Raw genomic sequence first — 115,343 nt, forward strand, 5'->3', positions numbered from 1 at the left:
ATTGATTGGCACCCATATCGAGGTGTACTGCATACATCATCAGACCGTCCAGGCTAAACCTGAACGATTCGGGAGACCCTGTTTCCACATTCACACTGAATGTGTTACCGAGCGATGCAGTAGTAATATCATAGGCAACAGACAAATTGTACTCTACCACCTGATCGTTGGTCTTTCCAATAATGAAAATCTTAGAACCATCATTATTTAACTCTACGCCCGAAGTGAAGTCCTCTTCAGCACTTATATCGAACCTGGCGCGATTCGCCAAAACTGCGGTGGATACATCAAAAGGAGTACTCAAACTAAAGGAATACAGACTATCTCCCTGATCAAAAGTGTTGAGATCAAAGTATGAACCCACCACAAAAAGCATGGAACCATCGGGCTTGAACACAAGATCGTGAGGGGTAATTGTAAAGTCAGAATTGCCCATCGTAAAAGTCTTGGCTACACTCCGAACTGCCGTGGAGAGGTCATAAGTGACACTCAGGTCATAAGTATACACCACGTCCTCGGTGGAGAAACTCGTACCGGATAAAAATATCGCGGTACCGTCACTATTCACCCATATCCCTCCAGGAGAAGAAATATCGGAAAAGACATCCTTTGACTGAACAAAGGTGGCGCTTGCTATATCCTGGCCCATGGATGATTGGATGGACAGGAATAATAAAAAGGTGGCCCTCACCATTTGCGTGAGCCACGGAGTTTTGCGGCGGATAGTTGTCATAATAAAATCAATAAGTCTATATAAAAACTAACTATAATCCAATTTTAATAACATTGACATTATTTAAACAATAAAGTGGTGTGAATAACCCGATTTTGTATGAGTTTGACATGCAAAACCAGGTTATCTACTCATAAAAAGGTCAATGACTTCTTGTTTATGGGTACGGGACAATGGGAGTTTAGCCTCTCCCACTAATACGTATTGGCCATTTACTGCTTCGATCTTGAGTATATTGGCTGCATAAGACCGATGAATTCTAATGAAATTGGAATCATTGAGTTCTTCTAAAAAGCCGTCCAGTGAATTTCTAACAATGTATTTCTTTCTTAGGGTAAAAACTTCCAGGTAATTGTTATCAGACATGATATAGTGAATGTCACGGGTTTTCAATTTCACATTCAAATCTCCGTCCTTGATGAGGATAGTCCCTTCGCTTTTCAGATTTCTTGCGATAATTATTTCTATCGTTGTATAAAGATCACTTTTGATAAAAGGCTTTAACAAATAGGCTGCCGGAGAGGTCTGGGCGGCCTTCTTAATGGTCTTAGGGTCGGAGTAAGAGGTAAGGTAGATAAATGGGATCTCATATTGATCTTGAATCACCTCGGCGATATCAATGCCTGTTTTCTCCCGTCCCAAATTGATGTCAAGAATCACCAGGTCAATATCTTCTGATTTTGCCAGATAATCAATCGCTGCGTCATGATCCTTGGCGATTCCTACCACTGAATACTTTAAATCCAGCAGCATCTCCCTGGTCATCTCTGCTATCATCAGTTCGTCCTCTACGATCAGTATGTTGAATTTCCTTTTCATTTCGGGATTACTATGGTGAAAGTAGTCATTCCATTGTTTACATATTGCATTTGCGCATCGATCTGGTTGAGCAGTATATTGATGAGCTTAAAACCAAAGCCTGTTGATGTTTTAAAATCAAAACTCTCGCCAAAACCCAAACCACTGTCGGCATAGGTCAATTCAAAATGCTCCGACATCTGACTTAGCCGAACGAGGATTCTCCCCTCTTCCCCATTTGGAAAGGCATATTTGAATGAGTTGGTAATCATTTCGTTCAGAATTAAACCCAGAAACACGGACAACTTTACATCCACTTTGAAGTCACTCACTGCCAACTCAATGTTAATATTGGACCTGTCCTGATCAAACATACTCTCCAACTCAAAAAAAAGCTCTCTCAAAAAAAGATCAAAATCAACCTCTGACGCATCCTGTACATCGTATAGATTTTGGTGAACCAGGGCCATCGACTGAATCCTGGCCTGACACTCGTCCAGAATCAACCTCACCTCCGCATCCTTGGAGGCTCTGGCCCGGAGATAGAGCAAACTTTTCAAGAAGGTAAGGTTGTTCTTAACCCGGTGATGTACCTCCTGCATCAGGATTTCTTTTTGCTGGAGCTGCCGGACAACATTGAGCTTTTCTACCTGAAGTTCTGCTGTGCGCTCATCCACCAATTTCTGCAATCTGATTTTAGCCATTCGGGCACGGCTTTCTCTGTAGAAAATATATCCAACAATCAATGTCACGGCCAAGAGGAAATACATCAGCTTGGCTCCATCTGTTTGATACCAAAATGGAAGAATCGTAAACTTAAATTGTAACTCTTCACTTTTTCTGCCCTCCCCTTCGGCGTATACAAGCAGCTCATAATTTCCATACTGGAGCTCTTTAAATGAAATCACATTTGAGCTCACATGATTCCAGTTGCCACTTCGCGACCTGTGCTGGAGCTTGTATACAAGATCAGACTGCTGTCCCCAGAAGATCTTGTTAAACACAAAATTGACAACCTTTTCCTGCTCTACCTCCAAATGGTCCCGATCCACTTCTACTCCATCTGCCAACACTCTATTGAGGGTAAGCCTGGGTCGGGATTTGTCACTCTTGAGGTAATACGGATCAAATGTTTTCAAACTTGTGCCTCCACCAATGAGAATCCGCCCCTGACGATCTCTGGTGATCATGCGGTTGCCAATGAGCTTGAGTCCGTTTTCCTTACCATAAAATTTGTGGGTCAGGCCTTCCTGATCTTTCTCCATGAGCAAAAGGCCGGATGCGGTAGTTGCCATGAAAGAACCCCTTTCGGTCTCCAGAATCTGGAGAATTGGATTACTCTCGGTCTCTTTGATCTGATATACCGTGCTTTGTCCCTGCGCATCCACCACCTGCACCCTGCCACTGGCGCAAAACCATGTATTGCCACTCTCATCCTGAAAAACAAAAGAGATTTGATCGGAGAACAAGCCATTATCCATGTTGAGGTGCGCATACTTATTGTTGCTGATGGCAATCACACCATTGTTGAGGGCCACAGCATAGATGGTCTTATCTGTCGTCTGCAATACATTGATGAACTTAAAATCTTTTAAATCCGGTGCTGAACTGAAGTTGTAAAATTGACCATTGCGGAAGCTATAGAGCCGATTGGCATAATTCCACCCCCAAATTCTCCCGTTCGCATCCATTTTAATATCGTATATGGTGGAGTCCAGCTCCTCATCCTTTTTCATCCTATACGTGGTGAAGACCCCATCCTTCAATACAGTAAGCCCCAGGGTTTCAGACGAAATCCAAACACTGTCCCCGGACACCGCTCCACTGGTGCTGTATCTGTCACTATTGAGGTACTCCACATAGCCCTCCTCCGACTCAGAAATCAATCCCCCTCCATTCATGAAATACCAGGAATTGCCATAGACGTCTGGCTCGATCTGAAAGATTCCATGGTTGCTCACGAATTTCCGAGTAGGCCGAAAAGCCAATTCATCAATTCTGGAAATGCCATTGCCCGCATCTGCGCCCCAGATATTTTCGAAAGCATCAGCCATCAGGGTGAAGGAAACCCGGCCATTGAGCCCATGCTCTTCACCTATAAAATCATATTCCCCATTTTTCTTGATTAAATAAACCCCTTCTGCATAGTCTGGAAACCACAGCCCTTGTTCGTTTGAAGCAAAAGAATAGATATGATGACGTCTCCGGTCATTCAGCAAGACATTGAACAGCGAGTCATTTCTATGCTTCATTAACTTACCCCTAAACTGGCCTAACCACAGCTCTCCACCCACCTCAAGCAAACTTCTTGGTGAATTCTCAATACCCTCCCTTTTATACATAAAAAGACTGTCTTTCTGGATGTACCCAAACCCAGAATTACCAAAGGCGAACCAAAGCCGGCCATCATCGGTACGGATGGCACAGCTCACATGGGGAGTTGGCAGGCCCGCGTTGTACTGATACATCTGCCCTTCTTTCAGAATAAAAAGACCATGGTAAACGGTAAAAATGAAGAACTCTCCGGTTGCGGAACTCTCGCTAAACCCCTGCAGATGGGTAGGGCCAAAGTCCATTTCCGGCACAAATATTTTCTGGTTCTGAATGTAGCAAATATTGATATCTGTAGCCACCCACAGTTTCCCCTCCGCATCAAACCACAAACTCCGGATGCCCGTGAGCGAAAAAGCTGAATTGCCCTGATAAACACTTAACTCCTTCCCATTGAAAACCAACAATCCTTTAGACGACCCCAAGTAAATCAGACCGTCCTTGTCTTCAGCAATGACGCTTATGTCATTGGTCAGTAAACCGTGGGCCTGATCTAAATACTTGATGTTGGAGTTGGAGATATCCTTGAAGACCATGCCATTTGGGATATCAATCCGCTGATCCAGGGTGAGCTCATACGCTTCGAAATGTAACCGACTAAGGAGATCAGGCTGTATGCTGGTGACGAACTCTGGTTGCTCATCCAGATAGACCTCCCTGATCACCGGAGGCGCGGGATCCGGTGGGTGCTTTTTCACCTGAGCGGGAAACTGATCTGAATAGGACTTTATCGCCTTCACATCGGGTAAGGGCCTCCAGTCATATTTGACTTGTGAAAATCCGCTGAAGGGAAAAAAGATCCAGGCCCATATTATCCCATAAACCACATAAAAATGGCCTTTCCCAAAACAACAAGCTCTGGCAGGGTATGAAATGGACTCTGGTTGGCGCATCTGCCTCTAAAATAAAGCAATACTCCAATGCCCAAAAGATTTCCCGGATATTTGCAGCGCACCAGTCACCAGTCTCCGATGAATACCCCATTATCATCGATGAATCTATGAGTTTAAAAGACTTGGCACCCATCATTCAAACTTCTGCCCTATCTCATCTTGGAGGTGGAGTGAAACTTATATGAATCTCCTAGGGATCAAGCCCTACACCTCCACTTCGGCCATCTTATTGTACTTGTTGCGGTATTCTACGGGAGTGAGACCGGTGATCTTTTTGAACATGCTGCGAAAAGCCTTCGTGTCCGTATAGCCCACGTCAAACATCACTTCGTTGATGTTTTTGCGGCTGTTCTCAAACTGTCGCTTCGCGGCTTCTATTTTCACCCTATGGATGTACTCCTGCACTGTATTGTTGGTGGCTTGCTTGAACCTACGCTCGAAGGTTCGCCTCCCCACGGCCATCATATTCGCCAGATCATCCACCAGTATCCTGTCGGCAATGTTCCTTTCTATAAAATCCTGTGCTGTTTTGATGGCCTCATCGGTATGGTTCTTTTGTCCCTTAAACATGGAAAAAGCTGCCTGACTGTCACGATCAATATCCACAGCAAAATACTTGGACGCCAGAATGGCTGTTTCGCGATCGGTGTATTTCTCCAGCAAATGCAGCAGCAAACACCAGTAGGAGTTGGCACCACCACTGGAGTAGATGCGATGCTCCTCGGTGATCACACTGCCGTCCATCACTTCCACCTCTGGAAAGAGTTCCCTAAACTCATTCTGAAACCCCCAGTGAGTAGAGCACTTCTTCCCATCGAGCAGGCCGGTAGAGGCCAGCAGGAAAGCTCCAACACAGAGAGATGCCACCTCCGCTCCTTTTCCGTATTGCTGATGAATCCAAGGCAGCAGCGTTTTGTTTTGGGCAATGGCCGCCTGCATGTCGCCAAAAAGTGCCGGGATCAGTACCAGATCCGTCCTGTCTATGTCCTGCACCAGTCGGTCGGTATGGATAGAGTACCGGCCTTCATTGAGTTTAATCTCCTTTCTGGCCCCTACCAACTCTACTTCAAACAATGGTTCCTTCCCTGCGGCAGCTAAAAATTGATTGGCGGCCGAAAACAAATACTGGGGATCTGCTATGGCCTGCATCACAGAGGACTCTGGTACGAGAATGCTTACTGTTTTCATGGTTTCAGAAAATTAACACACATAAGAAACGAATCAACTAAAGTTAGAATGATTTGTCGCAAAACACCCCAATGCTGTCTTTTTCATACAGCAGTAGTCTCTAAAATGTAGGGCATCTTTGTCAAAACAAAACATCAAAAACATGACAACCAAAACAACAATTACGATCCACACCAGTATCAAAGCCCCTATAGAAAAGGTATGGCAACTGTGGAGCAATCCAGCTGACATCACCAAATGGTGTACCGCTTCGCCGGACTGGCACACCACAAGAGCCGAAAATGACTTGCGCACTGGTGGTAAATTTCTATCCAGGATGGAAGCCAAAGACGGCAGTTTCGGTTTCGACTTTAGCGGGGTGTATGACCTTGTAAAAACCCATGAGCAAATGGACTACACCCTGGACGATGGCCGGAAGGTAAACATCACCTTTGCAATGCAGGGAAACGAAACCACCATCACCCAAACCTTTGAACCTGAAAGCGAAAACCCCATAGACATGCAGAGAGATGGCTGGCAATCTATTCTGGACAGTTTTAAAAGATACGCAGAGGCTCAAAAGGGTTGAAACCCGACTTTCTTACACCTTCAAACTTTACCATCATGTCTACAAAAGTAATTTTCAACATAAGCATGTCGCTGGATGGCTACATCACCAGCCCGGATGACGACTCCAGCCAACTGCACAGCTGGTACTTTGGTGGGGATACACCACTGCCCGGAACACCCTTCAAGGTCTCTAAGGCCAGTGCCGAACTGATAGGCAAAGCCATGGCATCTGTAGGGACGATGGTTACCGGCCGGAGGACATTCGATGTTTCCCAAGCATGGGGTGGGCATCCACCACTTGGCGTTCATCACTTCGTGGTAACGCACCAGCCCGTAGCTGAATGGACAAAAGCGGACTCCCCTTTTACGTTCATCACCACAGGCGTAGAAGATGCCATCAGCCAGGCAAGAGCCAGTGCCGGCTCAAAGGCCGTCTGCATTAGCTCCGCCAGTATCCTGCAGCAGGCCCTGAAGGCAGGGCTGGTGGATGAGATACACATTGACCTGGTGCATGTCCTGCTTGGTAACGGGAAGCCCTTGTTTGCCAACACCTCGCAACCAAAACTGGAGTGCTTTAGGTCGGTGAATGGTACGGGGGTTACTCACCTGGCCTTTAATGTGATCCGGTAAGCCTTCTACCTCCGGTGATGCCTAATACTCAAGCATGATGGTTGCGATCGCTACTTACCTGACCTTCAACGGCAACTGCCGTGAGGCCATGACTTTTTATCAAAAGTGCCTGGGGGGACAATTGAGGTTTCAAACAGTGGGTGAATCCCCCTTATCAGAAAAGATGCCCGAGTCTATGAAGGCATGTATCGTGCATGCTTCACTTTCCAATGGCGTCATGAAGCTGATGGGTTCAGACATGGTGCCAGAGTCGGGGCTCCTAAAAGGCAATTCAGTCTCACTGTCCCTCACCTGCAGCAGTACAGCAGAGCTGACGCGGGTCTACCGAAAGCTGTCATCAGGGGGTCTGGCCAGTCATCCGCCAGAGCAGACCCGCTGGGGTGCCCTGTTTGGCGAACTCACGGATAAGTTTGGTAACCGCTGGCTCCTGAGCTGTGCCCGACACACCAGCACTGGAGTCATCAGCCCTTCATGAACGATCCCTGATCAAAAATTTGGTTAGATGACCGGACACCTAAGAAGAATTTTCAGCCATATGGCTATGCTTTTAAACGATTAATAAAACAAACCATGAAAAACACAAGACCCATTTCAAAAAGTCGCCGCTGGACAGCACGAACCATGAGCGGAATCGCCATTTTGTTTATGCTGATGGACAGCATCATGAAATTTATTCAGCCACCTACGGTAGTCGAAACCACGGTCGCCCTTGGCTTTGCCGAGGATCAGATCTATGTGCTGGGTATTCTTGGACTCCTCTCTACCCTCCTGTACGCACTTCCCAGAACCTCCGTACTGGGAGCCGTATTGCTCACCGCCTACTGGGGTGGTGCCATGGCCACCCACCTGCGTTTGGATAACCCCTTGTTTACGCACCTCCTTTTTCCTGTCTATCTGGCCATCCTGGCCTGGGGTGGAATCTGGCTGATCAATGAGCCATTGCGGGAACTGTTTCCATTTCATTTCCAGAAAGTCAAAAAAGACTAATCGCTTTATTGGAGACCGTTTGGTAAAAAGGTTTATTTATTATTATTTTAGCAACTAAACTATTTAGTATGTAAAATATAAAATGCCAAACGAAACCATTATTCAGATCAGAAAGTTGAGCCAACTATATGCATACTCCTCTACCCAGATGCACGAAGCAATAGGCCGAAAAGCCGGTCTCACGGGGACGGACCATAAGTACCTGGGTTTTCTGATCCAAAAGGGGCGAATGACAGCCGGTGAACTCACCACCCTGACTGGCATGACGGCCGGAGCGGTCACGGGGCTGATAGACCGGTTTGAAAAGAAAAAACTGGTAAAAAGACGACTGGACAAGAACGATCGGCGGAAGGTTTTCATCGAACCCAACACCGCAAATATTGTGGCGCTTTTAGAGCCTCTTTACAAGGATTTCCAGGACAGTACGGATGAGCTCTTTGCCTCATTTTCTGACACCGAAATCAAAACCCTTGAGGCCTATTTCCTGAAAGCTATCGAGATCATGAACGAAAAAACAAGTTCGCTGAGGTCAGGGATTACTCCCGATTAAAATCATGAATCATGAGTTCCGGGATCAATAGGATATACAGGTTTTTTAGATCAACAATTCAAAAACGAAGAAGTCAAGTATGAGCAAGGTTAAAGTAACAGCATTCTCGGTTTCATTGGACGGTTTTGGAGCCGGTTCTGATCAAAGTATGGAGAACCCCCTGGGTGTGGGTGGCGAGGAACTTCATGAATGGATGTTTTCTACCAAAAGGTTTCAGCAAATGGGCGGAAGAGACGGAGGTATGGAGGGAATAGACAATGAGTTTGTTGAAAAGTCATTTGAAAACATCGGTGCATGGATTATGGGACGCAACATGTTTGGCCCCATACGCGGCCCTTGGCCAAATGATGAATGGAAAGGCTGGTGGGGTGAGAATCCGCCATATCACGTTCCTGTGTTTGTTTTGACCCATCATGCAAGACCACCTGTCACCATGCGGGGAGGTACTATTTTTCATTTTGTGACCGGTGGTATAGAAGTCGCACTAGAAAAAGCCCGCGAGGTGGCTCATGGAAAAGACATCCGTATTGGCGGTGGGGTATCTACCATTCGTCAATTTCTGCAAGCCGGACTGATGGATGAAATGCACCTGGCCTTATCCCCCATCTTGCTTGGATCCGGCGAACCGCTTTTCGCAGGACTGGATCTACCCCAACTGGGATTTACGGATACTCAGGTCACCTATGGAGAAAAAGCGGCACATGCCTTTCTCAAGAAAAAATGATGATTCAAAGGTAGCTCCTGGCTAGATAAATGATTGGATCATATAATTACCAAACAATCAGTAAATGGAATTCAACCCCAACAACCACATTGTCAAACGCTGCCTACAGGGTATGGCCATGGAAGAGAACGACCAGCCCACAGCGGCCAACCGGCTGTTTCTTCAAGCCTGGAACGAAGCCACTAACGACTTTGAAAAGTTTATGGCTGCTCATTATGTCGCCAGACATCAACACAAGGTCTCCGATCGGCTGAAATGGCTGGAAACGACATTGACTTATGCACTGAAGGTAAACGACGACACGGTGGCGAGTGCTTTCCCCGCATTATATACCAATATAGGTCTCTGCTACGAAGAGCTGGGCGACGCAGACAAAGCCCAGGAGCATCATGCATTAGGGGCTTCATTTCAAGCCAAGCCCTCTGACAAAGGACCCTTTTACCACGGAACAAAAGCAGACCTGCAGGTAGGCGACTTGCTGGTAGCCGGAAACCTGTCTAACTACAAGACCGACCTCAAAATGAATCACATCTATTTCACCGCCTTAGCGAATAATGCTGGACTGGCCGCTGCCCTGGCCAACGGTGAGGGACGTGAACGTGTGTACATCGTGGAGCCCTCCGGGGTTTTCGAAAATGACCCCAATGTGACCGACAAAAAATTTCCGGGGAACCCCACCCGCTCCTATCGCACGGAGGCACCGCTGAAGATCGTGGGTGAGGTAGCCGACTGGGACAGACAAACACCAGAGGAGATCCAAAAATGGCGTGAAAAGCTGGCCAACAACAAGGGAGAAATTATTAATTGACTAAGCAGTAACCAGGTGACCCAACCTGACATTGCGCAACCAACAACAGGAATGAGAAACATACTATTAGATCTGGCAGTAACGCTTGATGGATTCATCGAAGGGCCCGAAGGTGAAATCGACTGGTGTATCATGGACGATGACATGGACTTTGAAGGGTTTCTGGCAGGTGTCGACACCATATTTTATGGCAGGGTCAGCTACGATGCCTGGGGCAATTTTCAACCCGATACCCAGGCCAGTCCGGCAGAGCAACGGCTCTGGAGAGCGGTTCATTCAATGCAAAAGGTGGTATTTACGAGCCAGCTCAGGCAAGATGATCGAGCCACCTTCATCAGCTCCGATCTGGTCGGAAAGGTAGCAGAAATCAAAAAGCAAGATGGGAAAGGTATCTGGCTCTATGGGGGCGCCGGCTTGATTACCTCGTTTATTCGGCACGGTCTCATAGACCGCTATAGACTCTCTGTACACCCCGTAGTGTTGGGAAGAGGAAAACCACTATTCAAAGACCTGAAAGAACGCTTGGGCCTAAAATTGATCGAGACCAGGACCTTCCAATCAGGAGTGGTGCAGCTGATCTACGAACCTGCTTAGTAGCCCAGGCTCAAACGCCATTTTTAGTGCTGGACATCACTAAGCCATCATACAGGTATTTCCCAACTAGCAATGCACAGCCTCCTAAATCCGTCTTCTGAGGGTTTGGAGTCCTGGAGTTTTGACTTATCTTGTTGCCTCCGGGTATTGTGACCACAACGGAGCCATTACTAAAACCTAACCTCAACCAATGAACCATAAGCACAACGCTACCGAACCGCTCGTTCTCCATGCCGGTGAAGGCAGAACCCATAACTGCGGGCGTATGACCGCCGTGTTCAAAGCCGACGAGAACGAAACCGATGAAAAATACAGCATTTCGGAGTGGTGGCTGGAGCCAGACACTGACGGGCCGGGTGCCCATCTGCATGAAGAAAATGATGAGGTGTTTTATGTTCTGGAGGGAACGGTCTCCGTGTTAATCGGGCAGGAATGGGTGCAAGCCAAGAAAGGCGCATTTTTAAGAATTCCCGCAAAGACCCTTCACGATTTCAAAAACCAGACGGAAAAGCGAGCCGGACTGCTTAATTTTTTCATTCCCGGAGGCTTTGAGCGAAACATGCCCGCTATCGTCAGCTGGTTCGAAAAAAACAAATAAACACTGGAAGGTGGTCATCCACGCTTTGTGATCGCCTTAAAAAAACCACACTGGTCGGGATACACAACTCCCCTCCTGGGTAAGTCATGGCCATTGGGGATGATCACCTATCACTCGATATCTTTTACAGGAAGGCATAAATAATCGCGCACCCAAATAGCATGGAGAATGGAGCAGTCAGTCGAATGTACGCGGGCTTGAGAATGTCTGCACACCAAAGGGCGTAATGATGATGGAGCCTCCTGGGGACGAAATATAGGATGAAAGAAGTGGCGATCATAAACCAACCCAGCAGGGTAAACACTTCAGGAAACTTTGACAACTCAGCGGATATAATGAGCCCAGCCGCCGGGATCATCCGAATGGTGATTTCGAAGTAGTTGATAAAATTGGTGCTTCCGGCTTTTCTGAGGTACTCCCGAGCCTTGAGGGGGTTCAGCAACATCAGAAAACCGACGTAAATCAGAAAAGCAGCAAAAAGGATCACGATGTACCTGGCCAGTTCAATCATTTTATCGGTTGTTTAAAGGGTCGATAATTAAGAATTGAAAACCAAATAAGAACCCTCTCTCAATTTATCTTCAATCTCCTTTTGGTCATTGCGAGCCCAATCCTTTAGGTTGATTTGATCCTCATGTATTCTCTTCAAAATAACTTTACTCACTACTGGAGCCGCATCTTTATTGTAGGTTGTCAAATAACCTCCAGATTCAGACATTCTTTTGAAGGTAATGGCCACGGGTCTTAATGATGAAGATGCCTGAATAATTACAAATTGATTATTTTCATATGACACCTTACCTGCATAGATATCTTCTCTGAATCCCTTAGATTTATCCTCCACCAATAGGATACCTTCTACATCTCTGTTTTTGTCTACATTGAGATAAAATCGATGAAATGTATCTGTAATACTATCGATGTAATAAACATAATACCTTCCAAAAAATCTCTCATTTGCCTCAACCATCGACTTGTTTATATTCAAATTTGCGTAGATCCTCTCATTGCCATTCTCTATGAATTCACGAATAATCTGGATGAGCCTCTCCACTTCCAAAGCTTGAAGCTGGCTTGAAGCAAACAATTCCCTTATATCCTCCAAGGTGGGCCTCCCTCTTTGATCACCCGTTTTTAGTTTTATTGGCTCGTCAGACAACTTTATCATTATTTCCCTGGTGGCTACAGGATGCACGTCGGAATTTTCACGGACAATAGTGGTGGTAAGCCCTTTGATAATAGTCTTATGATCCATCAATGCCATTAAGTGCTTTCTTTTACCTGTAGACACCAAATCGATGAAGTCTTCTCCTATAATCCCATTTTGAGTTAAAACAAAAGAAACATAATCGTGCCCGACTTTTACGGTTCCTTTATAAAGGCCCTCTCCACCTTCACGTAGCACTTCGAATTTATTTTCATTTTGGGTGACTGTCCACCTGAAAGAACTTAGATCTCCATCTGCATATACCCTCGAAAATGAAACCCAGGTACCAATTAATTTCTGAAGATTAGCAATTTCTAATCTCCGCATCAATTTGTCATTATAGTGCTTCAAACCCTCAAAATGCCTGTCGGCAAACTGGGTGAGTTTAATTCTTTTCATGTCATACAGAAGGTAATTATAGACAGCCTCCATACCCTCAGTCTCATGGATCTCCTTTTTGGTAATCACTCTACCCTCCGGCCTCACTTCCTGAACATTTGTCTTCACTTTGTGCAAAAGCCGATTTGAACACACTGTATCATTGCGCGAATCTGTACACAGATGCAAAGCATTGAAAAGGACACTATCCCTGTTATTGGCCAAATAGGCCAAAATAAAAAGGACTTCACCCTTGGCCTTGTCGTACAAAGACAACTCCATGATATTGCCTTTCATTGTGCCTTTTCCCTGATAATTCTTTGTGTTTCCATCCGAATCAAGCGAGTAGTACTCTGCCTTATAAAAAGCATCAAAATGACTTTCCTTCACTGCTAAATGGGTCAATATCAATGGTGCCTGAACAAACTTCTTCTTTATGGGATTAATGTAGTAGCAATAAAATGTTGACTTCTGACTACCCGAAGAACCTACTTTATGGAAATAGGTGAAAAATTGCTTGTTGATACTCCTTTGGCTCTTATTCTGCAATCTATTTACCAACAAAGTGACTACTAGTGTCCCAACTGCTGCCAGGAAGGCCGCTCTCAGCTCCCCAGCCGTAAAAATTAATTCCTCCATTGGCTTTTCTGATTATTTCAATGGTCAAATAAGGTGCATCAGGCCTTAACCATTTATAAATAGTTTCTTTGATCCTGCTCTATGGATGATGAACAACCCATAAATGCATACACCTTGCTCACCAATGATTTGATCCTCAGCATGATAAATATCTACACGCACGATATTTAAATATAACACAAACCGTATATATGATGCAACTACATACTTAAAATGACACCAATCATTCGCTCGAATATTAGAGGGAAGAGGGTTTTAAAGATGATAGAAACAAGCACCTGACAACCACAATGTTAAGTATGCTCAAAACCAAGACTCACAGATTTTACATCCTGATCAAACCATTATTGGCTATAGGGAATCTCACTGCTTTGTCTCACCCTTCGACGGAGCTCAGTGTGACAAAGCATGGCACAACTCTGAGTAGATCCTCTAGCCCTCATAGTGAGCTTGATGGGACTTATCATGACGAGCCCATTAAACCATCAGCACGAAGATTCCGGTATACTTCGTGCCTCAGAAACCGGAATGACGTTCTTTTCCCGCTCCGTCATTCCGATTCACCTATATATCCTCAAAATCCTCACGGGTGGTACCCGCACTGAAGTGGCGGATGTTGTAGGTAAACGTGAGCATGAAGTAGCGCTCCAGCACTGTGGACTGCTGATCCTCGATGTAAAGCTCAGTGATGTTTCTACGGGCGTTGTTGTTCTGCTGCAGGAGGTCGTAGACATTCACACTGATCTCAGCCAGATCATTCTTTAAGAACTTACGCCCCGCACTCATATTGAGCAGCATAGAGCTGTTGTCATAGCCCTCCGAGAGGCCGGTATTCAGCTGATGACGAAGGTCTGCCCGATAAACAAACCCGCCCAAGAAGACCCACCGGTATTTTAACCGGGTCGTTTGATTGTAGTAGTTGTTGTTGAGCGAAGGCCGCAATGAATTTTTAGCCACATTGTAACTGGATCGTGTGGATATGTTGACATCAAAGGTCTCGCTAATGTTGGTATTGAGCGACACCCCCAGGCGGTAGTTGTGGGCATCCGAAAAATTCAACACGTCGTTGACCAACCCGGGCTTTCTGGTAAAGTTCACACCCCCATTGAATCGGATATTGGACTTGATCACCTCCAGGGGATTTCCATAGCTCATATAAGACCTAAACTGATAATAACCATCCACATTGGCAGGTCGTGTGAACTGTGACCCCTGCTCCAGAATCACACCCTCAGCCACCTCCAGTGGCTCTTCAGCTATGAAGGTAGAGTTGGTGATGAGGTTTTGCGAAAAGGAAGACTCCACCGAGGCGTATAGCGACTTACCATTTTCAGGATCGCTCGACCAAAACCGGGCCCTTGCCTTATGGTTGTAGGTCTGGTTCAGGTCGGGATTTCCTGCACTGAGCTGCAGGGCATTGGAATTGTCAATCACATCCTGAAGATCCCCAATGGAAGGCTGTCTGGTGGAAGTACGATAACTCAGCTCTATGCGCTTGTCTTCGGAGAGTCGGTAATCCAGCCGTGCCGATGGCAGCAGACTGCTAAATCCCTTATTCAGGTCCGTCTGAGTGGGAAATACCTGATCGTTGGACATATCGGATCGCTGAAACTCTGTTTCTACCTGCAGTTTCAGCCCCTCGTTTTGCCACTGATACCCCACCTCAAACTTCTGGCGGAGGTATTCACTCTTGAAGGTATTGCTCAGCGCAGTATCCAGCGCATTGTAGTCACCCGATTCGTCGGCATCATAAGTGAGCTTATCCGAGTCATCAATGCGATCTCCGATTTCATACTCCAGTTCCATCATGCTGTGCTCGCCAAGTGGCTCGGTGTAAGAGGCCTGGACCTCCCACGAAATGCCTGTTCGGGAGCGAGTGGTTCGCTGATCAAGTATGCCCAGGCTATCGCTTTCGTTGAAAAACTGGTTTTCGGCATAGCGCCTGGATCGGTCCTCGTTGGTATGCCACCCCGTGTGTAGTCGCGAGGTGAAGCTGCGTCCCTTTTTGCCAAACTTCCGGCTATAGTAGAGGTTATTGTCATAATCATAGTCCTGATAGCTGGCCGTGGCTGTATTATCCGTAGCATTCACCGGACTGGAACCAGAAGTGGTTTGGCCTAGAAAATCATTGATACTTTCCTCATTTCTGAAAGAAAGATGCGGACGCATCAGCAACACATTGTTCTCATTGATTTTGTACTCCAGCTTCAGACCCAGCCTGTGTGCAACATTCAGGCGGTTGGTATAGCGATCTTCGGAGTAAATCTGGCCGGAATCTGAGGCCAGGGCATAATCTCTCAGCTTGCGCTCAGTTTGTTCATTCTCCTCTCTCGAAAATTGATAGTTTCCATTCAATTCAAATTTTGAACCCAGGTGATCACTAAAGTTAATGCCCAGGTTATTGGTTTTGATCAGCCCATTGGCATTGATGTTATCCCCCATACTGCCGGGGTCTGCAGAGTAGTTGGTCGTGTTGATGTTGTTGCTCAGTCCGGTGACGGTAATCCTCCGGTCGTTATTGAAAAAGTTGACACTGGCGCCACCCTGATAGGTACCGCCAGTCCCCACACCGATGGTGGATTTACCAAACTGGCCCACCCTCCGACTGGGCTTGGTAATGATGTTGATGGCCTTTTGCTGCGCACCGTCATCAAAACCACTGAGGGCCGCCTTGTCACTCTTTTTGTCAAAAATCTGAATACTGGCCACCACATCCGCGGGCAGGTTTTGCAGAGCGGCATTCACATCCCCTCCAAAAAAAGGCTTGCCATCCACCAAAATCACCTGGATGTCCTCACCATTGGCTTGTAGCTTTCCATCCTGCGTGCTGATGCCGGGTAGTTTCTCAATCAGTTCCTGACTGGAAGCATCGGGGGCCGTCTTGTAGGCCCTGGCACTAAACTGCGTGGTGTCACCCTTCTGCATGGCTGCCACGGGCTTGCCCACCACCTCAACGGCCTCCAGCACCTTGGTATCCTCCACCAGTGCCAATGTGCCCATGTCCAGGTTTCTGGTCAGGTCTATCTTTTGGTACAGCGTCTGATAGCCAATAAAGTCCGCTTTGATCAGGTACGTACCGGCACTTAAGCCACTGATCTTGAAATGACCCTCATAGTCGGTGATGCTCCCCTTGATGATCGAAGAGTCGCCGGGGTTTTGGACCACCACCGTGGCACCCGGAAAAGTAGACTGATCTTCCTGGCTTTGAATGCTGCCACTGAGGGAAAATTCCTGCGCGAGGAGTGGGAAAATAATGCAATTGACCGCAATGAAAATGAGGTATTTCATGGATTCCTTTTCATTTTTTGTGCCAGCCAATCCGCCAGCATACCTGAATACATTAAAATTTTTGGGTGGGGTGAATAAGAGCGTTAAAACTAGGGATGGCCCTTATTGGAAAACACGAGAAGCAAGTTAAGCAACAGGTTTACACAGTGTTTATGGCTCTAAATTAACAGAAGAATCTGAAGAAACCCTGAAGAAATGTGATAAGTACGGTTATTATTCATCTAAACATCCCATATCATCCCTGAGATTGCATGTATGGTACCGGTTCACTACTTTTAACACCTTTAGCTGAAGGACACACACTTGAGCATCACACGCCAACAAACATGAGAATAACCCTATTTATTACTGCCCTCCTACTCCTGTCTTGTGCCACCCACAGCAATCAACCCGACTCCTGGACAGTGATACGGCAGCCTGCCGAATATGAAGCGGTGGATGCAGTCTGGCTGATCTGGCCACCAACAGAGCATAAGCATGGTGAATCTGTGCAAAAGGTCACTCTGGCGGTGATAGAAGCGCTCATCGATGACCTGAATGTTATTGTCACCTGTGGGGATAAAGCGCTTTGCGATGAAGCCCGGAAGGTGCTGAATTCAAGGTTTAAGGAAAGTCAAAACCTCACCATACAGGAAATCCCATCGGTGGAGATCTGGACCCGCGACATGGGCCCCACTTTCGTGGAAACAAGTGATGGCAGGCACGCCATTGCCGATTTCAATTTTAATGCCTGGGGGTATACCGATACGCTCGATACAGACACTCAAACTGAAGAGCTGTATGACACCCGTGTGGCCAATCTCTTGCAACTACCCGTCATTTCCAGCTCCATGATCAGTGAAGGGGGCAATCGTGAGGTGAATGGGCTCGGCACCCTGATGGTGACGGAGAGCGTGGAGCAGGGACGAAACCCTCACCTCTCCAAATCACAAATGGAAGCTGAGTATAGTCGTTTGCTGGGTGTGGAGAAAGTCATTTGGTTAAAAAGAGGCCTGCAGGAAGATGATCACACGTTTCTGGGGCCCTTGAACACCGCAGACGGCACCAAAGCCTATACCGTAGTAACCACCAATGGGCACATTGATGAATTTGCCCGGTTTGTCAATGACTCTACCATCCTGCTGGCGCAAGTGGACAGCTCGGAATTTGATAACCCCATAGCCATGGAAAACCACAGGAGACTGGAGGAAAATTATCAGCTCTTGCTACAGGAAACTGATCAGGACGGGAATCCATTCAACATCGTGAGAATACCACTGCCTGCGACAGTCTTTGATGAAATGGCCCCCGGGGATTACGTGTACGACTATATCAAAACCCTGGATTACCGGGATGGTAGCATCTTTCCTGAAGGGGACACCATCGCGGTGGTGGCTGCGGCCAGTTATTTGAATTTTCTGATCACCAATACCATAGTGATCGGGCAAAAATATTGGCGTGAGGGAATGACCGATGAAATCAAGCGGAAAGACGAACAAGCCAAGGGTGTATTAGAGTCCCTTTTTCCGGATCGTAAGGTCGTCATGCTGGATGCGCGGGCCGTTAACCTCGGTGGAGGCGGTATACACTGCTTCTCCATGCAACAGCCCCGGCTCAAACCCAAAAAATCAATCTAAGATGAACTCAGTAGGCAGCAAACGAGTAGTACCCTTATTCCATATAATGGTTTGTTCGGAAGTTGAAAACCGTTAGATTTGGTAGTGTTACAAGGCGCATAACAACCACTGGTGGTTGTTAGCCGGTTGTTACCTGCCATATCTTCAATGCGCATATTCGGAACCATAATGATATTGATAACCTTCTCTTCTGTTGCGGTTGGACAGATAGCAGACTTCTATTTCTTCAACTATGCGAACACTGAACCAAGTGTTATCAGACGAGAAAATATTGTCGAATGTAGAGTTTACGATTCTTCAATAGAACGAGACTCCACGAACAAGGCATTAAAGTATATCAAGAAGTATAACTCCAACGGATTTCAGACCTCTGAACTTGAATACTGGAACGGAGATACCACGGATATTGATGAACAATATTACAAGTATGATTCTGCTAATAGGGTTGTTGAGTCAACCTACATCATGAATCAACCATATGACGCTACTAAGACAACTTACGAATATGACGAACTTGGCAATCTGATTTTGACCTGTGATTACTCAACTATAAGCCCAAAGGTTGAATTTGAGCTAGATTCTTGCATCACTCTTGAATACAACAAAAAAGGAATACTTTCAAAGACGTCCAGCACTAACGGGATCATTTCAACATTCAAACTTAAGAAAGGAACACTTCTCGAATATTCTGCTGAAGGGTTGTTAGAAACAAGATTTGAAAACGGACAACCAACTGAGAAAATCAAAGAAGATGGATTTGCTCATTATTTATGGAATTCTGATATGAACCTTATCCAAATAACCTCCCTTAACCTCAACTTGGACACAATTAGGGTTTCAACTTATGAATATCGGAACGGCCTTCTGATTTCGAACAAACAAACGAACTACGAAACTGGAAAATCTTCTGAATACCTCTACGAATACATAACAAGCAGGTAACAAGCGATATAGCGAATGGCCAAACTGCCTATCTGATACGTTTGTGCAATCCGACCGTGACCCTGCCCATTCTGCTTGCTTTTGTGCTTCTAGACACTTCATTCTTTCTGGACTTTGACTTTCAGAACGCAGTGCTTCGTAGATGCCGTTGTAGGTGTTGGGCAGTTTCACTATTTTACTGCTTTTTACAGACGGATGTGGCCACTCGCCATATCTGATCGTTATCCTCAATTACCTTCTAGATGAAGAAGTTCTTAATTCATATCAGAAACTGGATATTCACCTCACTAATCGTTGCTACTCTGATGGGTTCTGTAATGACACTATTTATTGTTGTCAGTGAAGAAGCAACATTTGAAGAAATTACACTAAGTGATATCAGATATGGTCTGGTCTTAGCATTTATTACATCGGCGTTTGTCATTTATCCAATTTTTGGGCTCATGTTAAGGCGATCCCGATCAACTCCGGCTCAGGAAATAAACCATGAAAATGAAAAACCAGATATAACGAACAGTTGGCCTGAATTACTGAAGACATCCTTCAAATGGGGTTTAATCCTTTTCATTTTAGTTGCTCTAACTAACTACTTAACTCAGAACAACTTCGATATTTTATTTTCTCTAAAATATGGATTTGGTGGTGGTGTACTTGCTGCTTTATTCACCCGAACTCTTGTCAACGCTTTCCTTAATTCCAAGGAACCTGCGAAAAGTGATATTCCAGAACAAACCAACACAACGAATCAACCCGTACTTTTCAACTGGATAGTCGCAACAATTTCCTCAACCTTCGTCTTTTTAATGGGTGCCTTTCTTATTCATTCGAACATCTACAGTGAATACACAGACAAACTAATTAACGTGTATTTTCCAACTGCCATAATTCTTGGTGTCGCACACGGACAATGGGTACGAATCAGGAACAACAAAATAAAGAAAAGAGGATAACAAGCGATATAGCGAATGGCCAAACTGCCTATCTGATACTTCAGCGCAACTTGACCGTGACCCTGCCCATTCTGCCAGCTTCTGTGCTTCTAGTCACTTTCTTCTTTCTGGATTTAGACTTTCTGAACGCTGTGCATTGTGGATACTGTTGCGGGGGTTGGGCAGTTTCACTACCTTGGTAGATATTTGAAAGGGTATGGCCACTCGCCATATCTGATCGTTATGTGGAATTACCGCAACTCGAGAGAACTCAAGGAACTTTCATGAACCTTCCATCAACTACCGAACTAATTCAATGCCATAGGGGAACGACCAACTTCAACTATGATTTAGTGGTGGACTGGGCTATTGAACTTCTGGAGAACAACATCGAAACTGAATCTATTCTGATTCTTGCCTCATTTTCAAAGCCAGTTGACTCCCGTGATATTATCAACTATCTCGATAGTGCCTTAAGGGAATTGAACCTGCCTATTCTAACAGGAGAAGAAGCTCTTAATGGACAGGTGAGATATCGCCTAACCCAAGTTCTGCATGATAACAAAGTTCGAGATCAGCTGACCTATCTGTACAACCTAACTCTTGAATCTGATTACAAAAGTGAGCTAATGCCATTTTACCTTGTTTACCATGGTTGGTGGGAATTTGAAGACTTGGGCGCTAACTACTATTCGAAAGGACAAACAGTAGAACAACTCCAAAACGAACTGAAGGAAGAAGCTCTCAAGTGGCTAAACGAACACCACCCAGACGAACAAAAATCCACATAACAGACTGTATGAGGCATATGCTTGCGTGCTTTCTACAAGCTGCATTTGAGCTTGACCGTGAGTCTGCCACCGAGGAAATTTTCAGACATTTGCCATTCTCAGCTCGCGGGATTTTTTCACTTTCAGAACGCACTGCTTTCTACAAACCTTGGAAGCACCGGCAGACTTCACTATTTTAGTGCTGTCCACAAAGTGTGAGCACACGCCTCATACATGGGCGTTACAGGTAATCACTCTTCATGGCGCAGATATCGAAATCGCAAATTGAATCAGAACTTCATCGACTCGCTGAACTCATTGGAACGCAACCGAACCAACTTCCAACTGTAGACGACAACCAAGACTTTGCTAGGCCGAATATTTCCTTTTCATCGGATGGAACTCTATACTACGAAGCATATGAACGGGGCGAACAACTTTTCAGCATACCTGCTTTTGACCTAAAGCATTTGATGTTTATGGTGTTTAAGGACACAACTTTCTCGATGGCAGTAGAACACGAACGTAAGAACCGGAATCCAAACGAAGATTTCCGGCGACAACTCTTTTCGAAGCAGGTTGAACTCATGCGAACACTTAACTCAGACTGGGCTGATCGAACTCAGAAGGAAATCGACGCAACACTTCGAACTGCTCCTTTTAACGATGAACTAACTGCCTAATGGGTAACTGTGAAATACCTGTAACAGGCGATATAGCGAATGGCCAAACTGCCTATCTGACAGTTCAGTGCAACGCGACCGTGAATCTGCCCATTCTGCCAGCTTTTGTGCTTCTAGGGACTTTTTTCTTTCTGGATTTTGACTTGCAGGACGCAGTGCATTGTGGATACTGTTGCGGGGGTTGGGCAGTTTCACTACATTAGTGCTTTTTACAAAGGGTATGGCCACTCGCCATATCTGATCGTTGTAGGTAATGCTATAACATAAAATGCACGATAGACTCATTGAATACATCAACCAATATGCCTTATTCCCACTTAATGATCACGAAGTGGATACCATCAAACGTGTTTTTGTGACAAAAAAGCTCAGGAAGAGGCAGTACTTTCTGCAAAGTGGTGAAGTATGCAAATATTACGGGTTTGTTGTCAAAGGTGCTATGAGACAATACAGTGTGGATGAAAAGGGGAGTGAGCATATCGTACAATTATCAATAGAGAACTGGTGGGCTGGCGATCGGGAGAGTTTCACCAGGCTTACACCATCATTGTATTATATAGATGCATGGGAAGAGACGGATTTACTCCTACTGACACAGACTGACCTGATAGTTTTGGATAAGATACCGGCCTTTTTAGAGATGAAAGCCAAGATGGATGAGAATCACCATTTTGCCATGCAAAAAAGAGTAAATGCAAGCATTAGTCTATCTGCTGAGCAACGCTATGAGGCACTGGCTCAGATGTACCCTGAATTTGTACAGCGCTTTCCACAGCATATCATTGCCTCTTATCTGGGCATCACCAAAGAAACGCTGAGTCGGGTCCGGGGTAGTACCACCAAAAAGTAATCTCCAAATGGCTTAACTCTTGTTGACTTTTGTCAACGTTTTTAATTACGATTTGTCATCGTTTTTAGCTGCATACTCTATGCAACTTTACGTTATTACTTGATAACTATCATTGACAGACAATAACATGAAGAAGCAAATTAGTTTTTCCGGAAAAGGCCAAAGGGCAGATATCGGTGAAATCAGCATCCATCGTATTCTACCCAATCGCTATGCAAATGCCGTTGGTCCATTTGTCTTTCTTGACCATATGGGGCCACTTACCCTAACCACTGAGATGAAAGCCGGTACAGGTGCTCACCCCCACCGGGGGATAGCTACACTCACCTACCTTCTTAGCGGACAATCTGAGCACTTCGACAGTGCTGGAAATCATGCCATTGTAAGATCTGGCGGAATCCAGTGGATGAAATCAGGAAATGGGATTATCCATGATGAAACCGCCAATCCCGATTCGGAAACGAATAATCCAGCGATGCATGGGTTTCAATTTTGGATCAACCTTCCATCACATATCAAAGCAGAACAACCAGAGTATATGGCTATTCAGGCCAGTGAAGTTCCACAACGAATATTGCCCGGCAACCGTGGTTGGATCAAGATTATTTTGGGTCACTATGAGCAGCTAAAATCAAGTATCCCGGACTATACTGCACAGTTTCTATATCATATCCATCTCGAAGGGAAGCAGCAGCTTTCCGTTCCTTTCTCTGAGAAAACAGAAGTAGCCGCATTCTTACCTACGCAGAATGCCAGGCTTAACGATACGGAATTTACAGCAGGAGAATTTGTGGAGTTTGATCATGAAGCAGGAGAAATTGAAATCGCCAATACTTTACGAGAGCCAATAGACATTCTCCTTTTTGGTGGCGAACACTATGATGAACCCATTGTAGCACAGGGTCCTTTTGTGATGAACACACAGCATGAAATCTCACAAGCCTACAATGATTTTTATTCTGGGAAATATGGCAGAATCAGTTATCAAAAACAAGCTTAAAGTGATAATGAGGTAATCATCTTTAACTAAGCTTATAAAATAAAACGTAATAGAATGAGTAATTCAGCCCCATTGCCACTCCTAACTTATAAAGGAAACGAACAAAAGAAAATGACCTTACATCTGTTTTTACAGATCATGGGGAAGATCCGCCTGAGGTTAACGCCTCGAAAAAATCATTGGTGGTATGTAACCGAGTATGTGTCCACAAAAGGCATAACTACTGGCTCCATACCCTACAACGAGGGTCTGGATACTTTTGAAGTCACGATCAATGTACATCAACACCAGTTGGAAGTGAGCAACAGTAAAGGCGAGTTTGCCAGTTTTCCACTCCTGCATGGCTTGAGTATTTCAGATTTCTACAAACAACTTTCTGAATTTCTCAAACGATTCGACATTCCAGTTTCGATAATAGACAAGCCCTTTGACCTGAACATTGACCAATCTTTTGGCGAAATCGAGGAGTATCACCATTATAGTGAGGCATATACCAAAGACTTCTGGCGCATCCTGCTTTGGGTGGATGGAATTTTTAAAGCGTTTAGTGGGCGCTTTTACGGGAAGACTTGCCCGGTTCATCTTTACTGGCATTCTATGGATTTGGCAGTCACCCGCTTCTCGGGAAATCTGGCACCCGCTATGCCTGCGACGGCCAGGTTATCAGACAAAGATGCTTACTCGCACGAGTGCATTAGTTTTGGTTTCTGGGGAGGAGACGAAAACCTACCCGAACCTGCCTTCTATTCTTACACTTACCCTTCTCCTGAGGGAATTGATCTGGAACCTCTGAAGCCTGCTACTGCTTCCTGGGTTTCCAGTAATGGAAGCCCAATGGCAATTCTAACCCTTAATGATTTGTTAAAATCGACTGCCCCACGTACAACTCTTCTTGATTTCCTTGAATCTGCCTACATGGCTGGAGCCCAAAAGGCCAACTGGGATATCGAGAAATTGAAAGTACCAGAACTGCATACCATTTAAAATTGAAAATATGATAACCAAAGAATATTCAAACGGTGAAGTAACCATCCTGTGGAAGCCCGAAAAATGTATCCATTCGGGAATCTGTGTAAAAACATTGCCCAGTGTATACCATCCCAAAGAAAAGCCATGGATTAATCCCAATAATGCGAGCAGTCAGGAGCTAATCAATCAGGTGGCCAAGTGTCCGTCTGGGGCACTGAGCATTAAGAAATCAGAAGCAATGGTTAGAATTGAACAGGTGGAGAACAACAACAAAGGACGTTTTTCTATCTATGAGAATGAAGAATTTGCCGGAGAAATGACCTATGTATGGGCTGGAACATCCAAATTTATCATCGACCATACGTTGGTAGAAGAAAAGTTTGGAGGTAAAAAGTACGGTCACAAGATGCTGATGAAAGCTGTGGAATTTGCCAGAGAGAAGGGAGTGAAGATTCTACCGCTCTGTCCATTTGCCAAAGCTCAATTTGAAAAAAACAGTAGCATAGCAGATGTTAGATATTAAAGTCACTACCGCCAACAAACACTATCATCCATAAGCTTATTGAGCTGTTTGCAAAGGCTGGTGCTATAGGATACTTTTATAGATATTTAAGAAGTCCAGCTTACGGATGATAGTTGAGCGTTGTAGGGCATTTCAAACATCACTCACTTTAACTTCTTCATAAAAATTTGCATGCATCATGTTTTTTTGAAACATTTGTAACCTGTAGGTATCTTTATAAAACCTTTAAGTTACAATTATGACAACTGTAGAAACACAAATTGAAGAATTGGAAAAAATGAGAAGCAGGTGGCTCCTAATTAATTTGATCGGATTTGTTCTTTGGGATGGATTCCGAATTTTTGATAGCTACTTAATAGAAGGAGGACTTGCAACTCACTTTCAAATAATATACTTATTTGGTTGGTTGACCTGGACACTTGGTTTAGTTCAATTAACTCGGCTCGGATTTAAAGCCAAGAAAGTAAGACAAGCGTCACAAATCCTCAACGATGAATTGGTCGAGCTCTATCGCCTAAAATCATGGCGGTTAGCTCTATTCGTAGTTCTTATAACCCAAGTGGTAATAATTGCTTTATCCTTTTTATCATTTGATGTTTCTGGTATTCTATCTGCTGAAATATCCATTTTTGCAGCCGTGACGGCTGCTCTATCAGCTTTTACCTATTACCAAATATTCACAAATGACTGAATTCGGGCTTAAGAATACCATAAAGGTGGAACGGGCTAAAAAAAACATGACTCAAGCCGAATTGGCTTTAAAAGTTGGCGTATCTCGAAAAACCATTAACACGATTGAAACTGGAAAATTCATTCCCTCTACGATAACTGCAATCAGAATTGCCAGAGCCTTTGATCTGGAAATAGAGCAAATTTTTGAACTTGTATCAAATGAATAACAGCCCTACAACAAACACTATCATCCATAAACTTATTGAGTTGCAAGTTTTTTAGAGCTTGCGATTGTCTACGCACGAACTTCCAACCTCGAACGCCAAGACCTATTCGACAAATTGACTTATCCGGTTTCGCAAAAATGACAGATACCTAACAAGCGTGGCTGCTCATAACACTCCACCCTCATTTGAATTGCCTGCCTAGAATAAGCATGGTGAGTCACCTTCCCTACCGAGCCATATTGCAGTGCCGCTAAGAAATCCTTCGTGACATGTGCGGTTGTGTATCGGTACAGAACCTCATAGGCCCTCATACCCCATAATGGTTTGTTCAGCAGTGTAAAACCACTAGATTTGATACAAGCAGGCAACGGCTATTGGTGGTTGTGACGCCTTGCATCAACGGACATCATATATGAGAACACTATTGTTTTTTCTCTTCATTTCTCTCTCTTTCCTGGTCAATGCTCAGTTCAACAACACTCTGAAAGTTGAGCAATTCACGCTCAAGAATGGGTTAAAAGTGTACTTAAATCAAGACACCACAGCATCCAATGTATTCGGTGGGGTTTTAGTCAGAGCTGGATCTATACATGAATCTCCGGATGCTACAGGTATGTCCCATTACTTAGAACACATGCTGTTCAAAGGAACCCAAAACCTTGGTACAACTGATTTCGAAAGTGAAAATGTCCACTATCAGAAAATCATCAACATGTACGAACAGCTGGAAACGGTGACTGGTGGTAAAAGAAAGAAAATACAAGATCAAATCAATGCCGAATCAATAGCAGCTGCCAAATATGGGCTGCCAAATGAGTTCTCGGCCCTAATGAAAAGCTTAGGATCCACACAAGTCGGTGCCTTTGCTGATTATGACGTTACTTTTTACTACAGCTATTTCCCGGCACGCAACATGCAGCATTGGATCGACATCAATGCGGAACGGTTTATCAACCCGGTTTTCAGAACATTTCAGTCCGAACTGGAGGTTGTTTATGAGGAAAAAAACAGATGGGACGATGACTATGAAAATGCACTCTACACTACCTCCCAGGAAATATTATACCCGAACTACACATACGGCCTTTGGCCAACCATCGGAAAAACTGAACATCTAAAAAACCCTTCATTGACCAAAATGCATGAGTTTTTTAACCGGCATTATGTCGCTGACAATATGGCCCTGTTTCTGGTAGGAAATTTTGATACTGCTATAGCAAAGCAATCCATAGAATCATCTTTTTCCAAGCTTCCATCAGCAGATTACGAACCCATTGAATTCCCGGACTACCAACCCATGAGTGGGGAAAGAAGGAAAGAAATTAGTGTCACCCCTTTTCCAATGATCAGTATATTGTTTCCCATCAAACGAATCCATCACAAAGATCGTCCAGCCCTGGATGTCGTGATTTATTTATTGAGTAACGAACAAAAAACAGGCATCTTAGATCAACTGGAAGTCGATAATAAGGTCCAGCAGCTAAACATAGAAATTGATGAGCATGCCTTATCGTCATCTCTCAATATCCATGCTGTCCCCAACCCTAAGTCATCTTTGGATGAAACTAAATCACTGATACTGGATGAGATTACAAAACTTAAAGACCTTGATTTCCTGAATGCGCGCTTAAATGGAGCAAAACAAAACCTGATCAAGGACTTTTGGCTGGAGCTGGAAGACCTTGAAGCGAGAGCGCTACTCATCGCAACCTGTGATTTTCTCAACCTCTCCTGGGAAGAGGCATTAAAGTACCCCAACGAAATAGAAAACATCACTGCGGACAATGTGTTGGCAACCATCGATCAGTATTTCTCAAAGAATTACGGGTTTTTAATCTCAAAAAAGGGACAACCTAAAAAGGACAATCTGACCAAACCTTCACTAAAGCCTATCCCTACCCTACAGGCCAGCTCTTCAGATTATGGCAGAAACCTTTTGGACAAGCTTTCAAAAGAAATCAGTGAACCGCTTACCATTGATTTCAATTTAGCAGATACCTTTTCCATTGGCTCCAATAAGGGGATTGCCATTAGAAACGCGATAAATGACTTGTTCTCTCTTGAGATACGGCTGCAAACAGGGTGGCAAACAAATCCGGCACTCCAACAAACAACAGATCTGTTGTCCAGAATAGCCACCAAACAGCGCTCAAGAGAGGAACTGAAGTCTGCCTTTGAGTCCTTAGGTTGCAGTTTCATGGTTTCACTGGAGCGCGATGAGGTGATCATCACCCTCGATGGATTGGAAGCCAATCTTCAAGCCTGCTTAAAGCTGGTAAATGAACTGCTGGTTGAACCAAAAGTCACACCCGGTTCGATTGAATCAGTTTATACGACAGAAAAAATCAAACGGGAAGAAGAAAAGTCTAGTCCCTTTGTGTTGGGCTATGCCCTCATTCGATACGCTGTGTTTGATGATCAGACCAGGTTTCGGAGGAGAACGCCTATCGAGACCATTAGACTAACCGAACCAGAAGTCTATGAACAAAGGATCAGTGAGCTTTTGCAAAATACCATTCGAATCAACTATTTCGGATCCAAATCAAAAGATGAACTGAGGACGTTGCTTCAGAAAGAACTCCAAATAACACCTGGCCAAACACCCGCCACTTCCAATCAATCAAGCATACGAGAAATCTCTCAAAACAAGATTTTCCTGATCAATGACTCAAAAATCAGACAGAGTCAGGTATACTTCTATTTGAAGGGAGACAGCATTGACCGCAACCAATATCCATACATTGAGGCATTCAACACCTACTTTGGTGAGTCGCTCACAGGAGTGGTTTATCAGGAAATAAGAGAGTACAGATCCCTGGCGTACAGCATTTTTGGCAGGTACATCAGGCCCAATGGTGCAGATGAGCAAGGGTATCTGGTTGCTGGTTTTGGGTGTCAATCCGATAAAACCGATGAAACAATTGAGGTGATGATTGACCTCCTGAAAGAGTTTCCACATCGAGACGGCAGGATCGAAACATTGAGATCAATAAAAATGGAAGAAATAGTGACCAACTATCCTGCACCCAGACAACTGGGAGCTAAGATTTTAGCGTATCAAAATATGGGATATACCAATGACCCCAATGAACATGCCTTTCATGTTTACAAAGACCTTAAAATGACTGACCTGGCCAAATTCTACAATTCACAATTTAAGGATCAACCCTTTGTGATCACTATATATGGCAATAAGTCAGATCTGGATATTCAAAAGCTAGCCTCAATTGGCCAGCTAGTTGAATTAGAGCTATCGGATATCCTTACGGATTAAAGTATGAAAAGTATAATCCACATATCCATGGGCTTGATCAGGATTTAAAAACCACTAGATTTGATACAAAGGGTAACAGGCATTGGTGGTTGTTAGCCGGTTGTTAGGAGTAAATACAGTGCAGTACAACAAATGGATATTATATTAGATACAAATATTTTTCGCGCTGATATTCCTCTTAAGAATAAGGATTTCGATGTTTTGCTAGATTATTTGGAACGAACAGGTTCCAATTTAGTCATGCCGCAAATTGTTCTGGATGAAACAAAAAGTCTTTACAAGAGAACATTAATTGAGAGACTAGAGGCATTCCAAAAAGCCGGAGACAAGCTGAACTTAGCACTTACAAGCTCTATTGAAAATATTGTTCCCGATCTTGATCTGGACCAGGAAGTCGATAAGTATATAGAATTCGTGAAGAAACGTTTGAAAATATCTGAACGAAAAATAATTCCGTATAACAACGACTTTCTACCAATTATTTCCAAAAGGGCTATAGATAGAACCAAGCCCTGTGGAGATGATGGGCAGGGGTTTAGAGATGCTTTGATATGGTTGACTGCAATTGAGTACGCCAAGTCTTGTCATGAGAAACAAGTCATTTTTATTAGTCTCAACACCTCCGATTTTGCGAACAGTAGCAATGAATTGCATGAATCGCTTCGGGAAGAATGTGAAAAGGAAAATACTCGAATTAATTATTTCCGAACAATTAAGGATTTCATTGTACAGCATTCAACTAAAACTGAACATATAACGCTTGATTGGATTAGTGATCATATCGACCTTGATGAAGTTGCTGAACACCTTTGCGATATTGCAGGAAGCAACTCAAGATTGATTTCCTCTTTTGAACGTGATACTGGTAATGAAAGTACTGGTCATCTTAATGCTTTTAAGGCTCATCCTTATGACTTGAATGATTTATTCATTTACGAAATGATCGACAATACTTTGATAGCCAATGTAACAGCTAAGATGGAGCTAGAAGTAGAAATTGAGTATTATGTCCCAGATTATAGATATGAAGAATATCCAAGTTATGACGGTTCAACAGCTTACAACTGTTTGGAAGTGGATGTATACTTGGCAATTACTATTGAAAATGAAGAGGTATCTGAATGGGATATTTCTGAATGGGATTTCTACAGCAATTGGAATAGATACTCCTAACATATGCTATGAATGAATGGGGTCTCATCGGTCAGGGTATTTTGGTAGGGATTGGAAAGTCCGCCACAAGTTTTAAATTTGAAAGAAAGCGTGGCTATAAGCGAGACGAGAGGTTAGTGCTTTTTAATCCCCACTCATCATAGCTAGACGTTATATGCCATACTCACTACTTAACTCATGAACTTGAACTAAAAATTCAATGGTTACAATCGGAGAAATCATTGAGAAATTGAAAGTTGAAATTTTCCCAAATCCGGTGGATAAACTGGAGAAAATTTGTCACGAGCGTGAACACGGAATTAAGACGTACCTTGACATTTGTGGGTCGATTTTTAACGATCATGTCCAGTTCAAACTGAACCATGAAGGATCGGTTTCCTATTGGAGAAATGCTCGAATAGAACAAAATGTTAAGAAGATTGGAGATTACGTCGAACTTCTGGTTCAAGAATTAGACAAGGACAGAATTATTGGTCACTGTAAACATCATGATCGCTTCCTATTCAGTCCTTTTGACCCAGATATTATCTTCATTATTTTCTACTCCTTTCATGGGAGTCTAGTTGCTGATTCATTATGGTCCGGTGACATTACAGTTGATGAAGCAATGAAAATGTCAGCTGGAAAACTTGATCTTGATACTTTAGGAAAACATCTTCCTAACAAAGTCAAACGGACAAATGATGAAGTAATCCCATACTTCAAAAATTCAATTTATGAACGCCATAATGCAGCTTTGAAAGAAGTCCTGATTTGTCATAAGAAGAAGCTCAATAAAGCTTGTAATCTTCTACTTATGACAACAATTGAAGGTATCGTAAGGGACTTGGCTTCATTTCTCAACAAAAAGCAAGAACTCCACCTGGATCTTAATGATCCCAAATTCAACTCGCTGGATAGCCTGTTAAGAAAGGGAGAATGGAAGGATGATTTTGAAATATCCAAAACAGAACTGGAAATCATAACCCAAGAAAAAGAACCTCATTTATTGAATCACTCAATTCCTATGGATTTCCAAAAAATAGGAATGATTGGAAAGGATAAAATCAAGGTGAACTTAAAAACAAGATTAGATTTCCTGAGAAGAAGATTTAAAGAAGATCGTGATATGATCCTTCATGGACAAATGTCTGACTATTCTAGTAACTGGCATTTATTCATCAACTTCTCAGCACTCCTTGAAGTGTTTCGAGTGATTCAACACTATGATAAACTTTACGGAAACGGCAGGTAACAGACGCTCATCCGCCATGTGTCAAAGTGCTTTCTGAAAGTGCATCGAGACTCGCCCACGATTCTGCCCATTCTGATACTTCATCGCTCGTAGCATCTTTTGCAGTTCTGGCCTTTGACTTGCGAAACGCAGTGCATCGTGGATACTGTTGTGAGGGTTGGGCAGATTCGCTACTTTAGTGCTATCCAGCAACTGTCCGACACACGCCGGATAGCTGGTTAGCGAAAACCCCTTAATCGAGAGGTTCACATGAAACCGCATAACCTATATAATCCACTTGAAGGCTTTGATTTTGAACTTCTGAACGATTCAGAATTCAAGGAAGATTCGGTTCGTGAAGAGATTATTTTGCCAATCATCAGGGAACTGGGTTATTCAGCCCAGAAACCAAATCAAATAATTAGAAGTCGAAGTTTGCTGCATCCATATGTTGCAATCGGCTCGAAACGAAAGGAAATTTACATAATTCCAGATTACCTATTTGAAGTTGATGAACGATCAGCTTGGATACTCGATGCAAAATCTCCGAACGAGGTAATTACTAAATCCAAGCACGTTGAACAAGCTTACTCCTATGCAATTCACCCAGAAGTAAGAGTAAAGTTTTTCGCTCTTTGTAACGGCAAAGAGTTTGTACTTTATAACATTGAAAAAGTAGAGCCAATGCTACAATTTAGAATAGAGGCTTTACCACTTTATTTAGGTGATCTTAAACGAATTCTTTCGCCACCAACAGTCTTTGATCAAAGTCAACTAGTGGTTAAGAAAGATCTTGGATTACATCTGAAGAGATTAGGTTTTGATCAGTTTGAAAGTTTAGTATTTCCGAATGTACCGATAACGCAAATTGGTCAACTGGATCACGACCTTTTCACATTAGCTGGTTCGGTAAAGGACAATGGCGAATCTTATGTAGTTTCATTTGATTTTGGACAGGTTGCCTTTAAACAACTAATACCGTTTATTCCTGAAGAAGCCGTAAACAAACTTAGTGTTCGGAACAATCAATTTAGACAAGCCATCAACTTTGCAAATCAAGCTTTTCTCGTTAACATAGAATGTGTCATCGGGAACAAACTTGAGGAAAATGAAATGGAAATATTCCTGCCAATGTGGGTGAATAACTTTTTATCTGACGCTCAACTCGAACAGAAAATCGAGAATGACTTTCGCTAGCACAAATCCGCCTCCCAATAGCTATCAGGAGTGCTTTCTGGCTGGTTTCCATGTAAGTCGACCATGAATCACTCCCCCCGGAGAGAGTTCTGGGCGGTTTGGAGACTTCAGCTTGCGGGAGTTTTCCCCCTTCTGAACGCAGTGCTTTCTACAAACTTTGGAAGCACCCCCTTGCCGGGCGCCCCTTGCCGGGTGCGACAGATTTCCCTATTTTAGTGCTATAAGCCAGTGGCGAGACTCAGCGCCATACACGGGCGCTAGAGCCAATTAGCAACGACTCAATTGAAATTGAACGATCAAAAATCCATAGCAGTCCTCCCTTTTCGTGACCTAAGTGTAGATGGTAGCAATGAATTCATCTGCGATGGTATCTCGGAGGAGATCATCAATGCACTGGCCAAAATCGATGGCCTGAAAGTCATCTCTCGCACATCCAGCTTCTTTTTCAAAAACCACAAAGCTTCTCTTGACGAAATTGCCACGAAACTAGGTGTAGCAATCCTTTTAGAAGGTAGTGCACAGATTCATGATGGTAAAATTCGAGTTCGTGCCAAGCTAATAGATGTAGAAGAGGATACACATTTCTGGTCAGAGACCTGGGACCGAAAGCTGGAAAACCTTTTTGAAACTCAAGATGAAATCAGCTTGCTTATTGCTGATAAAATTCGAGAGCAATATGGTCATTTGAACATCTCCAGCCAGCTGGTGAACAGCCCTACAAAGAGTGTTTCATCGTACGAGCATCTATTAAAAGGGCGCCATCATTTCTACAAGTGGAACCCTGAGGATACTCACCTGGCCATTGAGCACTTTGAAAAATCCATAGCACTGGATGAAGAACTCGTAGAGGGTTATCTCGGGATAGCCGACAGCTATAGCTTTATGGCCGTTGCGGGTTTTGCCCCACGTGAAGAAGCATGGCAAAAAAGCATAGCAGCTATCACCTCAGCGAAAAATCTCGATCCTGACCATGCTGGACTCAATTACATGCTGGGCATGCAGTACCTCTTCACTGAGGCAGATTTTGCCAGAGCTATGCAATATGGCATGAGGTCTCTGGCGGCCAAGCCTACCTACTCAGAAGCCCATCAGTTTGTTTCCTTTCTTCATTCTATTAAGGGTGACTTTAAAAAGGCCTGGGAGCATATTCATTATGCCAAATCAATAGACCCACTGAATCCGGAGACCAAATTCTATGAAGCTAATTATTACTATCGGGTGGGCGAAAATGACAAAGCCAAAGAGATTCTAAACGAATTGCTGGAAGCCAATGACAAAAACCTTCCAGCCATTCTCGTCAATATCTATATCCTTATTCAGGAGCGTCAACTCGAATTAGCTTGCCAGACGATCGATAAAATCCCTGAGCAGGCCCTTACCCCAGATGAAAGACTAGGCCTCTTTGCCCTGATCGATGCAAAGGATGGAAAAAGCACTACTCATTTGCAAAAGCTGGAAAAGCATGCTCAGGAGCCAGAAGCCCACCATGCTCACGCCTATCTGTTCCTTACCTATGCCAATCTGGGTAGATATGACGATGCGTTTAGTGTTTTAGAGAAACTTTTTGAAAGCACCTCTTCTATCCTCCTACTTGCTTTTAGTGATCCGTTGGGAGTGCCGATTCATTCAGAGTCAAAATATTTAGAATTTCACGCCAGGGTTTATCCTAAAATCGGAGAAAAAACAAAGGTCAAAAAAGCCAGACAGTCAGATCACACCATCACAAAAGAACAGGTAGAGAAAATACAAACCTATGTGGAATCTGAGCGACCGTACCTCAACCCTTCACTCACGCTGCGTACGCTAGCTGAGCAAGTAGAGATTCATCCTAATCAGCTTTCATGGTTATTGAATGAATCTATTGGCAAAAACTTTAACGAGTTTATTAATCATAAGCGTATTGAACACTTCAAACAACTCGTCCTTGATCCAGACAATTCACATATTTCGCTGATCGGGCTGGCCTACGAGAGTGGCTTTAACTCTAAGACCGTTTTCAATACAGCATTCAAAAAAGAAGTAGGTATGACACCTAAAGAATTCCAGAAAAGTCAGGCATAATCAGGTTTTTAGTTCCGAATTATAATTCCGAACCTCTTCTTAATATACCGAACATTTACCCTTTCACCTCTTCCTTTCTTTGTCATGAATTAAAGATTTAAACCATGACACAAACAATGAAAGCAACAGTAGCCACAGGGTATGGATTGCCTGATGTGCTGCGATTACAAGTAGTACAAAAGCCCATACCAAAATCCGATGAGGTATTGGTGAGGGTAATGACTGCCGCCGCTACCACAGCTGATGCCATGATGCGCACCGGAAAACCCTATATAGCCAGACTGTTTGTAGGGATAACCAAACCCAAAAAGGCCATTCCCGGAACCGGTTTTGCTGGAGTCGTTGAGCAAGTTGGCCAAGGAGTCACTGCATTTAAAATGGGCGATCGAGTATTTGGAGAAACTACTTTTGGATTCAGCTCCAATGCAGAATACCTGACCATATCGCAGAATGGTGTCATTCTGCCTATGCCGGAAAATCTGGATTTTTCTGAGGCCGCTAACTTCTGCGATGGTCATTTGACTTCCTATAATTTCCTGAAAGAAATTGCTAAAGTGAAGCCCGGACAGAAAGTATTGATCAATGGGGCCTCAGGTGCACTGGGGACTTCCGCCATTCAAATCGCCAGGTATATGGGAGCACACGTCACAGCAGTGTGTAGTGGTAGAAATGTTGGATTGGTGCGGTCCCTGGGTGCTGATGAGGTGATTGACTATTTACAGAAAGATTTCACCAAGAGTGACAGAAAATACGATTATGTGTACGACACGATTGGGAAAAGCTCCTTTTCAGCGTGCAAAAATATCCTCTCAGAAAAGGGTATCTACTTATCCCCTGTTTTGAAATTTTCTTTGCTACTCCAAATGATTAAAACGTCACTTTTTGGTCAGAAGAAAGCAAAGTTTGAAGCCACAGGTGCCAACAAAGAAGAAAAGCTCCGCTACCTGCTTTCAGAAGTGCTGGATATCTACAAAGAGGGAAGGCTAAAGACAGTCATTGATCGCCAGTTTCCATTAGAAAAAGTAGCTGAAGCTCACCAATACATAGACTCAGGTCGGAAGAAAGGCAATGTGGTCATTGTGACCGCTTGAAATAAGTCAAACCCCATAAATCATACTTGCGATAATACGGCAAAGAATTCCGCTGTTTGCTTCATAATTTATAGCTCGGCTCCATAGTTTTTATGCCTTCCGCATATCTTATGCATTTGGCTCCATAGCTCATAAATCTCACTTTCAGTCCTTCCTGACCTTTGTGAAAATTAATTAATCACGTAAACATCAAAAAATTAAGACCATGAAAAATCTATTTACAATTCTTCTATTTGCTTGCACGCTTAGTGCTTTTGCTCAAACCAGCTCACCGGAGAGTGTAGAAACTGAAGTAGCCCACAAGTGGAGGGTAAGTTTACCTTATTTTATTATGACAGATCGCATTGGGCCGAACTTTGGAGACTGGGACGCTCACACAAGTACTCAAATGATAGAGCTCCATGTAAAGCGTAATCTGGATAATAAGAATATCATAGGATTGAAACTTGCCACCTGGCGATTGTTTCAACCGATGGGGATCCAGTGGTGGGATGGTCTACTGGATAAGTTAGAGACAGAAAGCGAATTCTATCCAGGACATGTGCGAGAAACAGGAATAGGTGTAACGTACCAACGCATGCTATGGAAGGGGCTATTCGCAACTGTTGAAGTTTTACCACAATTTCAAACGTATCTGGATGAAAGCGGTGATAAAATTGGTAACGATTTCAAACTTTATAATTCGTATCACTTGGGCTACCATGTCTCCATTGGTAAGAAAAAACGATTTTTCATAGAACCTCAGGTTCATTGCCAGCACTGGATGTTTGACAGCAACGCTCCTGCTGGATTTAAGGAGCTGGACGATAAATGGAGAAACTACTTTCTTTTTGAGCCCAATATATACGTAGGGTTTAATTTCTAAAGTTTAGCTGCCTTGGAGCAGCGTGGGATATGCCAAAAAAAATCTACTGAGAACGGCTCATAACGTGATACTATGTTCAAATTAAAAACAGGAAAGAACGAAGTACTCCTTTATGGCCGTTAATGGTTTGTTAAGGATTCAAAAACCACTAGATTTGATATAAGCAGGCAACAGCCATTGGTGGTTGTGAGCCTGTTGTTAGCACACATGCCACGTATCGCATATGAATCCTGAACTTTTGAAGTATTTGATATTTGGATTTGGCTTGGGAACTGCTCTGTTCTCATTCACCTTTTCAGATGACCTGATGAACCCGAACTTTTATCGAAGGTGCTTAACGGCTGGGATCGTATCTTTCATTCTTGGCTTAACATTCGAACTCACGAACTCTTTTAACGTGCCTAGTGGAATGACACTGCTAATTATGTCAGCAGCACTGCTACACTTGATTCCATTTGAACTATTTAGAAGACTTTTCAAACACTACACTGGAACGAACCCCTACGTAACCTCAGCTTCTAGCTCAACTGGAGGAACTCCAATTGGAGGTTTTTGGCATAAATATCCGAGGAATAGAAAAATCCAATCCTCAGATTTTGCCTTTAGCTTTCTGCAAGCTCTCGTTCCAATTTTCACATTTATGCTTCTTGTATTCCTGATCAAGAACTAAGAAATACGTGTGCTAACAGACCTTTAGATTCACCCCATTGAATTATTTCAAGATTAGGACATAGCTTAATGTTCTAAAATTATGTTTAACCAGAAAGGATACTGATAGGGGAACATTAACTAACAGGCCAGGTTTTGAAACCTAATTAGCGATTAAATCCCCTATCAGATTATTTGGACAAACTTCAGGTAGAAATTAGGAACACCCCTTTCGGGTAAGTCCATTAACAAGGTTTAGAAGCACATCCAAATCCATCCTTCTTAGCAATCTTAAAGTTATGGATTTTCAATTTTTCATCGGGGTGGATGTAAGTAAACTCACCCTCGACTTTGCGGTTTCCGATTCGCAATCAACGCGCTTTCATATTCAAGTCACCAATGATCTAAAAGGTATTCGATCATTTGTTGCCAGGTGTAAACAAGAAAAGGTTTCTCTAACCAACTCCTTGGTATGCATGGAACATACAGGCATTTATAATAACAACGCCATCCAATTCTTCCACCAAAAGAATGTTGCCATGTGTATAGAACATGGGCGACAAATCAAACAATCCATGGGAATGGTAAGGGGGAAGAACGATAAAGTAGACGCTTTGAGAATTAGTCAATATACCAGACGGTACCAAGATAAGATACAGCTCTGGGAGCCTGAAAGAGATGTTCTCGTAAAGATCAAGCATCTGACCGCATTGAGAAAAAGGCTCATCAACGCCAAAAATCAACTCAAAACCCCCATCAAGGAATCCGAAAAATGGTTACCAAAAGCGTTGGTTAAGGAAATGAATAATGTCAATCAGCCTGCTGTCAAAACCCTCCAAAAACAAATCAAATCTGTAGACCAAAAATTGAACGCAATTATCGCTTCGGATCAGCAACTAAACCATTTATTCAATATAGTAACATCCGTCTCTGGAGTGGGGCCAGTACTTTGTTATGAATTACTTCTGACCACTAAAGAATTCACATCAATCAAAGATCCAAGAAAGTATGCCTCCTATGCCGGAGTAGCTCCTTTCGATAACCTATCTGGAACAAGTCTCAAAGGAAGCAAACGAGTCAGTCCAATGGCCAATAAAGCCGTCAAGAAAATACTTCATATGGCAGCTCTCTCAGTGGTAAGTAGAGAAGGCGAAATGACCGAATTCTACCGACGAAAAGTTGATGAAGGAAAGAATAAAATGGCAGTCATAAATGCAGTTAGAAATAAAATTATCCATCGCGTCTTTGCTTGCGTTAGAAAAAATCAGAAATATGAAGAAAATTATAAGGGCCAACTTGCATAAGGCGTAGAAATCACTATCGGTTATGTGCCTCCCGATAGCTATCGGGAGTGCTTTCTGGCTAGTTTCAGTGCAACTCGACCGTGAACCTGCCCATTCTGCTGACTTTTGTGCTTCTAGCTACATTTTTCTTTCTGGCGTTTGCCCTGTGGAACGAAGTGCTTCGTAGATACTGTTGCGGGGGTTGGTCAGTTTCGCTAGTTTAGTGCTCTTTACAACTTGTGGGCATACCGCCCGCTAGTTAGACGTTATGGGGAATTGGAGCCACTATGAGAGAACACCTTTTACTTTTGCTGATTGCTATTTCAATACTTTCTTGCGGACCATCATCTGAACAACTCAAATGCACTCAATCCGGTGAATTTGAGATATGCACTCCGAACAACTGGAATCATGTAGAAACTGATAAAGCTATTTTCTTTAGCGGCTTATCAGATAGCATTAGGAACACATTCGCCATTATGCAGTCTCTGGACCTAGACTGGTCAACTGAAGAGTATATTCTTGAACTAAACAGGCAACTCACAGAAGATACAATCGAAGTATTCACTGGCTACACTCTCCAAAGAATGCAAATTGACGATATCCCAACGAACACTTACTATGTTCAGATTGACACTAAACTGGACAATCAAGAATATCGAGCATTTGGAATGGTTTGGAGAGACGATTCTCATCTGAACGAATTTATGATTAAGCGATTGGCTACCGACTTTGAAACCGGATACAAAGAGTTAAGCCAAGTGATATTTAACTTAAAAAGCGACGGCCAATCCGTTTTTGACAGAGAAACCGAACTAGAATATGAATTAACATCATTCGAGGAGATAGCGAGAGAAAAATCCCCATAACAAACAATGAAGCGTGCTAAAATCCTCCGCCCTTTTTGGAGTTGTCTCCAACGACCGAGAAAAGACTGGCGAGTTTGGCACCTTTCCTATTGAGGTTGAAGTGCCGCCAATAATCTTCTGTACTTGGTCAGGCACGACAGATAAGCTACTTTTATCGGAATGAATTAAGCTCGGAGGCCACAGTGCCATCTCTGGGTTGGTAGTCATTGAAGACGCATGAAACAATTAATCATTCTAATAACGATTTCTCTAATAGTAAGCTGTACTTCCAACAAGTCAGAACACTTTGATTTGGTGATATCCAATGTCAACCTAATTGATGGGACGGGGAAATCTCTGCAGACCGGAGTTTCAATAGGAATCAACGATGGCAAAATAGCTGCGATTGGTACTACATTATCGGGTAGTCAGAGAAATCATATTGACGGAACGGGGAAGTTTGTCATTCCAGGATTATTTGACTGCCATGTTCACACCGGGAATTTTGAAAGGGATTTTCCGAGGTTTGTCCATTATGGAGTGACTTCAGTCTTTGTCACAGGTGGAGGGTTGTGCACAAACGACTTCTATGCTTCAATGCGTAAACAGGGGAATCAGGATTCCATACCAGCTCCTTTTGTTTTTCATACAAGTCAGCACTTTACTATGGAGGGACGTCATCCAGCCAAGACATACAAGAGCAGCAACTGGCGTGATGGCATAACGATTTTTTATTTGAAGGATACTTTACAGATTGAAGATCTTGTCAAGGAAGTATCTCAATACCCGATTGTTGGCATCAAGCTAACAATTGAAGATGGCCCTGCTCCTCCGTTTGTTAAAAGAATACCACAATCATTTATTAATAAAACGGTAAAGGAAGCCTCTAAACATGGTCTTGAGGTATTTGCGCATGTGAGTGATAACGTGGAACTCGAAATGGCAATCAATGGTGGTGTTCAAAACCTTGTTCATTTTACTGGAGTAAATATTGATCCTGAGGATAGCATACAAGTAAGACTTCTTCAGAAATTTGCAGAGAGAAACCCATATTGGGTAACTACATTAATGATTGATAAGTCGTTCCTTTATCCCATACACCCCGAGTGGTTTGAGTCGAAATCAATGCTTAGTGTATACAAAGAAGCAGTAAACGCACTCACACCAGAATTAATTGATCGAGGAAAAATTTATATTCAGATTCTGATGGACGAATATGGAATAAATGAAAACAGTCTTGAAGCTTTCATGCTCCCTCAAGTTGAAGATATCAAATTCTTGGATGAAATGGGATTTAACATGGTTCTGGGTACAGATACTGGAAATGATTTCAATTTTCCAGGATACAGTCTTCATGAAGAAATGCAACTACTGGAACTAGGCGGAATGGAACCAATCGAAATCATAAAAATGGGAACACTTAATGCTGCTGAAATGCTACATGCACAGGATAGCTTGGGTTCTATTAAGGTAGGAAAAATCGCAAATATGGTATTGCTTGATAAGAGCCCTCTTGAAAACATAAATAACACCTTGTTGATTAATTCTGTAATCAAGAGGGGTAGAATTCAGGAACGACTTGATCAATAAAAATGACCGCCAATCGAGTAGACGGCCGATGAGCGATAAGCCCACCGGTGCGCCTCACACTTTTATCGATACTTGCCGGGCACGGGGCCGCACCGCATCATTACTCGGACACTAAGCATAACACACTGCAACTATGGAAAAACTCACCCACCTTTGGAACGGAGCTACCTATCAGGACCATCTACTTCAATCCTATCGTGGATTTCATCTAACCATTCAATCCCTATTGATTGCGGTGGGAACAGGGTTGTCGATTGCCGTCATCGCTTTTGCCGACTTACCCCGGGTTTGGGCCGCCTATATCATCCTTCTTGCCATAACCACCCTCGCGGTGTACTTGCTTTGGTCTATGCAAGCCCTCATAAAGGCCAGAGGCACTGATGTGGACTATTTCCACAAGGAGATCATTCTTGAGGAACAATCACTCCCCAGGGAGCAACAGGTGCTTACGGCATTCAAGGTCGAACAAAAGTTCAACAGAGGTAAAGTGGACATCCACGAATATTTTGCAAGCTTTGAACTTACCCCAGCCATCAGGAACCAACTCACCGAAAAGGGCAAAGGACACACCAGAAAACTTCTTGATAAGTATCTGTTCTGGGGATTTTATGCCGTTTGGCTTAGTTTGCACGTGGTGTGCATCTGGCGAATTGCTGACCTCACTTTCTGATACGTAACAACTGACCCGTTGGCCTATTTTGACCCTTGTATCTCCCTTTGAATCTGGCCATTTAGACTCAGGCGACCTCATGGACTATCAGAATTGAATTCTTATCTTGTGAGCAAATTTTTCGCACCATGTCCACCCACCCGATTGTCGGCATCTTCAATGCCATAGCGCCGCTGAATACTGAGATTCAAACCCGCCTGGAGCAAATAATCGTCCACAACATTTTTCCAAAAAATACCGCACTGCTGGAGATCGGGAAAAAGGCTCAGTCTATGTTTTTCATCCACAAAGGGCTGGCCAGGGCTTTCTATTTTCATGATGGCAGGGACGTCACGGACTACTTCGCTACGGATGGGCAGTTTATCGGGGCTGTACCCAGTCTTTTTACAGGTCTTCCAAGCCAAAAAGGCATTCACCTGATCGAAGAATCGGATATCTATCACTTCGCTGCTTCAGACTTTGAAAAGCTCTGCGCCGAGTACCACGTGATCGAGCACATCGCCAGACGAATGACCAACTTTGCAATGATCCAGGAGCAGGAACGCATCGAAAGTTTGCGGTTTTACTCCATGAAGGAGCGCTATGAGCTCATGGAAAAAAAGTACCCCGGCATTATGAACCGCTGCCCGCTTCACTACATAGCCTCCTACCTCGGCACCACGCAGGTGAGCATCAGCAGGATTCGTGCTGGCGTCCAGTAGTCTTTTTAACATATGTAAAAGGGACTTCATTCTGAGCATCACAACTTTGTCGCCACTATGAAACATCTCACCATGTCAATCATTGGAGGCGGGATCGCTGGTCTATGCACAGCCCTGGCCTTACAAAACCGTGGCATTCGCGCCGAAGTGTTTGAAGCCAGTCCGAAGCTGGAGCCCGTGGGTGCCGGACTAGGGCTGGGTGCCAATGCCATGCTGGCCTTTAAAGAACTTGGAATCTATGACGATGTGGTACAGATCGGCAAAAGTCTGCCTTCATTTACGCTCTATGACCACCTGGGCAAGCGCATTTCTCATACACAGTTTGATCCCAATGACACCATCGGGAGCTTTACCATTCACCGCGCCAACCTCCACGAGCTGCTGCTCTCCAGGCTGGATCCTGCTCAGATTCACCTCGGCAAAAGGGTGGTGAAATACCAGGCAGAGGACTTCTCTGTCAGCCTCACTTTCGACGATGGCAGTACACACATCACCAACTACCTGATCGTGGCGGATGGCATTCACTCTGCCGTGAGACAAACCCTATTGCCAGCCTCTGTGCCCCGCTACTCGGGCTACACCTGCTGGCGTGCTGTCATCGACAATACCTCCCTGAAAATAAGCCAGAGCTCAGAAACCTGGGGATCCAAAGGGCGGATCGGGCTGGTGCCCCTACCCGACAACCTACTGTATTGGTTTATCTGTATCAATGCCAAAAAAGGAGACCTGAAGCACTATGGAGTAAAGGAGCTATCCAGCCGGTTCGATCAATATCATGCACCCATCCCACAAGTATTGGCGGCAACAGACGACCATCAGTTGATCCACAACGACATCATAGACCTCAAACCTCTGAGTCAGTTTGCCTTTGGGCGAACCGTCCTCATCGGAGATGCCGCCCATGCCACCACCCCCAACATGGGTCAGGGTGCTTGTCAGGCCATAGAGGATGCCGTGGTGCTGGGCCAATGTGTAGAAAAGATTACGGACACTGAGGAAGCCTTCCGGCTATTCGAAAAGCGCCGCCTCGGCCGTACCCGATGGATCGTGGACACCAGCTGGCGACTGGGCAAAGCAGCGCAGCTGGAAAACGGGCTTTTGATCGGCTTGCGAAATGCAGCGCTCAGAAGCCTGCCCCCCTCCGTAAATAACCGCCAATTGGACAAAATCAAAACCGTGGACTTCTTGAGTAACACGAACTAAAAAAAACCTCATGTTTTGACCTGCGATAGTGTCATTGGAGGAATAGTATTCATGGAGAGGGTGTAAATTTGCGCATCTATCCGGAGGTATCCGGTTTTTTGAAACATCAAACCATGAAGGAGCAGCATGTTTAGGCATCAGGGAAAGAGCAGGACGCTAAAGCAAAACCTGCGGATTGCTTCTGTTTTGTCTTTTGTGGCCGGGATCGTCAACGTCACTGGCTTTCTGTCCTTCAACCAACTGACCACCAATGTCACCGGGCATTTTGCGCTGTTCATCAATGATGTGGCCCATTTTGATTTTTGGAGAGGAACGATCTATTTCCTCTATATTTTCGTCTTCCTTTTCGGATCGTTTTTATCCAGTTTTCTGATCGAGCAGTTCAATAGCAGCAAAAAGTTAAACGTCTTTGTATTACCCACCATCATCGAATTCCTAATCCTGATTTTGATCCCGGTCTTCAGTCACCTTTCTGAAATCAAATATCCGGACCTGGTGATTTGTGCGATGCTCTTGGCCATGGGGGTGCAAAACTCCTTTGTCACGAAGATCTCCAGCGCTGTGGTGCGAACCACCCACCTGACGGGGCTCTTTACCGATCTGGGCATTGAGCTGTCGCAGCTCTTTTTTCCCAAGTCTTACCCTAATCGGGAAAAAATCAAATCGACGATGAAATTGCGAGTTTACATCATCTCGTTTTTCTTCCTGGGCGGCTTGATCGGGGGCTATCTCTACTCAAGGATGGGCCTGGGGCTGGATACGCTTATTTTCGGAGCGGTAATTTTGATTGTCAGCCTGTTTTTCGATGGATTGAAATACAAAGTGATCAGAAACAGAAGAAAATACCAGCAAAGAAAAACTGCGCAACTGAGTCAACAGCCGGTGAGTAAATGACACTTTCTGTTCTTGGGAACTACATTACACTGATTTCGTCCATCAACAATACTTGGCCGAAAGAAGCCCTTGACGAATTGCTACAAAACCCTTCTATTTGTAACCAATCCTTATCGAACCTATGATCTTTATTACCCAACTCATCTACGTCATCGAAGGCCAGGAGGCCGTTTTCGATCAGTTTGAAAGCATTGCCATCCCCACCATCCTCAAATACAATGGTCGGCTCCTCCTCAGGGTGAGGCCAGACGATCAGGCCATCATAGAGCGGCACATAGACAAGCCTTATGAAATTCATCTGGTAGAGTTTGACTCAGAGCAGGATTTTAAAAACTTCACGCAGGACGAAGAGCGAAAGAAGTTTCTCCACCTGAAGGAGCAATCCATCAAAGCGTCGGTACTCGTACAAGGCACCAGGCTCTGATGTGCCTTACATCCCTGCCGGGGGTTGGTGAAAGGTCACCCGATTGCCTTCTGTATCCTCAAAGTGGGCCACATGCCCATACTCCCCTATGCTCGTCTTGGGGTTGAGCACTTTACCACCAGCTGGCTCTACCCTGGGCAGTACGTCATCGATCTCGGCCACTCCAAAATAGATCAACGAGCCCTCATGCGAGGGCACATAAGATTCTGCCTTGATGAGGGTACCTCCAGAACCGGGCTGAGTGGGATTTGACGAAAACCAGGCCATCACAAAATTGCCGAAATCCCTGACATCCAGCTTTTGATCAAGGACGGTTTCATAAAACTTTTGGGCACGATCCATGTCTGTGACAGGGATTTCGAACCAGTGGACAGGATTGTTCATAAGTCAGGATTTTACGTTAGATCAATTTACTGAAATGATGTGAGAAAACGGAAATCAACAGCAAAAGACCAAAAGCCTTGATTTCGATCAATATTTGGGAAGGTTATCTTGCCCAATTTTGTAAAAAAAACAAAATGAAGACCCCGTCAGAAGACCTCATACAGGACCTAATAGAGCGAACCAGACAAACGCTCAACGCCACAGAAAACCTGAAGCAGGAGCCCATAGATCTGCTCAACTGGAAGCCAGCGCCTGAGCGCTGGAGTGTGCTGGAGTGCATTGAGCACCTCAACCTCTATGGTGACTTTTACCTACCGGAAATTGCCCGTCGCATTCGTGAAAGTCAGAAACCGGCAGAACCCTACTTTTCAGCAGGCCTGCTGGGCGACTATTTTGCCAAGAGCATGCTCCCCAAGGAAAAGCTGAACAAGATGAAAACCTTCGACGATAAAAACCCCAATGGGAGTGACCTCTCCATAGACACTATCGATCGGTTCATCGCTCAACAGAAAGAGCTACTGGTGCTGCTGAATAAGTCACGGAGTGTCAGCCTCAATAAGACCAAGACCTCCATCAGCATTTCCAAACTGATCACACTCAGGCTTGGTGACACCTTCCGGGTGGTGATCTATCACAACCAGAGACACCTCGTGCAGGCCAATAAAGTACTGAGCCTACAGGCTAGTCCGGAAATGTCAAAAGTTTGACCCAAAACTAAAAAAGCGCATGTACATGCGCTTTTTTAGTTTCAGCTTCTTCCCCTGCTCACACCAAAGTAGCCGAAAGGGTGATTTTGGTATTGAGTAGCTTGGAAATCGGGCAAATCTCCTTGGCCTTTTCGGCTATCTCCTGAAACTGAGCGGCCGAAATTTTGGCCACTTTGCCTTTCAGCTCCAGGTGGCTCATGGTAATGGCGCCATCCTCAAAGGTGATTTTGGCTGCCGTGTCCAGATCCTCCGGAGGAAACCCGGCCTCACTGAGCAGAAAGCTCAACTGCATGGTGAAGCATCCGGCATGCGCCGCTCCTATCAGCTCTTCGGGGTTGGTCCCCACCCCATCTTCAAATCTTGTCTTAAAAGAATACTGAGTATCCTTCAAAGTGGTGCTTTCGGTGGAAATAGTTCCTTTCCCGTCCTTACCTGTTCCTTTCCAGTTGGCACTGGCATTTCGTGTAAATTTCATATCGTGGTTTATTTTTAGGTGACTGAAAATCCCTTATCTGTGAAAGATACAATTTCGTAAATTGTTTGCTCAGAACATCCATTTCCCGCTGATTTGTCTAAAGTCTCGAATCAAGAAATATTTGTGTTTGGTAACTTTGATATAGTTAAATTTTGTAATACCGAGATAATGCGCAGTGAACTTAGAAAAGTAAAAACGTAAAGGCGGGCGGGGCATCCAAAGCAAGTGTGAATCATTTTGACTCTAACAATTCTCAAAACTGCCCAAATCCGCTGAGTCAAAATGATTTTTTGCGTGCGACCGGCTAGGTTGGTGCCTCCTTTATGTGGAATCATCAATTGTTTTCTTTGCCTACGCGGCCCGAGGCAAGCAAAGAAAATGAAGGGTAAGTAGCTAACAAGCTAGATTGAGCAATATCAGGTGTCAAATCATCACCATCACTCCCTAAGACAATCTCCCCACCTGCGTTTGACCCGAAGCCCTCCAGAAAAAAAAATCAAAATATTTAATCTCAAAAACAGAAACATATAACACCCTCCCGCCGTATCCCTATATTATCTCACAAATAGAAAGATACCATGAAAGGATACCTGGGCGAATTCGAAGAGCTTGTTTTACTCACCATAGCCAATCTGGGCAGCGATGCTTACGGACTGGCCCTGATCAGGGACATCAACGAACGAGCGGGACGCAACCTGAGCATGGGCGGAATGCACTCCACTCTGACCCGCCTGGAAGAAAAAGGCTACATCACTTCCCATCTCGGCGAACCCACCAGAGAACGTGGGGGGCGCAGAAAACGCTATTTTGAGCTAACCAACAGTGGAATTGCCAGCCTGAATGACATGAAAGCACTCCGCGACGAACTCTGGGCCAACGCCAAAGTGAACCTGTCGATATGAAGAAATCACGCACACCCTCCCCCCCACGGCTTGCCCAAAGGATCTTCCAATGGTGGGCCGGATCGGCCGATACAGAAGATCTTCTGGGCGACCTGGATGAGCAGTTTGTTTACAATCTGCAGACTAAAGGAAGACGCAGGTCACAATGGATCTACAGCCTGCAGGTCTGCTCACTCCTGTTTTCATATGCCCTCAGAAAGCGCAAGCGCGCAGCCTCCTACTCCACCTACTACCCCAATAACTCCATGGCCATGCTCCAGAATTATTTCAAAATAGCCATCAGAAACTTTCAGAAACAAAAGCTCTTCACGGTCATCAACATCGTGGGACTGGCCCTCGGCATGTCTATATGCCTCCTGGCACTTTCCATGTTTGTGTCCATTTTTCGATTCGATGAGTTTCACACTCAGAAGGATCGCATTTTCCAGGTCAACACCCGAATAGCTGACCGCAATCAAAAGGACCTGTATGCCTCCACGTTCAATGCCGTAGGTGATTATATGGGTGAAAAGTATCCCTTTATTGAGCAGGTCATCAAGATAAAAAGTGGATTCAATCCCGAAATCCACCATCAGGGTAACCTCATGTCTTTCCATGGGTACTTTGCGGGTTCTTCCTTTTTCGAGACGTTCAGCTTCCCGCTGATCAGCGGTAATCCCGCCACCGCACTGGCAGAACCTTTCAGTATCGTTTTGACCAAATCAATGGCCGAAACGCTCTTTCGGGATACCAATCCCATGGGCAAGACCCTCGAAACAGCGACAGGAACTTACCGGGTCACCGGAGTGATGGCAGACCTGAAGCAAACCCATTTCTATTTTCAGGTACTCACCTCCCATCAGACTTATGAAATACTACATGCCGGAACAAACCTGCAGTCTGACTGGAAAACCTATCGCAATAATTATGTCTACCTCCTACTAAAACCCAATACTTCACCCGAAGCGCTGAGTGACGCCCTTGCCCAGGTGAGTGCCAGAGCCTCAGAGTTCAACCCCGATCGAAGCATTATACTGGAATCGACCAAACTCGCACGCATTATTCCTTCCTGGAGCATCAGCAACGGACTGGGAGTAGGTTGGGATCTGCCCACCATGATTTTCTTCATGGCGCTGGGGCTGCTCATTCTTATGCCAGCCATTTTCAACTATACCAACCTCTCCGTCGCCCGAGCACTCAGACGAGCAAAAGAAATAGGCATCAGAAAGGTAGTGGGTGCCGAAAAAAATCAGATCCGGGCGCAGTTTGTTGTGGAGACTATCCTGCTCACATTCCTGGCGCTCATTGGTTCCATTTTCATTTTCAAACTCATTCAGACGGAATTTCTCACCATGATCATCGGCGCAGATTCACTGGACACTTCGCTCAGTCTGTCTGTGCTAGCGGTATTCATTCTATTCAGCCTGATCATCGGGATTGTGGCGGGAATCTTCCCGGCGATGTACTTCTCCAGGCTCAACCCCGTTCATACCATCAAAGGCGAAATTAAGAGCAGATCGGGTGGTGTTTCGGGGATCAGAAAGGGGCTTTTTGTTTTTCAGTTTTTCGTGTCACTGGTCTTCGTCATTGGAGTAGGTGCCATTACTAAGCAATATGCCTATGTCCTCAACTACAACCACGGGTTTCAGTCAGACAACATTCTGGCGGTCCCTTTTCAAAACATTGACAAACAAGTGGTCATCAATGAGTTCAAAACTCACCCGGATGTAAAGGCGGTCACTGCTGCCTCCAACCTACCGGGACTCCCACTCCCTATCATGGTGGACATCACACCTAATGAAATAGACACCCTCACCGTCCATCAGGTATTCATAGGTGAGGATTTTATTGAGAACATGGGCATGACCCTCACATGGGGAGAAAGTGGCAACCAACAACGGTCTACTCGAAACGAGGAGCTGGTGCTGGTGAATGAGCAGTTTCTCAGGTCCACCGCCGTATTTGGTGCTCAGCAAGATTCACTTGTTTTTTCCCTGAGTGATGGCACCAGGTGCCGCATCGTTGGGGCACTGAAAGATTTCAATTTTGAACCGCTGAATGAACTCATTCAACCCCTGGTTTTCCGATATTCACTCGCAGAAAGCAACTTCGCCCTCCTGACTGTTCACTCCAAAGACATCAAGAAAACAATCAATGACCTGGACGCCATCTGGACGGGCATCGACCAAAAAGCTTCTTTTGAGGCCTCCTTTCTGGATGACAAAATTGAACAGGCCTACTACTTTCTGGTCATCCAGATCAAAATTTTTGGATTTCTAAGCGCTTTAGCCATCGTCATTTCCTGCCTGGGCCTACTGGGGATGGTCTCCTACACTACCGAGAACCGTACCAAGGAGATTGCCATCAGAAAAATCATGGGTGCTTCCAACAACAGCCTCTACTACACCCTGACCAAAGATTTCGTGAAGCTCATCCTGATCGCCGCAGTGATCGCTATTCCATTCTCCTACTTCTTTTATGACATGGTCTTGCTAAGGATCTTTCTCAGCTATAGTGATGGGCTGGGCCTACCGGAAATGGTGCTCAGCATCGCTTTCCTTTTCCTGGTCGGCTTTGCGGCTATCTACTGGCAAACCTTTCGGGTGACCAGAGAAAATCCTGCATCCAATCTGAGGCATGAGTAGGTGTTTGAAATCGCAACTTTAATTCGAATTGTCCATCAACCACCTCACCATCTCTGCAACAATCGACTGCCAGTAGGATTCGTTGTGCTGCATATCGGGGTGCACCGCGGTATGAATCTGATCCTTTGGGAAGCCCCGCGAAACGAGCTGATCAGCTATCCTGGTCATATTAGTGGCTGTGGAAGCCTCCTCAGCTCCTCCGGCCGATAGGTATAGTCGGGTATTGGGGTGAAGCGCTATCATATCTGTGAAATCAAAAATCTCCGGGTTAAACCAAAATGCAGGTGATGGAGCTCCTACCCTGCTAAATACTTCAGGGTGTTTCATGCCGGCATAGTAGGAAATCAATCCACCCAATGAGCTCCCCACAATGGCGGTATGAGCAGCCTGCGGCCTTGTTCTGTAATGATCATCTATAAATGGCTTGAGGGTTTTTATCAGAAAATCAACATAAGCCTCACCTTCTCCACCACCATAATCTGTGTTGGCCCATGGGGCGTATTCATCAATTCTTTTGTCACCACCATTGTCTACAGCCACCACAATCGCTGCGAAACCTTCCTGCTCATAAAGTTCATTGAGCGCTTCATCCACACCCCACTCCCCGGAGAAGGAACTCGCCGCGTCAAAAACGTTTTGTCCATCGTGCATGTAGATAACCGGATACCGCTCATCGCTCTCTGTATAATCCGGGGGTATGTAAATCCAAATCCTTCTGGACCTATTGAGCTGAGGTATTTCAAACTGGTCAATAGTCGTCACATTTGACGCAGGTGTAGAACTCACTGGATTGGCTGTGCCTGACAAGTCTTCCCATGAGGCAATACTCACGATGACGGTATCAGGCAACCCGGTAAAGGAATAACTCCGGTTTTCGATCTTCTCACCAGATGCATTCCCCTCTACAGTTGCCCAGCTTCCCCTTGTAAACTTAAATGCAATGGGACCATCACCATCGAGGGTGATGTAGGGTTGGTCACCTTCCTGCAATAAGAAATCACCGTCCGCCGGATTCCACCCATTGAACGAGCCCGCTATATAAATAGAATCCCCTTCGGGATGTTTATCCGGCAGGCTTTCAATGACAAACGTCACCTGTCCCGAGCTTCCAAAACTCACAGTCAGGGTAATCAGGAGTATCGCGCATTTTACCGGCATCATTTCAAGTGACGCGTTCAAAGCACTCCTTTAGTACTTGGGAGGCTGCTCATCTCATCAGGGTTCCGCTTAATAGCCATTTTGATGGCTTTAGCCCATGCCTTGAAGATCCCTTCGATTTTATGGTGTTCGTTGTCTCCCTCAGCTTTGATGTTGAGGTTACATTTGGCGGTATCTGAGAAGGACTTAAAAAAATGCATGAACATCTCAGTGGGCATCTCTCCTATTTTCTCTCTTTTGAACTCCGGCTCCCATACGAGCCAGGGGCGACCGCCAAAATCGATGGCTACCTGAGCCAGCACATCGTCCATGGGCAGTAAAAATCCATATCGATTGATTCCTTTTTTATCACCCAGCGCCTTCAGAAAACATTCACCCAGCGCAAGCGCCGTATCTTCTATGGTGTGGTGCTCATCTATGTGCAAATCACCCTTTACCTTCACAGTCAGGTCAATGCCACCGTGCTTACCCAGCTGATCCAGCATGTGATCAAAAAAACCAAGCCCGGTCTCTATGGAAGTATTCCCGGCACCATCCAAATTCACCGCTATAGCAATGTCCGTCTCTTTGGTGGTTCGCTGTACCGAAGCTTTTCTGGGATGCAAAATCAAATATTCATAGATCTCCTTCCAACTGGCGGTGGTCAGCTCAGCATCGGTTACGGCTTCATCAGCTATGTGGATGGCTTTACACCCCAGGTTTCTTGCCAACTGCACATCAGTGGCCCTATCCCCCAGGACATAGCTGTTTTTGAGATCAAAAGTACCATCCTGATATTGCGTGAGCATGCCCGTACCCGGTTTCCTATTGGGGTGGTTGTCCTTTGGGAAATGTTCGTCTATGTGCACAGAATCAAACTTGATCCCTTCACTCTCCAACGTCCTCATGATCAGATTATGCACCGGCCAGAAGGTATCCTCAGGAAAGGCATCCGTACCAAGACCATCCTGATTGGTGACCATAGCTAACACATAGTTGGATTCAGCCTGAATTTTTCTCAGGTAAAAAAACACATCTGGTAGGAAATTGAGCTTGTCAATGTGATCGATTTGTTCGTCTGCTGTCTCGGCATTGATGGTGCCGTCCCGGTCTATAAAAAGGATTGGTCTCATGGATACAAATTAAATGAACTAAACTAAAACTACCGTGAGGCAGTGCTTTCAATAAGTGAAATAGCTTTTACTCAAAAGAATGAAGCAAGCCCACGAGCCTGCTGTTTTCAGCTGGTGTGCCTACAGTAATCCTCAGGCAACCTTTGCAATGCAATTCTTTGGTTCGATTTCTCACAATGACCTTGTGCCCTATCAGGTAGTCAAAGAGTTCGTCAGACCTTTCAAATCGCACGAGCAGGAAGTTGGCATGACTTGACACCACTTCTTGTACCAGCGGTAGGTCAGCCAGCACTGCTTTTAGTTTGTCCCGCTCCTCCAGCAATATCTTTACCTGATCTATTTTCTTCGCCTCATGCGACAAGGCCTCCAGCGCCAGGGTCTGATTGGCCAGACTGAGGTTATAAGGTGGTTTGATTTTTTCAAGCATACTGATCACGAAAGGATCACCCATGGCCACCCCCACTCTGATACCGGCCATTCCCCACGCCTTGCTCAAAGTTTGGAGTACCACCAGGTTTCGGTAATGCTCCAGCTCGGCAATCCAGCTTGGCTCAGAAGAAAAGTCGATATAGGCTTCATCCACCACCACTATCCCCGGGAAGCTCTTAAGGATATCCAGGATAATTTCTCTGGAAAGCAGATTTCCGGTCGGGTTATTGGGTGAACACAAAAACAAGAGCTTGGAGCTACCGTTCCAAACCTCTTTGAGTTCCTTAAAATCAATCCTAAAATCGGGAGTAAGTGGCACCAATACGTTCTCTACAGCATTGATAGCCGCACTCACACTGTACATCCCATAAGTAGGAGGCATGGTGATAATGTGATCTTGTCTGGGCTCACAAAACAGTCTGATCAGTAAATCGATCGGCTCATCACTGCCATTTCCAAAAAATATCCGATCCGTGCTGATGCCTTTTATTTCAGACCATCGCTGCTTCAGCGCCTTATGGTGTGGATCTGGGTAGCGATTGTACAACACTTCGGTGGCGGAGCCCAATGAATTCTCATTGGCATCCAGGAAGACCTCAGCTTCCCCTTCAAATTCATCTCTTGCCGAAGAGTAAGCTTTCACCTCCTTCAGGTGATCCCTTATCAGGTTTTCCGGTGATCCCATCTTCTCTTAATTTGTTTAGTCTGACAGTAACTGCATTTTTGTGTGCATCGAGCAGTTCGGCTTCCGCCATGCGCTCAATGGTGGGGCCTAAAAGTAAAAGTCCCTCTTTGGTAATCCGCTGGTATGTAATGTTTTTCACAAAACTATCCAGAGACACCCCGCTAAATGACCTGGCCCAACCATTGGTAGGCAAGGTGTGATTGGTCCCTGAGGCATAATCCCCTGCCGACTCTGGGGTGTATTCTCCCACAAATACAGAGCCTGCATTCACCACTTTTTCGGCCATTTTTTCCGCCTTTTCAATACTTATGATCAAATGCTCAGGGCCATAATCATTCACAATCTTCAACGCCTCCTTCTTGCCTTCCACCACAATAATGGCACTCTTGGACAAGGCCTTCTCCGCAATTTTCTTCCTGCTCAAACCTGCCAACTGCCTGACCACCTCATTATTGATTTCCTCTGCTTTCTTCAGGCTGGTTGACACCAAAATCACCTGACTGTCTGGGCCATGCTCTGCCTGTGCCAATAGGTCTGACGCGGCGTATACAGCGTCTGAGTTCTTATCCACTACCACCATGACCTCTGAAGGGCCGGCGGGCATATCAATGGCTACGTCCTGCTTGGCCAGCATTTGTTTGGCTACCGTCACATACTGGTTTCCCGGGCCAAATATCTTATCTACCTTAGGAACAGAGGCGGTACCATACCCCATCGCTGCGATGGCCTGGGCACCTCCAAGCTTCAGCACCTTACTCACCCCTACCAGCTGTGCCGTATAGAGCACCACCGGATTAATCTTACCCAATCTGTTGGTCGGAGAAGAGATGATAACCTCTTCGCATCCCGCTATTTTCGCAGGAATGGCCAACATGAGCACCGTAGAAAACAAAGGTGCTGATCCGCCGGGTACATAGAGCCCTACTTTCTGAATGGGAACAGAACGACGGCTGCACACCACCCCCGGCATCACCTCCATCACCAACTGCTGCTGGCGCTGGGCTTCATGAAATTTCTTGACATTCTGATAAGCAATCTGAATGGCTTCCTTGAGGGTGGCGGGCACTTCGTCAGCGGCAGAGGCAAACTCCTCCTCCGAAATCCAAAGATCCTCCAACTCTACGTGATCATACTCCAGAGCCAGTTTTCGCAGGGCTTTGTCGCCACCTCGCTTTACCTTTTCGAGAATAGGTTCGACCACCTTTTCTATTTTAGAAAAATCATAGGAAGGTCGCTGAAGTATTTCTACCAACTGCTCGCCTTCCGGGTTTTCGTAAACAGGGATCATTTGATCATTTTTTCAATTGGAACGACTAATATACCTTCGGCTCCTGCCTCACGGAGCTTCTCTATGTTTTCCCAAAAATCATCCTCATTGATCACCGAATGAATGCTGCTCCAACCCTCCTGTGCCAATGGCAAAACGGTCGGGCTCCGCATTCCAGGGAGCAGACTAATGATTTTGTCCAGTGAATCATTGGGCGCATTGAGCAAAACATACTTATTATTTTTCCCTTCCAGTACCGAGTTGATTCTGAAAATGAGCTGATTCAGCAACACTCGTTTTTCGTCGCTCAGCTTACTATCGGCTACCATCACGGCCTCCGATTTCATCACAGTCTCCACTTCTTTGAGTCCATTGCTGAGTAAGGTACTGCCGGAACTCACAATATCGCAGATTCCTTCTGCCAACCCGATGCCCGGTGCTATCTCCACAGATCCGCTGATCTGATGGATCTCAGCGGTGATCCCTTTCGTATCCAGAAACTTCTTGAGGATATTAGGATAGGAAGTAGCGATGTTTTTGCCTTCAAAAAATGAAATATCACTGTATTTCTCCTCTCTGGGCACAGCCAAAGAAAGGCGACACCTGGAGAACCCCAGATGTTTGACCACCTCTATCTGCTTCTGATACTCTTCATGAACATTCTGACCAACAATACCAATATCGGCGATTCCATCCTCTACATACCCCGGAATATCATCATCCCTAAGGAAAAGGAATTCGATGGGAAAATTGGAAGATTGCGCCTTCAGCTTTTTGGCACCATTGTTAAACTTAATACCACATTCTTTGAAGAGCCTCAATGAGTCTTCGCTTAGTCTGCCAGATTTTTGAATGGCTACTTTTAGATTCGACATAAGGGAAATTATGAAATGAAATGAGATTTGTATGAGAGATATATGCGCAATTGATCTTATTTACTCAGAGAGAGTATGCCTTAAGAGCAATGATGGGGGTGATGATGCAGCGCGTATGTCATGTCAGCAAATGTATAACTGAAATCTTGATAAAATCAATAGTATATAAAAAAACCCCGTCGATGCGGGGTTATTTTTTTGTTATGCGTTGTCCAATCCAAAGGTCCAAACTGGCACCTGAGAGTGATTGACCACATCTTCAGCAATACTTCCGGCCAGAAAATGCCCCACTCCTCTTCTTTGTCTGGTACCAATAGCAATCAAATCTGCATCGATATCCTCTGCATAAGCGATCACTCCATCTTCTTCATTGGAGAAGTTGTAGCTCTCGTGAGTATAGTTTTCAATTCCAAACTTGGAGATGAACTCTTCCATCTGCTTGCGGTCGTGGCGAGTAGAAGTAAAACTCGCTGGAGTATTGATTTTTACCATCCTCAGTTTTGCCCCGAATATTTTCTGAAGCTTCTTCACATGCTCCACAAAGGAAGTTGGCACATCATGATAGTTGGATGCCAACACGATATCCTTCACATCGCTCGCACTGGTAGCCTTGGCGATGGTGATCACGGGACATTTGGAATAACGTACCATCCGCTCAGCATTGGATCCTACCAAAAACTCTTCAGCGCCAGAAGAACCAGAAGTACCCATTACTACCAATTCGATACCAGAAGTTTTTATTTCTTCAGAGATCTCCTTGAAAGGCTGACCAAGTACTATCTTATATTTCAACGTAATGTCCTTATAGCTGGAATCTGCCATGATGGCCTCCATTTTTCCCTTTGCGGTATCAATCAGCATTTTGATGTAAAGGCTCTGCATTGGGTCGTGCCCCACGATTCCCATGGTCTTGATGGTGTCTGGAGTGGGTTGTTCTATGACATTGATCAGTGTGACCTTGCAATCACTACCCTTTCGTGCAAGATCTGTAGCGAAGTTAAGTGCATGGTGAGCTACATCTGAAAAGTCATATGGTACTAGAATATTCTTCATGGCCTTTTGATTATTTTAAAATTTTGGATTTGATTCTAAGTTAATCAAATCTGTGTGTTTTACAATTTGATATTTGTCAGCCAAACAGCACCTGACCTATACCAAAGAGTATGACAAAAATCAGTGTAGTCAAAGCCAACTGCTTCAAAAACGGGTCAAGGCCCTCAGATGTTTTCTTTATTTTGACTGCCCGTGCATTGGAAAAGAGCATGGGCAGCACCAAAAGAAAAAAAAAGGAAAACCCTCTGGGATTCACTATAGATACATAAACACAGCTGGATATCATGGCCAGACTCAGCAAAATCCAATGGTATACAATGGCATTGGCCCTGCCTATCCTTACGGGGATGCTGTGCTTACCTGCCAGTTTATCAGATTCAATGTCGCGGATGTTGTTCACATTGAGAACGCCCACGGCCAGCAGGCCACAGCTCAATGCAGGCAGCAATATCAAAAGGTTCAACGTATGGGCATACAGATAATAACTACCTCCCACGCCCACCAATCCGAAGAAAATGAGCACAAACAAATCCCCAAACCCCGCATATCCATAGGGCCGCTTGCCTACAGTGTATTTGATAGCCGCAACGATGGCGCCTAATCCCAGAACCAGGAAAACAATGATTTCAGTCCATCTGTCTCCAAAAGACAGAAAGATCAACCACAGACCCGAACACAACGAAAGCAGAGAGAAGACAATCAACGCCTTCTTCATCGCACTCTGAGAGATGAGGCCCGCTGATACCGTACGTTTCGGGCCGGTACGATGCTCCCCGTCCACACCGGATGTAGCATCACCATAGTCATTGGCCAGATTGGAAAGTACCTGAAGAAACAATGTGGTAACAAGACTCCATATGAGAATAGGCCAGTTGAAAAAGCCATTGGACGCGGCAAGGAAAGCCCCCATGAAAATACAGGAAAATGCCAACGGCAAGGTTCGGAATCTGAATGCCTGTATCCAGGCTTTAATCTTTTTCATGCTGCGTACAAATTCATCACATGCGATCAGGTACGGCGATACCCAGGAGCCCCATGGATCGTTTGATCACCTGAGCCACCGCTTTAGACAGTGCTATCCTCAGTCCGACCACCTCTTTTTGTTCTTCATTGAAAATAGGCACCTCCTGATAAAACCCGTTATACTCCTTGGCCAGGTCATACACATACTGAGCTACCAGTGCGGGAGAATAGTCCCTCGCGGCGGCTGCAATGGTCTTGGGAAAGTCGGTGAGTTTGTGAATAAGTTCTAACTCTCTGGGGTGCAGCGTAATACCTGTAGTATCAAACTCTGCTGGCACCTCCAGTGTCCGGGCCCGGCGTAAGATCGCAGATATACGTGCATGTGTGTATTGAATAAAGGGGCCTGTATTTCCCTGAAACTCGATAGACTCTTGTGGATCAAACAGCATTCGTTTTTTAGGGTCTACTTTCAACAGAAAGTATTTGATCGCTCCCAACCCGAGGGTACGGTAAAGCGCTTCGGCTTCTTCCTCTGTGAGTCCTTCTATTTTGCCCAGTTCGCGGGTTTGGCGCTCAGCGGTATCAAACATCTCCTGCATGATATCGTCCGCATCCACCACAGTGCCTTCGCGGGATTTCATTTTGCCCGATGGCAGGTCCACCATTCCATATGACAAGTGGTAGAGTCCGTCTGCATAAGGTCTTCCCAGCTTCTTCATAATGTTAAAAAGCACCTTGAAGTGATAATCCTGCTCATTGCCCACTACATAAACAGATTTTTCGAATGGAAAATCATCATGCTTGAGCTCACATGTACCAATATCCTGAGTGATGTAAACAGAAGTACCATCTCCCCGTTGTACCAGCTTTTCATCCAGCTTTTCGGCCGTCAGGTCCACCCACACAGAGCCGTCTTCCTTTTCAAAAAAGACCCCCTTTTCCAGGCCTTCCTGAATGATGTCCTTGCCCAGCAGGTAGGTTTGTGACTCATGATATATTTTATCAAACGTGATGCCCATGGTCTGATACGAGGCATCAAAACCTTCAAACACCCAGTCATTCAGTTTCTGCCAAAGCGTAACGGTCTTCTTCTCTCCATCTTCCCACTTTTTGAGCATCTCCTGAGCTTCCAGAATCAGTGGCGCCTGTTTTTTGGCCTCCTCAGGATCCATACCCTGATGTACCAACCCCTCTATTTCCTTTTTGTATTCTTTATCAAAAAGCACATAGTACTTACCAATGAGGTGATCACCCTTCAATCCTGAGCTGGCTGGAGTCTCTCCATTGCCAAACTTCTCATAAGCCAACATGGACTTACAAATGTGGATCCCCCGATCGTTCACCAGATTCACCTTCATCACCTCACACCCACTGGCTTCCAGTATTTTAGCCACAGAGTCTCCCAGGAAGTTGTTTCTCAGGTGCCCGAGGTGGAGCGGCTTGTTGGTATTGGGTGAGCTGAATTCCACCATCACCTTTTGCCCGTTTCCGGCCAACGTACCAAAGTGCTCATCCTGATGAATCTTATCGAAAGCTGACAGCCAGGTGGAATCTGAAATGGACAGGTTCAGAAACCCTTTCACCACATTGTAATCACTTACCAGCGAAGTATGGCTCTTGAGGTACTCACCGATCAACTGGCCAGATTCTTCAGGTCCTTTTTTAGTCTGTTTCAGATAAGAAAAAGTGACCAAAGTGTGTGTTCCTTCAAATTCCTTACGGGTCGGCTGCAGTGAGAAACTATCTGCGTCCAACTCGAAATCAAATAAGCTCTTAAATGCTTTTACAATTTCCTGCTTTAATTCCTTCTCAATTAACTCCATTCTTATGTTTTATTTCTTAGGCAAAAAAACCTCTGCCATCATACATCTGGCACTACCTCCTCCCAGACACTCAATGGTGTCCAGAGAGCTGTACAGCAGTTTACCATGTTTGCTCAACTGATCTTTTTGGGCTTCGTCCAGAGACTTAAAAGCGGACTCTGACATGACGATGTACCGTTCATTTTTATCATTCAATACCTGTAGCATGTTTCCGGCGAAGCGCTCCTTTTGCTCCTCAGTGATAAAAATGACTTCCTTCCCAGTGTTTTCAAAAGAACGGATCACCGCACTTTTTTCCAACTCATCATCTATACTCTGAGCGCATATAAGAGCAAACTCCTCTCCCAGGCACATCATCACATTGGTATGGTAAATCGGCAATCGCTCACCATTCACAGTTTGATTAGCCTGAAACGACACAATATCAAATCCGGTATGTTTATGAAACTCCTTTAGCACCTCCGGATGGGTGCGCTCAGAAATGGCTGCATAGGCGATTTTATGCTGTCGGTCGAGAATTAAACTTCCCGTCCCTTCCAAAAATTTGTTTTTAGCCTCCCAGTCCACGTAGCCCGAGATGGTGGTAATATTAAAGTTTTTACCAAGATCAGCCAGCAGGTCATCCCGGCGCTCTAGTCGCCGATTCTCAGCGTACATGGGGTAAAGAATTACCTCACCTGATTCATGAAAGCTCACCCAGTTGTTGGGAAAGATAGAATCGGGAGTTTCAGGCTCCAGCGTATCATCAAAGACCAGCACCTCCACACCTTCTGCACGGAGCTTTTTGACAAAGCCATCAAACTCCGTCAGGGCATTTTCCTGAATCTCCTCCTTTGACAGTCCGGCTATGGTTTTTTGATAATAATTATTCACCGCTGTCTGCTCGTTCATATGAAAGGCAACCGGTCGTATCATCATCAGGGTATTTGTGATCTGCTTGCTCATTTTCTTCTCAGGGGTAAAGTAGAACATCTCAACAGCCCTTCCTGCTTGGCGATCTCGGCATAGGGTATCTCCTCCACCGTGATCCCATGACTTCTCAGCCACTCATTGAGTCGGGTAAAATTTTGCTCCGACACCACCACATCCGGGGCGATCGAGAACACATTGCTCATCATATGGTACATCTCACGCTTGGTGATGTGAAAGAGATTTTCCATACCAAACAAATCTACCAAATACTGATAGTCGGATTCCTGTCGGAAACCTTCTTTGTGGATAATAGCCTTGTCCTTCCCTACGGGCTGAAAACAGCAATCCAGATGCAGGGCATTGTCCTCTGCAATGGTATTAGACTTATTCAAATCAAATTCCCTCACGGTCTTCTGAGGGAAAAAATCCTTCAGAAACTGAACACCTTCCATGTTGGTGCGAGCTGTGATGAAGCCGGGGTAATCCGGCCCCTTGTAAGTACCTACAAATAGATAATCACCATGAACCATCACATCTCCTCCCTCCACATGCACCTGGTCCGGAGGTTTGATGACCTTATTGGGGTCCATCTGGCTGATTACGTAATCAATGGCTTCCAACTCAGGCTCCCTGTCAGGAAGGATGTTGGACTTGAAAAAATAGTCATCAATCACAAACGCGATATCTCGTGCAAAAATCTGATTGAGATCGGTTCGTAATTCAGGGCGGTAAACCTGCACATCGTACTTTTCAAATACGCGGTTAAAGGCCTCCATCTCAGGGATCATATCAGACTCCTTTGGATAGGTACCTGCCTTGATATGCTCTGCAGACTTGGGGTCATATGCGTCTGCTAAATCTGGGGTGCCGCCGAAACTATCTGCTATGCCTAATATCACAGCTTCAAGGGGTGAAGTTTCGTCTTTAATGTTTAGCTTGATCATTTGGTCATGTTGTTAAACAAGACGGCAAAGCTAAATGATCGAAAACATATTCGGCAGACATCAATTATTAATATTGTAAGGGGTGAGAATTGTGATTTTTTTGTGATCATTGTGCCTCTTTGTAACAGACTGAATTAATCCGAAATGAAAAGCTACTCTGATCTAATTGAGCAAACCTTCTATTTTCCCACCAAAGAATTTCGTGTGGAAAATAATCTACTTTGGTTTCATGATGTAAACCTCATGGAGATCATCAAAGAATATGGCACGCCCCTGAAGCTGTCATACCTTCCTAAGATCAGTGAGAACATTCAGTTCGCAAAGAAGATTTTTACTGATGCCATTCAGAAAAATGGCTACGATGGTACCTATCGCTATTGCTACTGTACCAAATCTTCCCATTTTCAGTTTGTATTGGAGGAAGCACTGAAAAACGACATTCACATTGAGACCTCCAGTGCCTATGACATTCCGATCGTCCGAAACCTCAATAAGTCAGGGCTCCTGAGTAAGGATAGAATGATCGTTTGCAATGGATTTAAGAGACCACTTTATCTGCAGTACATTTCCGACCTGATCAATGATGGTTTTACAAACACCATCCCTGTACTGGACAACCTCAATGAGCTGGCTCATTATCATCAAAATATCAAGGGAGATTTCAAGGTGGGGATACGCATTGCAGCGGATGAAGAACCCAACTTTGCTTTTTATACCTCCCGACTGGGCATCAGGTATCACGACATTGTGCCACACTATAAGGAAATGATTGCCGGGTCAAAGGCCAAGCTGAAAATGCTGCATTTCTTCATCAATACCGGCATCAAGGACAGTGCTTACTACTGGAGTGAACTCAGCAGGTTTATTTACAAATACTGCGAACTGAAAAAGATTTGTCCTGACCTGGATACTGTGGATATTGGTGGAGGCTTTCCGATCAAAAACTCACTTGGTTTCGAATTTGACTATGCCTACATGGCTGATCAGATTGTGGCCAACATCAAATGGATTTGCCAGAAAAATCATGTGCCGGTACCCAACATCGTGACGGAATTTGGCTCATTTACCGTGGGTGAAAGCGGAGCTACCCTCTACTCCATCCTGGATCAGAAACTTCAGAACGACAAAGAGCTCTGGTATATGATGGATGGTTCCTTCATCACGCATATGCCCGATGTGTGGGGACTGAATGAAAAGTTCATCATGCTTCCGATCAATCATTGGGATAACCCTCATCATCGGGTAAACATCGGTGGACTCACCTGCGACAGCCAGGACTACTACGACTCTGAAGCTCATATCGGTGAAGTCTTTCTGCCCCGCATTGATGATGAAGAGACGCTGCATTTTGGTTTTTTCCACACCGGAGCCTACCAGGAGTCTCTGGGTGGCTATGGTGGTATCCAGCACTGTCTGATCCCTGCTCCAAAACATGTCATCATCAGAAAGGATGTCAATGGGCAAGTCAGTTCGGAGCTCTTCGCACCAGAGCAGGAAAGTGAATCTATGATGAAAATTTTAGGGTACACGAAGGGGTAGTTCCTCGATATTTTGTTTTATTTGAGTAAAGTGTTTTTGCCTCAATGCATTTATTGAGACATGGCGCTATGTTGTCCCCTCTAATCAATTCGTAACGTGCACAAGAATCTGGTCATTATACCAACCTACAATGAGAAAGATAACATCCGTGAGATCACTGCTGCAGTGATGGGTTTGGATGTTCCTTTTGATTTGTTGATTATTGATGACGGATCACCGGATGGTACTGCAGAAATAGTGAAGGAGCTACAGACACAGTGGCCTGAAAAACTACACCTGATAGAGCGGGCAGGAAAACTGGGGCTTGGTACTGCCTATATCAGGGGCTTCCAATACGCTTTGGAACATGGTTACGACTATGTCTTTGAGATGGACGCAGACTTCTCGCACAATCCTCAGGACCTTATCGCTCTATATCGGGCTTGTGCAGATGAGGGTGCCGACTTGGCCATAGGTTCGCGATACATCAAAGGAGTGAATGTGGTCAACTGGCCTATGGGCAGGGTACTAATGTCGTATTTTGCCAGCATTTATGTACGCCTGGTCACCGGCATACCCATCATGGATACTACTGCAGGATTTAAATGTTACCATCGGTCTGTTCTGGAAACCATCGACCCTGAGAAAATCAGCTTTATAGGCTACGCCTTTCAGATAGAAATGAAGTTTACGGCCTGGAAGCATGGCTTCAAAATAGTGGAGGTGCCCATCATCTTTACCGAGCGAGCCAAAGGCAGCTCAAAAATGTCAAAAGGAATCTTTAAGGAAGCCGTTTTCGGGGTACTGGAAATGAAAATCAGAAGTCTTTTCAGAAAGTACGAGCCACATCAAAGCTTAATCCGGTAGTTTCAGTCGAATCGAATGGATTTGATCGGATTGATCCTTGAAATCACCGAAAGTGGAATGAACAAGGCGATGGCTGTCATCACAATCACAAATAGGTTAAGCAAAATAACTGCTGTTGGATCAAACTGAATAGGTACATGATTCATGTAGTAATTGGCAGGATCCAATGGAATGATTTTGTACCGATCCTGTATCCAGCAGAACGAGAGTCCAAGTAAATTTCCCCAAAACACTCCCCTCACAATCAGGCCAAGCCCATTGACGAAGAATATTCGTCGGAGCAAGCCATTAGCTGCGCCCAATGACTTCAGAACGCCTATCATCTGGGTGCGCTCCATAATGAGGATCAGAAGGATAGACACCATGTTGAAGGCGGCCACAAACAGCACCAGGCTGAAAAATATGACCACATTCCTATTGAGCAATCTCAGCCAGTCAAATATCTGCACATATTTATCGCTGACTTTATCCACATACAAGTCAGAACTTGTCGCCTCAAAAACCATCGTTTCAGCTTCGTCCATGGTCTCGGGATCATTCAGGAAAACCTCAATCCCTCCAATGGTATTTTCTCCCCACCCATTGATGCGACGGACCAGGTTAATATCACCCAGAATCACCTTTTCATCAAAATCCTCAAGCCCGGTCTCATAGATACCGGTGATTTTCAGGTTACGGTAGCGGGGTGGATTTTGAATGAAAAACACCAGCACCTCATCGCCCACTTTTAAACTTAAATAATTAGCGATTTTAGTACTCAGTGCCACCTCTGTGCCGTAGCCCTCCTTAGGAAATTTAGGAAAATGCCCATCCACCATGTGCATGGCAAATGCAGTGGTATCAAAGCTCTGGTCGAGCCCTTTCAGGATCACCCCCTGTACCTCATCGTTGGTCTTGAGTAAACCCGCTTTGTAGGCATAAGTCTGGAGATAATCTACTCCCGGAAGCGCCCTCAGCCCATTCATCAAGGAATCCTCCACCACTATCGACGAGTTTTCAAAAGAAGTGGAAAGTGTGTATTTGCTGATAATCAGATGCCCGCTGAAGCTGTAAATCTTTTGCTTAATGGTATCCTCAAACCCTTTCAAAATCATAAAGGTACAGATCAACGCTGCCAGAGCCACTGCAATACTCACCACAGCTATCTTATTGATCACCGTGGAGAAGGATCCGGTCTTATTTTTGGAGATACGTCGGGATATGAAATACGGAAGACTCAAAGATGACTATTTTTGACTGTGCAATATTACAAGATATCTATGGTCAAGCAGTTTTTGATACCGATCTTTTTACTTTTCTTCTTTTCATGCGAAACAAAGTCACAAGAGAACGTACAGATTCTGCCCGGAGCCAGTCAGCTAGATCAATACCTACCGCAGCTTAAGGGCAAAAAAATTGGCCTTTTTGCGAACCACACCTCATTGGTTGGTCAGACACATCTTGCAGATACGCTCCTTTCTCTGGGTATTCAAATCAGCACAGCCTTCAGTCCGGAGCATGGTTTTTTGGGCAACAAACCCGATGGTGAAAAAATCGAGGGTGAATACACCGAACGTTTCAAACTAATCTCGCTTTATGGGGCACATCGGAAGCCTACCCCAGAACAAGTAGCATCGTTGGATCTGCTGGTGGTGGACATTCAGGACGTGGGTGCGCGATTTTATACCTATGCCAGCACAATGACTTACCTGATGGAAGCCTGTGCCCGGGAAAAGGTGCCTGTACTCATTCTGGACAGACCCAATCCCAATGGAAGCTACATCGATGGTCCTGTGTTGGATACCGCGTTTGCTTCTTTCGTGGGAGCTCACCCCATCCCTATTGTGCATGGTCTCACCCTGGGAGAATTGGCCAGTATGATTAATGGAGAAGGCTGGCTAGGTCATGGACTCCAATGCGATCTGAGTGTCATTCCGGTAGCCAACTGGGATCACAGCATGCCTTACACTCTTCCTGTCAGACCGTCCCCCAACCTCCCCAATGAATTGGCTGTGGCGCTTTATCCTTCGTTGGCCCTATTTGAAGGCACAGTGGTTTCTGTGGGCAGAGGCACCGATTTTCCATTTCAAATCATTGGGCACCCACTCTATAGTGACTCCAGCTTCTCTTTCACACCCACTCCCAACGAAGGTTCCAAATACCCTCCACTGGAAGGGGAGCGATGCTTTGGACTCGACCTGACCCATCAGCCAATCAACTATGGGTTTACTTTGAAATACCTGATCCAGTTTTATCAGGACCTGAAGGGAAAAACCGAAAACTCTTTCTTTAATGACTACTTTCTGAAGCTGGCAGGAACGGGTTCGCTTCAAGAACAAATAGAAGCAGGCTGGTCTGAACAGAAGATAAAAGCCAGTTGGGAGAAAGATCTGGAGGCCTACAGGAAGCTTAGAAAAAACTATCTCCTGTATGCCGAGTGAGCGCTAGTGATAGCGCTCCCATGTTTTGTCACGTATGGCCACTCCATGGCCATCAATCAGATCCAGCCAGTATTTATCCGCATCCACACGCTGAGCAATAGACAAGGCCTTTTCAGAAGCCTGGAGTGATTCGTCCGCCCGCTCATCCAGATAGAGCATCCAACTATACTTGTCCCAGGTGATGAAATCCGTGCTCTGCTCAACACTGTACTTGAGGTTAAGAATGAAATAGCGATCGCTTCTATCCACACCAAACCTAAAAAACACGGTCAAGGCAAGTGCAAAAACCGAAACGTAATGGATGCCATTTAATTTCACCTTCTTACTGACGAGCAAATACACCGTCCATAAAAAGGCCAAAGCAGCAAGCAGGAGTATATAATCATGGACCGGAAAAAACTTGATTACACATAACAGCGCTGCTAATGATAGCATAGCAGATAACCTGCTAACCGGACGCTTTTGGGCACCTTCTCCTCCCATCAAAGCACCCACCAACGACAACAAAAGACACAACAGGCCTAATAGCATTAGGACGGCATTGTGAGGTATATGGAAGAACTTTAAACCAAATCCCAGCGAAAAAATCAAAATACCGGGTACCTCCATTCGCGTTAGAATCATCATGGCTTTTCAATTGAAGCTTTGTACATTCTAAAAAAAAGAAAAGGGAGAAACCCAAAACCAAACACAAAAAAGCTCAATCCAAGTATCACTCCTGCACCCATCAGGTGGGTCAGTTTCATCCAGGAAGCCACCATAAAGAGCACAAAGGAGAGCACCCCGAAAATCCACTTCAATCGCTCAGAGAGCACCTGAACGGCGAGCTGTTTGTATCGAAGCACAATGAGCATAGGCAGAAATACGAATAGTATACCGCACATCCCTATCGCCAGCAAAGCAGGTGCCCCTGGGAAATGCAACAGTTTTAAAAAAACTCCAGCAGTCAGAGACAGTGTAAAAGCAAACCCCGAAATGTAAGTGAGTCGTTTCATGTTCATGATTTTGTTATAGTTAAGTAAAAAGACAGTTTCTTGTTGTATCTCTCCATAGCCATTAGGCGATGTTTGATGGTAGGCACGCTGGTAAGCCTCTTCAAAAGGCACCCCCCGATCCATATCAATCTCCACCAGGCAGCACATGTGATCAATCAAATCATCACGCAATGCTTCGTTTTTCACGTTCGCCTTTCTGATTTCCTCTGCGATAAAATCTACTTGCTCATCACTGATCATGGTACTAGTCCCGGATTAAATTCATTGAAAATCACTTTCTGGATGGTCAGAATGAAATCCTTCATCTCAGCCATCAAAACATCCTTCTCCTTTTTTCCCTTGCTGGTAAGGAAATAGTACTTGCGCACACGCTTCCCAATGCGCTGCTCCTCATATCCGAGTATTCCATCCTTCAGGAGCTTGTGCAGCGCCGGGTATAGTGAACCATCCTTCAGGAGGATTTTACCATCCGTCAGCGCCTTTACCCGCTGAGAAATTTCATACCCATACATCCGGTTATTTTCCTCGAGCAACTTCAATACCATCACTCCTATTGTTCCTTTCAGCAATTCTTTTGAATACATAGGGCTAATATACATAGATATATGATGTATCAAAACATGATTTATAAAAATTTAATGAATCCACTAGCTTTGCCAGCAATGAAGGAAAAGTTGAGAATTGTATTCATGGGTACGCCGGAGTTTGCCGTACCCTGCCTGAAAAGGCTCGTTGAAGAAGGCTGTGAAGTGGTGGCAGTGGTTACCGCACCTGACAAACCTCAGGGAAGAGGTAAAAAACTGGGCACCTCTCCTGTCAAAGACTATGCCGTCAGTCAGGGGATTCCATTGCTGCAACCTACCAATCTCAAGGATCAGACCTTTCAGGAGGAGTTAAAGCACTACAAGGCAGATATACAAATAGTGGTAGCCTTCAGAATGCTTCCTGAAACCGTGTGGAATATGCCCCCTCTGGGCTCCTACAACCTACATGCATCGCTCCTCCCCGATTATCGTGGTGCTGCTCCTATCAACTGGGCCATTATCAATGGAGAAACCGAGACTGGTGTGACCACCTTCAAGCTCCAGCACGAAATAGATACCGGAAACATCCTTTTTCAGGTGAAAGAACCCATCCATCAAGAGGATAATGTGGGCTCACTTTACGAGCGACTGATGAACATTGGTGCTGAGTTAGTGGTAAAGACAGTACGCGCACTTGAAACAGGTGATTACCAGTTGGCGGCACAAAAGACTCCCACGAAGGCCAAGCATGCACCCAAAATCTTCAGGGAACATTGTGAAATTGACTGGAACAGACCAACTGAGCAGGTTCGAAACTTCATTCGGGGACTGAGCCCATACCCCGCCGCTTGGACCACATTGGATGGACTGACGTTCAAAGTGTATGGTGCGGAGAAATCGCCAAGGAATCATCAATCCTCACCCGGGACTTTTCATTCCGATGGAAAAACCTACCTGGATGTGGGTACTGCCAATGGCTCTCTCAACCTTACCGAAGTACAGCTACAGGGGAAAAAGCGCATGACGGTGGGTGAGTTCCTGAGGGGCTACCACTGGAATACTCCGGCTGTCCAATAATCTCAACGAGCAATTCCAACAAACCGTCGATAAGAAGTGCGGTTATCCCTGGGTTTACTTTTCTTTGAAGCTGAGTCACACAACATTAAGTTATTTATGATCATATCCATGATAGCCGCCATGGGCACCAACAGAGCAATAGGGAAAGACAATGACATTCCCTGGCACCTGCCGGATGATTTTCAGTACTTTAAACAAACCACTGAAGGTCATCATGTGATCATGGGCCGGAAGAATTTCGAATCCCTTCCGCCAAGGTTTCGCCCCTTACCCAACCGACCAAATGTTGTAATCACAAGGAAAGATTTTTTTGATGCTGAAGGATCTCAGGTAGTCAACAGCTTGGAAGCAGCACTGCAGATAGCCAGGGAAAACAACGAACCTGAAGCATTCATCATTGGAGGAGGTCAGATCTATCAGATGGGGCTTGAGGTAGCCGATAAGATCTACCTTACGGAGATCGACGGTACCTTTGACGGTGATACTTTTTTTCCTGAATTTGATCATCAACTATGGAAAGAAACATCCAGATTACATCATCCGGTGGACGAAAAGCACAAGTTTGCTTTCGATTTTGTAATTTATGAGAAAAAGTAACGCCATGGACGCACACAAAAGACTACTCGCCATCCTTCACATCATATATGGAACTTTCCACATTCTCATCTTTACGTTTGTTAGCCTATTGGCCAATACCCTCCTGCCTTTCATCATGGCAGAGATAGAAGACAACAGTGATGAAACAATGCTTTTGGTGAAAGGGATTATGCTGATCATTAGGAGCGTGATGTTTGTACTCTTTGTGATCGTACCACTACCCTCCATCATAGGAGGTATAGCACAACTCAACAACAAGAAATGGGGATTGACGACTATGATGGTTTCCGGTTGTCTTTCACTATTCAACATCCCCATCGGAACTACCCTTGGGGTATACACCATCTGGGTATATCTGGAAAACAAAAAGCCTAAAACGGAATGACCAAAATAGCGGACAAGGTAATCATGATCACCGGAGCTTCCTCTGGTATTGGTGAGGCATTGGCCTATCAAATGGCAGAGGCGGGCGCCAGGCTGATCCTTTCTGCCCGAAGAAAAGAAGAGCTGGATCGTGTAAAATCTGCATGTAGCCATCAGGAAAACATCCGCATTCTACCATTGGATCTGGCCGATGCATTTGCCATCTCCCAAAAGGCCAAAGAGGCAGAATCTTTTTTCGATCGGGTCGATATTCTGGTCAGTTGCGGTGGGATCAGCCAGCGTGACAAAGTCATCCACACCAAGATGGAAGTAGACCGCCAAATCATGGAGGTCAATTACTTTGGGACCATAGCCCTGACGAAAGCACTGCTACCCGGAATGGTCAAAAGAAAGTCAGGCCATCAGGTGGTTATCACCTCGGCCGTTGGGATCGTCAGTACTCCTTTTCGATCATCATATGCCGCTTCCAAACATGCACTACATGGTTTTTATGATGCCCTCAGGGCGGAACACCATGCAGACGGGCTCAAAGTGAGCATCATTTTGCCTGGTTATGTGAAAACCAAAATCAGCTTCAATGCATTGATGGGTGACGGTAGCAAGCAAGATAAAATGGACAACGCTCAGGACAATGGCCTGTCACCAGAGGAATGTGCTGCCAAAATAATCAGAGCCGTAGAGCGCGACAAGGAAGAAGTCTATATTGGTGGTTTCCGGGAGGTCACCGGCATTTACCTGAAACGCTTTGTACCAGGGCTTTTCTCTAAAATCATCAGGAAAACTGCCGTCACTTAATACCTTGATAAAACGCCCTACATACTGGTTAACGCTTCTCCTTATCCTGATTTCCACCTACGGTCAGGCTCAGGATAGTCATGTATTGCCGGGGGTCTTGTATGTCAAAATAAAGTCCAGCCCGTCAACAGCTGACGCATCCACGGAGCTATTTCAGTTTTCTGAAATGGAAAACCTTAAATCTTATACTCCACTGAGGAAAAATGCAAACGGGGACCGTCAGCGAGCTTCTGTGTTGGATGGCCTGTTCAAAGTGGTGGTGGACCCATCCACGGACATAGCGGCATTATGTGCATCTCTTCACAAGTACGCAAACGTAAGCTATGCCGAACCTATTTATGCGGCGCAACTCCTGTATGTACCCGATGATCCTGAATCCACCACCCCAAATCAGGAATATCTGAGTGTAATCAGGGCGTTTGAAGCCTGGGACGTCACCAAAGGATCGTCAGATATCGTCATTGGTATCTCAGACACCGGACTTAATCTGACCCATGATGACATCAAAAGCAAGCTTTATACCAATACCAATGACCCGATGAACGGTCTGGATGATGACGAAAATGGTTATGTGGATGATTTTCAGGGCTACGATTTTGCAGACAATGATAGCTTACCGAAATGTGATGACAGCTTCCATGGCAACCGAGTGGGAGGCCTGGCTGGCGCTGCCACCGACAATGGATTTGGGATGGCCGGAGTAGGTTTCAATACCATGATAAGTCCTCTTAAGGTCTACAGTACAGCTTTAAAGTTCATCAATTCTGGCTATGAGTCCATTCTATATGCTGCTGATAATGGCTATGATGTCATTAATCTTTCATGGGGTGGCCCCAATACCTACAGTCAGGCCAATCAGGACATCATCACTTACGCTGCAGTGGAAAAAAATGTGGTTATTGTAGCCGCCGCAGGCAATACCCCGGAAGACATTCGCTTCTACCCTGCCAGTTATGATCATGTATTATCAGTCGCTGCCAGCAATCTCAATGACACCAAAGCTTCCTTTTCAACTTACAATTATGATGTAGACCTGATGGCCCCAGGCAACACCATCTATTCCACCGATAGTGGCAATGGTTTTGCAAAAGACAATGGCACTTCCTATAGTGCACCTATGGTGGCGGGTGCTGCAGCTTTGGTTAAGAGTGTTTTTCCTGATTTGAACTCCCTTCAGATCATGCAGCAACTCAGAGTAACCTCAGATCCCGTTTACACTACTGGCACCAATCAAACCTATGAAGGCAAGTTGGGATATGGTCGACTGAACGTCAGCAACGCGGTGCGCAAGGACAGCGCCAAATCCATCAGGCTCGAGAATTTAGTATACGACAATGGAAATGGGAATTATGCCTTCTACGGTGACACTATAGTCCTTAGCTTTGAGGCCAAAAATTACCTTTTCCCTACGGATAGCGCTACCCTCTCATTTACTTCTGCATCTTCACATGTAGAAATTATTCGGGAAACCATTTATCTGGGAGCGATGAATACCCTTGAATCAGACTCTATTCAAGAAAAGATTTTTGTGATCGCTAAAGACACTCCTCCGGGCACAGACCTGGAAATTAAGGTCAGCATTACAGATGGAAGCTATATCGATTTTCAATACATTGAATTAACAACCGACCCGGATCGCCTTGACCTGAATAATGACCAATTTTCCATTACCCTCAGCGGTAATGGTGATCTTGGTTTTATCTCAGATGGCTATTACAATGGTGTGGGGTTTCAGTGGGATGACCAACTGATCGCCGCAAAAATGGGCGTTGCGGTATCTCTGGATAGAAGTCACGTTTCTGATAACTTCCCTGACAGCATCTACACCAACACCAAAGCGAGTGATTTCGTGGCCATAAGCCCGATAAGGTTTGCCCACCATACAACTCCCGATTTACACGCCACCAGCGTATTCAGGGATGATTCTGCCGCTACTCCACTGGAGATCGTCATGGAGCAAAACACCCTAACCAATAGGGGCGCCAATTTTCTGATTCAGGAGTATCGGCTCATGAATAATGCAACTGAATCAAGGGAAGGACTGGCCTGTAGTTTCTATCTGGACTGGGAAATATTTAATACCATGCAAAACCGATCCTTTTATGATACTGAGTCCAAAACCCTCATTACGTATAATCTGGATAGCTCAGTGGTAGTTGGCCTCCTTACCTATTACGATAGCTTACCCCGGGCTCAATCTCTGGATTTGGATGTCTATAATGGGAACGAGCAAGATGTACAGATGCATTACACCGATAGTGTAAAATATGCTTTGGCCAGAGAGGTTCGCTTTGACAGTGCCGGATGGCAGGGCAATGGAAACAATGTCTCGGTGATGCTCACACATGACTCCATAGCACTCGCTCCTTCCAAAAGTCGCAGAGTGGCCTACTTTATGGGGCTCTCACATAGTTTTGAGGGCTTGGCTGCTGTCATGGATAGTGCCAGACAAGTCTATGAAGAATATCTAAATCTACCAGTGCTCTTGGAGCGATATGTGAGTTGCCAGGGGGCTTCGGTGTCTATTGCTCCAGCATCTGGTGAGGTCTTTCGCTTTTTCAGTGATCCCCTTGGGGAAAACATCATTGGAGAGGGGGACACCCTCAAAACCGGCGCCATTGTTAGTGACACCACTTTTTATGTTGCCAACCTGGATTCAGGCTATGAAGGAAGCATTCAGCGAATAGAAATTGCTCTTCTGGCTCAAATCGCTGACTTTCAGATGTCTACCGACACGCTTTTTCTTGACAACTCCGTCAACTCCGTCACCTTTACAGATTTGAGCTTCGACCCTGCCTCCTGGTATTGGGATTTTGACAATGGAAGCCAGATCACAACACAAAATGCTACAGTCTATTTCAGGGACCCCGGTGTATATACTATTTCGCTAACCATTGAGACCAACTCTGGTTGTACGCAAACCATCACCAAAGAATTGCTGGTGGCCAATAGACCTCCGTTACCTGACATTGAAGATCAGCAGGTTTGCGCTGATCAGGATTTCACGGTAAGTGCTCCAAATGCAGATAGCATTGCCGTATACCTTGACGGCAGCAGCCCTACTCCTTTGCAGGAGGGCCCATCTATCACCCTGGAAGGAATTTCTTCAGACACCGCCTACTATTTCACCAACACCTCAGGCCCTTTTGAAAGTTTAAGAAAGCGAGTGTATTTCAGTATTAACCACGCCAATGCAACATTTGAGTATCTTCCGGATACCCTGAATGAAGCAACCGGTGTCCTCTTCATCAACACCTCACCGGAATCTGCCTCAGCTCAATGGTATGTGGATGGCCTGCTGAAATCTGAGTTAGACACTTTTTATATGGAAGTACGAAAAGCCAGTTATGAAATAACGCTGAGTATCACCAATACTACGGGTTGTGCGAACGCTACCACACAGTCTGTCACCTTTGCCACTTCTCCCCTGCCTATGGCAGAAAATCAGTTGATCTGTACAGGAAGTAATCTTCTATTGGAGCCCAATAACGGAGAATGGTTTGCGTTTTACGCAAACGAAGCACTTTCCCATTTGATCAAAAAAGGTCGAAATCTGACGATTGCGGAGCTTAAGAAAGACACAATGATTTACGTTACCGGTCTGGACAGCATACTTCCCTCAGCAGCGATCCCGGTGGAAATAACTGTAGCCCTTCCTCAGTTTAGTATTATTGCTACTCCTGACACGCTATACCTTTCTGAGCAAAGTACCACCTCATTTAGCACCAATAATGATGAATTGATCGGTTGGGATTGGTACATCGACAATACCCCAACTGAAACCACAAGTCACCCCATACTGTATTTCGACACTGAGGGTGTTTATGATATCGTATTAAATGCAACAGGCCCTATGGGATGTACCAATAGCGATACGCTGAAGTATCCGGTATATCAATCCAGGCCAGAAGTCCTTCTCGGTGTGGACGACTCCCAGCAGGTGATTTACCCTAACCCTACAACAGGAGATCTTTTTATAGTGGTGACCGCTCCTACCGAGGTAACGATCAGTGATGTCTCAGGAAGGATTATGCAAAAGATCTACCTGGAAGAAAGTGCCCTGATTGACTTAAATCACCTCCCAAAGGATATTTACCTCCTAACACTCAAATCACAAAAAGAGATAAGTAACCATCGAGTGATCTTTAAATAATCATATTAAATATGATTAAAGTATTAAAAACAACCACTCAGCGAGTGGAGCAACTCACTCATCGAGTTTAGCCCCCTTCTCACCTACTATCTCATTTTCCGGCTCTTAGATAGAGGATATTTGTTCTATGAAAAGACATATTCTCAGCATTCTGATCATCATTTTAGTTTCCTTTACTGCTTTGGCACAAACCCGCACAATCACCGGATCGGGTGACTGGAGTGACATTACCAACTGGAATGGATTGCTGGTAGGTGGAGCTATAGATGATAATGATGATGTGGTAATGAACGACAACATCGACATCACGATAAAAAATGGTGAGTCTTATACGATTGCTTCATTAGATGTTTCTAAAGATGGGTCATTGACCATTGAAGTTGGCGGTATACTCATTGTCACGGGAACTGTGAACGTAGACAAGGATTTTACGATTAATGTTCTTGGAGATTTCACTGTTGAGAATGACCTGATCGTTGCCAAAGATCTGGTCATGAATGTGGGAACCGATGGCAACTTCAATGTAGGGGGTGATGTTACTCTGGATAAGGATGCAACATTGGACATTCTAGGGGAAATGTCCGTGGCGGGGAGTCTTACCTCCGCAAAAGATGCTACCATCAATGTTGGATCATCTGGAGTTTTAGGAGTGGCCGAAGAACTCAACCTGGGTGCTGGATCTGTAATTACAGGAGCTGGACCGGTGATCGCTGGTAGTTGCACCGGAGCTGCTTGTGAGGATGGTCAGCTAAACCAACCTGTCTTACCTATCACTCTAGGCGCTTTTGAGCTGGAAGTTCAGAACACCTCCATATTACTCACCTGGACTACACTGAGCGAACTCAACTTTGAATACTTCGAAATTCAGCGGGCAGACGCATCCGGAACATTTGAGACCATCGACGAGGTGAACGGACATGGAGATTCCAAAGTGGCCATTGACTACCACTGGGTGGATGAAAATCCTCAAATAGGGATCAATTACTACCGGTTAGTCTCTAAGGATTATGATGGATATACCGAAGTATTCCCTGCTAGCCAAACTATTTTTGAACACGCCAATCAGGATTTGGCGATTTACCCTAACCCTGCAAGAGCGGGTGAACAAATTAACATATCAGGAATATCAACGGAGCTCGTCAACGTGAAGCTCTACAGCTCTACCGGAAACTTGATCAAGGAAATATCAACTAACGCGGGATCTTTCGAAACCCCAGCCGAGTTGAAATCAGGAATATATCTTGTTAATCTCGAGGTGAATGGTCTTCAGAAAAGAATGAGGCTTATCATTAGACAGTAGGTCTCAGCCCCTACTTTACCACAAATCTACTGGTAAAGATTTCTCCTTCAGTCGTCTGAACCTTCAGTACATATAAACCTGAAGCCAATTGATCTACAGCAAGCGAATAAGCATTGTCAGTGCTTCTCTGGGAGTTACCTACAGATATCATGTCCCCACCCTTCATACTATACACAGACAGGTCATGGATATAAAGAGACTGATCCGAAACAATGTTCAATTGACCATTTTCAACAACAGATGGGTACAATGAGATCTTATGCTTAGGCATAACACTGGAAGTTTCCACCCGGATTGGCTGAAAGGTTTCTGAAACACCATCAAAGTCCACCTGCTTTAATCTATAATACTCTACCACGGCCTGTGGTTTCTCATCAATGAATTCATATTCCAATAGCCCATCATAAGTACCATTTCCCATGAGAGTAGCTATTTGGTAAAAATCGATGCCATTTTCTGATCGCTCAACAGAAAAATAATCATTGTCAATTTCGGAAGCCGTAGCCCAATGTAGGGTTACAAATGAAGAAACTTCTGCTTTGAAGTACAGCAATTTTACAGGAAGAGGAACTTCTTTTTCCCCATTCACATACTTGGCCACTTCTTCAAATTGAGTGCTATTTTGAAGTGCAGTAAGATCACCACTTTCTCCTGAATTACTTCCAGTCATATTACTGGTTCCAGAAGTGAACACACTACCAGGCCCGGTGATTACTCCATTGTTACCATCGGCTGTGATATTACCGGTGACGACCAAAACACCCCCTGTACCAACATCTACCCCTGCATTGTTCTTACCCATTTCCAGGTCTCCAAAAATGATCAGAACCTTTCCTGCCCCGATAGTCACAGCAGCATTGTTTTTGGTTATATTGAAAGTAACATCTCCGAACACGATCAGAGTATCATTCACAGTCAGCGTTCTCCCATTGGAATTGGCGAAAGTCAAACTCTGATTAGCAGCATCGGACCCCACGGTCACGTATGAGTTAATAATTGGATTATTTAAACCGGTGAATCCAGGAGAAGATCCACCCCAGGTGGCACCAGCTCCCCACGGCCCATCTGCCACACTGGTTTGGGCAAACACGGTATTGAACATTGCAAAACTGATGCATAGGCAACAGATATAGTATCTCATAACAGTCGGTGGACTAGTGCTTTCCCTAGGTGATTCACGTAGACACATTAAGTGATTCTCGTAAAGCGCCTAGGTACTTCACGCAATCTACGATTAAAACGGTCTTCCTGGATTTTCTTGATTAATATTTTCGACGAAAACCTCCTTTTTGGGCACAGAAAATCTGAAATTCTCAAAAATGGGACGCCTATTTAGAATTCAATTGTATATATTAACCAGTTATTCACTTTCATCGCTAAACAAATCACCTCCACAAATGCTCTTTTGGATCTTAGCTGCCCTCACGGTATTCATCATCTTTGCCTTGAGTCTTGGCAAAATCATAAGCGCTCCTGGTCACTCGGGTCCTGAAACCAGCCACTTCAATGGTAAAAAATTTCTAAACACCTCCGGGTCACAAGCCAAAAGCGTCACAGAAGTCCTCAAATGGATCGCACGCCGAGATCAGGGTCCTTGGGCCAAGAACTATGAAACTAAAGTAGGCCCAAAGCCATCCAGTTCCTCAGAAAGCTTGTTAATTACGTTCGTCAACCACAGTACCTTTTTGATACAATGGAACCATCTGAATATCCTTACCGACCCCATCTGGAGTGAGCGGTGCAGCCCGTTTTCCTTTGTTGGCCCCCAGCGCATGCGCCCTCCCGGCATTCACTTTGAGGATTTACCTCATATAGATGCCGTTCTGATCAGCCATAATCACTATGATCATCTGGATATTCCTACCATTAGACAAATTGAAGCTAAATGGTCTCCCGTATTCATTGTTCCCCTTGGGGTAAAAGCCCATTTGGATCAGTTGGGGATACAAAACGCGATAGAGCTCGATTGGTGGAACGAAACCAACATGGGCATAACAGTCCGCTCCTTACCGGCACAGCATTTTAGCGGACGAGGAATGTTCGATCGTGACAGAACACTTTGGGCCGGGTATCTGCTGGAGCACGGTGGTAAAAAAGTCTACTTTGCGGGAGATTCGGGATATGGTGACCTCTTTAAGGAAATCGGTAAAAAAGTGGGGCCCGTGGATGTAGCCCTGATACCCATAGGCGCCTATCTCCCTATCTGGTTTATGTCTCCGATTCATATTTCTCCTGTGGAGGCAGTAAAAGTGCATCAGGATGTGAAATCGGCAGTGAGCGTCGGAATGCACTTTGGTACCTTCCCGCTTGCCGACGAAGGGCAAGGAAAAGCCGAAGAAGACCTGATCCTTGCACTAGAAGCGGCTGGAGTCAAACAGGGAGCTTTCATCATCCCAGAAGAGGGCAAAGCAATGCGCTTTTAATCTTCCTTGAGATAGGTTTCCCAAAAACCAAAGAGCCAGTTTCCTGCAGCTTCCCTGTCATCGCTTCTAAAAAACTCCTTGATCCCACTGAGTAATTCATCTCTGCTGATCAGATCGTCCTGATTGAGGTCCAGTTTGGTGAAGGCCCTGGCCGAATAGCGAATCTCAATCCGATAGGCCATAAAAAGATCGATGTATTCGTTCAGAGAAATGTAGCCATCTCCATCCAGGTCAAAAAGATTGAAAATCTCACGCATCACCTTATTGACATGCTTTTCGTAAAGTTCTTCATCGCCATTCATCACTACCTGATCCGCAAACTGAATCCATTCTTCAATGGTGGCATGACTCTCGTCAGACTTGCCAATGAAATTGCGAAATCCAGCCCAGGTACCCCGGCACCGATCAATACTCGCCTCATATTCGGGAGTACCTTCCTTGAAACCCCATAGAATACTGAGGTTTTCTCCAATATTTAGAAAATCTGCCTTTTCGAGCGTGCCGCTTTTATCAAAGTCCAACACGTTGAAATAGTGCACCAATTTCTTTTTCTGCAGGGGCGTAAGCATAGCTGTTTCTTTTTTAATCTTGTTGAGCAAAAACTTTCTTCAGGAGTTCGGTGGTTCTGGCACCAGGGTTTGCCCGAATCTCTCTTTCCTCCTCGGCCACCAGGGTAAACAGACCTTCCAATGCCAAAGAAGTGGCATATGATTCCAGATCAGGGTTTACTTTATCCACAAATGGTATTTTGTTATAAGTACTGATGATATCACCATAATACTTAGTTGCGCTGGTTTTGTCCAAAGCCTGCTTAATGACAGGTTGGAACTTAGCGGTCAGCTGGGCGGATGTTTTGGCCTTTAGGTATTGTGTAGCTTCATTGTCCGTTCCCTTCAAAATGCCCCAGGCATCCTGCACGGTCATTCCTTTTATCGCTTCCACAAAAATGGGCTTGGCTTCTTTAGCCGCTTCTTCTGCGCCCCTATTTAGTGTCTCCACAAATTTATCTACCTCACCGCCGAGCCCAATACTTCTCAGCTTTTCCTCCACTCGCTGCACATCAGGAGGAAAGGGAATTCTTATTTTGGGGTTGCCGAAATAACCATTGAGACTGGAAGCTTTGCTCGTGCCGGTGGTAACTCCTTTTACCAGGGCTTCCTTCAGACCTGCTGTCACCTGCTCTGTAGTCAGCTCATCAGTCTCCAAATAATCCCCCAGTGTCTGCTGGATCTGCTGGACGGTACATCCCGCCAGAAAAATAAATACGATGTATAAACAAACAAGTCTCATTGATCAAAGATTATATATTTTGCGTCCTTAAAAGTAACTGAATAAGCCACAATATATTGGTACAAAACGATTCCCTATGTCAAAATATGCAGAAATCATCTCAATCGGTGATGAAATCCTCTACGGCCAGACGTTAGATACCAATTCACACTGGATCAGCGGGCGCCTGGATGAAATCGGCATTAAAGTAAGAAGGAAAATCACCATCGGTGACGAACGCGAAGAAATTCTCAACACGCTGAAAGAATCAACAGAAAGGGCTGACATCATTTTGGTCACAGGTGGTCTAGGGCCAACACGGGATGATCTCACCAAACCCTTGCTGGCAGAGTACTTCGGAGTAGGTCTCAAAATGAATGATGAAGCTTTCGAGCATATACGGACTATTTTCGAAAAAAGAGGCCGGGAAGTCACAGAACTCAATAGAATGCAAGCTGAGTTACCAGAAAATTGCATCAAAATAGACAACAAACTTGGCACTGCCCCAGGCATGTGGTTTGAAGAGAATGGGACAGTCTATGTCTCCATGCCAGGTGTCCCTTATGAAATGGAAGGGATGATGAACGATATCATCCTACCCAAACTCAAAGAAAAATTCACCGGAGGAGTCATTTATCACAAGATTGTGAAGACGGTGGGGATCGGTGAATCAGCCCTGGCTGAGAAAATCGTAGATTGGGAAGATCACCTGCCCAAAAGTATCAAACTGGCCTATCTACCCACTTTTGGACAGGTGAAACTGCGACTGACGGCCCTTGGTGACGACAGGGCTCACCTGGAAAAAGAGGTGGGTAAAGAAGTTGAAAAATTGATCCCTCAGATTGCTTCATACGTCTACGGGTATGACAATGATGAACTTGAAAAGGTAGTGGGCGATATCCTGCTGAAAAACAATAAGAGTATTGCATTTGCCGAAAGCTGTACAGGAGGCTATATCTCCCATCTGATGACCAAGGTGCCCGGCAGCTCCCAATATTACAAAGGCAGCATTGTTTCGTATGACTATGATGTGAAAGTGAATTCACTGGATGTAGATCGAAAGGTAATGGAGGAAAAAGGTGCGGTGAGTGAGGAAGTGGTTTTGCAGATGGCCAGAAGTGTGAGATCAAAGCTGGGAGCCGACGTGGGAATCTCCGTAAGTGGCATCGCAGGGCCCGGTGGAGGCACCGAAGAAAAACCTGTAGGAACAGTCTGGATAGGATACTCTGACGAGCAAAAAACGGTCGCCAAAAAATTTAATTTCTCCAAAGACCGAAACGTCAATATAAAATTAAGTGCCTTATGTGCCCTAAATATGTTAAGAATTAACTTTCTGAGGAATTAACGGAATTATTTAACTTTGTATCACCCAAAAATGAACAACAAACAAAATATTCTATGGCGCTAGTAGAAATGGTAATGCCCAAGATGGGCGAAAGTGTAATGGAAGGCACCGTCCTGTCCTGGCTTAAAAGTGTAGGTGATCCCATCGAAGAGGATGAGTCTATACTGGAGGTGGCTACTGACAAGGTAGATACCGAGATTCCATCTACCCACGCGGGGGTACTAAAGGAAATTCTGGCACAGGAAGGAGACGTAATAGAAGTGGGCAAACCAATAGCCCTGATAGAAACAGAAGCAGGTGCTGCCAATACCCCTACGGCCTCAGCTCCTTCTGAAGAGACACCTATTGTCAAGGAAGCAGAAAAAATCATGGAGTCTGCCATGGCTACCGCCTCCGCAGCAGATATACCCGCAAAATCCGGCGACAAATTTTATTCCCCACTGGTAAGAAGCATCGCTAAAGAAGAGGGTATCTCTCTGAGTGAACTAGAGCGTGTGAATGGTACTGGCAAAGATGGTCGAATCACCAAACAGGACATCCTATCTTATGTCTCCACCAAACAAGCTGGTAAAGCCCCCGCCCCCAACACAAATGGTCAGAGTAAACCGAGTGTTTCCCGACCGGCCCCTCAGCCCATGCCTGTGACGGTTAGTGGCGAGGATGAAATCATTCAGATGGATCGCATGCGCAAAATGATTGCAGATCGTATGCTGGCTTCCAAACAGATAGCCCCACACGTTACTTCATTTGTGGAAGCCGATGTGACCGATATGGTCTTTTGGAGAAACAGGATGAAGAATATCTTCAAAGAGCGTGATGGACAGACCCTTACCTTTACTCCTATTATCATTGAAGCCATCGTAAAAGCCATCAAGGACTATCCGATGATCAACATACAGGTGGATGGTGATAAGATCATTAAAAAGAAAAATGTAAACATAGGAATGGCCGTGGCTCTGCCATCTGGTAACCTTATTGTGCCGGTCATCCACAATGCCGACCAACTCAACCTGGTGGGCATCACCAAGAAAGTGAATGACCTGGCCCGAAGAGCCAGAGAAAATCAACTAAAACCTGATGACCTGCAGGGCGGTACTTACACGGTATCCAATGTGGGCTCCTTCGGTAATGTGATGGGTACACCCATTATCATGCAGCCACAGGTGGGTATATTAGCACTGGGTGCCATTCAGAAAAAACCTGCGGTTATCGAAACTCCCCAGGGAGATTTCATCGGCATCCGACATAAAATGTTTCTGTCTCACAGCTACGATCACCGGGTGGTAGATGGTGCACTCGGGGGCATGTTTGTTCGAAGGGTAGCTGATTACCTTGAGGGGTTTGATAAGGATAGGACTATTTAAAAAACCGGGTGCTGATGTAAAAAATCAGACGCCCTGCTTTATATTTTGAATGAGCTCAATTTATGCTCACCTTGCCTGGAATTTTCATTGTTCATCTCCCTGGTGGCGACGGACTCAAAATGAACCTTCTGTGTTTTTATTGAATTATAATTGAAAGGAAAAGAAAATGTCAACAGCATCAAGCGAACCAAGAGTTTTAAATAAGCCAAAGATCAAAAAGGAGATCAGCTTTACGCTTATGCATTTTATTCCGTTTGCAGCACTCCTTACTGGTGCCACGCTTTTTGACTGGATGATTTGCATCTTCTTGTATTTCTTCAGAATGTTCTGGATTACAGGTGGTTACCATCGGTATTTCGCCCACAGATCTTATAAAACATCGCGTTGGTTTCAGTTTGTAATCGCCTTTATGGCGCAGACCTCCGCTCAGAAGGGCGCTCTTTGGTGGGCCGGGCATCATCGGGTACACCACCGAACCAGCGACACCTACGACGATCCTCATTCCATGAAGCACTATGGTTTCTGGTACTCGCATGTAGGTTGGATCATCGGACCAGATTACAAGGAAACGGATTACAAAATCATAGGTGACTATGCCAAATACCCTGAACTGGTGTGGCTCAACAAGTACTATCTGGTGCCTCCAGTGGTGCTTGCATTGACAGTGATGGCCCTTGGTGGGATAGTGAATGGCGGCGGCATTGAGATGATGTTTACCTCTGCAGGATTTTCTACCTTGTTTATCGGATTTTTTCTAAGTACTGTGGTTCTTTATCACGGCACATTCAGCATCAACTCCATCATGCACAAGTTTGGCAAGCAGCGATACAAGTCCAATGACGAGTCTAAGAACAGCTTGTGGCTGGCCCTCCTGACCATGGGCGAAGGCTGGCACAACAACCATCACTACTATGAAACAGCAGCCCGTCAGGGCTTTTTCTGGTGGGAAATCGATATCACCTACTATATCTTGCGGATTTTCGGTTTTCTGGGATTGATTTGGGACATCAGAGAGGTGCCTGATCACATCAAATACTCCAAAGACAAGGAAGAAGCTAAAGAACTGGCTAAGAAGGCAAAGGCAGCCTGATGATAATCAGGAAACAGATTTGAATAAAAAAGGGTGGCCATTTAAGCCACCCTTTTTTATTTGGTTAAGAATTACAACGATCAATATTACCTATATTCAATCCGCTTTAAAAAACGATATCTATTTCTCTGACATTTAGGGAGTCAAGATTAAAATCGAAAATAGCCTCACCAAATTCGAGATCTCCATCCACAGTAATAATGAGGAAGTCATTTTTAACCCCATCTACACTGACCATTTTCTCTATAGAAGTGCTATCACTACTGCTATTAACGTAATGCAGAACGGCATGAATGGTCAGCTCACATGGTATGAAGTATCCCTTTCTTGTCTCATTTTTTCCAAAATACAATGAGCCGGAATGTTCATCAAAAACTTCCACATGATAATCATAGAAGAGAGTCTGCACGTTTTCAGAATAGTTCACTTCTACTTTAACAGAATTAAGTCCCAGGTCAACCTCGACATGAGTCAAAGAATCATCTCCGATTGGAAACCATTCAGAATTACCCACATAAGATGCAGCATCAAATGCCGGTAATGGAATGCTATCAGTATGGGCATGAACGTAATAATTTCCTACTTCGAGCTCAACGCTATCCGGTACATCGCCAATACTCGCATATTCAACATTCTCCCCACCACTGAGAGAAATAATAGAAACATGGGCATCAGTGTAGTCCTCTGTTTGTCGACCATGGGATACATCAATGTCTGGTTCCCCAATCGTGATAGCTAATAATCCATGATTAGCTTCCTGAATAACAGGCTCAACCCTGTCAGATTTGGCGCAAGATTGCCACAGCAACCCACACACCACCAAAAAGAATGTGTATTTTTTCATTAGTTTAAAAATTAGGCGTTTGAATAGTTAAAGATAGGGCTTAACCGTTACAAAAAAAACGCTCAGTTTGGAATGACCTCTCGAGTTAATACCTCTCTGGAATTCATAACTAAAAACATCGGGCCTTTTCATAACTTTATCCCTTCCTATGCATTAAAAGAAGTATGGCACACGATCATCACCACGCTCACGGCGACCACTCTACCAGCAAAATCCGAATTGCCTTCTTCATCAATTTAGGGTTCTCCGTGATTGAACTCATTGGTGGGCTCTATACCAACAGCGTGGCCATTCTCTCAGATGCACTGCATGATTTAGGAGATAGTATGAGTCTCGGAGTGTCCTGGTACTTTCAGAAAGTGGCCAGAAAAGGGCGGGATAAAGAATTTAGTTACGGCTATCGGCGCTTTTCAGTACTTGGAGCGGTAATCAACTCACTGGTGCTTGTAGTAGGCTCCATTCTTATCCTCACAGAAGCTATCCCCAGACTCTTCGACCCTACTACACCCGATGCTCAGGGTATGATCTATTTGGCCATCGGCGGGATCCTGGCCAATGGGTTAGCTGCCTATAAACTCCACGGAGGACATTCTCTGAACGAACGAGCAGTGTACCTGCACCTCCTGGAAGATGTGCTGGGCTGGGTAGCTACGCTGATTGCGGCACTCATCATGCTCTATCAAGACTGGCCGATTGTGGATTCACTCCTGGCCATTTTCATCTCGCTGTTCATTCTTTTCAATGTATACAAAAACCTCAAAAAGGCCCTTAAAATCATCCTTCAGGGAACTCCTGAGGAGATTAACCCCAAGCGCATCGATGAACTACTCAGGGCAATACCCAAGGTAATAAGTACCCATGACTGTCACATCTGGTCTATGGATGGTCAATATCACATCTTATCCATTCATTTGGTGATAGAAAAATACAATGAGCTTCAAGAGCTCTCTGAGATTAAACAAAAAGCCAAGGATCTCCTCAAAAATGAACACATCGATCACGCAACGATCGAGTTTGAAACGGAGGATGAAAAATGTGACCCTTGTTAGCTTTCCTTACTGCAACACAAACAGTTCTTTGATAAATACTATCTCTCAAAGTAATTGGTTCTAAGGTTTCGGATTCCCACTCATTTCGCACTATTTTAGGCGGTCAACCTTAAACTTTCGACTTCAGAATCTTATGTTTTCAACCCATGCCCTAACTGAATCTTTTCTGACCACCAAAAGACATGAAACAGACCCACTCGCAGACCAGGTAGTCGCCACCATTATAGACGAAGGGTTCGAAGAAAGAATCAATGAAATTTTCTATACGCTGGCCAGAAATGACAGTTATACACCTGAGTTACTAAGTCACTTCCCCGCAAACATTCAGAAGGTGGTTGGAGATTACTTCACTCAATCTGCCATACTCCCTTTCTGGGCCAATGATCAACTCATCAGCAAAGGACAGGACGTCTTTGGGATATACGGACCAGAGGTTTTCATGCTTTTGAATGTGAAGTCTCTGCCCATGTGTTACACCTGCGCCAACGGTGCCCAGGTACTGTTTGATACCGGCAGACTGGTAGAGAAAAAAGGAAATATCGATCCGCTGGTAAGACGCCTGATGGAGACTGCCCAGATGGTGGTCAATGTGCTGCAACCCGGAGGCCTGGCCCCTGGGGGGAAAGGTATCGTAACCGTGCAGAAAGTACGGCTGATTCATGCCTCCATCCGACACTTTATAAAGTCAGAAAAGTACAATCCAAAAGGATGGGACACCTCACGTCTTGGTGAACCCATCAATCAGGAAGACCTGGCGGGAACTCTGATGTCCTTTTCGCCAATTATATTGAGTGGGCTGAAATCACTCAACATCAACCTGACCGATGAGCAGATTGCCGGCTATACCCACTGCTGGAAGGTCGTAGGCCACATGATGGGCCTGAACGATGATCTGCTGGCTGATACTTTCGAAGACAACTGGATCCTGGCCTGTAAAATACTCAGTCATCAGTCGGAAGCTTCCCCACAGGGAAAAGCACTGGCCGACTCCTGCATGGCATTCATCCAACACATGATCCCGGGCACCTTATTTGATGATGTACCAGCCTACATGATTTGGTACTTTTTTCAGGATGTGGAAAAGGCGGTAGGTAAGCCACTTTCAAGCATGATTGGCATACCCGATCACGCTGACTTGAAAGACCATCTGGTCATGAGAATTTCTCAAATCATCACTGGTGGAATCAGCAAAGCCGAACATTCACCCATCATAAGCAAACTGACAGAGTCCTTTAACAAACTCCTGCTACAGGGCTACCTGAAGCATTACAATGAAGGTAAGAATGTCCGATTTTTCATCCCACCCTCACTCCAGGAAAACTGGGGAGTGAACGAACTATAAAAAACAACACAAAATGATCACCACTAATAAAAAACTTACCTGGTTCATCGTAATCACTCAGGCCGTTTTGATGACCTGGTCCATAGGCAGCTCGATACTCGAATCCGGGCCATTGTCGGCGGCTATCATCTCATATGGTCTTTTTGGGGTATACATCCTATATGCGTTCATTACCAGAGACAGCACATTGAGTCGGCTCATCCTCTTCGGGTTGGCTGCCGGAATGATGGAATTGTTTGCGGATCACTATCTGGTAGACACCATCAACAGTCTGGTGTATCCGGGTAAAGAAGCCATGATCTGGAGCTCCCCTGCTTACATGCCTTTCGCATGGGCCAATGTACTCATCCAGCTGGGTTATTACGGGTTGCTCCTTTCAAAATGGAAGGGATGGCCAATGGCAGCCATCATTCTAGGGCTTGCGGGGGCCATGTACATCCCCCTCTATGAGCACCTGGCAAAAGATGCCGGATGGTGGTGGTATCATCCAAATGCCCCGATGATTTTCAATGCTCCGGTTTACGTGATCATCTGCGAAGGGCTGATCTCCCTTTCCTTACCTCTCCTATTGACCCGTTCATCGAATAAAGGAGCAATCTCCGCTACGGTTCTAGGGATCATTTGCGGGCTGTGGATATATTTGAGTGCCCTCATTGCTTACTGGATAGGAGGATAAAGCCCCATCATGAAGATTTTAGAAAGAGCATCCAAAATAGCCGAAGGATTTAACTCCTCAATTTACCAATTGAGTGATGATACCTATGGTCGGGAGGTCATTCTAAAAGTAATGAAGGAGGACTTTAATTACCATCCGCATTCGTCACAGCTCTACAATGAAGACAAGTACCTTCGGGGTGTTAGTACCAGGGGTGTAAGAGGCTCCATTGACCTGATAGAAGATAGCCAGTCTCCCATTTTGGTGCTCGAGTACTTTGAAGGAATTTCATTGAAAAGCTGGGTAAATGAAAAGCCACGCACATTTATCGATTGTCTGAAGGTGGCCATTCAAATCTGTGAGGCACTGCATGAAGTGCATAGTCAGTATAACCTTATTCACAGAGACATTAGTGCCCATAATATATTGATCAACGATCAGATGATGACCAACATCATCGATTTTGGATTGGCGATCAATGTGGACACTAAGTTGAATATCAAGGGAATGAGTGATCAGCTGCTCGGCACCCTCCCTTACATCTCGCCTGAGCAGACAGGTCGGGTCAATCATGCTGTTGATTACCGCTCAGACTTGTATTCACTGGGTGTGGTTCTCTATGAGCTTTTCACCGGTCAGCTCCCATTCAATGCGGCTGATCCTCTGGAACTCATTCATGCTCATCTTGCCATAGCTCCTCAGCCGCTTTCAAGTATCAATCATGAGATTCCCACTGTCTTTTCGGACATCATTCTCAAGCTACTTTCAAAAGATGTGGAAAAACGATATCAGTCGGCCAGAGGCTTGTTGGAGGATCTGAAAAAATGCATGAACCAGGCCGCACTCAAAGTGGAAATACAACATTTTGAACTGGCACAAAATGATGAGTCTGGGAGGTTCCTCATCCCCTCCAAAATATATGGACGAGAGGAGCAAATCAGACAGCTACTCAGTGCTGTTGAAAACATAGGCTCTGTGCAGAAGGAAGTTACTCTGGTCTCTGGTAAATCCGGTACCGGGAAGACCTCTTTGCTCTATGAAATTCACAAACCCATCACTGGCAAGAAGGGATATTTCATCAAAGGAAAACACCAGCAATTTCAAAAAGACAGACCCTATCAGGCCATCAGTCAGGCCATCAGCTCATTTATTTCACTCATATTGTCCGAAAATGAGCAACGCCTGGCCAATTGGAGGGGGCGCCTGCAGGAGGCGCTTAAAGACCAGGGAAAACTAATTACCGATTTCATTCCGAACCTGGAATTGATTGTAGGAAAGCAGGATAACCTTCCCATACTTGGTATCAATGAAGCTCAAAATCGCTTCAATTATGTTTTCACACAGTTTATCAAAGTACTGGCCACAAAGGAACACCCACTGGTACTCTTTATAGATGATTTACAATGGGCAGATAATGCTTCCCTGAAACTGATCCGAAACCTGATCATTGATAATGAACTGACTCACTTCTATTTTATCGGGGCGTACCGGGACAACGAGATCGATTCAAAACATCCCTTCAATGTGGTCTTCAGTGAACTGCCCAAGCAGGGAGTAACCATCCAGCAAATCCATCTGGAAGACCTGCCTTTTACCGATACTCAGTCCATGATCATGGATACTTTTTCTTGTAATGAGCGAAAGGCCAGAGAACTCACCCATATCGTACAGACCAAGACCGCCGGGAACCCGTTTTTCGTGAATCAATTTTTAAAATCAATCTACGAGAAAGGATTGATCACATATCAGCACGGCACAACAGCCGGAACGGGGAGCTGGGAATGGGACATTGAGCAATTGGAAAGCACCAATTACACTGAAAATGTGGTGGACTTTATGGTGGATAAGCTCCGCAAAATGAACCCGGGAACTCAGCAACAACTCACCCTGGGGGCTTGTATCGGAGATCGGTTTCATCTGAAAACACTCAGCTACATACAGGAACCCGGAACCAGAGACCTCATGAGTGACCTGTGGCTGGCTGTAATAGAACAGTTGCTTTTTGTAGAAGAAAGCCACGGAGATGTAGCACACATCGCTCAACTCAAAAATCCTGAGGCTGACACCATGCTGACTTATCGTTTTGCTCATGACAGAATCAGACAGGCAGCGTATGAGCTGATACCAGACAAGGAGAAAGCAAAGGTACATCAGCGCATCGGCGAGCTGCTTCTTCACAATATTGACCTGGAAAAACACAATGACCAGGTGTTTGAGGTAGTCAATCAACTCAATAGAGGAATTGGCAAAGCCGATGATGGCTATAGAATACGGCTGTGTGAACTGAATTATATGGCTGGCAGCAAAGCTAAAGCTTCATCTGCCTATGAGTCAGCCATCGACTATTTCGAAGCTGCCCTCCGCACGCTGGAAAACTCAGATTGGATGACGAATCATTCGCTTCTCCAGGCACTCCATCTGACTACTATGGAGACTTACTATATCCTGGGGAAATATGATCAAATGAAAAGTATCGGAGACTTGCTTCTCAGGAAAGCTACTTCCAAAATGGAATATCTCCAGACCCATAACGTATTCATTCAATCCTGCATTGCCAGGAGTCAACACCTGGACTTAATCACCTATGGGCTCTCAATTCTTAAAGAAGTTGGCATCAAACTCCCCTCCCGTCCGAGTGATACCGATATACTGGTAAGTCTGGTTCAAACCAAACTCAAACTAATTGGAAAAAAGACCGGGTATTTTGAGGCGCTACCTGATATGGAGGATGAGCACATGGCTTTAGCCATCAACATGATGACAAGCATCAGTACGGCATCATACCACAACTTTCCCAAACTCTTCCCCATTGTTATTTTAAAATCCATCCGTTTGTCTATCCGATATGGCCACTCCATTGACTCCATTCCCTTTTATGGTGGCTATGGTACTATTTTATGTGGAGTACTGGGAGACTACTCCACGGGCTATGAGTTTGGTCAATTATCACTGAGGCTTCTGCAAAAATCATCACGGTACAAGGCTGTCGTGCCCAAAACTTTGGTAATCTTTTATGGCTTTATCAATCACTGGAAAGATGCTTTGAGAGCATCTTTGGACCCATACGAAGAGGCCTATCTGGCCGCCATGGAAATTGGGGACAATCAGTATGCTGCCAGTGCAGCATTTCTCAAGGCGTGTACCGGCTTTCTCTCAGGACTCAGACTAGACGAACTTGTCCCGGAAATAGAACATTCGCTGGAGCGTATGCCCTCCCTTAAACAGGAGAGCTATCATCAGTATATGAAGATCGTCTATCAAGGAATTCACAATCTATCTTCTGGATCAGAACTTCCCTGGGAGCTGGAAGGCAGTGTTTTTAGTCAGAGGGCATTTGAATCTGATGATTATAAAAAAGAACTCCGAGAGGACGACACAGCACTCTTCCATATTTCTTTCTATCAGCTTTATCTCAATTTCCTATTCGGGAGATATGAGGAAGCCTTTCAGGGGATGATTTCCACGAAAAAGTATCTCGAGGTAGTCTTGAGCACGGCATACATTCCGCTAGTTAATTTTTATGACTCGCTGGTAAGGCTCAAACTTTACGCAACCGCCTCATCTTCCCAGCGAAAAAAGCACCTGAGGCAAGTGAAAGCCAACCAGAAAAAAATGAAGCGTTGGTCGGAGCATTCCCCTACCAACTACCTCCACAAATATCTATTGGTGGAAGCAGAGACTTTGTCCGTCATACGTGCTGACCAATCCGTCAAAGGAGCTTATGATCAATGTATCAAAGCTGCAGAAACCAATGAATACCTGAATGAGCTGGCCCTCTGCTATGAGCTGGCAGGAAGACACCATGGACAGAGCGGTAACGAAGAACTTCAAAGCTACTATATGGGTAAAGCATTGAAGACCTATCGGAAATGGGGCGCCAGGGCAAAAGCCAACCAACTGAAGGATGAGTTTCCCTATTTGGAAGAACGAAAAGACCGGTCCATCCACACCTCCTTCAGTGGAGGTTCCTTTTCATATGGCTCTCTTAGTGGAAATAATCTGCTGGATCTGGCTTCAGTATTGAAAGCGGCCACCACCATTTCCAGCGAAATTAAACTCAGTAGGGCCATCCCTACTCTTCTGGATATACTCACCGAAAATGCTGGTGCACAGTCTGGTGCCTTCGTTTTTTTGAACAACGATGTATTGGAGCTCTATGCCAGAAGTTCTGTGAACGAAGAGGCTAAAATGGTGCCCGCCAGGGAAATATCGGAAGTTTCTGATTTACCCGTTTCGGTCATACAATATGTTCGGAGAACCCAGGATACTGTACTCCTCGACCATGCCGAAAAAGATGAGCGCTTTCATCAGGATCAGTACCTTCAGACCCATTCGATAGCGAGCATTTTGTGCATGCCCGTCATCCATCAACAAGCCTTATTGGGGATCATTTACCTGGAAAATCGGTTGACCAAAGGGAGTTTTACCGCGGAGCGAACCGACCTCCTTTCTTTACTTTCTGGTCAAATAGCCATTACCCTGCACAATGCACTGCTCTATGACCAGTTGGAACAGCGAGTGGAAGAACGTACCCGTGAAATCGAAAAGCAAAAAAATAAACTGAACCACCAAAACCTACAGCTTACAGAGTTGAATGAAGAAAAGGACTTTCTGATCAGTGTGGTCTCTCATGACCTCCGAAATCCTTTGCACCTCATTAAAGGATATACCAATCTGGCTTTAAAGAATAAAGATCCTAAGGAAGCAGAGGAGTTTCTGGGCTATGTCATCGAATCCAGCAATCGCATGGAAGGGTTTATCAGTCGCATCCTCAATGTAAGTGCCATCAATTCAAGGGAAATCAACCTCAACTACAGTGAAGTGGAGATGGTAAACTTGCTGAATGAAGAGGTAAAAGCCTTTGAGGCTATGGCCAAAGAAAAGGACATTAACTACTCCTTCCAAAGCGATGAAGCACAACTGCCCACAGCCATTGATCCGGGATATTTTAATCAGATCATCAGTAACCTCATAACCAACGCCATCAAATACACCCAACCCGGGGGTCAAATACAGGTTCGGCTCGAACTCATCGCCGGGGGTGACTATTATCGCATTTCCGTAGAAGACAACGGACAGGGGATCAGCACCCGTGACCAAAAGTTGCTTTTTAGTAAGTTTCAAACCCTGAGCGCCAAACCCACAGGTGGCGAAGAATCAACAGGCCTTGGGTTGGCCATTGTGAAAAAGTATGTGGAAGCCATGGACGGGCGCATCTGGTGCAAAAGTGAATACGAGGAAGGATCACAGTTCTTTGTGGAGTTTCCCATAGATCGAAATTAAATTTCGGCAAACCCATTCGATTCTCTGTTTCTTAAAGCCCCCTATTTTATGGTGTCTCCATAGGATGCTTCTCCTTACTATCACTTCGGTCTGCTGACTCCTGGCAGCCTGAAAAATAACTCACACAAATCAATGTGGCAAGCGTATATTTGCGCCTCGTTCTATGTCTATTGTACGCAAGGTGAGAGCGGTCGAACGGTTGTTCGGGCGCCTCGATGAGGAGATTAGCCAGTTTCGTGGTGTTACCGGGGTGCATTGTATCTCAGGCTGTGGGAAATGCTGTACCAAACCTGACATTGAAGCCAGTCCGCTTGAATTTTTGCCATTGGCCTTCCATCTATTCCTTACCGGAAAGGCAGAAGCCACACTGGAGCAAATTGCACATGAACAATCTTCCATTTGTTTGATCTACTCGCCTTTATCACTCATTGATAATACCAAAGGCAGTTGTGGAAATTACGCCTATCGTGGACTGATCTGTAGACTCTTTAGCTATGGCTCCTCCAGGGATAAGTTTGGAGAACTCAAAATGGTCACCTGCAAGCTCATTAAGGAGCAGCAGGTGGAAAGCTATGAAAAAGCCGTAGCCATGCTCACAAGGCACGAATATGTGCCCGTATTTTCTGATTACTACAAAAAACTCATGCAAATTGACTTTCAGCTTGGCAATCAAATCCTACCGATCAACGAGGCAATCAAAGTGGCCATAGAAACGGTGCTCCACCACTACGCCTACAGACCATTCCCAAGGATCAAGGGAGCGGCTTAAAAACTCCACGTACAGCGGAAATATTCTCATATCGTTTGCAATAACTCTGTCCATGGGGTAGTTTCACGCTAAAAACTACTCGTGTGAAACACTTTATACCCTCTTTTTTCCTGACCGTCCTCACCCTGGTGCTAGCTCACACCCACTCTGTTGCCCAATACAGCTCGTCTTCCTCCGTCAAAATAAGTGTAGGTACGGTGTACGACAGTGAAAGCGGAAGGCTCTTGAGTGAAGAGGAATTGACACAGTTGATAACCAATGGAAATCCTGCTTTTGAGCCTCAAATGGATCAATATGGGCAAGCATCCACATTTTTAATAGACACCTCCAATCCATATGCCCCAATAAATATGAGGGATATTTCTCGGCGCCCTCAGGTTGGAGAAATTGTACCTACATTTATCATGAAGTCATTAAATGGGGACCTGCTCAACTTAGAAAAGCTAAGCGGTTATTTCGTTCTACTCCACTTTCAACTCACCGTCAAGCCCCCAATCTTCAATCTCTCAAGATTTGATTCATTTGATTCTGAGGTCGGAGTTCTTAAAAAGAACATCCCTCTGGAGACAATCACTATTTTTCAGGGTGGTCAAAGGGAAATAGAATCTATTCTGGAGCCAAGTCAATACCAAACCCAAATAGTCCCTGATGGCAGGGGGTTTTCCATGAGGTATCAGATCATTGATTATCCATCTTTTATGCTCATTGATCAGCAGGGGCGGCTGATCGGTTATTATAAACAGGATGAATGGGAAAAGTTAAAATCAGATTTAAGCAAAAATTAAGTTCTTCCGCCCCTCCCCAAAAGGAATTATCGCACTACCAACTTAGAACTATACACTTTTCCTCCAACAGTCCACGAGAGTAAATAAACCCCTGAAGGGAGTGCATCAGGAAGGATAAAGTATCCTTCCTTGTTATGATCAATCACGCGAATAATGCCCCCACGGATACTTCGAAGCATAACGGTACCCGGGATTTCTCCGCCTTGATGGTCAATAAAACACACTTCGCCACCTGCTCTTGCCGGATTGGGATATAAGTTCAAAGGATTCGAGGAATTCCGCTCATCCCTGGTGTAGTACAATGTGCCAAGTCGTTCCATTTTCCCGTCAAAGTCAAACTGGGTCAGACGATAGTACGTCCCTACACTGGGAGCTTTTGTTTCCAGCATATAATCGTGCTGTATATCAGAGGTGCCATGCCCCGGCACTTGTGCCAGTATGAGCCAGTCTCTACCGTTCAGGCTTTGCTCCAATTCAAAATAATCATTGTCCAGCTCAGAGGCTGTAGACCAACTCAGCGCCAGTGAATTTCCCTTTTGAAGGATTTTAAAATAAAGTAACTCCACAGGCAGGCTATTATCGGTCTGGTCACCCCCCACACCATACTCACCATATCCCGACATGCCTGTGCGCTGTAAAACGGGCGCAGCATTCGAACCGGTGGTGGTTTGATGGGTGCCATTGAGTGCCCAATTCGAAGCGGAATTGGTTCGGTAAAGCAGGTGCAACTTGGTATAATCATCCACACCCACAAAGTTGGTGGCTGTAAAATCAGCCGTATAGAGTCCGCCACTCAGGGTGTTAGCCGATATGCCCCATACTCCTGTCACCCCTATCCTGTCGATATTGCCCCCTGACTCTGAAAGCGGAAGACCGGCATTTCCCGGGTGTCCTTCCACAAACTGTGCGGTCAGCCTGCCTCCGGTACCTGGAGCTGAGGTGAAGTTGATCCTGGCTGGTCGGTAATCCGTGGACGTGCCGATGGGAAACAGGCCCGTGGTACCGGTGTTGGTGGCATTGGTAAACCACCTGGTAAAAGAACCGGTCACAATCCCGGAAGTCCAGTTAAGTGTCCCTCTGGAAGAAGTAGAAGTGCCCAGTGTCAAGGCATTGGCTCCATTGAGGATGTTTCCTGAGGTCATTGTCAGTGTGGTATTGATCGTCAGTGGAGTAGACAGTGTTACATCCCCCGAGGTGCGGTTTAAAGTGAAATGATTAACAGACTGAGCTCCGGAAGTGAAGCTGAGCGTTCCCAATGATCCGGTTCCGGTAATATTCAACGCGGAGCTGGCACCTCCCGTCAAAGTGCCACCGGTCACCTGAGTATTTCCGGATAGACTTAGCGTATTGGCACCTATGGAAAGTGCTCCGGAGGTCAAATATAAGGTGCCCGAAACGGTTGTGCTCGTCGTGAGGGTCACTCCGGACGTATTGTCGATCTCCAAATGACCATAGACTCCCGCTGTGCCCAGGAGGGTCTGGCTGGCTGTGCCGTTCATAATGATCACCCCATCGGTCAGGCTCTGGTGGATGCCCGAATTCTCAATATTTCCATCGATGGTAAAAATGTATCCGCCATCTGAAAAAGTACTACCACTACCAATGGTCAGTTTGCCCTCCGCCCCTGCTGTGCCGGTCAGCGTTTTAGTACCAGAGCCCGATATGGTCAGGTGATGAAACGCTCTGCCATCTATACTCTGATTGCCTGAAGCTCCGAAGACCACCGTGGAGACGCCACCGTTGCTACCACGGGATATGGTCCCAAATGTAGGTACCGTCAAGTGGTTAATCGTGATCGTGGCGTTATTGGACACGTCCACCATCCCAGAGTAAGCAAACGTAGCAGGAATGGTGAAATTGATAGCATTCGTACCGTCTCCATTCACCAGCTTGCTGCCAGCTCCGCTTATGGTCAGGTTGCCTGTAAGAGCAGCGGTGGTCCTGTTTCTCAAATTAAACACCTGGCCGTCTGCAGTGAAATTGGACGGAGCTGTCCCTGTTCCATTGGTGTTGGTCCCCCAAGTGGCCAGCGTATGAAGGTCACCCGTGGACTTGGAGTAATAAAGTATCTGATTATAAGTAACTGTAATCCGAACATATTCCACCCGGGGAGCGGCCGTTCCATTTCGGGATTTTGCCACTATGTCTATTCCGAAAGCCGTATTATTGAGTTCACTATAGGTCCAGGTTGTTCCCCAAAGGTCGGATGACCCGCCAAATCGGATATACCTCGGATTCTTTTTTGGCCATGCCGAATTCTTGCGCGCCTTGTTGGTCCCGACGGGGCCTGTAGACTTCCTGAGCTGGATAGTCTGGTCTTGTGTTTTTCCGTTAGCTCCCTGCATGCGGATCTCTACCAAAATCCCATTGATGGTAGCCCCCACGGGAATGCTAAAACCAAAATTGGTCAGGCGCAAGGTATTGGTCATATTCCCGGCTCCAACGATGGATGCCGTAGCGGCACTCGTGTTGTCAAAAGTTGCATTGGAGGGATTGGACCAATTGTAGGAGGTACTACCTGAGGTGGTAGACGTACCGGGGCCATTTGGTCCCTGTTGACTGGCTAAACCTTTTGTTTCCGCTAATAATGCCAGCGAAACCATAAGTAAAACCCGAATCTTATCGTTCATTGAACTTATAAATATACCCGGTTTTTATGAGAGTCTCCTCCGGATAAATTGGCTCAATATACGATGGATTCAGTGAGATGTTGTGCGTTTTATGATCTGAATAAAAATAAGTTTTTCTGCTCCCAATCAACCATTAAGTGGGATAAGCACTAAAACTGGGCTATCACCTTTGCATGCGTTTCTGTTCCAAAAAAATTACTGGCCGCATCGCTGAAAGGTGGCATATCAGACACCACTCAGTCCGAGCAACCATGACGTTATCGTATGGTTCTTTTCAAAAAGGCCTCTAAAAACGGAGGTCACCGTAGAACTACCTAAATCCTCAACACCGCGACACGATATACAACCGTGTGTTGCCTTTAGGACCACACCTACGTCTTCCGTTTGAAGTGTGATTAACAACTCTTGCGCTATTTGCATAGTCAACCGCTCCTGAACCTGTGGCCTCCGGGCATAAAAATCCACGAGTCTGTGAATCTTTGATAACCCAATAACATACTCCTTTGGTAGGTAAGCCACATTAGCAACACCCTGAATTGGCAGGAAATGGTGCTCGCAAAACGATGTAAACGGAATGTTTAATTCAACCAACGGGTGATGATAATTATACTCGTTTTTAAATACAGTTATCCCAGGCTTATTTTTTGGGTTTATCCCTTTAAAAACTTCATTTACATACATTCTGGCTACTCTGACCGGGGTTTCCCTTACACTGTCATTGGATAGATCCAATCCCAGAATATCCATGATCTCTGCAAACTTTTTGGCAATAAGCTCGATTTTGATGTGATCGTCATGGTCAAATGCATCATCACGCAGAGGGTTCTTAACCACTGCGTGATGATTGTTACCTTTTGCGATGGCTGCCACTCCATTCAAATTATCCATCGTCAGTTACCGGCTGGGTCAAGATTACTTTCTGTCAGTTTCGCCAAAGAAAAAGCTGCAATGGCCATGACTAAATCCCTTACGGCCACATCTACATAACTCCAGCTGAAAATTAATGTCAGGGCAATAGCCACCAACCAGGCCGAAACGATGTAAGCCCCGATATTTGTTTTGGTCAAAACCAAAATCCCAGCAACAATTTCAATGATGCCCACCACCATCATAAAGATGGAAGGATCAAAAGGAAGCATCCCTGCAAATCCCTCCGGTATATACTGACTCCAATTGGTTAAGAGGTTAGAAAATTTGTCCAGACCCGCCACAATGGGTACCAGTCCAAAGGTGTATTTCAATACATTTTTAACAAATTGTACGTTCGTGTTCATGATTCTAAAAATTTTGATTGTTGTTAATCTGTTACACCCATTGGATAGCAGACTCCGGAAAAGGATACAGTATTTTGTATCTTTTTTAAAGGTTTAGGCATCTAACAGGCAAACCACAGCAAAATGGAAGCTATAAACATCAACGACTTCAGTGATCATCAAATAAAAGATGCAGACGTCATCAAACGCATACTGAGCGGCGAGAAGGAGCTCTATGAGATTTTGGTAAGACGCAACAATCAAAGACTGTATCGTGTCATCAGAAGCTATATAAAGGAAGAAACCGAGATAGAAGATGTCATGCAAAACAGCTATATCAAAGCGTATAACAAACTGTATCAATTCAACTCAGATTCTCAATTTTCAACCTGGCTCATTCGCATTGCCATCAATGAATCATTGGCCGAATTGAAAAAGAAAGGAAAAACACTTTATTTAAACAACAAGGACATCAACGATGACCTCATATTGGAAATCCCAGACCATAGACAACTCAATCCTCAAGAAAAGATGGCGCAAACCGAAACCAAATACCTGCTGGAAAATGCTATTGACCAATTGAGCATAAAATACAGAACCGTTTATGTGATGAAAGAGGTAGAAGAGATCAGTCTGAAAGAAATTGCAACCACCCTGAACATCAGCGTTGCCAATGTGAAAATCAGATTGCACCGGTCCAAAGAAATGCTCAAAGAATCTTTATTGAAGCTCACCAACAATACAGACGTTTTTGAATTTGGATACAGCAGGTGTGACCGGGTAACCGAAAAAGTAATGAGCAGCATATAGTGTACCCAGGTCAACGATGCTGCTGGCTCCCGACATATTTGCATTATTGAATTCACTTAATCATTCTGGAAGCCCACATAAATTAGGCATTGGAAATCATCAAAAGCTTTAAGGAGGGGTAGAAATGGCTCAAGTCAGAATCTTGTGTTAATATTAGGTACTGATTAAGGTCAAAATCCAAACCTTTTGTAAGGGCTATTGTTTGAGAAACAAGCCCGCATCAAATCAGGTTTTAACGAACGCTAATATTTTCAAAAATGCAATACAGAAAGCTAGGAGACAGTGACCTCAACGTATCAGTAATCACTTTTGGCGCCTGGGCCGCCGGAGGATGGATGTGGGGCAAAACAGAGCGTAGCCAGGCTGTGGATGCCATACGATCCGCATATGATCAGGGAGTCACCTCCATAGACACCGCTCCCATCTACGGACAAGGTACCAGTGAAGAGATTGTGGGAGAAGCCATCAAAGACATTCCCAGGGATCAAGTACAGATCCTGACCAAATTTGGAATGAGATGGGATACCTCCAGGGGCGACTTCTTTTTTGCCAGCAAAGACAATAGTGGTAAAGACATGGATATCTATAAATATGCAGGGAAGGAAAGTGTAATCAAAGAATGTGAAGACAGTCTGAAACGCTTGAAAACTGATTACATTGACTTATACCAGATCCACTGGAACGACTCCACCACCCCTATCATAGAAACCTTTGAAGCCGTGGCCAGCCTGATAGAGCAGGGTAAAGTAAGGCATGCGGGAGTATGCAACTACACCGCTGCTCAGATGGCAGAGGCCGAAAAAGCCGTAAAGCTGGTTTCGAATCAGATTCCCTTCAGCATGGTCAACAAAAAAGTAGAAGATGAAACCGTACCCTACTGCATAGCCAATAACAAATCTGTACTGGCCTATAGTCCTCTCGAGCGAGGACTACTCACAGGGAAAATCAAGCCCGGTCAGAAATTTCAGGAGGGTGATCACCGCTCTACCAATAGATTCTTCACCGAAGAAAGTATTCTGAAAACCAATGCATTCCTGGAAAAAATCAAACCCCTGGCAGATGAGAAAGGTGCTACACTGGCTCAGCTGGTGCTCAAGTGGACAATAGAGCGCCCGGGAATCACCATCGCTCTGGCGGGTGCGAGAGATGCCACTCAGTCTGTACAAAATGCAGGCGCAGCGGCCCTGAACCTTTCCACGGAGGAGATTACCTTCATCAATTCAGCACTTTCCGAAATCTGAAATCAATGAAACTAAAGGAGCCTCCAACCGGTAGCTCCTTTGGGTTTTTACTTATCTAATGTCGTGATTTGATAGGCGCAACGTCTGGCCCCTTGTACGATATGCTCCACCCGCTCCACCTTCACTCCTTCACCAAGGGTTTGCCTGAAGTTCTGAAGTTCGGCTTGGCAAAAGCCCTGGCAACGGGTAGCTGCTGCACAGATGGGACAATGGTTCTCCACCAAAAAATAAAGATCTCCGTCCTGATACCACTCAGCCATATAGCCCTCCGCTGAGCGAATGCTTACCAGATAGTCCAGACGATCCTCCAGACGGCCCATTCCCTCCACACCTGACTGGTATTGCTTCAAAGTTTCCTGCTCTCTCGACTGGATGAGCCGATCTAAACCCTCTTGTCCAAACAACGCCTTAACGGAAGTGAGCAACTGTAGCGTCAGTTCGGCATGAGCATCAGGAAAAAGCCCAAAACCAGCTGCTGTGATTTGATACAGTATAATCGGCCTACCCACCCCCTTCGACTGACTTTCGGAGGAAATCCACCCCTCTTCCATCATCCGCATGAGGTGCTGTCGGGCACCCTCATTGGTCAGTCCCATCTCGCCGGCTAAAACAGCCGCAGGTTGTGCGCCATGCATTTTCAAATACATAAGCATTCGCTTCTGCGTTTGATTCAAAGAGACAAAACCAAGGGCTGAATATTTTTCCAAGTTTTTACTTGTTTTATTATGCAAATAAAATACTTTTGCCACGTGACAGCAAGGGATCAGCCAAAAAGTGTCACAAAACTTTCTTTCAAAATCATAAAACACTGAAATTATGTCTTTCGAACTACCTGCATTACCCTATGCATACAATGCACTGGATGCCCATATCGATACAGCTACCATGGAGATTCACCACACCAAGCACCATCAGGCTTATGTGAATAAGCTCAATGATGCCATCAAAGGCACTGAGGCAGAAGGGAAATCCCTGGAAGAAATCATTAAAAACATCAGCAAATTTGGAGCTGGAGTGCGCAACAATGGCGGAGGTCATTACAACCACTCACTTTTCTGGACCATTCTTTCGCCCAGCCCTGCCAAAGCCCCTGAAGGTGCGCTCAAGGCAGCCATTGATAAAAAATGGGGAAGTTTGGAGGATTTCAAAACGCAATTCGAACAAGCAGCGGCTACCCGCTTTGGGTCTGGCTGGGCATGGCTCTATGTCACTGCCGATGGTGAGGTGGCCATTGCCTCCACGCCCAATCAGGACAATCCTTTGATGGATGTGAATCCTGAGAATGGCACACCTATTCTTGGATTGGATGTTTGGGAACATGCCTATTACCTGAAGTACCAAAACAAACGACCGGATTACATCACTGCTTTTTGGAATGTATTGGACTGGAAAGCTGTAGAGGCCAATTATGCCAAAGTGGTAGGCTAAGCCTAACTCCATAAATCTCTCTCACAAAGGTACATAATGGGTATGCTCGATAAAATCGCCTCCCATTCTGTACCTTTGTCGTTTTTATAAAAAATCAAAACTGCCCAGCAGACCAAAAGACCCACAAAGAATGAACATCCTCATTTTCAATGGTTCATTAGAAAGCCAATCCAACACCACACCTACCCGCATTGCCCGGGCCTTTACAGATCATCTGGAGCAGCGTGGAGCTACGGTTACGACGTTTCACCTATCCGAGGCTGGCATTCCGCTCTTCGATTTTAGTTTTGAAGAAACTCCATCATCAGTTGTGGACATGGTGAATACTTTCAGAGCCGCAGATATGCACATTTGGCTCACTCCACTCTATCATGGCAGTATGACTGGTGCCATGAAAAACTGCCTTGATTGGTTAGAAATCAGCGCACGTGAAGAAGTTCCTTACCTGACCAATAAGATCATCGGGCTCGTCTGTTGGGCCGATGGTGCCCAGGCTATGCAGGGCATTAATGCTATGGATGCTGTAGCAAAGGCGTTGCGGGCATGGGTGCTTCCTTACAGCATTCCCATCGTTCGCGGCAATCTTTTTGTAGCCGATAATCAGGAAATGAGCCCCGACTACCTTGAAAAAATCGAATTAATGTCTACGCTGCTCAGTGATCGACAACCTATTAATTTCACCATTTAGCATCACCCAGGCATAGGATTTCAGTACCCAAATAGAGTGATTTTCAGAGGTTGAATGGGAGTTTTTTCATAAGTCTTTAAAAAATATCAGTCTCAACACGTATCTTTATAGCGACAAGCCACTTTAATCCTTTAACTAATCTTTTTAAAGAAATGAAAAAAGTAAAACAAACCCTGCTATTGATCGCTGTTGCGTCCATGTCTGCTTTTATGAGCTGTGGACCTGATGATGGTGGCGACAAAACTGAAAAAGAAGTATTGACAGAAGCACTGGTATCCACTACATGGACGGCTGATGCCTCAGTAACTGATGTTTCAGGAGTCAATGGCACGTTCGACATTGGGACCTTCACAATTAAGTTTACTGAAACAGCTGATGGTCTGGCGTTTACCTTAGGTGGCGACATCAGCAGCTATATTACTGGCGGAACTTTTTCTGTGAGTGAGGCTGGTGATATCTCTAATATTCTTGTTAATTCAGCATCAGCTGAATTATCTGCTTCAGTTACCAGTTTTGTGGTAAATGCAGCTAGAACCTCTGTTTCTCTCAACATTAATGTGACAGAAGCAGGTGCAAGAGTTGGTGGCATTGGTCAGTACGTACTGGTATTTAGTGCTGGTTCTTAATCAGATTTAGAAAATTCAAACTATAAAAAGCTGTCCATAACGGACAGCTTTTTTTATGCCTGAGAAAGTTGTTTGGCTGTGTCTAAGGAATCCACCCAAACTGAGCAACCAATCAAAGACCCTCTTTCATTCGCTCCACCACATCCAGGAACTGATCAATTTCCAATCGCTTAGCCAGAATTCTCTTATCCGCATCCAGCAGGTAGATTCTGGGGGTGCTCCGCACATCATAGGAAACCCTGAAATAACTCTTGCCTGTAGGGTCTATCAGGTGAACCCACATGGGGTTGTGACTTGCTACAAATTTCTTCCAACGGCTCACATCAGTAGTGGTACAAAGGGCTACCACTGTAATGTCCAGCTCAGCCATCCGGCCGTCCACTTCTTCCAGTTTTTTCACTGATTTCTTACAATGCCCACAGTCAGGGTCGTAAATAAATAGCAGAGTGTACCCGGTTTGAATGTCTGAAAATGAAAAAGCCTGCATCAGCGTATCCACCGCATTGATCGGTGGTGCCTGTTTGCCAATGAGATTCGGCTTCACATAGGCTACTTCCTCTCTGAGGGTCTTCTCGTACTCCTCTGAAATCCACGATGCCCTACCTGTCAGGTAGAAGTTTTCAATCATGTGAACCATCACAGCATCCATCCCCATCACCTTAGACTCGGCATATTTCTTAAATAGGGTCACCAACCAATACCTGAAAGATTCCTCGTCATGCTTGATCTGACCAAAAAACCAATCCAACTCTCTGATCAGGCTGTCCGGCTGCTGAATCACCACCTCATCAAAATACTTGGTCACCTTAGGGTAAAGCAGTGGAGTTCTCAGCAGGCGACGATCCTGTAGCTGCCCCTCCTCAAAGAAATGACTCTTATAAAAAGTATAACGCTGCTTTTTCCGCTGTGATTCATCGCTAATGCTATCCAGGGATGGTACGTCGGGATCTCGCATCAGTCGCAAAAAAGCCGCCACAAATGACTGGTCGTTCTCCGAAATGAGCTTTTTCCTCACATCCTCCATTTGTACATTCAGCTCACGAATATCCTTCATGATCCGCACCGAATCTTCACCAGTCGCTTCCTTGAGGCGCTCCACAAAAGACCTTTGCTTCTTTTGTAACCCACCTATCTCCACCTGAAAACTCCTAAAAAGTTCATTTTCCTTGGAACCACTCACTTTGAGTTGATCATAACCTCCGGACACACTGGTTTCCAATCCAAATGACTTCCCATCCATTACGAACTCAAAATAATAGCTGGGAGTATATATAAAGTATATCCCCTGTCTAGGCTGATTTACCTTCATCGAAAACCGATCTTCACTGACAGGCAGTGTATCCATCAGGTATTTCTGATGACCAAAGTGATAACCTATGTAGGCAATTGAGTCTTTGAAATCCTTTATTCTGAAATTGATCTCTGCAGACTGACCCTGGCTTAAATATGGAGCAATCCAAAGGATCATCAGGACGATTTTTCTCATCGCAAGCAAGTTGTTTTTGAAATAATGAAGACACGCCGCCATTGCACCTCTTGACGACCACAATGTTCGCCATAAATTTAGAAATTCCTGAAGTCAATCGAACACGAAAAGAGACCAATATCCAGTGATTTTATGATCGAAAATGTGGATTTTTCAATAGAGTTTTAATTACTTTGAAAAATCATCAATTTATATAGCCTATTTTTTTAGTTATTTGCATTTATTCAATGGTTAATAGGATAAATTGTTAATATTGAAATAATGTTTGGTGAAACGAGTGTTTTCTAGTTTTTCATTTTATTTGAAGAGACAAATTCAGTATTTTTAAGGTTGGTTTAACAATAACATATTTCTATAAATGGTAAATAAAGGACTGTATACCAAAGAGTTGGAGCATGATTCTTGTGGTGTGGGGTGTGTTGCAGACATCAACAACAGAGAATCACACAAAAATGTGAAGGATGCGCTGACCATGCTAAAGAACATGGAGCACAGGGGTGCAACCGGTAGTGATGAAAATACAGGAGATGGAGCTGGTATTTTAGTTCAGATTCCACACGCCTTTTTCAAAAAGGAACTAGAGAATTTCGGCATCACCCTACCCTCAAAAGGATCTTATGGTGTGGGCATGATCTTCTTCCCTAAAAACTATCAGGTAAGGGAAAAATGTCGGCAAGTATTTAACAAATGCCTCAAGGACCTTGGTCTTAACCTCATAGGATACAGACTTGTGCCGGTGGACTCTCAGGTGCCCGGACATGAATCCAAAGCAGCCGAACCATACGTAGAGCAAATTTTTATTGGCATCAACGAAAAACTCACGGAAGAAGAACTCGAAAGAAAACTTTTTGTGCTGAGTAACTACGCCACCCACGAAATCAAAAATCAGGTTGAAGGACAGAATGGTGACTTCTATGTGTGTAGCTTGTCAGCCCACACTGTGATATACAAAGGTCAGTTGAAGACCGACCAGCTGGAAGATTACTACCATGATCTGACCAACAAGGATTTTAAAAGCGTTTTTGCTATCGTGCATTCACGCTTCTCCACCAACACCTTCCCAAACTGGAAGCTTGCCCAGCCTTTCAGATACCTGGCCCACAATGGCGAAATCAACACCATACGTGGTAACGTGAATAAAATGAAATCGAAGGAAGCGAATATGTCTTCCCCTCTTTTCACCGAAAAGGAACTGCAGTGGCTTCTTCCTGTGACCGATCCTGCTAATTCGGATTCGGCCAATCTGGACGCACTTATAGAGCTACTCGTGCTTGGTGGACGCAGCCTACCTCACGTCATGATGATGCTCGTGCCAGAAGCATGGCAGGACAACTCGCAAATGGAGGTAATGAAGAAGGCCTTCTACAAGTACCATGCATCCATCATGGAGCCCTGGGATGGACCAGCCGCCTTGTTTTTTACCAACGGAAAGCAACTCGGTGCCACTCTGGACAGAAATGGATTGCGCCCGGTTCGCTACTGTGTTACCAAAGACAACAGGCTTATCATGGCTTCAGAAACCGGGGCCATTCCGGTGAAGCCCGAAAATGTATTGGAAAACGGTCGTTTACAGCCAGGAAAAATGCTTTGGCTGGATCTTCCCAACAAAAAGCTCTTCTACGATGAAGAAATCAAAAATGAGGTAGTCAAAGACAAGCCCTATTTTGATTGGATCAAGAAGGAAAGAATCAAACTCAGACTCCTACCGGATCCTGAGATAAAAGAGGAAAAAATCGAAAAAGAACTTCTGAGAAAGCAGCTGAAAGCCTACGGCTATACTCAGGAAGATGTAAAACTGACGGTAGGCCCACTGGCAGAGCTGGGAAAAGAGCCGCTGGGCTCCATGGGAGCAGATGCTCCTCTGGCCGTATTGTCCAGACAAAGTCAGCACATCTCTAATTACTTCAAGCAGTTTTTTGCTCAGGTAAGTAACCCGCCAATCGATCCTATCAGAGAAAGACTGGTGATGTCTCTTTATACCCGGGTGGGTGAATCCCTGAATATATTGGATGAGTCTGCACTGCACACCAAGCAAATTCACATTTCGCAACCAGTACTTTCACGAGCTGATTTCCAAAAGCTGATTAGTCAAAAGGAAATAGGATTTGACTATGGCAGCATCGATGGCACTTACGATCCTTCTGAGATCAATCTGAAAAGCGCACTGGATCGGGTCTGCTCAGAAGCTCAGGCCGAAGTAGAAAAAGGTAAGAAAATCCTCGTTCTCTCCAATCGCAACATTAGCGAGACCAGGGTGCCTATTCCGTCACTACTCACTATAGGCGCAGTGCATCAGCACCTGGTGAAAGAAAACATCCGTACAAAGACAGGTCTGATCGCAGAGGCCGGCGACATCTGGGAAACTCACCATTTTGCCACCGCTGTAGGTTACGGCGTGAGTGCCGTGTATCCATTCAAAGCTTATGACTGTATTGCAGACCTTTATGCAGATGGCAAGCTGGATCAGGAAACTTCATTGAATACCTATTATGAAAATTTTGCCCATGGTATAGGCAGTGGTCTCTTGAAGATCCTTTCCAAAATGGGTATCTCTACCCTCCAGTCTTATCAATCTGCCCAGATTTTTGAGTGTGTGGGATTGGGATCTGAAGTAGTCAACAAATGCTTCAAGGGCACCGTCAGCAGATTGGACGGCCTCACCTTTGAGGATCTGGAGAAAGAATGCCTGATCAAACATGCATCTGGATTTGATACAGATAATAAACTACTGGAAGTGGGAGGATATTTCCAATGGAAAAGAAATGGTGAGGCCCACCTTCTGAATCCGGAAACCATCCATTTGCTACAAAAATCAACCTCTCTTGGAGATTACGAACTGTTCAAAAAGTATGCAGCAAGTGTACATAACTATCAGGACAGCACCATCACCCTGAGAAGTTTGTTTGATTTCAAAAAACGAACATCCGTACCACTGGAGGAAGTAGAGCCCGCCAGTAGTATCATGAAGAGATTTGCTACGGGTGCCATGTCTTTCGGATCCATATCTCACGAAGCACACTCCACATTAGCCATTGCCATGAACAGAATTGGTGGCAAAAGTAACAGTGGTGAAGGTGGAGAAGACGAGATTAGGTTTGCTAAAAAGCCCAATGGTGACTGGGAAAGATCTTCGATCAAGCAGGTAGCGTCCGGTAGGTTTGGAGTGACCAGTAATTACCTGAAGGAAGCGACCGAACTTCAAATAAAAATAGCACAGGGTGCAAAGCCCGGAGAGGGCGGTCAATTGCCAGGACATAAAGTGGACGAGTGGATTGCCAAAGTGCGACACTCTACACCAGGTGTTGGGCTCATTTCACCCCCACCACACCACGACATCTATTCCATAGAAGACCTTAAGCAGCTTATCTATGATCTGAAAAATGCGAATAGACATGCCCGGATTAATGTAAAACTGGTATCAGAAGCAGGTGTCGGGACCATAGCTTCCGGTGTGGCTAAGGCCAAAGCAGATGTTATATTGATCTCAGGTGCGGATGGAGGTACTGGTGCCTCACCACTTAGCTCCATCAGACACGCCGGGCTCCCATGGGAGATTGGGCTGGCCGAAGCGCATCAGACCCTCCTGAGAAATAACCTGAGAAGCCGGGTCGTGTTGCAAACAGATGGTAAGCTTATGACAGGACGTGATGTGGCCATTGCAGCATTGTTGGGAGCTGAAGAATTTGGATTTAGCACCACAGCGCTCATTGTTGAGGGTTGTATCATGATGAGAAAATGCCACCTCAACACTTGTCCTGTAGGGATCGCCACACAGAAACCTGAGTTGAGAAAGCTATTCACCGGTAACCCGGATCATGTGGTCAACTTCTTTACCTTCATCACAGAACAGCTCAGAGAAGTGATGGCCGAACTGGGTTTCCGTACCATCAACGAAATGGTAGGTCAATCCAACGTGCTCAAAGTGCGCAGCGATCTTGATCATTGGAAACTAAAAAACATAGACTTCTCTCCTATCCTGCATCAGGAAAGTGTGCCTGCCTCTTTTGGTAAGCATCACCAAATAGACCAGGATCATGGACTGGAGAAGGTGCTGGATAGAAAATTGATTCGTGATTACCTCAATAAAGGTGAGAACAACAAAACCTACAAAATCATCAACATCGATCGGTCCGTAGGCGCCATGCTCTCGCATGAGGTATCCAAGGCATATGGCAGTGCCGGGTTGAAGATGAGTCCAATTAAAATCGGATTCACAGGGTCTGCCGGACAAAGTTTCGGAGCATTCCTTGCTCCGGGCATTGAGTTTTGTCTGGAAGGTGAATCTAACGACTACCTTGGAAAAGGACTTTCAGGAGGTAAAATCGTAGTAAAGGTGCCTCAAAAGGCCACATTCAAGCCGGAGAAGAACATCATCATTGGTAACGTAGCGTTCTACGGAGCCACTTCAGGAAAAGCCTACATCCATGGCAACGCCGGAGAGCGTTTCTGTGTGAGAAACTCAGGTGTAGAGGCTGTAGTGGAAGGTGTAGGTGACCATGGTTGTGAATACATGACCGGAGGAAAAGTAATTATCCTGGGTGAAACAGGTAAAAACTTCGCCGCCGGAATGAGCGGTGGTATCGCCTACGTTTTAGACACCGATGAAACCTTCCGAGATAAGGTGAACATGGAAATGGTAGGCCTGGAACAACCCGGAAGTGATGATTTGGCCTACCTCAAGGAGGAAATTGGAGCACACGTTACCAATACAGGTAGCCAGCATGCCGCCAATATCCTCGACGACTGGGATCACATGCAGCAGTACTTCGTCAAAGTGATGCCACACGATTTAAAAAGAGTTTTAGAAGAGAATAAAATACAAGAAAAAGTAGCATAATGGGAGCAGTAGACGGATTTTTAAAATACAACAGAGAACTTCCTGAAGTAAGGGACCCGAAGAGCAGGATTGCAGATTACAACGAAATCTATGTTCCATTCGCAGAGGAGAAAACCAACAAACAGGCCGCCCGATGTATGGACTGTGGAATTCCCTTTTGTCATAATGGCTGTCCACTGGGCAACCACATTCCTGACTTCAATGATGCTGTTTTCAACAAGGATTGGGAGACTGCTTTTAAGATTCTTTCATCGACAAACAATTTCCCGGAATTCACCGGACGCATCTGTCCTGCTCCATGCGAAGGCTCTTGCGTTTTGGGGATTAACAAGGATCCTGTAGCGATCGAATTGATCGAAAAATCTATTGCGGAAGAAGCCTTTGAACGAGGGCTGGTAAAAGCCAATCCTCCTAAAACAAGAACTGGGAAATCCGTAGCGGTAATAGGATCAGGACCGGCGGGACTGGCAGCGGCTACACAACTAAATCAGGCAGGTCACAATGTGACAGTGTTTGAAAGAGCTGATCAGATCGGTGGGCTCCTGCGATATGGTATTCCGGATTTTAAGCTGGAAAAATGGACCATCGACAGAAGGCTCAAAGTAATGGAAGAGGAAGGAATCACATTCAAAACCAACGCCAATATAGGAGTCAACATTCCTGTGAGCGAATTGGAAGAGAAGTTTAACGCCATTGTGCTTTGTGGCGGCTCTACAGTACCGAGAGATTTACCTCTCCCCGGTCGCAGCCTGAAAGGCATTCATTTCGCAATGGATTTCCTGAGTCAGCAAAATAAGCGTGTTTCCAATAGAGAAAATGTTCTGATCAACCACCAGGGAGTAGATACCAAAGAGGACATTTTCGCCACAGGAAAAAATGTAATCGTGATCGGTGGTGGTGACACTGGATCTGACTGTGTGGGTACCTCCAACCGACACAAAGCAAAATCAGTCACTCAGATAGAGCTCCTATCCAAGCCACCTGAATCCAGAACCCAGCTCAACCCGTGGCCTGAGTGGCCAATGACCCTCAAAACCTCATCTTCGCATGATGAAGGATGCGAGCGGGCCTGGGCCATCCTCACCAAGGAATTTATTGGGAATGACAAAGGGGAACTCACCGGCCTGAGACTGGTGGACATCAACTGGGGAAAGAATGGCATGGAAGAAGTTCCGGGCACCGACAGGGTGATCCCATGTGAACTGGCGCTTCTGGCCGCAGGGTTTGTGCATCCTCAGAAAGAGGGAATGATCGAACAACTGGGGCTCGAGCTTGATGAAAGAGGAAACGTAAGAGCTGAAAATTATGCCACCAGCAAGAGTGGCGTGTTTACAGCCGGTGATATGCGCAGAGGCCAATCTTTGGTGGTCTGGGCTATCTCTGAAGGCAGAGAGGCTGCCCGTGCAGTAGATGAATTTCTGGAAGGAGCTTCTAAGCTGCCTTCAAAGTCAAAATCATTCTATCAGTTAGCCTAGATCTCTGATCTCAAAATCATCACCCTTGCCGTATCTGGTGATCTCTGACATCAGATACAATTCCAGGGTATTGACATCTTTAAGTTTGAAATCCTGGGGGGATAAAACCTCCAGGATTTCAAATTCATACTTGTCGCCATAATTTACCAGCCAATACCGCTTTCCTGCCCTCAAACTACTATAGCTTAATCCCTTCATATTGTATTCTCAGGGGGATGTGAAATCCTTAAGCGAAATTATCTACACTAAATTTCAATCCAAGCCAAAAAAGCATTAAAATTGGATGTTGATAACCTAACCGACATATAAAATGAAAATTTCGATTCGATACGCTTTCACTCTACTCATAGGATCTGCATTCGCTTTGGCCCTGGTAGGCTGTGGTGGCAGCTCCAACGAAAAGTCTGCCAAGGAGGCCGCATTTGAGGAAGCAGAGAAGAAAATATCTTCCGACCTGGATCAGGTCATACATGACCTCCCCTCACCTACAGAAGTTCCTTATATGCTCCAGGCTACAGGTTCGGACTTTAATGGTACGCTTATCAATGGACTGGAAAACCTCTCCAAATATGAGACAAGTGAAGAGGAAGCTAGTCTCAATCTGGGAGTGTACGCCACGGATATGGGCTACCTACTTTCCTATGAGAAGGTGTCAGAGTCCAGACAATATATGGAGGCATGTCAGAAGCTGGCAGAAACCTTAGGTGTCGCTTCAGTATTTGATGTGAAGACTATGGAAGAATTTCAGGGTAACCTGAACAACCCAGATTCCCTAAGCAAAATCCTAAGCCGTGCCATTGTAGAAGCTGAAACCAGACTGGAAAGCTCTGACAGAGTATCTGTAGCGGCGCTCATCCTTACAGGTAGCTTCTTAGAAGGCCTTTACCTGGCAGTGAAGGTTATTGAGACCTACCCTTCAGACGTGCTTGATGAAACCAATAGAAACCTTATTCTGGAGCCATTGGTAAAAGTGGTTCTCGATCAGAAAAAACCTTTGCTGGATGTGATTGCCATGCTCAAGGATCTGCCTCAGAATGATGCCATTGCTAAAATGATCACTGAACTCAGTATACTCCGAATCCTATATGACGGAGATTTGGCTGACATACAGGCCAAAATTGCATCTAATGAAGGTAATTTCATTCTCACCCAGGACATGTTGATTGATATTACTACCGAAGTAAAAAGAGTAAGGAACGATATTGTAGCCTTCTAAAAAATTAGCTAAAACATTACCTAACCTGAAGAAAAAGCATTGGGATCCCAATGCTTTTTGTATTTTTAGGCATTCCTTCAAATCACACGCCCTATGAGTGAAGAGATTCTCAATGCCATACTCCAACTGCTTGCTATTGTAGCCAGAGAAGATGATGTTACATCTGCTGAGAAAGCTTCCGTTGAAAACTTTCTGGTCAGCAAGCTGACCGCTGAACGTGCAAAAAAATACCTGCTTTTCTTCGATGAGCTAACTAAGAAGCAGCACTATTCAGGCAGTGACGAAACTCAAATAGCGGAGATCTGTGCCAAAATCAATAAAGAACAAACCGCTCAGCAGAAGATCATCATCATCCTTGATTTGATTATTCTTATTGCTGCGGACGGCAAAGTCTCCAACAGAGAAAGAGAACTCCTGTACCTGATCTCTGAAAGCATCAACATTTCAAAACCCATCACAGATCTGATCAAAGCTTTTGTGATTTTTCAGGAGCGAAGCAAGATCAGCTCCAGACATGTACTGATCATTGATGATGGCACCCATGAAGTGCCGGACAAATGCAAGCGCCTGATCCGACAGGGCCTCGATGGATTTATCCTCGTTTTGAGTGTTCCAGAGATCGACATTTACCTGGCTAAATACATTGGTGAGCGACCTGTAGTCCTGAACGAAGGGCCTATGCGCATCAATCACATCTATAATTTTGCCAGTGGGAGCGCTATCAAATTTGAAAACGCCGAGCCCATATACCATAGCGAGGTAGTCAATAGTTTCAGATCCATCGCATCTGACCATCACCTTACCTTTGCGGCCAGAGAAGTCACCTTTAAGTTTAAAAATGGAAAAGTTGGCCTACGTAACATTAACATTGAAGAGGAATCAGGAAGGCTGATAGCGCTGATGGGTGGAAGTGGTGCAGGAAAGTCCACCCTGCTGAATGTACTCAACGGCAATGAGCGCCCCTCTGAGGGTACCGTGCGCATTAATGGCGTGGATATTCACAAAAACAGACGTAAAATAGAGGGCGTAATAGGATACGTACCACAGGACGACCTGTTGATCGAGGAGCTCTCGGTCTTTGATAACCTCTACTATGCGGCTAAGCTGTGTTTCAAAAGACTCAATGAAGAAGAGTTACAACAATTAGTCAACAAGACACTTGAGTCCCTCGGACTATACGAAACCCGCAAACTACGGGTGGGCTCACCCTTGGACAAGACCATTTCCGGTGGACAGAGAAAGCGCCTGAATATAGGTCTGGAATTACTTAGAGAGCCTTCTGTACTCTTTGTTGACGAACCTACCAGCGGGCTTTCCTCCAGAGACTCTGAGAATATCATGGATCTGCTCAAAGAGCTTTCCCTCAAAGGAAAAATGATCTTTGTGGTGATCCACCAGCCCTCAGAGGACATCTTCAAAATGTTCGACAAACTGATTGTGCTCGATGTTGGTGGCTATCAGGTCTACTACGGCAACCCCATTGATGGCATTGCCTACTTCAAGGATATTGTGAAGATGGTGGATCAATCAAAAGCTGCCAACCCTGAGCAAATCTTCAACATCATTGAAACCAAGGTGGTCAATGAGTTTGGAAACTTCACGAAAGAAAGAAAAATCACCCCCTACCAGTGGTATCAGTACTTCAAGGAGCGAATAAATATCCCCCCTGTAGAGGAAACTCCCGTGATCCCGCACAAAACACTGGATATTCCCAACAAATTCAAGCAGCTAAGAATATTCTCCATTCGGGATTTCAAATCAAAGCTGAGCAATACGCAGTACCTCACAATCAACCTTTTGGAAGCACCGGTTCTGGCTCTTTTGCTCGCTTTCATCGTCAGATATCTACCTGAGGACACTTCCTTTTATCAGTTCAGAGAAAATCTCAACATTCCTGTCTTCTTTTTCATGAGTGTGATTGTCTCACTTTTTATGGGGCTCACAGTCAGTGCTGAGGAAATCATCAAAGATCGGAAAATACTGAAACGGGAAGCTTTTCTCAACCTTAGCAGGTCCAGCTATCTTGTTTCCAAGCTTATCATTCTCTTTGGCATCTCGGCCTTTCAGACAATGACCTACACCCTTATCGGCAACTGGATTCTGGGCATACAGGGCATGTTTTTCCCTTTTTGGTTGGTCCTTTTCTCCATATCGTGTTTTGCCAATGTACTGGGACTCAATGTCTCTTCGGCTTTTAAGTCAGCCATAACCGTCTATATTCTCATCCCATTGCTGGTCATTCCCCAGCTCATTCTCAGCGGTGTGGTGGTCAATTTCGACAAACTCAACCCCGCTATCACTACAGAGGATAAAGTGCCGATGATAGGGGAAATCATGGCTTCACGATGGGCCTTCGAGGCAATGGCAGTACATCAGTTCAAGGAGAACGAATATGAAAAGTACTTTTATGAGGATGACAAAGTCATGGCTCAATCAGAATTCAAGACCGCTTATTTATTTCCCAGAATAGAAGAAGACCTCAAACAAATCCATCACAACATGGGAGCAGCCAGTGAGGCGGAAAAAGAGGAATATGCGTACCAACTCAAAACCATCCAAAACGAACTTAAAAAAGAGCTCTCCGAAATCGGTTATGATAAGTTTCCCGAAGTAGATCAACTCACTGTAGATCAATGGAGTGAGTCTCTTTTTCATGAGACGATGGTTTTTGTAGAGAAGCTGATCAAGTATTATAACCTGCAGTACAAGGATGCCAATTCAAGCAAACAGGCGCTTTTGGCTGATCTCAACTCTACTCCGGAAAAACAAGCACGTTTTGAAAGTTTGAAAAATGAAAATGCCAATGTAGCCGTCGGGGTGATGGTCAAGAACATTACCACGGAACATCGCATATTGGAGCATAAAAATCATTACATTCAAAAGCTCTACCCTATTTACAACGATCCGTCATTTCCGGATCATCCCCTCGACTTCAGGGCACAGTTTTATCAGCCTACCAAACATTTTGGTGGTTTGTGGATAGACACTCTTATCTTCAATGTCATCATCATATGGATGATGAGTCTTGGGTTGTTTGTTACGCTGTATTTTGATTGGTTTAGGAGAATCATTGCGTTCATTAGTAGATAACAGTCTTGTTTTTCATAGCCTCAAAAGTACTATTCTTCCTGATCAGCCCGCTTAGCTGGATTGTTGCACTCTTGCTGCTTGCCGTATTTGCTCGTAAGGAGGGGTTGAAGAAATATTCACTTTGGAGCGGCTTACTACTACTTCTGGTCTTTACCAACCCCATACTCAGCAACTACGCCATGGTGGAATGG

At 45.0% G+C, this 115,343-nt stretch carries 101 protein-coding genes (2 of these 101 only partly in view); 68 read left to right on the forward strand and 33 right to left on the reverse strand.

The features are described from left to right. The 3 genes from ACHKAR_RS09235 to ACHKAR_RS09245 form a co-directional block, all read right to left on the reverse strand. Nucleotides 1-733 carry the beginning of an Ig-like domain-containing protein gene (locus tag ACHKAR_RS09235; RefSeq protein ID WP_395417169.1) on the reverse strand. Its footprint begins 4,529 nt before the window's first position, so 733 of the gene's 5,262 nt are visible here — the first part of the coding sequence; it begins with the start codon at nucleotides 731-733; its stop codon lies off the left edge, out of view. A 123-nt stretch (nucleotides 734-856) separates the two neighbouring features. Continuing rightward, entirely contained in the window at nucleotides 857-1,552 is a 696-nt protein-coding gene (locus tag ACHKAR_RS09240) for a LytR/AlgR family response regulator transcription factor (protein ID WP_395417170.1), read from the reverse strand. After that, nucleotides 1,549-4,602 carry a histidine kinase dimerization/phosphoacceptor domain -containing protein gene (locus ACHKAR_RS09245; protein WP_395417171.1) on the reverse strand — a complete coding sequence of 1,018 codons (3,054 nt, stop codon included), beginning with the start codon at nucleotides 4,600-4,602 and terminating at the stop codon, nucleotides 1,549-1,551. Before ACHKAR_RS09245 ends, ACHKAR_RS09240 begins: the two co-directional genes overlap by 4 nt. Before the next feature lie 128 nt (nucleotides 4,603-4,730). On the opposite strand from ACHKAR_RS09245, the gene ACHKAR_RS09250 reads away from it, so the two are divergent. Next, on the forward strand, nucleotides 4,731-4,940 hold the full coding sequence (locus tag ACHKAR_RS09250; protein ID WP_395417172.1) for a hypothetical protein: 210 nt from the start codon (nucleotides 4,731-4,733) through the stop codon (nucleotides 4,938-4,940). A gap of 19 nt (nucleotides 4,941-4,959) precedes the next feature. On the opposite strand, the gene ACHKAR_RS09255 is transcribed toward ACHKAR_RS09250, so the two are convergent. Beyond that, complete coding sequence (locus ACHKAR_RS09255) at nucleotides 4,960-5,943, reverse strand: GlxA family transcriptional regulator (protein WP_395417173.1); 984 nt, start codon at nucleotides 5,941-5,943, stop codon at nucleotides 4,960-4,962. Nucleotides 5,944-6,085: 142 nt separating this feature from the next. Here ACHKAR_RS09255 and ACHKAR_RS09260 point away from each other — a divergent pair, with 142 nt between their 5' ends. The 9 genes from ACHKAR_RS09260 (at nucleotide 6,086) to ACHKAR_RS09300 (ending at nucleotide 11,383) form a co-directional block, all read left to right on the forward strand. Further along, nucleotides 6,086-6,511, forward strand: a complete 426-nt coding sequence (locus ACHKAR_RS09260; RefSeq protein WP_159579326.1) for an SRPBCC domain-containing protein — start codon at nucleotides 6,086-6,088, stop codon at nucleotides 6,509-6,511. Between the two features lie 35 nt (nucleotides 6,512-6,546). Further along, nucleotides 6,547-7,122: a dihydrofolate reductase family protein gene (locus tag ACHKAR_RS09265; RefSeq protein WP_159579324.1), complete on the forward strand. Its 576-nt coding sequence runs from the start codon at nucleotides 6,547-6,549 to the stop codon at nucleotides 7,120-7,122. Nucleotides 7,123-7,156: 34 nt separating this feature from the next. Beyond that, nucleotides 7,157-7,597 carry a VOC family protein gene (locus tag ACHKAR_RS09270; RefSeq protein WP_395417174.1) on the forward strand — a complete coding sequence of 147 codons (441 nt, stop codon included), beginning with the start codon at nucleotides 7,157-7,159 and terminating at the stop codon, nucleotides 7,595-7,597. A 95-nt stretch (nucleotides 7,598-7,692) separates the two neighbouring features. Then, on the forward strand, nucleotides 7,693-8,109 hold the full coding sequence (locus tag ACHKAR_RS09275) for a DoxX family protein (RefSeq protein ID WP_395417175.1): 417 nt from the start codon (nucleotides 7,693-7,695) through the stop codon (nucleotides 8,107-8,109). An 82-nt stretch (nucleotides 8,110-8,191) separates the two neighbouring features. Beyond that, nucleotides 8,192-8,659, forward strand: a complete 468-nt coding sequence (locus tag ACHKAR_RS09280; protein WP_159579320.1) for a MarR family winged helix-turn-helix transcriptional regulator — start codon at nucleotides 8,192-8,194, stop codon at nucleotides 8,657-8,659. 79 nt (nucleotides 8,660-8,738) lie between these two features. Further along, nucleotides 8,739-9,383 carry a dihydrofolate reductase family protein gene (locus ACHKAR_RS09285; protein WP_395417176.1) on the forward strand — a complete coding sequence of 215 codons (645 nt, stop codon included), beginning with the start codon at nucleotides 8,739-8,741 and terminating at the stop codon, nucleotides 9,381-9,383. A 358-nt stretch (nucleotides 9,384-9,741) separates the two neighbouring features. Beyond that, nucleotides 9,742-10,191, forward strand: a complete 450-nt coding sequence (gene arr, locus ACHKAR_RS09290) for an NAD(+)--rifampin ADP-ribosyltransferase (RefSeq protein ID WP_395417303.1) — start codon at nucleotides 9,742-9,744, stop codon at nucleotides 10,189-10,191. A 51-nt stretch (nucleotides 10,192-10,242) separates the two neighbouring features. After that, complete coding sequence (locus tag ACHKAR_RS09295) at nucleotides 10,243-10,785, forward strand: dihydrofolate reductase family protein (RefSeq protein ID WP_395417177.1); 543 nt, start codon at nucleotides 10,243-10,245, stop codon at nucleotides 10,783-10,785. 190 nt (nucleotides 10,786-10,975) lie between these two features. Next, on the forward strand, nucleotides 10,976-11,383 hold the full coding sequence (locus ACHKAR_RS09300; RefSeq protein WP_395417178.1) for a cupin domain-containing protein: 408 nt from the start codon (nucleotides 10,976-10,978) through the stop codon (nucleotides 11,381-11,383). A gap of 124 nt (nucleotides 11,384-11,507) precedes the next feature. Here ACHKAR_RS09300 and ACHKAR_RS09305 read toward each other — a convergent pair whose 3' ends face one another. The 3 genes from ACHKAR_RS09305 to ACHKAR_RS09315 form a co-directional block, all read right to left on the reverse strand. Beyond that, entirely contained in the window at nucleotides 11,508-11,894 is a 387-nt protein-coding gene (locus tag ACHKAR_RS09305) for a hypothetical protein (protein ID WP_395417179.1), read from the reverse strand. 27 nt (nucleotides 11,895-11,921) lie between these two features. Then, nucleotides 11,922-13,097 carry a hypothetical protein gene (locus ACHKAR_RS09310; RefSeq protein ID WP_395417180.1) on the reverse strand — a complete coding sequence of 392 codons (1,176 nt, stop codon included), beginning with the start codon at nucleotides 13,095-13,097 and terminating at the stop codon, nucleotides 11,922-11,924. Nucleotides 13,098-14,171: 1,074 nt separating this feature from the next. Next, nucleotides 14,172-16,895 carry an outer membrane beta-barrel protein gene (locus tag ACHKAR_RS09315; protein ID WP_395417181.1) on the reverse strand — a complete coding sequence of 908 codons (2,724 nt, stop codon included), beginning with the start codon at nucleotides 16,893-16,895 and terminating at the stop codon, nucleotides 14,172-14,174. Between the two features lie 326 nt (nucleotides 16,896-17,221). Here ACHKAR_RS09315 and ACHKAR_RS09320 point away from each other — a divergent pair, with 326 nt between their 5' ends. The 26 genes from ACHKAR_RS09320 (at nucleotide 17,222) to ACHKAR_RS09445 (ending at nucleotide 45,211) form a co-directional block, all read left to right on the forward strand. After that, complete coding sequence (locus tag ACHKAR_RS09320; RefSeq protein ID WP_395417182.1) at nucleotides 17,222-18,511, forward strand: agmatine deiminase family protein; 1,290 nt, start codon at nucleotides 17,222-17,224, stop codon at nucleotides 18,509-18,511. 168 nt (nucleotides 18,512-18,679) lie between these two features. Continuing rightward, nucleotides 18,680-19,453 (forward strand): hypothetical protein, encoded by a 774-nt coding sequence (locus tag ACHKAR_RS09325; RefSeq protein WP_395417183.1) that lies wholly within the window; start codon nucleotides 18,680-18,682, stop codon nucleotides 19,451-19,453. 242 nt (nucleotides 19,454-19,695) lie between these two features. Continuing rightward, nucleotides 19,696-20,403, forward strand: coding sequence for a hypothetical protein (locus tag ACHKAR_RS09330; RefSeq protein WP_395417184.1), 708 nt, complete (start codon nucleotides 19,696-19,698; stop codon nucleotides 20,401-20,403). Between the two features lie 224 nt (nucleotides 20,404-20,627). Further along, nucleotides 20,628-21,173: a hypothetical protein gene (locus ACHKAR_RS09335; protein WP_395417185.1), complete on the forward strand. Its 546-nt coding sequence runs from the start codon at nucleotides 20,628-20,630 to the stop codon at nucleotides 21,171-21,173. 239 nt (nucleotides 21,174-21,412) lie between these two features. Next, on the forward strand, nucleotides 21,413-21,835 hold the full coding sequence (locus ACHKAR_RS09340) for an Imm63 family immunity protein (protein WP_395417186.1): 423 nt from the start codon (nucleotides 21,413-21,415) through the stop codon (nucleotides 21,833-21,835). Between the two features lie 268 nt (nucleotides 21,836-22,103). Further along, the gene (locus tag ACHKAR_RS09345; RefSeq protein WP_395417187.1) at nucleotides 22,104-22,685 is read left to right on the forward strand and encodes a Crp/Fnr family transcriptional regulator; all 582 of its coding nucleotides are present in this window, start codon (nucleotides 22,104-22,106) and stop codon (nucleotides 22,683-22,685) included. Between the two features lie 127 nt (nucleotides 22,686-22,812). After that, nucleotides 22,813-23,685: a pirin family protein gene (locus tag ACHKAR_RS09350; RefSeq protein ID WP_395417188.1), complete on the forward strand. Its 873-nt coding sequence runs from the start codon at nucleotides 22,813-22,815 to the stop codon at nucleotides 23,683-23,685. Between the two features lie 54 nt (nucleotides 23,686-23,739). After that, a complete protein-coding gene (locus ACHKAR_RS09355; RefSeq protein WP_395417189.1) occupies nucleotides 23,740-24,669 on the forward strand; it encodes a DUF5996 family protein in 930 nt (309 codons plus the stop codon). 10 nt (nucleotides 24,670-24,679) lie between these two features. Further along, complete coding sequence (locus ACHKAR_RS09360; RefSeq protein WP_395417190.1) at nucleotides 24,680-25,177, forward strand: GNAT family N-acetyltransferase; 498 nt, start codon at nucleotides 24,680-24,682, stop codon at nucleotides 25,175-25,177. A gap of 238 nt (nucleotides 25,178-25,415) precedes the next feature. Then, a complete protein-coding gene (locus ACHKAR_RS09365; RefSeq protein ID WP_395417191.1) occupies nucleotides 25,416-25,868 on the forward strand; it encodes a hypothetical protein in 453 nt (150 codons plus the stop codon). Next, the gene (locus ACHKAR_RS09370) at nucleotides 25,861-26,076 is read left to right on the forward strand and encodes a helix-turn-helix transcriptional regulator (protein ID WP_395417192.1); all 216 of its coding nucleotides are present in this window, start codon (nucleotides 25,861-25,863) and stop codon (nucleotides 26,074-26,076) included. Before ACHKAR_RS09365 ends, ACHKAR_RS09370 begins: the two co-directional genes overlap by 8 nt. 412 nt (nucleotides 26,077-26,488) lie before the next feature. Then, the gene (locus ACHKAR_RS09375) at nucleotides 26,489-29,350 is read left to right on the forward strand and encodes a M16 family metallopeptidase (RefSeq protein ID WP_395417194.1); all 2,862 of its coding nucleotides are present in this window, start codon (nucleotides 26,489-26,491) and stop codon (nucleotides 29,348-29,350) included. 132 nt (nucleotides 29,351-29,482) lie between these two features. Then, nucleotides 29,483-30,523 (forward strand): PIN domain-containing protein, encoded by a 1,041-nt coding sequence (locus ACHKAR_RS09380; protein WP_395417195.1) that lies wholly within the window; start codon nucleotides 29,483-29,485, stop codon nucleotides 30,521-30,523. Between the two features lie 199 nt (nucleotides 30,524-30,722). Beyond that, the gene (locus ACHKAR_RS09385) at nucleotides 30,723-31,757 is read left to right on the forward strand and encodes a hypothetical protein (RefSeq protein WP_395417196.1); all 1,035 of its coding nucleotides are present in this window, start codon (nucleotides 30,723-30,725) and stop codon (nucleotides 31,755-31,757) included. A 249-nt stretch (nucleotides 31,758-32,006) separates the two neighbouring features. Next, nucleotides 32,007-32,933 (forward strand): hypothetical protein, encoded by a 927-nt coding sequence (locus tag ACHKAR_RS09390; protein ID WP_395417197.1) that lies wholly within the window; start codon nucleotides 32,007-32,009, stop codon nucleotides 32,931-32,933. A gap of 288 nt (nucleotides 32,934-33,221) precedes the next feature. Then, on the forward strand, nucleotides 33,222-34,994 hold the full coding sequence (locus tag ACHKAR_RS09395) for a helix-turn-helix domain-containing protein (RefSeq protein ID WP_395417198.1): 1,773 nt from the start codon (nucleotides 33,222-33,224) through the stop codon (nucleotides 34,992-34,994). 116 nt (nucleotides 34,995-35,110) lie between these two features. After that, on the forward strand, nucleotides 35,111-36,085 hold the full coding sequence (locus ACHKAR_RS09400) for an NAD(P)-dependent alcohol dehydrogenase (RefSeq protein ID WP_395417199.1): 975 nt from the start codon (nucleotides 35,111-35,113) through the stop codon (nucleotides 36,083-36,085). Between the two features lie 205 nt (nucleotides 36,086-36,290). Further along, nucleotides 36,291-36,950, forward strand: coding sequence for a hypothetical protein (locus ACHKAR_RS09405; protein WP_395417200.1), 660 nt, complete (start codon nucleotides 36,291-36,293; stop codon nucleotides 36,948-36,950). 947 nt (nucleotides 36,951-37,897) lie between these two features. Beyond that, nucleotides 37,898-38,902, forward strand: coding sequence for an IS110 family RNA-guided transposase (locus tag ACHKAR_RS09410; protein ID WP_395417201.1), 1,005 nt, complete (start codon nucleotides 37,898-37,900; stop codon nucleotides 38,900-38,902). Nucleotides 38,903-39,168: 266 nt separating this feature from the next. Continuing rightward, nucleotides 39,169-39,750 (forward strand): hypothetical protein, encoded by a 582-nt coding sequence (locus ACHKAR_RS09415; protein WP_395417202.1) that lies wholly within the window; start codon nucleotides 39,169-39,171, stop codon nucleotides 39,748-39,750. A 216-nt stretch (nucleotides 39,751-39,966) separates the two neighbouring features. Continuing rightward, complete coding sequence (locus tag ACHKAR_RS09420; RefSeq protein WP_395417203.1) at nucleotides 39,967-41,319, forward strand: amidohydrolase family protein; 1,353 nt, start codon at nucleotides 39,967-39,969, stop codon at nucleotides 41,317-41,319. A gap of 133 nt (nucleotides 41,320-41,452) precedes the next feature. Further along, nucleotides 41,453-41,989, forward strand: a complete 537-nt coding sequence (locus ACHKAR_RS09425; RefSeq protein ID WP_395417204.1) for a hypothetical protein — start codon at nucleotides 41,453-41,455, stop codon at nucleotides 41,987-41,989. 128 nt (nucleotides 41,990-42,117) lie between these two features. Then, nucleotides 42,118-42,690 (forward strand): Crp/Fnr family transcriptional regulator, encoded by a 573-nt coding sequence (locus ACHKAR_RS09430; protein WP_395417205.1) that lies wholly within the window; start codon nucleotides 42,118-42,120, stop codon nucleotides 42,688-42,690. A 57-nt stretch (nucleotides 42,691-42,747) separates the two neighbouring features. Beyond that, complete coding sequence (locus tag ACHKAR_RS09435; protein WP_395417206.1) at nucleotides 42,748-43,893, forward strand: FAD-dependent monooxygenase; 1,146 nt, start codon at nucleotides 42,748-42,750, stop codon at nucleotides 43,891-43,893. A 126-nt stretch (nucleotides 43,894-44,019) separates the two neighbouring features. Continuing rightward, nucleotides 44,020-44,787 carry a YoaK family protein gene (locus ACHKAR_RS09440; protein WP_395417207.1) on the forward strand — a complete coding sequence of 256 codons (768 nt, stop codon included), beginning with the start codon at nucleotides 44,020-44,022 and terminating at the stop codon, nucleotides 44,785-44,787. A gap of 121 nt (nucleotides 44,788-44,908) precedes the next feature. Then, complete coding sequence (locus ACHKAR_RS09445; protein WP_395417208.1) at nucleotides 44,909-45,211, forward strand: DUF1330 domain-containing protein; 303 nt, start codon at nucleotides 44,909-44,911, stop codon at nucleotides 45,209-45,211. A gap of 6 nt (nucleotides 45,212-45,217) precedes the next feature. Here the strand turns inward: ACHKAR_RS09445 and ACHKAR_RS09450 are convergent, their stop codons facing one another. Beyond that, a complete protein-coding gene (locus ACHKAR_RS09450; protein WP_395417209.1) occupies nucleotides 45,218-45,595 on the reverse strand; it encodes a VOC family protein in 378 nt (125 codons plus the stop codon). A gap of 134 nt (nucleotides 45,596-45,729) precedes the next feature. Between ACHKAR_RS09450 and ACHKAR_RS09455 the strand changes: the two genes are divergently transcribed. Further along, on the forward strand, nucleotides 45,730-46,302 hold the full coding sequence (locus ACHKAR_RS09455; RefSeq protein ID WP_395417210.1) for a DinB family protein: 573 nt from the start codon (nucleotides 45,730-45,732) through the stop codon (nucleotides 46,300-46,302). A 58-nt stretch (nucleotides 46,303-46,360) separates the two neighbouring features. Here ACHKAR_RS09455 and ACHKAR_RS09460 read toward each other — a convergent pair whose 3' ends face one another. After that, the gene (locus tag ACHKAR_RS09460) at nucleotides 46,361-46,777 is read right to left on the reverse strand and encodes an OsmC family protein (RefSeq protein ID WP_395417211.1); all 417 of its coding nucleotides are present in this window, start codon (nucleotides 46,775-46,777) and stop codon (nucleotides 46,361-46,363) included. Nucleotides 46,778-47,355: 578 nt separating this feature from the next. Here ACHKAR_RS09460 and ACHKAR_RS09465 point away from each other — a divergent pair. Both ACHKAR_RS09465 and ACHKAR_RS09470 read left to right on the forward strand, forming a co-directional pair. Beyond that, a complete protein-coding gene (locus ACHKAR_RS09465; RefSeq protein WP_159579249.1) occupies nucleotides 47,356-47,679 on the forward strand; it encodes a PadR family transcriptional regulator in 324 nt (107 codons plus the stop codon). Then, nucleotides 47,676-50,303: an ABC transporter permease gene (locus tag ACHKAR_RS09470; RefSeq protein WP_395417212.1), complete on the forward strand. Its 2,628-nt coding sequence runs from the start codon at nucleotides 47,676-47,678 to the stop codon at nucleotides 50,301-50,303. Before ACHKAR_RS09465 ends, ACHKAR_RS09470 begins: the two co-directional genes overlap by 4 nt. Before the next feature lie 18 nt (nucleotides 50,304-50,321). Here ACHKAR_RS09470 and ACHKAR_RS09475 read toward each other — a convergent pair whose 3' ends face one another. The 10 genes from ACHKAR_RS09475 to ACHKAR_RS09520 all read right to left on the reverse strand — a co-directional run bounded on the left by ACHKAR_RS09475 (nucleotide 50,322) and on the right by ACHKAR_RS09520 (nucleotide 61,524). Then, the gene (locus tag ACHKAR_RS09475) at nucleotides 50,322-51,482 is read right to left on the reverse strand and encodes an alpha/beta hydrolase-fold protein (RefSeq protein WP_395417213.1); all 1,161 of its coding nucleotides are present in this window, start codon (nucleotides 51,480-51,482) and stop codon (nucleotides 50,322-50,324) included. Further along, the gene (gene hisB / locus ACHKAR_RS09480) at nucleotides 51,479-52,573 is read right to left on the reverse strand and encodes a bifunctional histidinol-phosphatase/imidazoleglycerol-phosphate dehydratase HisB (protein ID WP_395417214.1); all 1,095 of its coding nucleotides are present in this window, start codon (nucleotides 52,571-52,573) and stop codon (nucleotides 51,479-51,481) included. Before hisB ends, ACHKAR_RS09475 begins: the two co-directional genes overlap by 4 nt. 67 nt (nucleotides 52,574-52,640) lie before the next feature. Continuing rightward, nucleotides 52,641-53,687, reverse strand: coding sequence for a histidinol-phosphate transaminase (hisC, locus tag ACHKAR_RS09485; protein WP_395417215.1), 1,047 nt, complete (start codon nucleotides 53,685-53,687; stop codon nucleotides 52,641-52,643). Beyond that, nucleotides 53,617-54,972, reverse strand: a complete 1,356-nt coding sequence (gene hisD / locus ACHKAR_RS09490; protein WP_395417304.1) for a histidinol dehydrogenase — start codon at nucleotides 54,970-54,972, stop codon at nucleotides 53,617-53,619. Before hisD ends, hisC begins: the two co-directional genes overlap by 71 nt. After that, complete coding sequence (gene hisG / locus ACHKAR_RS09495; protein WP_159579237.1) at nucleotides 54,972-55,829, reverse strand: ATP phosphoribosyltransferase; 858 nt, start codon at nucleotides 55,827-55,829, stop codon at nucleotides 54,972-54,974. The genes hisD and hisG overlap by 1 nt, the downstream gene beginning before the upstream one ends. A gap of 201 nt (nucleotides 55,830-56,030) precedes the next feature. After that, nucleotides 56,031-56,882 carry a universal stress protein gene (locus ACHKAR_RS09500; protein ID WP_395417216.1) on the reverse strand — a complete coding sequence of 284 codons (852 nt, stop codon included), beginning with the start codon at nucleotides 56,880-56,882 and terminating at the stop codon, nucleotides 56,031-56,033. A 76-nt stretch (nucleotides 56,883-56,958) separates the two neighbouring features. Next, a complete protein-coding gene (locus ACHKAR_RS09505) occupies nucleotides 56,959-57,864 on the reverse strand; it encodes a 1,4-dihydroxy-2-naphthoate polyprenyltransferase (RefSeq protein WP_395417217.1) in 906 nt (301 codons plus the stop codon). Between the two features lie 16 nt (nucleotides 57,865-57,880). Beyond that, entirely contained in the window at nucleotides 57,881-59,668 is a 1,788-nt protein-coding gene (argS, locus tag ACHKAR_RS09510; RefSeq protein WP_395417218.1) for an arginine--tRNA ligase, read from the reverse strand. Nucleotides 59,669-59,677: 9 nt separating this feature from the next. Continuing rightward, nucleotides 59,678-60,613, reverse strand: coding sequence for a citrulline utilization hydrolase CtlX (gene ctlX / locus ACHKAR_RS09515; RefSeq protein WP_395417219.1), 936 nt, complete (start codon nucleotides 60,611-60,613; stop codon nucleotides 59,678-59,680). Then, nucleotides 60,610-61,524: a dimethylarginine dimethylaminohydrolase family protein gene (locus tag ACHKAR_RS09520; protein WP_395417220.1), complete on the reverse strand. Its 915-nt coding sequence runs from the start codon at nucleotides 61,522-61,524 to the stop codon at nucleotides 60,610-60,612. The genes ctlX and ACHKAR_RS09520 overlap by 4 nt, the downstream gene beginning before the upstream one ends. Nucleotides 61,525-61,668: 144 nt before the next feature. Between ACHKAR_RS09520 and ACHKAR_RS09525 the strand changes: the two genes are divergently transcribed. Together ACHKAR_RS09525 and ACHKAR_RS09530 are read left to right on the forward strand one after the other, a co-directional pair. After that, nucleotides 61,669-63,063 (forward strand): type III PLP-dependent enzyme domain-containing protein, encoded by a 1,395-nt coding sequence (locus tag ACHKAR_RS09525; protein ID WP_395417221.1) that lies wholly within the window; start codon nucleotides 61,669-61,671, stop codon nucleotides 63,061-63,063. Nucleotides 63,064-63,159: 96 nt separating this feature from the next. Beyond that, complete coding sequence (locus tag ACHKAR_RS09530; RefSeq protein WP_395417222.1) at nucleotides 63,160-63,909, forward strand: polyprenol monophosphomannose synthase; 750 nt, start codon at nucleotides 63,160-63,162, stop codon at nucleotides 63,907-63,909. Nucleotides 63,910-63,911: 2 nt separating this feature from the next. On the opposite strand, the gene ACHKAR_RS09535 is transcribed toward ACHKAR_RS09530, so the two are convergent. Further along, nucleotides 63,912-65,129, reverse strand: a complete 1,218-nt coding sequence (locus ACHKAR_RS09535) for an ABC transporter permease (protein ID WP_395417223.1) — start codon at nucleotides 65,127-65,129, stop codon at nucleotides 63,912-63,914. A 39-nt stretch (nucleotides 65,130-65,168) separates the two neighbouring features. On the opposite strand from ACHKAR_RS09535, the gene ACHKAR_RS09540 reads away from it, so the two are divergent. After that, a complete protein-coding gene (locus tag ACHKAR_RS09540) occupies nucleotides 65,169-66,329 on the forward strand; it encodes an exo-beta-N-acetylmuramidase NamZ family protein (RefSeq protein ID WP_395417224.1) in 1,161 nt (386 codons plus the stop codon). A 3-nt stretch (nucleotides 66,330-66,332) separates the two neighbouring features. On the opposite strand, the gene ACHKAR_RS09545 is transcribed toward ACHKAR_RS09540, so the two are convergent. Genes ACHKAR_RS09545 through ACHKAR_RS09555 form a run of 3 tightly spaced genes read right to left on the reverse strand, consistent with a single transcriptional unit; the run spans nucleotide 66,333 to nucleotide 67,908 of the window. After that, nucleotides 66,333-66,956, reverse strand: a complete 624-nt coding sequence (locus ACHKAR_RS09545) for a hypothetical protein (protein ID WP_395417225.1) — start codon at nucleotides 66,954-66,956, stop codon at nucleotides 66,333-66,335. Continuing rightward, a complete protein-coding gene (locus ACHKAR_RS09550; protein WP_395417226.1) occupies nucleotides 66,953-67,564 on the reverse strand; it encodes a hypothetical protein in 612 nt (203 codons plus the stop codon). The genes ACHKAR_RS09545 and ACHKAR_RS09550 overlap by 4 nt, the downstream gene beginning before the upstream one ends. Beyond that, nucleotides 67,561-67,908 carry a PadR family transcriptional regulator gene (locus ACHKAR_RS09555; protein WP_395417227.1) on the reverse strand — a complete coding sequence of 116 codons (348 nt, stop codon included), beginning with the start codon at nucleotides 67,906-67,908 and terminating at the stop codon, nucleotides 67,561-67,563. Before ACHKAR_RS09555 ends, ACHKAR_RS09550 begins: the two co-directional genes overlap by 4 nt. A gap of 78 nt (nucleotides 67,909-67,986) precedes the next feature. Here ACHKAR_RS09555 and fmt point away from each other — a divergent pair, with 78 nt between their 5' ends. From fmt to ACHKAR_RS09585, 6 genes are all read left to right on the forward strand, one after another. Then, nucleotides 67,987-68,925 carry a methionyl-tRNA formyltransferase gene (gene fmt, locus ACHKAR_RS09560; protein ID WP_395417305.1) on the forward strand — a complete coding sequence of 313 codons (939 nt, stop codon included), beginning with the start codon at nucleotides 67,987-67,989 and terminating at the stop codon, nucleotides 68,923-68,925. A gap of 96 nt (nucleotides 68,926-69,021) precedes the next feature. Beyond that, nucleotides 69,022-69,522 (forward strand): dihydrofolate reductase, encoded by a 501-nt coding sequence (locus tag ACHKAR_RS09565; RefSeq protein WP_159579213.1) that lies wholly within the window; start codon nucleotides 69,022-69,024, stop codon nucleotides 69,520-69,522. After that, the gene (locus ACHKAR_RS09570) at nucleotides 69,509-69,907 is read left to right on the forward strand and encodes a hypothetical protein (protein WP_395417228.1); all 399 of its coding nucleotides are present in this window, start codon (nucleotides 69,509-69,511) and stop codon (nucleotides 69,905-69,907) included. Before ACHKAR_RS09565 ends, ACHKAR_RS09570 begins: the two co-directional genes overlap by 14 nt. Next, nucleotides 69,904-70,701: an SDR family oxidoreductase gene (locus tag ACHKAR_RS09575; RefSeq protein WP_159579209.1), complete on the forward strand. Its 798-nt coding sequence runs from the start codon at nucleotides 69,904-69,906 to the stop codon at nucleotides 70,699-70,701. The genes ACHKAR_RS09570 and ACHKAR_RS09575 overlap by 4 nt, the downstream gene beginning before the upstream one ends. 166 nt (nucleotides 70,702-70,867) lie before the next feature. Further along, on the forward strand, nucleotides 70,868-74,854 hold the full coding sequence (locus tag ACHKAR_RS09580; protein ID WP_395417229.1) for a S8 family serine peptidase: 3,987 nt from the start codon (nucleotides 70,868-70,870) through the stop codon (nucleotides 74,852-74,854). A 127-nt stretch (nucleotides 74,855-74,981) separates the two neighbouring features. Next, complete coding sequence (locus tag ACHKAR_RS09585; protein ID WP_395417230.1) at nucleotides 74,982-76,154, forward strand: T9SS type A sorting domain-containing protein; 1,173 nt, start codon at nucleotides 74,982-74,984, stop codon at nucleotides 76,152-76,154. A 10-nt stretch (nucleotides 76,155-76,164) separates the two neighbouring features. Here ACHKAR_RS09585 and ACHKAR_RS09590 read toward each other — a convergent pair whose 3' ends face one another. Next, nucleotides 76,165-77,295 (reverse strand): T9SS type A sorting domain-containing protein, encoded by a 1,131-nt coding sequence (locus ACHKAR_RS09590; protein WP_395417231.1) that lies wholly within the window; start codon nucleotides 77,293-77,295, stop codon nucleotides 76,165-76,167. Nucleotides 77,296-77,551: 256 nt separating this feature from the next. Between ACHKAR_RS09590 and ACHKAR_RS09595 the strand changes: the two genes are divergently transcribed. After that, nucleotides 77,552-78,577, forward strand: a complete 1,026-nt coding sequence (locus tag ACHKAR_RS09595) for an MBL fold metallo-hydrolase (RefSeq protein WP_395417232.1) — start codon at nucleotides 77,552-77,554, stop codon at nucleotides 78,575-78,577. Here ACHKAR_RS09595 and ACHKAR_RS09600 read toward each other — a convergent pair. Together ACHKAR_RS09600 and ACHKAR_RS09605 are read right to left on the reverse strand one after the other, a co-directional pair. After that, nucleotides 78,574-79,146, reverse strand: a complete 573-nt coding sequence (locus ACHKAR_RS09600; RefSeq protein WP_395417233.1) for an EF-hand domain-containing protein — start codon at nucleotides 79,144-79,146, stop codon at nucleotides 78,574-78,576. The two genes, ACHKAR_RS09595 and ACHKAR_RS09600, sit on opposite strands and share 4 nt — an antisense overlap. Nucleotides 79,147-79,159: 13 nt before the next feature. Further along, complete coding sequence (locus ACHKAR_RS09605; RefSeq protein ID WP_395417234.1) at nucleotides 79,160-79,867, reverse strand: DUF4197 domain-containing protein; 708 nt, start codon at nucleotides 79,865-79,867, stop codon at nucleotides 79,160-79,162. A 76-nt stretch (nucleotides 79,868-79,943) separates the two neighbouring features. On the opposite strand from ACHKAR_RS09605, the gene ACHKAR_RS09610 reads away from it, so the two are divergent. From ACHKAR_RS09610 to ACHKAR_RS09620, 3 genes are all read left to right on the forward strand, one after another. Next, nucleotides 79,944-81,191, forward strand: a complete 1,248-nt coding sequence (locus ACHKAR_RS09610; RefSeq protein WP_395417235.1) for a competence/damage-inducible protein A — start codon at nucleotides 79,944-79,946, stop codon at nucleotides 81,189-81,191. A 53-nt stretch (nucleotides 81,192-81,244) separates the two neighbouring features. Continuing rightward, nucleotides 81,245-82,555, forward strand: coding sequence for a dihydrolipoamide acetyltransferase family protein (locus ACHKAR_RS09615; protein ID WP_159579195.1), 1,311 nt, complete (start codon nucleotides 81,245-81,247; stop codon nucleotides 82,553-82,555). Between the two features lie 166 nt (nucleotides 82,556-82,721). Continuing rightward, nucleotides 82,722-83,645: an acyl-CoA desaturase gene (locus tag ACHKAR_RS09620; RefSeq protein ID WP_395417236.1), complete on the forward strand. Its 924-nt coding sequence runs from the start codon at nucleotides 82,722-82,724 to the stop codon at nucleotides 83,643-83,645. Between the two features lie 106 nt (nucleotides 83,646-83,751). On the opposite strand, the gene ACHKAR_RS09625 is transcribed toward ACHKAR_RS09620, so the two are convergent. Further along, on the reverse strand, nucleotides 83,752-84,489 hold the full coding sequence (locus tag ACHKAR_RS09625; RefSeq protein ID WP_395417237.1) for a DUF4493 domain-containing protein: 738 nt from the start codon (nucleotides 84,487-84,489) through the stop codon (nucleotides 83,752-83,754). A 164-nt stretch (nucleotides 84,490-84,653) separates the two neighbouring features. Between ACHKAR_RS09625 and ACHKAR_RS09630 the strand changes: the two genes are divergently transcribed. From ACHKAR_RS09630 to ACHKAR_RS09655, 6 genes are all read left to right on the forward strand, one after another. Beyond that, nucleotides 84,654-85,538, forward strand: a complete 885-nt coding sequence (locus ACHKAR_RS09630; RefSeq protein WP_395417238.1) for a cation diffusion facilitator family transporter — start codon at nucleotides 84,654-84,656, stop codon at nucleotides 85,536-85,538. A 133-nt stretch (nucleotides 85,539-85,671) separates the two neighbouring features. Further along, entirely contained in the window at nucleotides 85,672-86,880 is a 1,209-nt protein-coding gene (locus ACHKAR_RS09635; RefSeq protein ID WP_395417239.1) for an oxygenase MpaB family protein, read from the forward strand. A gap of 13 nt (nucleotides 86,881-86,893) precedes the next feature. Further along, nucleotides 86,894-87,556 (forward strand): DUF6989 domain-containing protein, encoded by a 663-nt coding sequence (locus ACHKAR_RS09640; RefSeq protein WP_395417240.1) that lies wholly within the window; start codon nucleotides 86,894-86,896, stop codon nucleotides 87,554-87,556. A gap of 9 nt (nucleotides 87,557-87,565) precedes the next feature. Continuing rightward, the gene (locus ACHKAR_RS09645; protein WP_395417241.1) at nucleotides 87,566-92,818 is read left to right on the forward strand and encodes an AAA family ATPase; all 5,253 of its coding nucleotides are present in this window, start codon (nucleotides 87,566-87,568) and stop codon (nucleotides 92,816-92,818) included. Nucleotides 92,819-92,981: 163 nt separating this feature from the next. Further along, nucleotides 92,982-93,587: a YkgJ family cysteine cluster protein gene (locus tag ACHKAR_RS09650; protein ID WP_395417242.1), complete on the forward strand. Its 606-nt coding sequence runs from the start codon at nucleotides 92,982-92,984 to the stop codon at nucleotides 93,585-93,587. Nucleotides 93,588-93,670: 83 nt separating this feature from the next. After that, nucleotides 93,671-94,372 (forward strand): thioredoxin domain-containing protein, encoded by a 702-nt coding sequence (locus ACHKAR_RS09655; RefSeq protein ID WP_395417243.1) that lies wholly within the window; start codon nucleotides 93,671-93,673, stop codon nucleotides 94,370-94,372. Between the two features lie 26 nt (nucleotides 94,373-94,398). Here ACHKAR_RS09655 and ACHKAR_RS09660 read toward each other — a convergent pair whose 3' ends face one another. The 3 genes from ACHKAR_RS09660 to ACHKAR_RS09670 all read right to left on the reverse strand — a co-directional run bounded on the left by ACHKAR_RS09660 (nucleotide 94,399) and on the right by ACHKAR_RS09670 (nucleotide 98,276). After that, complete coding sequence (locus ACHKAR_RS09660) at nucleotides 94,399-97,002, reverse strand: hypothetical protein (RefSeq protein WP_395417244.1); 2,604 nt, start codon at nucleotides 97,000-97,002, stop codon at nucleotides 94,399-94,401. 225 nt (nucleotides 97,003-97,227) lie between these two features. After that, entirely contained in the window at nucleotides 97,228-97,890 is a 663-nt protein-coding gene (gene folE, locus ACHKAR_RS09665; RefSeq protein WP_395417245.1) for a GTP cyclohydrolase I FolE, read from the reverse strand. Nucleotides 97,891-97,892: 2 nt separating this feature from the next. After that, complete coding sequence (locus tag ACHKAR_RS09670) at nucleotides 97,893-98,276, reverse strand: hypothetical protein (protein ID WP_395417246.1); 384 nt, start codon at nucleotides 98,274-98,276, stop codon at nucleotides 97,893-97,895. Nucleotides 98,277-98,399: 123 nt separating this feature from the next. On the opposite strand from ACHKAR_RS09670, the gene ACHKAR_RS09675 reads away from it, so the two are divergent. Both ACHKAR_RS09675 and ACHKAR_RS09680 read left to right on the forward strand, forming a co-directional pair. Then, nucleotides 98,400-99,065: an RNA polymerase sigma factor gene (locus ACHKAR_RS09675; protein ID WP_395417247.1), complete on the forward strand. Its 666-nt coding sequence runs from the start codon at nucleotides 98,400-98,402 to the stop codon at nucleotides 99,063-99,065. Between the two features lie 257 nt (nucleotides 99,066-99,322). Continuing rightward, complete coding sequence (locus ACHKAR_RS09680) at nucleotides 99,323-100,306, forward strand: aldo/keto reductase (protein ID WP_395417248.1); 984 nt, start codon at nucleotides 99,323-99,325, stop codon at nucleotides 100,304-100,306. Nucleotides 100,307-100,353: 47 nt separating this feature from the next. Here ACHKAR_RS09680 and ACHKAR_RS09685 read toward each other — a convergent pair whose 3' ends face one another. Continuing rightward, nucleotides 100,354-101,013: a helix-turn-helix transcriptional regulator gene (locus ACHKAR_RS09685; protein ID WP_395417249.1), complete on the reverse strand. Its 660-nt coding sequence runs from the start codon at nucleotides 101,011-101,013 to the stop codon at nucleotides 100,354-100,356. Between the two features lie 109 nt (nucleotides 101,014-101,122). Here ACHKAR_RS09685 and ACHKAR_RS09690 point away from each other — a divergent pair, with 109 nt between their 5' ends. The 3 genes from ACHKAR_RS09690 (at nucleotide 101,123) to ACHKAR_RS09700 (ending at nucleotide 103,048) form a co-directional block, all read left to right on the forward strand. Continuing rightward, complete coding sequence (locus ACHKAR_RS09690; RefSeq protein ID WP_395417250.1) at nucleotides 101,123-101,734, forward strand: superoxide dismutase; 612 nt, start codon at nucleotides 101,123-101,125, stop codon at nucleotides 101,732-101,734. A gap of 130 nt (nucleotides 101,735-101,864) precedes the next feature. Continuing rightward, nucleotides 101,865-102,422 (forward strand): NADPH-dependent FMN reductase, encoded by a 558-nt coding sequence (locus ACHKAR_RS09695; protein WP_395417251.1) that lies wholly within the window; start codon nucleotides 101,865-101,867, stop codon nucleotides 102,420-102,422. Between the two features lie 152 nt (nucleotides 102,423-102,574). Then, a complete protein-coding gene (locus tag ACHKAR_RS09700) occupies nucleotides 102,575-103,048 on the forward strand; it encodes a hypothetical protein (RefSeq protein ID WP_395417252.1) in 474 nt (157 codons plus the stop codon). Nucleotides 103,049-103,160: 112 nt separating this feature from the next. Here the strand turns inward: ACHKAR_RS09700 and ACHKAR_RS09705 are convergent, their stop codons facing one another. After that, nucleotides 103,161-104,534: a redoxin family protein gene (locus ACHKAR_RS09705; protein ID WP_395417253.1), complete on the reverse strand. Its 1,374-nt coding sequence runs from the start codon at nucleotides 104,532-104,534 to the stop codon at nucleotides 103,161-103,163. Between the two features lie 358 nt (nucleotides 104,535-104,892). Between ACHKAR_RS09705 and gltB the strand changes: the two genes are divergently transcribed. Continuing rightward, nucleotides 104,893-109,371 (forward strand): glutamate synthase large subunit, encoded by a 4,479-nt coding sequence (gene gltB, locus ACHKAR_RS09710; protein WP_395417254.1) that lies wholly within the window; start codon nucleotides 104,893-104,895, stop codon nucleotides 109,369-109,371. After that, on the forward strand, nucleotides 109,371-110,846 hold the full coding sequence (locus tag ACHKAR_RS09715) for a glutamate synthase subunit beta (RefSeq protein ID WP_159579165.1): 1,476 nt from the start codon (nucleotides 109,371-109,373) through the stop codon (nucleotides 110,844-110,846). Before gltB ends, ACHKAR_RS09715 begins: the two co-directional genes overlap by 1 nt. Here the strand turns inward: ACHKAR_RS09715 and ACHKAR_RS09720 are convergent. Beyond that, nucleotides 110,838-111,044 carry a hypothetical protein gene (locus ACHKAR_RS09720; RefSeq protein ID WP_395417255.1) on the reverse strand — a complete coding sequence of 69 codons (207 nt, stop codon included), beginning with the start codon at nucleotides 111,042-111,044 and terminating at the stop codon, nucleotides 110,838-110,840. The two genes, ACHKAR_RS09715 and ACHKAR_RS09720, sit on opposite strands and share 9 nt — an antisense overlap. Before the next feature lie 112 nt (nucleotides 111,045-111,156). Here ACHKAR_RS09720 and ACHKAR_RS09725 point away from each other — a divergent pair, with 112 nt between their 5' ends. From ACHKAR_RS09725 to ACHKAR_RS09735, 3 genes are all read left to right on the forward strand, one after another. Continuing rightward, complete coding sequence (locus tag ACHKAR_RS09725) at nucleotides 111,157-112,062, forward strand: hypothetical protein (protein WP_395417256.1); 906 nt, start codon at nucleotides 111,157-111,159, stop codon at nucleotides 112,060-112,062. A 93-nt stretch (nucleotides 112,063-112,155) separates the two neighbouring features. Further along, a complete protein-coding gene (locus tag ACHKAR_RS09730) occupies nucleotides 112,156-115,152 on the forward strand; it encodes an ATP-binding cassette domain-containing protein (protein ID WP_395417257.1) in 2,997 nt (998 codons plus the stop codon). A 5-nt stretch (nucleotides 115,153-115,157) separates the two neighbouring features. Then, nucleotides 115,158-115,343, forward strand: partial view of a YdcF family protein gene (locus ACHKAR_RS09735; RefSeq protein WP_395417258.1) — the beginning only. Its footprint extends 582 nt past the window's final position; the window shows 186 of its 768 coding nt (coding positions 1-186); it begins with the start codon at nucleotides 115,158-115,160; its stop codon lies beyond the right edge, outside the window.

Origin of the sequence: Marinoscillum luteum (assembly GCF_044005705.1) — a bacterium.
GTDB classification, from domain to species: Bacteria; Bacteroidota; Bacteroidia; order Cytophagales; family Cyclobacteriaceae; genus Marinoscillum; species Marinoscillum luteum.

What these genes read in the sequence shown, in the direction of transcription:
- ACHKAR_RS09700 (WP_395417252.1), top strand. Translation starts at nt 102,575, where the DNA reads ATGAAAAAAGTAAAACAAACCCTGCTATTGATCGCTGTTGCGTCCATG.
- ACHKAR_RS09260 (WP_159579326.1), top strand. Translation starts at nt 6,086, where the DNA reads ATGACAACCAAAACAACAATTACGATCCACACCAGTATCAAAGCCCCT.
- ACHKAR_RS09350 (WP_395417188.1), top strand. Translation starts at nt 22,813, where the DNA reads ATGAAGAAGCAAATTAGTTTTTCCGGAAAAGGCCAAAGGGCAGATATC.
- ACHKAR_RS09270 (WP_395417174.1), top strand. Translation starts at nt 7,157, where the DNA reads ATGATGGTTGCGATCGCTACTTACCTGACCTTCAACGGCAACTGCCGT.
- ACHKAR_RS09555 (WP_395417227.1), bottom strand. Translation starts at nt 67,908, where the DNA reads ATGTATTCAAAAGAATTGCTGAAAGGAACAATAGGAGTGATGGTATTG.
- ACHKAR_RS09505 (WP_395417217.1), bottom strand. Translation starts at nt 57,864, where the DNA reads ATGAAAAAGATTAAAGCCTGGATACAGGCATTCAGATTCCGAACCTTG.
- ACHKAR_RS09325 (WP_395417183.1), top strand. Translation starts at nt 18,680, where the DNA reads ATGATATTGATAACCTTCTCTTCTGTTGCGGTTGGACAGATAGCAGAC.
- ACHKAR_RS09425 (WP_395417204.1), top strand. Translation starts at nt 41,453, where the DNA reads ATGGAAAAACTCACCCACCTTTGGAACGGAGCTACCTATCAGGACCAT.
- hisG (WP_159579237.1), bottom strand. Translation starts at nt 55,829, where the DNA reads ATGTCGAATCTAAAAGTAGCCATTCAAAAATCTGGCAGACTAAGCGAA.
- ACHKAR_RS09715 (WP_159579165.1), top strand. Translation starts at nt 109,371, where the DNA reads ATGGGAGCAGTAGACGGATTTTTAAAATACAACAGAGAACTTCCTGAA.
- folE (WP_395417245.1), bottom strand. Translation starts at nt 97,890, where the DNA reads ATGGATAATTTGAATGGAGTGGCAGCCATCGCAAAAGGTAACAATCAT.
- ACHKAR_RS09615 (WP_159579195.1), top strand. Translation starts at nt 81,245, where the DNA reads ATGGCGCTAGTAGAAATGGTAATGCCCAAGATGGGCGAAAGTGTAATG.
- ACHKAR_RS09550 (WP_395417226.1), bottom strand. Translation starts at nt 67,564, where the DNA reads ATGATCAGTGATGAGCAAGTAGATTTTATCGCAGAGGAAATCAGAAAG.
- ACHKAR_RS09720 (WP_395417255.1), bottom strand. Translation starts at nt 111,044, where the DNA reads ATGAAGGGATTAAGCTATAGTAGTTTGAGGGCAGGAAAGCGGTATTGG.
- ACHKAR_RS09590 (WP_395417231.1), bottom strand. Translation starts at nt 77,295, where the DNA reads ATGAGATACTATATCTGTTGCCTATGCATCAGTTTTGCAATGTTCAAT.
- ACHKAR_RS09240 (WP_395417170.1), bottom strand. Translation starts at nt 1,552, where the DNA reads ATGAAAAGGAAATTCAACATACTGATCGTAGAGGACGAACTGATGATA.
- ACHKAR_RS09330 (WP_395417184.1), top strand. Translation starts at nt 19,696, where the DNA reads ATGAAGAAGTTCTTAATTCATATCAGAAACTGGATATTCACCTCACTA.
- ACHKAR_RS09445 (WP_395417208.1), top strand. Translation starts at nt 44,909, where the DNA reads ATGATCTTTATTACCCAACTCATCTACGTCATCGAAGGCCAGGAGGCC.
- ACHKAR_RS09645 (WP_395417241.1), top strand. Translation starts at nt 87,566, where the DNA reads ATGAAGATTTTAGAAAGAGCATCCAAAATAGCCGAAGGATTTAACTCC.
- ACHKAR_RS09285 (WP_395417176.1), top strand. Translation starts at nt 8,739, where the DNA reads ATGAGCAAGGTTAAAGTAACAGCATTCTCGGTTTCATTGGACGGTTTT.
- ACHKAR_RS09540 (WP_395417224.1), top strand. Translation starts at nt 65,169, where the DNA reads ATGGTCAAGCAGTTTTTGATACCGATCTTTTTACTTTTCTTCTTTTCA.
- ACHKAR_RS09545 (WP_395417225.1), bottom strand. Translation starts at nt 66,956, where the DNA reads ATGATGATTCTAACGCGAATGGAGGTACCCGGTATTTTGATTTTTTCG.
- ACHKAR_RS09570 (WP_395417228.1), top strand. Translation starts at nt 69,509, where the DNA reads ATGAGAAAAAGTAACGCCATGGACGCACACAAAAGACTACTCGCCATC.
- ACHKAR_RS09405 (WP_395417200.1), top strand. Translation starts at nt 36,291, where the DNA reads ATGAAAAATCTATTTACAATTCTTCTATTTGCTTGCACGCTTAGTGCT.
- ACHKAR_RS09465 (WP_159579249.1), top strand. Translation starts at nt 47,356, where the DNA reads ATGAAAGGATACCTGGGCGAATTCGAAGAGCTTGTTTTACTCACCATA.
- ACHKAR_RS09355 (WP_395417189.1), top strand. Translation starts at nt 23,740, where the DNA reads ATGAGTAATTCAGCCCCATTGCCACTCCTAACTTATAAAGGAAACGAA.
- ACHKAR_RS09410 (WP_395417201.1), top strand. Translation starts at nt 37,898, where the DNA reads ATGGATTTTCAATTTTTCATCGGGGTGGATGTAAGTAAACTCACCCTC.
- ACHKAR_RS09255 (WP_395417173.1), bottom strand. Translation starts at nt 5,943, where the DNA reads ATGAAAACAGTAAGCATTCTCGTACCAGAGTCCTCTGTGATGCAGGCC.
- ACHKAR_RS09565 (WP_159579213.1), top strand. Translation starts at nt 69,022, where the DNA reads ATGATCATATCCATGATAGCCGCCATGGGCACCAACAGAGCAATAGGG.
- ACHKAR_RS09635 (WP_395417239.1), top strand. Translation starts at nt 85,672, where the DNA reads ATGTTTTCAACCCATGCCCTAACTGAATCTTTTCTGACCACCAAAAGA.
- ACHKAR_RS09345 (WP_395417187.1), top strand. Translation starts at nt 22,104, where the DNA reads ATGCACGATAGACTCATTGAATACATCAACCAATATGCCTTATTCCCA.
- ACHKAR_RS09450 (WP_395417209.1), bottom strand. Translation starts at nt 45,595, where the DNA reads ATGAACAATCCTGTCCACTGGTTCGAAATCCCTGTCACAGACATGGAT.
- hisB (WP_395417214.1), bottom strand. Translation starts at nt 52,573, where the DNA reads ATGAGACCAATCCTTTTTATAGACCGGGACGGCACCATCAATGCCGAG.
- ACHKAR_RS09630 (WP_395417238.1), top strand. Translation starts at nt 84,654, where the DNA reads ATGGCACACGATCATCACCACGCTCACGGCGACCACTCTACCAGCAAA.
- ACHKAR_RS09575 (WP_159579209.1), top strand. Translation starts at nt 69,904, where the DNA reads ATGACCAAAATAGCGGACAAGGTAATCATGATCACCGGAGCTTCCTCT.
- ACHKAR_RS09660 (WP_395417244.1), bottom strand. Translation starts at nt 97,002, where the DNA reads ATGAACGATAAGATTCGGGTTTTACTTATGGTTTCGCTGGCATTATTA.
- ACHKAR_RS09435 (WP_395417206.1), top strand. Translation starts at nt 42,748, where the DNA reads ATGAAACATCTCACCATGTCAATCATTGGAGGCGGGATCGCTGGTCTA.
- ACHKAR_RS09585 (WP_395417230.1), top strand. Translation starts at nt 74,982, where the DNA reads ATGAAAAGACATATTCTCAGCATTCTGATCATCATTTTAGTTTCCTTT.
- ACHKAR_RS09380 (WP_395417195.1), top strand. Translation starts at nt 29,483, where the DNA reads ATGGATATTATATTAGATACAAATATTTTTCGCGCTGATATTCCTCTT.
- ACHKAR_RS09300 (WP_395417178.1), top strand. Translation starts at nt 10,976, where the DNA reads ATGAACCATAAGCACAACGCTACCGAACCGCTCGTTCTCCATGCCGGT.
- ACHKAR_RS09705 (WP_395417253.1), bottom strand. Translation starts at nt 104,534, where the DNA reads ATGAGAAAAATCGTCCTGATGATCCTTTGGATTGCTCCATATTTAAGC.
- ACHKAR_RS09730 (WP_395417257.1), top strand. Translation starts at nt 112,156, where the DNA reads ATGAGTGAAGAGATTCTCAATGCCATACTCCAACTGCTTGCTATTGTA.
- ACHKAR_RS09275 (WP_395417175.1), top strand. Translation starts at nt 7,693, where the DNA reads ATGAAAAACACAAGACCCATTTCAAAAAGTCGCCGCTGGACAGCACGA.
- ACHKAR_RS09640 (WP_395417240.1), top strand. Translation starts at nt 86,894, where the DNA reads ATGATCACCACTAATAAAAAACTTACCTGGTTCATCGTAATCACTCAG.
- ACHKAR_RS09440 (WP_395417207.1), top strand. Translation starts at nt 44,020, where the DNA reads ATGTTTAGGCATCAGGGAAAGAGCAGGACGCTAAAGCAAAACCTGCGG.
- ACHKAR_RS09385 (WP_395417196.1), top strand. Translation starts at nt 30,723, where the DNA reads ATGGTTACAATCGGAGAAATCATTGAGAAATTGAAAGTTGAAATTTTC.
- ACHKAR_RS09625 (WP_395417237.1), bottom strand. Translation starts at nt 84,489, where the DNA reads ATGAAAAAATACACATTCTTTTTGGTGGTGTGTGGGTTGCTGTGGCAA.
- ACHKAR_RS09375 (WP_395417194.1), top strand. Translation starts at nt 26,489, where the DNA reads ATGAGAACACTATTGTTTTTTCTCTTCATTTCTCTCTCTTTCCTGGTC.
- ACHKAR_RS09460 (WP_395417211.1), bottom strand. Translation starts at nt 46,777, where the DNA reads ATGAAATTTACACGAAATGCCAGTGCCAACTGGAAAGGAACAGGTAAG.
- ACHKAR_RS09650 (WP_395417242.1), top strand. Translation starts at nt 92,982, where the DNA reads ATGTCTATTGTACGCAAGGTGAGAGCGGTCGAACGGTTGTTCGGGCGC.
- ACHKAR_RS09675 (WP_395417247.1), top strand. Translation starts at nt 98,400, where the DNA reads ATGGAAGCTATAAACATCAACGACTTCAGTGATCATCAAATAAAAGAT.
- ACHKAR_RS09695 (WP_395417251.1), top strand. Translation starts at nt 101,865, where the DNA reads ATGAACATCCTCATTTTCAATGGTTCATTAGAAAGCCAATCCAACACC.
- ACHKAR_RS09600 (WP_395417233.1), bottom strand. Translation starts at nt 79,146, where the DNA reads ATGCTTACGCCCCTGCAGAAAAAGAAATTGGTGCACTATTTCAACGTG.
- fmt (WP_395417305.1), top strand. Translation starts at nt 67,987, where the DNA reads ATGAAGGAAAAGTTGAGAATTGTATTCATGGGTACGCCGGAGTTTGCC.
- ACHKAR_RS09400 (WP_395417199.1), top strand. Translation starts at nt 35,111, where the DNA reads ATGAAAGCAACAGTAGCCACAGGGTATGGATTGCCTGATGTGCTGCGA.
- ctlX (WP_395417219.1), bottom strand. Translation starts at nt 60,613, where the DNA reads ATGAGCAAGCAGATCACAAATACCCTGATGATGATACGACCGGTTGCC.
- ACHKAR_RS09580 (WP_395417229.1), top strand. Translation starts at nt 70,868, where the DNA reads ATGGAAAACCTTAAATCTTATACTCCACTGAGGAAAAATGCAAACGGG.
- ACHKAR_RS09340 (WP_395417186.1), top strand. Translation starts at nt 21,413, where the DNA reads ATGGCGCAGATATCGAAATCGCAAATTGAATCAGAACTTCATCGACTC.
- gltB (WP_395417254.1), top strand. Translation starts at nt 104,893, where the DNA reads ATGGTAAATAAAGGACTGTATACCAAAGAGTTGGAGCATGATTCTTGT.
- ACHKAR_RS09595 (WP_395417232.1), top strand. Translation starts at nt 77,552, where the DNA reads ATGCTCTTTTGGATCTTAGCTGCCCTCACGGTATTCATCATCTTTGCC.
- ACHKAR_RS09365 (WP_395417191.1), top strand. Translation starts at nt 25,416, where the DNA reads ATGACAACTGTAGAAACACAAATTGAAGAATTGGAAAAAATGAGAAGC.
- ACHKAR_RS09690 (WP_395417250.1), top strand. Translation starts at nt 101,123, where the DNA reads ATGTCTTTCGAACTACCTGCATTACCCTATGCATACAATGCACTGGAT.
- ACHKAR_RS09360 (WP_395417190.1), top strand. Translation starts at nt 24,680, where the DNA reads ATGATAACCAAAGAATATTCAAACGGTGAAGTAACCATCCTGTGGAAG.
- ACHKAR_RS09315 (WP_395417181.1), bottom strand. Translation starts at nt 16,895, where the DNA reads ATGAAATACCTCATTTTCATTGCGGTCAATTGCATTATTTTCCCACTC.
- ACHKAR_RS09295 (WP_395417177.1), top strand. Translation starts at nt 10,243, where the DNA reads ATGAGAAACATACTATTAGATCTGGCAGTAACGCTTGATGGATTCATC.
- ACHKAR_RS09390 (WP_395417197.1), top strand. Translation starts at nt 32,007, where the DNA reads ATGAAACCGCATAACCTATATAATCCACTTGAAGGCTTTGATTTTGAA.
- ACHKAR_RS09620 (WP_395417236.1), top strand. Translation starts at nt 82,722, where the DNA reads ATGTCAACAGCATCAAGCGAACCAAGAGTTTTAAATAAGCCAAAGATC.
- ACHKAR_RS09520 (WP_395417220.1), bottom strand. Translation starts at nt 61,524, where the DNA reads ATGATCAAGCTAAACATTAAAGACGAAACTTCACCCCTTGAAGCTGTG.
- ACHKAR_RS09430 (WP_395417205.1), top strand. Translation starts at nt 42,118, where the DNA reads ATGTCCACCCACCCGATTGTCGGCATCTTCAATGCCATAGCGCCGCTG.
- ACHKAR_RS09610 (WP_395417235.1), top strand. Translation starts at nt 79,944, where the DNA reads ATGTCAAAATATGCAGAAATCATCTCAATCGGTGATGAAATCCTCTAC.
- ACHKAR_RS09265 (WP_159579324.1), top strand. Translation starts at nt 6,547, where the DNA reads ATGTCTACAAAAGTAATTTTCAACATAAGCATGTCGCTGGATGGCTAC.
- ACHKAR_RS09725 (WP_395417256.1), top strand. Translation starts at nt 111,157, where the DNA reads ATGAAAATTTCGATTCGATACGCTTTCACTCTACTCATAGGATCTGCA.
- ACHKAR_RS09680 (WP_395417248.1), top strand. Translation starts at nt 99,323, where the DNA reads ATGCAATACAGAAAGCTAGGAGACAGTGACCTCAACGTATCAGTAATC.
- ACHKAR_RS09280 (WP_159579320.1), top strand. Translation starts at nt 8,192, where the DNA reads ATGCCAAACGAAACCATTATTCAGATCAGAAAGTTGAGCCAACTATAT.
- ACHKAR_RS09455 (WP_395417210.1), top strand. Translation starts at nt 45,730, where the DNA reads ATGAAGACCCCGTCAGAAGACCTCATACAGGACCTAATAGAGCGAACC.
- ACHKAR_RS09670 (WP_395417246.1), bottom strand. Translation starts at nt 98,276, where the DNA reads ATGAACACGAACGTACAATTTGTTAAAAATGTATTGAAATACACCTTT.
- argS (WP_395417218.1), bottom strand. Translation starts at nt 59,668, where the DNA reads ATGGAGTTAATTGAGAAGGAATTAAAGCAGGAAATTGTAAAAGCATTT.
- ACHKAR_RS09370 (WP_395417192.1), top strand. Translation starts at nt 25,861, where the DNA reads ATGACTGAATTCGGGCTTAAGAATACCATAAAGGTGGAACGGGCTAAA.
- ACHKAR_RS09605 (WP_395417234.1), bottom strand. Translation starts at nt 79,867, where the DNA reads ATGAGACTTGTTTGTTTATACATCGTATTTATTTTTCTGGCGGGATGT.
- ACHKAR_RS09525 (WP_395417221.1), top strand. Translation starts at nt 61,669, where the DNA reads ATGAAAAGCTACTCTGATCTAATTGAGCAAACCTTCTATTTTCCCACC.
- ACHKAR_RS09415 (WP_395417202.1), top strand. Translation starts at nt 39,169, where the DNA reads ATGAGAGAACACCTTTTACTTTTGCTGATTGCTATTTCAATACTTTCT.
- ACHKAR_RS09305 (WP_395417179.1), bottom strand. Translation starts at nt 11,894, where the DNA reads ATGATTGAACTGGCCAGGTACATCGTGATCCTTTTTGCTGCTTTTCTG.
- ACHKAR_RS09420 (WP_395417203.1), top strand. Translation starts at nt 39,967, where the DNA reads ATGAAACAATTAATCATTCTAATAACGATTTCTCTAATAGTAAGCTGT.
- hisC (WP_395417215.1), bottom strand. Translation starts at nt 53,687, where the DNA reads ATGGGATCACCGGAAAACCTGATAAGGGATCACCTGAAGGAGGTGAAA.
- ACHKAR_RS09470 (WP_395417212.1), top strand. Translation starts at nt 47,676, where the DNA reads ATGAAGAAATCACGCACACCCTCCCCCCCACGGCTTGCCCAAAGGATC.
- ACHKAR_RS09250 (WP_395417172.1), top strand. Translation starts at nt 4,731, where the DNA reads ATGAAATGGACTCTGGTTGGCGCATCTGCCTCTAAAATAAAGCAATAC.
- ACHKAR_RS09320 (WP_395417182.1), top strand. Translation starts at nt 17,222, where the DNA reads ATGAGAATAACCCTATTTATTACTGCCCTCCTACTCCTGTCTTGTGCC.
- ACHKAR_RS09500 (WP_395417216.1), bottom strand. Translation starts at nt 56,882, where the DNA reads ATGAAGAATATTCTAGTACCATATGACTTTTCAGATGTAGCTCACCAT.